The organism is Streptomyces sp. NBC_00258 (genome assembly GCF_036182465.1).
Taxonomy (GTDB): domain Bacteria; phylum Actinomycetota; class Actinomycetes; order Streptomycetales; family Streptomycetaceae; genus Streptomyces.
In genome coordinates this window covers 1263939-1379281 of the sequence record NZ_CP108081.1, presented here as the reverse complement: position 1 = coordinate 1379281, position 115343 = coordinate 1263939, and the positions used below count along the sequence as shown (strand labels likewise).

97 protein-coding genes and 5 pseudogenes (2 of these 102 cut by a window edge) are annotated in these 115343 nt (G+C 69.3%); 64 read left to right on the top strand and 38 right to left on the bottom strand.

Annotation, left to right across the window (positions count from 1 at the left end; genetic code table 11):
• The 5 genes from OG718_RS06535 to OG718_RS06515 all read right to left on the bottom strand — a co-directional run.
• Positions 1-2347 carry the 5' portion of a nitrate reductase subunit alpha gene (locus tag OG718_RS06535; protein ID WP_443054926.1) on the bottom strand. Its footprint begins 1394 nt before the window's first position, so 2347 of the gene's 3741 nt are visible here — the first part of the coding sequence; the start codon lies at positions 2345-2347; its stop codon lies off the left edge, out of view.
• Positions 2344-2907, bottom strand: coding sequence for a hemerythrin domain-containing protein (locus OG718_RS06530; protein ID WP_328843567.1), 564 nt, complete (start codon positions 2905-2907; stop codon positions 2344-2346). Before OG718_RS06530 ends, OG718_RS06535 begins: the two co-directional genes overlap by 4 nt.
• 11 nt (positions 2908-2918) lie before the next feature.
• A complete protein-coding gene (locus tag OG718_RS06525) occupies positions 2919-4106 on the bottom strand; it encodes an MFS transporter (protein ID WP_143643956.1) in 1188 nt (395 codons plus the stop codon).
• A gap of 764 nt (positions 4107-4870) precedes the next feature.
• Positions 4871-5233, bottom strand: a complete 363-nt coding sequence (locus OG718_RS06520; RefSeq protein ID WP_443054925.1) for an STAS domain-containing protein — start codon at positions 5231-5233, stop codon at positions 4871-4873.
• Between the two features lie 3 nt (positions 5234-5236).
• Positions 5237-5938 (bottom strand): CBS domain-containing protein, encoded by a 702-nt coding sequence (locus OG718_RS06515; protein ID WP_143643900.1) that lies wholly within the window; start codon positions 5936-5938, stop codon positions 5237-5239.
• Positions 5939-6211: 273 nt separating this feature from the next.
• Here OG718_RS06515 and OG718_RS06510 point away from each other — a divergent pair, with 273 nt between their 5' ends.
• The 8 genes and pseudogenes from OG718_RS06510 (at position 6212) to OG718_RS06475 (ending at position 15795) form a co-directional block, all read left to right on the top strand.
• Positions 6212-7279, top strand: a complete 1068-nt coding sequence (locus OG718_RS06510) for a zinc-dependent alcohol dehydrogenase family protein (protein ID WP_328843565.1) — start codon at positions 6212-6214, stop codon at positions 7277-7279.
• Positions 7280-7298: 19 nt separating this feature from the next.
• Complete coding sequence (locus OG718_RS06505) at positions 7299-7985, top strand: helix-turn-helix domain-containing protein (RefSeq protein ID WP_328843564.1); 687 nt, start codon at positions 7299-7301, stop codon at positions 7983-7985.
• A 225-nt stretch (positions 7986-8210) separates the two neighbouring features.
• Positions 8211-8651: a pyridoxamine 5'-phosphate oxidase family protein gene (locus OG718_RS06500; RefSeq protein ID WP_143643903.1), complete on the top strand. Its 441-nt coding sequence runs from the start codon at positions 8211-8213 to the stop codon at positions 8649-8651.
• 559 nt (positions 8652-9210) lie between these two features.
• Complete coding sequence (gene pflB / locus OG718_RS06495) at positions 9211-11472, top strand: formate C-acetyltransferase (protein ID WP_328843563.1); 2262 nt, start codon at positions 9211-9213, stop codon at positions 11470-11472.
• A 14-nt stretch (positions 11473-11486) separates the two neighbouring features.
• Positions 11487-12215: a pyruvate formate-lyase-activating protein gene (gene pflA / locus OG718_RS06490; RefSeq protein ID WP_443055326.1), complete on the top strand. Its 729-nt coding sequence runs from the start codon at positions 11487-11489 to the stop codon at positions 12213-12215.
• A 761-nt stretch (positions 12216-12976) separates the two neighbouring features.
• Positions 12977-13882 carry a universal stress protein gene (locus tag OG718_RS06485; RefSeq protein WP_328843561.1) on the top strand — a complete coding sequence of 302 codons (906 nt, stop codon included), beginning with the start codon at positions 12977-12979 and terminating at the stop codon, positions 13880-13882.
• A gap of 22 nt (positions 13883-13904) precedes the next feature.
• Positions 13905-14927 (top strand): alcohol dehydrogenase AdhP, encoded by a 1023-nt coding sequence (adhP, locus tag OG718_RS06480; RefSeq protein WP_328843560.1) that lies wholly within the window; start codon positions 13905-13907, stop codon positions 14925-14927.
• Between the two features lie 5 nt (positions 14928-14932).
• Positions 14933-15795, top strand: a pseudogene (locus OG718_RS06475) (universal stress protein).
• A 14-nt stretch (positions 15796-15809) separates the two neighbouring features.
• Here the strand turns inward: OG718_RS06475 and OG718_RS06470 are convergent.
• Positions 15810-16004, bottom strand: a pseudogene (locus tag OG718_RS06470) (polyphosphate kinase 2); the annotation flags it as partial.
• A 15-nt stretch (positions 16005-16019) separates the two neighbouring features.
• Between OG718_RS06470 and OG718_RS06465 the strand changes: the two are divergent.
• Complete coding sequence (locus OG718_RS06465) at positions 16020-16145, top strand: hypothetical protein (protein WP_260695839.1); 126 nt, start codon at positions 16020-16022, stop codon at positions 16143-16145.
• A 12-nt stretch (positions 16146-16157) separates the two neighbouring features.
• Here OG718_RS06465 and OG718_RS06460 read toward each other — a convergent pair whose 3' ends face one another.
• Positions 16158-17009 carry a universal stress protein gene (locus OG718_RS06460; RefSeq protein WP_260695833.1) on the bottom strand — a complete coding sequence of 284 codons (852 nt, stop codon included), beginning with the start codon at positions 17007-17009 and terminating at the stop codon, positions 16158-16160.
• 208 nt (positions 17010-17217) lie between these two features.
• On the opposite strand from OG718_RS06460, the gene OG718_RS06455 reads away from it, so the two are divergent.
• The 8 genes and pseudogenes from OG718_RS06455 (at position 17218) to OG718_RS06420 (ending at position 26024) form a co-directional block, all read left to right on the top strand.
• Entirely contained in the window at positions 17218-19911 is a 2694-nt protein-coding gene (locus OG718_RS06455) for a bifunctional acetate--CoA ligase family protein/GNAT family N-acetyltransferase (protein ID WP_328843559.1), read from the top strand.
• Between the two features lie 12 nt (positions 19912-19923).
• Positions 19924-20646 (top strand): CBS domain-containing protein, encoded by a 723-nt coding sequence (locus OG718_RS06450; protein ID WP_328843558.1) that lies wholly within the window; start codon positions 19924-19926, stop codon positions 20644-20646.
• Positions 20647-20662: 16 nt separating this feature from the next.
• The gene (locus OG718_RS06445) at positions 20663-21181 is read left to right on the top strand and encodes a flavodoxin domain-containing protein (protein WP_143643910.1); all 519 of its coding nucleotides are present in this window, start codon (positions 20663-20665) and stop codon (positions 21179-21181) included.
• Positions 21182-21323: 142 nt separating this feature from the next.
• Entirely contained in the window at positions 21324-21545 is a 222-nt protein-coding gene (locus tag OG718_RS06440) for a hypothetical protein (RefSeq protein ID WP_186001525.1), read from the top strand.
• Positions 21546-21603: 58 nt separating this feature from the next.
• On the top strand, positions 21604-22479 hold the full coding sequence (locus tag OG718_RS06435; protein WP_328847696.1) for a universal stress protein: 876 nt from the start codon (positions 21604-21606) through the stop codon (positions 22477-22479).
• 142 nt (positions 22480-22621) lie between these two features.
• Positions 22622-22873 (top strand): annotated as a pseudogene (locus OG718_RS06430) (hypothetical protein); the annotation flags it as partial.
• Positions 22870-23646, top strand: a complete 777-nt coding sequence (locus OG718_RS06425) for an HAD family hydrolase (RefSeq protein WP_328843557.1) — start codon at positions 22870-22872, stop codon at positions 23644-23646. The pseudogene OG718_RS06430 and the gene OG718_RS06425, both read left to right, overlap by 4 nt.
• On the top strand, positions 23643-26024 hold the full coding sequence (locus tag OG718_RS06420; RefSeq protein ID WP_328843556.1) for a glycoside hydrolase family 65 protein: 2382 nt from the start codon (positions 23643-23645) through the stop codon (positions 26022-26024). Before OG718_RS06425 ends, OG718_RS06420 begins: the two co-directional genes overlap by 4 nt.
• Before the next feature lie 471 nt (positions 26025-26495).
• Here the strand turns inward: OG718_RS06420 and OG718_RS06415 are convergent, their stop codons facing one another.
• Both OG718_RS06415 and OG718_RS06410 read right to left on the bottom strand, forming a co-directional pair.
• Positions 26496-27812, bottom strand: coding sequence for a cytochrome P450 (locus OG718_RS06415; protein ID WP_443054923.1), 1317 nt, complete (start codon positions 27810-27812; stop codon positions 26496-26498).
• A gap of 53 nt (positions 27813-27865) precedes the next feature.
• Positions 27866-29221 carry a glutamine synthetase family protein gene (locus OG718_RS06410; protein WP_328843555.1) on the bottom strand — a complete coding sequence of 452 codons (1356 nt, stop codon included), beginning with the start codon at positions 29219-29221 and terminating at the stop codon, positions 27866-27868.
• A gap of 357 nt (positions 29222-29578) precedes the next feature.
• Here OG718_RS06410 and OG718_RS06405 point away from each other — a divergent pair, with 357 nt between their 5' ends.
• The 8 genes from OG718_RS06405 (at position 29579) to OG718_RS06370 (ending at position 37608) form a co-directional block, all read left to right on the top strand.
• Complete coding sequence (locus tag OG718_RS06405; protein WP_143643916.1) at positions 29579-29767, top strand: ferredoxin; 189 nt, start codon at positions 29579-29581, stop codon at positions 29765-29767.
• An 18-nt stretch (positions 29768-29785) separates the two neighbouring features.
• A complete protein-coding gene (locus OG718_RS06400) occupies positions 29786-30994 on the top strand; it encodes an NAD(P)/FAD-dependent oxidoreductase (protein WP_328843554.1) in 1209 nt (402 codons plus the stop codon).
• 11 nt (positions 30995-31005) lie between these two features.
• Positions 31006-31818, top strand: coding sequence for an acetoacetate decarboxylase family protein (locus OG718_RS06395; protein WP_328843553.1), 813 nt, complete (start codon positions 31006-31008; stop codon positions 31816-31818).
• Positions 31819-31914: 96 nt separating this feature from the next.
• Positions 31915-33375: an aldehyde dehydrogenase gene (locus tag OG718_RS06390; protein WP_328843552.1), complete on the top strand. Its 1461-nt coding sequence runs from the start codon at positions 31915-31917 to the stop codon at positions 33373-33375.
• Positions 33368-34312 carry a 3,4-dihydroxyphenylacetate 2,3-dioxygenase gene (locus OG718_RS06385; protein ID WP_143643920.1) on the top strand — a complete coding sequence of 315 codons (945 nt, stop codon included), beginning with the start codon at positions 33368-33370 and terminating at the stop codon, positions 34310-34312. The genes OG718_RS06390 and OG718_RS06385 overlap by 8 nt, the downstream gene beginning before the upstream one ends.
• A gap of 20 nt (positions 34313-34332) precedes the next feature.
• A complete protein-coding gene (locus tag OG718_RS06380) occupies positions 34333-35178 on the top strand; it encodes a fumarylacetoacetate hydrolase family protein (protein ID WP_306935531.1) in 846 nt (281 codons plus the stop codon).
• Between the two features lie 142 nt (positions 35179-35320).
• Positions 35321-35947, top strand: a complete 627-nt coding sequence (locus tag OG718_RS06375) for a TetR/AcrR family transcriptional regulator (protein ID WP_306935530.1) — start codon at positions 35321-35323, stop codon at positions 35945-35947.
• A gap of 203 nt (positions 35948-36150) precedes the next feature.
• Positions 36151-37608 (top strand): APC family permease, encoded by a 1458-nt coding sequence (locus OG718_RS06370; protein WP_328843551.1) that lies wholly within the window; start codon positions 36151-36153, stop codon positions 37606-37608.
• Positions 37609-37706: 98 nt separating this feature from the next.
• Here OG718_RS06370 and OG718_RS06365 read toward each other — a convergent pair whose 3' ends face one another.
• The gene (locus OG718_RS06365; protein WP_328843550.1) at positions 37707-38417 is read right to left on the bottom strand and encodes a type 1 glutamine amidotransferase; all 711 of its coding nucleotides are present in this window, start codon (positions 38415-38417) and stop codon (positions 37707-37709) included.
• Positions 38418-38533: 116 nt separating this feature from the next.
• On the opposite strand from OG718_RS06365, the gene OG718_RS06360 reads away from it, so the two are divergent.
• Together OG718_RS06360 and OG718_RS06355 are read left to right on the top strand one after the other, a co-directional pair.
• Entirely contained in the window at positions 38534-40024 is a 1491-nt protein-coding gene (locus OG718_RS06360; RefSeq protein ID WP_328843549.1) for an aldehyde dehydrogenase, read from the top strand.
• Complete coding sequence (locus tag OG718_RS06355; protein WP_260695834.1) at positions 40021-40743, top strand: gamma-glutamyl-gamma-aminobutyrate hydrolase family protein; 723 nt, start codon at positions 40021-40023, stop codon at positions 40741-40743. The genes OG718_RS06360 and OG718_RS06355 overlap by 4 nt, the downstream gene beginning before the upstream one ends.
• Positions 40744-40790: 47 nt before the next feature.
• On the opposite strand, the gene OG718_RS06350 is transcribed toward OG718_RS06355, so the two are convergent.
• Together OG718_RS06350 and OG718_RS06345 are read right to left on the bottom strand one after the other, a co-directional pair.
• Positions 40791-41363 (bottom strand): MarR family winged helix-turn-helix transcriptional regulator, encoded by a 573-nt coding sequence (locus tag OG718_RS06350; protein ID WP_143643961.1) that lies wholly within the window; start codon positions 41361-41363, stop codon positions 40791-40793.
• A 117-nt stretch (positions 41364-41480) separates the two neighbouring features.
• Positions 41481-42518: a helix-turn-helix transcriptional regulator gene (locus tag OG718_RS06345; RefSeq protein ID WP_143643926.1), complete on the bottom strand. Its 1038-nt coding sequence runs from the start codon at positions 42516-42518 to the stop codon at positions 41481-41483.
• Positions 42519-42758: 240 nt separating this feature from the next.
• Between OG718_RS06345 and OG718_RS06340 the strand changes: the two genes are divergently transcribed.
• The 5 genes from OG718_RS06340 (at position 42759) to OG718_RS06320 (ending at position 49149) form a co-directional block, all read left to right on the top strand.
• Entirely contained in the window at positions 42759-43793 is a 1035-nt protein-coding gene (locus OG718_RS06340) for a sugar ABC transporter substrate-binding protein (protein ID WP_143643927.1), read from the top strand.
• A 9-nt stretch (positions 43794-43802) separates the two neighbouring features.
• On the top strand, positions 43803-45395 hold the full coding sequence (locus OG718_RS06335; RefSeq protein WP_143643928.1) for a sugar ABC transporter ATP-binding protein: 1593 nt from the start codon (positions 43803-43805) through the stop codon (positions 45393-45395).
• Entirely contained in the window at positions 45392-46390 is a 999-nt protein-coding gene (locus OG718_RS06330) for an ABC transporter permease (RefSeq protein WP_143643929.1), read from the top strand. Before OG718_RS06335 ends, OG718_RS06330 begins: the two co-directional genes overlap by 4 nt.
• Before the next feature lie 22 nt (positions 46391-46412).
• On the top strand, positions 46413-48119 hold the full coding sequence (locus OG718_RS06325; protein ID WP_328843548.1) for an amidohydrolase: 1707 nt from the start codon (positions 46413-46415) through the stop codon (positions 48117-48119).
• Between the two features lie 88 nt (positions 48120-48207).
• Complete coding sequence (locus OG718_RS06320) at positions 48208-49149, top strand: TIGR03619 family F420-dependent LLM class oxidoreductase (RefSeq protein ID WP_328843547.1); 942 nt, start codon at positions 48208-48210, stop codon at positions 49147-49149.
• 118 nt (positions 49150-49267) lie between these two features.
• On the opposite strand, the gene OG718_RS06315 is transcribed toward OG718_RS06320, so the two are convergent.
• Positions 49268-50179: a LysR substrate-binding domain-containing protein gene (locus OG718_RS06315; protein ID WP_328843546.1), complete on the bottom strand. Its 912-nt coding sequence runs from the start codon at positions 50177-50179 to the stop codon at positions 49268-49270.
• A 74-nt stretch (positions 50180-50253) separates the two neighbouring features.
• Here OG718_RS06315 and OG718_RS06310 point away from each other — a divergent pair, with 74 nt between their 5' ends.
• The 5 genes from OG718_RS06310 to OG718_RS06290 are packed head-to-tail and all read left to right on the top strand — an operon-like array spanning position 50254 to position 54230.
• Positions 50254-50949 (top strand): RraA family protein, encoded by a 696-nt coding sequence (locus OG718_RS06310; RefSeq protein ID WP_328843545.1) that lies wholly within the window; start codon positions 50254-50256, stop codon positions 50947-50949.
• The gene (locus OG718_RS06305; protein WP_328843544.1) at positions 50946-51611 is read left to right on the top strand and encodes an RraA family protein; all 666 of its coding nucleotides are present in this window, start codon (positions 50946-50948) and stop codon (positions 51609-51611) included. The genes OG718_RS06310 and OG718_RS06305 overlap by 4 nt, the downstream gene beginning before the upstream one ends.
• A 2-nt stretch (positions 51612-51613) precedes the next feature.
• Complete coding sequence (locus OG718_RS06300; protein WP_328847694.1) at positions 51614-52222, top strand: RraA family protein; 609 nt, start codon at positions 51614-51616, stop codon at positions 52220-52222.
• A gap of 8 nt (positions 52223-52230) precedes the next feature.
• Positions 52231-53412 (top strand): aminotransferase class I/II-fold pyridoxal phosphate-dependent enzyme, encoded by a 1182-nt coding sequence (locus OG718_RS06295; RefSeq protein ID WP_328843543.1) that lies wholly within the window; start codon positions 52231-52233, stop codon positions 53410-53412.
• A complete protein-coding gene (locus OG718_RS06290) occupies positions 53409-54230 on the top strand; it encodes an alpha/beta fold hydrolase (RefSeq protein ID WP_328843542.1) in 822 nt (273 codons plus the stop codon). The genes OG718_RS06295 and OG718_RS06290 overlap by 4 nt, the downstream gene beginning before the upstream one ends.
• Here the strand turns inward: OG718_RS06290 and OG718_RS06285 are convergent.
• Positions 54207-54533 (bottom strand): hypothetical protein, encoded by a 327-nt coding sequence (locus OG718_RS06285; protein ID WP_328843541.1) that lies wholly within the window; start codon positions 54531-54533, stop codon positions 54207-54209. The two genes, OG718_RS06290 and OG718_RS06285, sit on opposite strands and share 24 nt — an antisense overlap.
• Here OG718_RS06285 and OG718_RS06280 point away from each other — a divergent pair.
• A complete protein-coding gene (locus OG718_RS06280; RefSeq protein WP_328843540.1) occupies positions 54511-55233 on the top strand; it encodes a FadR/GntR family transcriptional regulator in 723 nt (240 codons plus the stop codon). The genes OG718_RS06285 and OG718_RS06280 overlap by 23 nt on opposite strands.
• A 158-nt stretch (positions 55234-55391) precedes the next feature.
• Here the strand turns inward: OG718_RS06280 and OG718_RS06275 are convergent, their stop codons facing one another.
• Positions 55392-57335: an alpha-L-fucosidase gene (locus OG718_RS06275; protein ID WP_328843539.1), complete on the bottom strand. Its 1944-nt coding sequence runs from the start codon at positions 57333-57335 to the stop codon at positions 55392-55394.
• Between the two features lie 397 nt (positions 57336-57732).
• Between OG718_RS06275 and OG718_RS06270 the strand changes: the two are divergent.
• Together OG718_RS06270 and OG718_RS06265 are read left to right on the top strand one after the other, a co-directional pair.
• Positions 57733-58540 (top strand): annotated as a pseudogene (locus OG718_RS06270) (IS5 family transposase).
• A 387-nt stretch (positions 58541-58927) separates the two neighbouring features.
• Positions 58928-59878, top strand: coding sequence for an expansin EXLX1 family cellulose-binding protein (locus OG718_RS06265; protein ID WP_328843538.1), 951 nt, complete (start codon positions 58928-58930; stop codon positions 59876-59878).
• Between the two features lie 207 nt (positions 59879-60085).
• On the opposite strand, the gene OG718_RS06260 is transcribed toward OG718_RS06265, so the two are convergent.
• The 4 genes from OG718_RS06260 to OG718_RS06245 all read right to left on the bottom strand — a co-directional run bounded on the left by OG718_RS06260 (position 60086) and on the right by OG718_RS06245 (position 64625).
• Positions 60086-60772, bottom strand: a complete 687-nt coding sequence (locus OG718_RS06260) for a polysaccharide deacetylase family protein (protein ID WP_143643938.1) — start codon at positions 60770-60772, stop codon at positions 60086-60088.
• A complete protein-coding gene (locus tag OG718_RS06255; protein ID WP_143643939.1) occupies positions 60769-61440 on the bottom strand; it encodes a glycoside hydrolase family 11 protein in 672 nt (223 codons plus the stop codon). Before OG718_RS06255 ends, OG718_RS06260 begins: the two co-directional genes overlap by 4 nt.
• An 802-nt stretch (positions 61441-62242) precedes the next feature.
• Complete coding sequence (locus OG718_RS06250) at positions 62243-63373, bottom strand: GH12 family glycosyl hydrolase domain-containing protein (protein WP_328843537.1); 1131 nt, start codon at positions 63371-63373, stop codon at positions 62243-62245.
• A gap of 229 nt (positions 63374-63602) precedes the next feature.
• The gene (locus OG718_RS06245; protein ID WP_328843536.1) at positions 63603-64625 is read right to left on the bottom strand and encodes a LacI family DNA-binding transcriptional regulator; all 1023 of its coding nucleotides are present in this window, start codon (positions 64623-64625) and stop codon (positions 63603-63605) included.
• Positions 64626-65426: 801 nt separating this feature from the next.
• Here OG718_RS06245 and OG718_RS06240 point away from each other — a divergent pair.
• The 4 genes from OG718_RS06240 to OG718_RS06225 are packed head-to-tail and all read left to right on the top strand — an operon-like array spanning position 65427 to position 71267.
• Positions 65427-66716, top strand: coding sequence for a bifunctional glycosyltransferase family 2/GtrA family protein (locus OG718_RS06240; protein ID WP_328843535.1), 1290 nt, complete (start codon positions 65427-65429; stop codon positions 66714-66716).
• A gap of 17 nt (positions 66717-66733) precedes the next feature.
• Entirely contained in the window at positions 66734-68938 is a 2205-nt protein-coding gene (locus OG718_RS06235; protein WP_328843534.1) for an ArnT family glycosyltransferase, read from the top strand.
• Positions 68939-68988: 50 nt separating this feature from the next.
• The gene (locus OG718_RS06230) at positions 68989-69732 is read left to right on the top strand and encodes a response regulator transcription factor (protein WP_306935507.1); all 744 of its coding nucleotides are present in this window, start codon (positions 68989-68991) and stop codon (positions 69730-69732) included.
• Positions 69729-71267 carry a sensor histidine kinase gene (locus OG718_RS06225; RefSeq protein WP_328843533.1) on the top strand — a complete coding sequence of 513 codons (1539 nt, stop codon included), beginning with the start codon at positions 69729-69731 and terminating at the stop codon, positions 71265-71267. Before OG718_RS06230 ends, OG718_RS06225 begins: the two co-directional genes overlap by 4 nt.
• Positions 71268-71409: 142 nt before the next feature.
• Here OG718_RS06225 and OG718_RS06220 read toward each other — a convergent pair whose 3' ends face one another.
• Positions 71410-72426 carry a LacI family DNA-binding transcriptional regulator gene (locus OG718_RS06220; RefSeq protein WP_328843532.1) on the bottom strand — a complete coding sequence of 339 codons (1017 nt, stop codon included), beginning with the start codon at positions 72424-72426 and terminating at the stop codon, positions 71410-71412.
• Positions 72427-72711: 285 nt separating this feature from the next.
• On the opposite strand from OG718_RS06220, the gene OG718_RS06215 reads away from it, so the two are divergent.
• The 7 genes and pseudogenes from OG718_RS06215 (at position 72712) to OG718_RS06185 (ending at position 80652) form a co-directional block, all read left to right on the top strand.
• Positions 72712-74019, top strand: a complete 1308-nt coding sequence (locus tag OG718_RS06215) for an extracellular solute-binding protein (RefSeq protein ID WP_328843531.1) — start codon at positions 72712-72714, stop codon at positions 74017-74019.
• A 116-nt stretch (positions 74020-74135) separates the two neighbouring features.
• Positions 74136-75119 (top strand): carbohydrate ABC transporter permease, encoded by a 984-nt coding sequence (locus tag OG718_RS06210; RefSeq protein WP_260695838.1) that lies wholly within the window; start codon positions 74136-74138, stop codon positions 75117-75119.
• A gap of 13 nt (positions 75120-75132) precedes the next feature.
• Positions 75133-76077: a carbohydrate ABC transporter permease gene (locus tag OG718_RS06205; protein WP_328843530.1), complete on the top strand. Its 945-nt coding sequence runs from the start codon at positions 75133-75135 to the stop codon at positions 76075-76077.
• A 91-nt stretch (positions 76078-76168) separates the two neighbouring features.
• A complete protein-coding gene (locus OG718_RS06200) occupies positions 76169-77629 on the top strand; it encodes a GH1 family beta-glucosidase (protein WP_328843529.1) in 1461 nt (486 codons plus the stop codon).
• Between the two features lie 413 nt (positions 77630-78042).
• On the top strand, positions 78043-78828 hold the full coding sequence (locus OG718_RS06195; protein WP_328843528.1) for a sulfite exporter TauE/SafE family protein: 786 nt from the start codon (positions 78043-78045) through the stop codon (positions 78826-78828).
• A gap of 543 nt (positions 78829-79371) precedes the next feature.
• Positions 79372-80179, top strand: a pseudogene (locus tag OG718_RS06190) (IS5 family transposase).
• A gap of 77 nt (positions 80180-80256) precedes the next feature.
• A complete protein-coding gene (locus tag OG718_RS06185) occupies positions 80257-80652 on the top strand; it encodes an Imm7 family immunity protein (RefSeq protein ID WP_143643796.1) in 396 nt (131 codons plus the stop codon).
• A gap of 123 nt (positions 80653-80775) precedes the next feature.
• On the opposite strand, the gene OG718_RS06180 is transcribed toward OG718_RS06185, so the two are convergent.
• Positions 80776-81948 (bottom strand): epoxide hydrolase family protein, encoded by a 1173-nt coding sequence (locus OG718_RS06180; protein WP_328843527.1) that lies wholly within the window; start codon positions 81946-81948, stop codon positions 80776-80778.
• Between the two features lie 103 nt (positions 81949-82051).
• On the opposite strand from OG718_RS06180, the gene OG718_RS06175 reads away from it, so the two are divergent.
• The 4 genes from OG718_RS06175 (at position 82052) to OG718_RS06160 (ending at position 86128) form a co-directional block, all read left to right on the top strand.
• Positions 82052-82627, top strand: coding sequence for a CGNR zinc finger domain-containing protein (locus OG718_RS06175; protein ID WP_328843526.1), 576 nt, complete (start codon positions 82052-82054; stop codon positions 82625-82627).
• 161 nt (positions 82628-82788) lie between these two features.
• Positions 82789-83607 (top strand): DUF2785 domain-containing protein, encoded by an 819-nt coding sequence (locus tag OG718_RS06170; RefSeq protein WP_328843525.1) that lies wholly within the window; start codon positions 82789-82791, stop codon positions 83605-83607.
• 417 nt (positions 83608-84024) lie between these two features.
• Positions 84025-84765, top strand: a complete 741-nt coding sequence (locus OG718_RS06165; protein ID WP_328843524.1) for an alpha/beta hydrolase — start codon at positions 84025-84027, stop codon at positions 84763-84765.
• Between the two features lie 775 nt (positions 84766-85540).
• Positions 85541-86128, top strand: a complete 588-nt coding sequence (locus tag OG718_RS06160; protein WP_328843523.1) for a hypothetical protein — start codon at positions 85541-85543, stop codon at positions 86126-86128.
• A gap of 720 nt (positions 86129-86848) precedes the next feature.
• Here the strand turns inward: OG718_RS06160 and OG718_RS06155 are convergent.
• The 7 genes from OG718_RS06155 to OG718_RS06125 form a co-directional block, all read right to left on the bottom strand.
• Positions 86849-88954, bottom strand: coding sequence for an MMPL family transporter (locus OG718_RS06155; RefSeq protein ID WP_328843522.1), 2106 nt, complete (start codon positions 88952-88954; stop codon positions 86849-86851).
• 290 nt (positions 88955-89244) lie between these two features.
• A complete protein-coding gene (locus tag OG718_RS06150) occupies positions 89245-89916 on the bottom strand; it encodes a response regulator transcription factor (RefSeq protein ID WP_328843521.1) in 672 nt (223 codons plus the stop codon).
• Positions 89913-91139 (bottom strand): sensor histidine kinase, encoded by a 1227-nt coding sequence (locus OG718_RS06145; RefSeq protein ID WP_328843520.1) that lies wholly within the window; start codon positions 91137-91139, stop codon positions 89913-89915. The genes OG718_RS06150 and OG718_RS06145 overlap by 4 nt, the downstream gene beginning before the upstream one ends.
• Positions 91140-91873: 734 nt before the next feature.
• Positions 91874-92371, bottom strand: a complete 498-nt coding sequence (locus OG718_RS06140) for a peptidylprolyl isomerase (RefSeq protein WP_143643804.1) — start codon at positions 92369-92371, stop codon at positions 91874-91876.
• A 289-nt stretch (positions 92372-92660) separates the two neighbouring features.
• The gene (locus OG718_RS06135; RefSeq protein WP_328843519.1) at positions 92661-93221 is read right to left on the bottom strand and encodes a hypothetical protein; all 561 of its coding nucleotides are present in this window, start codon (positions 93219-93221) and stop codon (positions 92661-92663) included.
• A gap of 357 nt (positions 93222-93578) precedes the next feature.
• The gene (locus OG718_RS06130) at positions 93579-95585 is read right to left on the bottom strand and encodes an ATP-binding protein (protein ID WP_328843518.1); all 2007 of its coding nucleotides are present in this window, start codon (positions 95583-95585) and stop codon (positions 93579-93581) included.
• Between the two features lie 288 nt (positions 95586-95873).
• Positions 95874-96377: a MarR family winged helix-turn-helix transcriptional regulator gene (locus OG718_RS06125; RefSeq protein ID WP_143643806.1), complete on the bottom strand. Its 504-nt coding sequence runs from the start codon at positions 96375-96377 to the stop codon at positions 95874-95876.
• Positions 96378-96660: 283 nt separating this feature from the next.
• Here OG718_RS06125 and OG718_RS06120 point away from each other — a divergent pair, with 283 nt between their 5' ends.
• The 4 genes from OG718_RS06120 (at position 96661) to OG718_RS06105 (ending at position 99772) form a co-directional block, all read left to right on the top strand.
• Positions 96661-97128 (top strand): cupin domain-containing protein, encoded by a 468-nt coding sequence (locus OG718_RS06120; RefSeq protein ID WP_328843517.1) that lies wholly within the window; start codon positions 96661-96663, stop codon positions 97126-97128.
• A gap of 49 nt (positions 97129-97177) precedes the next feature.
• Positions 97178-97750: an NAD(P)H-dependent oxidoreductase gene (locus OG718_RS06115; RefSeq protein ID WP_186001519.1), complete on the top strand. Its 573-nt coding sequence runs from the start codon at positions 97178-97180 to the stop codon at positions 97748-97750.
• A 97-nt stretch (positions 97751-97847) separates the two neighbouring features.
• Positions 97848-98792 (top strand): NADP-dependent oxidoreductase, encoded by a 945-nt coding sequence (locus OG718_RS06110; RefSeq protein ID WP_328843516.1) that lies wholly within the window; start codon positions 97848-97850, stop codon positions 98790-98792.
• 29 nt (positions 98793-98821) lie between these two features.
• The gene (locus OG718_RS06105) at positions 98822-99772 is read left to right on the top strand and encodes an alpha/beta hydrolase (protein ID WP_328843515.1); all 951 of its coding nucleotides are present in this window, start codon (positions 98822-98824) and stop codon (positions 99770-99772) included.
• Between the two features lie 303 nt (positions 99773-100075).
• Here the strand turns inward: OG718_RS06105 and OG718_RS06100 are convergent, their stop codons facing one another.
• The 5 genes from OG718_RS06100 to OG718_RS06080 form a co-directional block, all read right to left on the bottom strand.
• Positions 100076-100396: a hypothetical protein gene (locus OG718_RS06100; RefSeq protein ID WP_143643811.1), complete on the bottom strand. Its 321-nt coding sequence runs from the start codon at positions 100394-100396 to the stop codon at positions 100076-100078.
• A gap of 260 nt (positions 100397-100656) precedes the next feature.
• A complete protein-coding gene (locus tag OG718_RS06095; RefSeq protein WP_328843514.1) occupies positions 100657-101688 on the bottom strand; it encodes a LacI family DNA-binding transcriptional regulator in 1032 nt (343 codons plus the stop codon).
• A gap of 75 nt (positions 101689-101763) precedes the next feature.
• Positions 101764-102600 carry an ATP-binding cassette domain-containing protein gene (locus OG718_RS06090; RefSeq protein WP_143643813.1) on the bottom strand — a complete coding sequence of 279 codons (837 nt, stop codon included), beginning with the start codon at positions 102598-102600 and terminating at the stop codon, positions 101764-101766.
• Positions 102597-103592 (bottom strand): ABC transporter permease, encoded by a 996-nt coding sequence (locus OG718_RS06085; protein WP_143643814.1) that lies wholly within the window; start codon positions 103590-103592, stop codon positions 102597-102599. Before OG718_RS06085 ends, OG718_RS06090 begins: the two co-directional genes overlap by 4 nt.
• A gap of 134 nt (positions 103593-103726) precedes the next feature.
• Positions 103727-104749, bottom strand: a complete 1023-nt coding sequence (locus OG718_RS06080; RefSeq protein ID WP_143643815.1) for a sugar ABC transporter substrate-binding protein — start codon at positions 104747-104749, stop codon at positions 103727-103729.
• A gap of 247 nt (positions 104750-104996) precedes the next feature.
• On the opposite strand from OG718_RS06080, the gene OG718_RS06075 reads away from it, so the two are divergent.
• From OG718_RS06075 to OG718_RS06065, 3 genes are all read left to right on the top strand, one after another.
• Positions 104997-105959 (top strand): carbohydrate kinase family protein, encoded by a 963-nt coding sequence (locus OG718_RS06075; protein ID WP_328843513.1) that lies wholly within the window; start codon positions 104997-104999, stop codon positions 105957-105959.
• A 221-nt stretch (positions 105960-106180) separates the two neighbouring features.
• The gene (locus OG718_RS06070; protein ID WP_328843512.1) at positions 106181-108742 is read left to right on the top strand and encodes a GH32 C-terminal domain-containing protein; all 2562 of its coding nucleotides are present in this window, start codon (positions 106181-106183) and stop codon (positions 108740-108742) included.
• 31 nt (positions 108743-108773) lie between these two features.
• Positions 108774-109067, top strand: a complete 294-nt coding sequence (locus OG718_RS06065) for a putative quinol monooxygenase (protein ID WP_143643818.1) — start codon at positions 108774-108776, stop codon at positions 109065-109067.
• A 239-nt stretch (positions 109068-109306) separates the two neighbouring features.
• Here OG718_RS06065 and OG718_RS06060 read toward each other — a convergent pair whose 3' ends face one another.
• Positions 109307-110146, bottom strand: coding sequence for a helix-turn-helix domain-containing protein (locus OG718_RS06060; protein WP_328843511.1), 840 nt, complete (start codon positions 110144-110146; stop codon positions 109307-109309).
• A 112-nt stretch (positions 110147-110258) separates the two neighbouring features.
• Here OG718_RS06060 and OG718_RS06055 point away from each other — a divergent pair, with 112 nt between their 5' ends.
• A complete protein-coding gene (locus OG718_RS06055) occupies positions 110259-110855 on the top strand; it encodes an NADPH-dependent FMN reductase (protein ID WP_306935480.1) in 597 nt (198 codons plus the stop codon).
• 82 nt (positions 110856-110937) lie between these two features.
• On the opposite strand, the gene OG718_RS06050 is transcribed toward OG718_RS06055, so the two are convergent.
• From OG718_RS06050 to OG718_RS06040, 3 genes are read right to left on the bottom strand one after another with little or no spacing between them, the layout of a single operon-like run.
• A complete protein-coding gene (locus OG718_RS06050; RefSeq protein WP_260695816.1) occupies positions 110938-111060 on the bottom strand; it encodes a hypothetical protein in 123 nt (40 codons plus the stop codon).
• Positions 111057-112568 carry a sensor histidine kinase gene (locus tag OG718_RS06045; RefSeq protein WP_328843510.1) on the bottom strand — a complete coding sequence of 504 codons (1512 nt, stop codon included), beginning with the start codon at positions 112566-112568 and terminating at the stop codon, positions 111057-111059. Before OG718_RS06045 ends, OG718_RS06050 begins: the two co-directional genes overlap by 4 nt.
• Positions 112555-113235 (bottom strand): response regulator transcription factor, encoded by a 681-nt coding sequence (locus tag OG718_RS06040; RefSeq protein WP_328843509.1) that lies wholly within the window; start codon positions 113233-113235, stop codon positions 112555-112557. Before OG718_RS06040 ends, OG718_RS06045 begins: the two co-directional genes overlap by 14 nt.
• A gap of 128 nt (positions 113236-113363) precedes the next feature.
• On the opposite strand from OG718_RS06040, the gene OG718_RS06035 reads away from it, so the two are divergent.
• Entirely contained in the window at positions 113364-114881 is a 1518-nt protein-coding gene (locus tag OG718_RS06035; RefSeq protein WP_443054916.1) for a glycosyltransferase family 39 protein, read from the top strand.
• Positions 114882-115130: 249 nt separating this feature from the next.
• Here the strand turns inward: OG718_RS06035 and OG718_RS06030 are convergent, their stop codons facing one another.
• Positions 115131-115343: the 3' portion of a prolyl oligopeptidase family serine peptidase gene (locus OG718_RS06030; RefSeq protein WP_328843507.1), read on the bottom strand. It continues 1062 nt past the right edge of the window; 213 of the gene's 1275 nt are visible here — the last part of the coding sequence; the start codon falls outside the window, past its right edge — the gene reads right to left on this strand; its stop codon occupies positions 115131-115133.

The following is a 115343-nucleotide window of genomic DNA, read 5'->3' as shown; positions in this document are numbered from 1 at the left end:
CCAGGGTGAGCAGCAGGTCGAGCTTGCCCACCGGCGCCTCGTCCCGCCACACCACATCCCGCGGGCGGGCGTCGGGCGGCGCCTCGGTGGCGCGTACGGCGGAGTCGGTACCGAGCAGGTGCTTGAGGAAGTACTCGTTGCCCTTGGCGGAGGAGCCGAGCAGGTTCGCCCGCCAGATGGTCAGCACCCGGGGGAAGTTCTCCGGCGCGTCCGGGTCCTCGCCCGCGAACCGCAGCCGGCCCGCCTTCAGTTCGTCCACGACGTACTCCGGCACCTCCTGCCCGGCGGCTTCCGCGTCGGTCGCGAGGGTGAGCGGGTTGCGGTCGAACGTCGGGTAGGACGGCATCCAGCCCATCCGGGCCGAGGCGGCGATGACGTCGGCGGTGGTCTTCCCGGCGAACGTGCCGCCCGCGCCCGCCGCGGCGAGGGTGTCGGCGCTGAAGGGGTCGTAACGGAACTGGTCGGTGTGCAGGTACCAGTACGCGGTCTGGATCATCTGCCGGGCGGGCCGGTGCCAGTCGGCAGCCGTCGCGATCGCCGAGTAGCCGGTGATGGGCCGGACCTTCTCCTGCCCCACATAGTGGGCCCAGCCACCGCCGTTGACGCCCTGGCAGCCGGTCAGTGTCGTCAGGGTGAGGAAGGAACGGTAGATGGTGTCGGAGTGGAACCAGTGGTTGGTCCCCGCCCCCATGATGATCATGGAGCGGCCCCTGGACTCCTCCGCGTTGGTGGCGAACTCGCGCGCGATGCGGGCCGCCGTCTCACCGGCCACCCCGGTGATGGCCGCCTGCCAGGCCGGGGTGTAGGGCTGGTCGGGGTCGTCGTAGCCGGTCGGCCAGATCCCCGGCAGCCCGTCGCGGGCCACGCCGTACTGGGCGAGAAGCAGGTCGAACACCGTGGTCACCAACTGGCCCGCGACCCGGCGTACGGGGACGCCGCGCCGCAGTTGTCCGGCGGTCCCGTCCGGGGTGTCGAACCGGGTCAGCTCCACTGTCACGGCATCCGGGCTCTCACCGTCCGCCGCCGTCAACAACGGGTCGGTGTCGCCGAGGTCGAGGTTCCACTTCCCTGCGCCGGACTCACCGTAGCGGTGGCCGAGCGAACCGTTCGGGACGACCGGCTCGCCGGTGGCGGCGTCGAGCAGGACGGTCCTGAACTCCGCGTTCTCCGCCTCCGCCGTCGTGCCGCCCAGGTCGGCGGCGGTCAGGAACTTCCCCGGTGCGTACGTCAAGTCGGCCCCGGCGCCGCGTTGTTCGAGGGTGACGAGGAACGGGAGGTCGGTGTACCGCTTGACGTAGTCGGTGAAGTAGCCGGCCTGGCGGTCGACGAAGAACTCCTTGAGGATCACATGCCCCATCGACATCGCCAGCGCCCCGTCGGTGCCGGGTGCGGCGGGCAGCCACTCGTCGGCGAACTTGACGTTGTCGGCGTAGTCCGGGGCGACCGCGATCACCTTCTGGCCCCGGTAGCGGGCCTCCGCCATCCAGTGCGCGTCCGGGGTGCGGGTCACCGGCAGGTTAGAGCCCCACATGATCAGATAGCCGGCGTCCCACCAGTCGCCGGACTCCGGTACGTCCGTCTGGTCCCCGAAGACCTGCGGGGAGGCGACCGGCAGGTCGGCGTACCAGTCGTAGAACGACAGCATCACCCCGCCGAGCAGCGAGTAGAAGCGGGCCCCTGCGGCGTGGGAGACCATCGACATCGCCGGTATCGGCGAGAACCCGGCCAGCCGGTCGGGACCGTACTCCTTGATCGTGTGCACATGGGCGGCGGCGATCATCTCGCTCGCCTCGTCCCAACTCGCCCGTACCAGGCCGCCCTTGCCGCGCGCCGACTTGTAGCGCCTGGAGCGCTCCGGGTCGGAGACGACGTCCGCCCATGCCAGCACCGGGTCACCGAGCCGGGTCCTTGCCTCCCGGTACATCTCCAAGAGCACCCCGCGCACATAGGGGTAGCGGACGCGGGTGGGGGAGTAGGTGTACCAGGAGAACGCGGCCCCGCGCGGGCAGCCGCGCGGCTCGTACTCCGGGCTGTCCGGGCCGACCGTGGGGTAGTCGGTCTGCTGGGACTCCCAGGTGATGATCCCGTCCTTGACGTACACCTTCCACGAACACGAGCCGGTGCAGTTCACCCCGTGGGTGGAGCGCACCACCTTGTCGTGGCTCCAGCGGTCCCGGTAGAAGTCGTCGGCCTTGCGGCCACCGATCTTGTACAGGGTGCGGTGGTCGGCGGAGACCTCGGCTCGGGTAAAGAACCTGCGGGTGCCCACGAGCGCATCCGCCAACTCCCCGTCCAGGCCAGCCGGTTGGCGTGCCTGCGGGTCGGTTCCTGAGGTTCGTGGGCTCACGATGCCGCCTTCCCGGGCGTCAGTGGCCCGTCCTGTTGTGATCCGGCGTACTGATCGATGTCGACACCGGCTTCTGCGGCGAACTCCGTCGTGGCGAAATCCGCGCTCCGCGTTCCGACGCGGGAGCGGACCGCGTCCATGGCCTCCCAGTCCTCGGTGTTCAGCCCGGCCAGGGCGGCGGGGAACACGCCGTCCTGTTCCTTGAGGATGTGGTCGCGCAGCAGATCCAGGACGTCCAAGAGCCGCCGGGGCCAGACGGGGTCGGCCGGGACGCCCGCCGCGGCCTCGTCGAGGACGGCCTCGACGTGCCGGTGTTCGGCCCGGAGTGCCGCTATGCCTTCGGGAAACTCTTCCGCCAGCGGCGGGAAGAGACCCTGCTCCTCCACCGCCGTGTGCGGCACGAGAACGGCGGAGACGTGGCGCGCGATCCGCGCCATCCGGGACACGTCCGCGTTGCGATGCGCGGTGCGGACGTCCCCGATGAGATTGACGACCAGGTCGTGTTCACGGGTCAGTTCGGCGATCTGGGGTAATGCCTGGCAGCCGCAGTATTCGCACATGGTGACTCGTCTCAGGCCGGGTTGGGTGCCGTCGGGGTGCCATGGGCGCCGCGGGTGACGGCCTTGCGGACGGTGGTCGCGGTGAATGCCAGGGCGGCGGCGGCGATCAGGGCGAGCAGGGCCAGTCCGAGTGCGTAGGTGCCGTAGGCGCCGTAGAGGGAGCCCATCAGCAGAGGTGGGACGAAGCCGCCCAGTCCGCCGGCCGCGCCGACGACGCCGGTGACGGCGCCCACCTTGCCGGCCGGGGCGAGCAGGGCGACGAGGGCGAAGGTGGCACCGCTGCCCGCGCCGAGCGCGGCGGCGATCGCCAGGAAGGCGATGGTGCCCAGCGGGGCCAGCGGCGGGGCGAAGGACTGAACGGCCGCGCTCACCGTGACCACGGCGAGCGCCACGGCCAGCACGCGGGTGGGACGCAAGCGGTCGGACAACCAGCCGCCGACCGGCCGCATCACCACCGCCAGCAGTACGAACCCGGCCATCCGGTTGGCGGCGTCGGCCTGCGCCAGGCCGTACCCGGACTTGAGGTAGGTGGGCAGATAGACGGAGAAGGCGACGTATCCGCCGAACGCGACCGCGTACAGCGCGGATGCCTGCCAGGTGATACCGAGCCTGACGGTGGCGGCGAGCCGGCCAGTCATGGTTCCGGTCGGTACAGTCCTGCCCGGAGCGTCGCGCAGCAGGAACGCGGCCAGCACCGCATAGCCGGCCAGCACGATCGCGGTCACCACGAACGGGGTGGCCAGACTGTGCGTCTTGACCAGGTTCACCGTGGTCAGGGCGCTGATGGCGGTGCCGCCCATCCCGGCGCCGAAGACACCGATCGCGAGCCCCCGGCGCTCCGGCGGAAACCAGGCGCTGACAAAGGGCACCCCCACCGCGAACGCGGTGCCGCCGATACCGAGAAAGAACCCGCCCACCAGCAGCTGGATCAGGGAGGAGTGTCCGGCCAGCCCCAGGTACAGGACGGGGACGATGGTGGCGGCCGACACCAGCGGGAACATCACCCGGCCGCCGAACCGGTCCGTCAGCGCACCTACCGGTATGCGGCCCACCGAGCCCACCACCACCGGCACGGCGACCAGCAACGCCTGCTGGAACGCGCTCAGTTGCAGACTGTCCTTGAACCGCGGGCCGAGCGGGCTCAGCAGCGCCCAGGCCCAGAAGTTCACCGCGAACCCGACCGTGGCAAGCGCCAGCATCAGCCACCGCCGGCCGGCCGACGGTGGTGCGTTCGTGGCGGGGCCGGGGGACCGGGGCGAGCCGATGGCCTCCTGCGATTCATCGGCCTGGTTACCCGTTGTGGACTTGCCTGTTGGGATCTCCGGCTTTGCAGGGCGGGGCATCGTAGGCATGCTCTTCTCGGCTCCTCAGAAGTGCCGGCAGGCGGTCTCACGTCGCGTGTCTCGTGGCCGTGCCCGACCACGACATCCCCGTCAGGATCGCCAGGCGTCGGCTCCCAGGGCAGGGGCCGTTGGTCCTCATCTCCCGAGCCGGGTGGGGTACATGTGCCGGAAGGGCGCGGGCGGAATTCACACCGTGGGAGTCCTGTCGCTGGAGTCCGGACGAGGCGGGAGATACGGAGGAAACACCTGTTCGTGCTGCCCCCACGGCCCAGGCATGCCCTCAGGGCGCTGCTGGGCGGGAGCGGAACTGAATCGGTGGCCGCAGGGGAGGCGCCGGGCGGCCGAAGAGAACGCCACCGGTGCATCCGTGTCAACTGGCAGTATGCCGCCGAGGTCCAGGGCGTCCGACGTCAGCCTAGCCCCATCTGAGCTGTGGACAAGGGGCTGCGGTGCGCTCCGGGGAATGAGGACCTGCAGTGCGTCGGCCAGGTTGACCGGGATCTCGCGGACGACCGGCATCGTGCCCGCCGCCGGTCGTCCCCAGAACGAGTACGACCGGCGGCAGGGCCTGAAGCGACTGCCGAATCACCTTCGGCCGGCAGGGCCGTTCGGACCGGCCTTCAACCCGGCCCGTTCGGCAACGTCCGCCACATGGTCGTCCGGCCGTGGAGGAAGGGTGCCGCCCTTGCCCGGAGTACGGGCGAGAGCGTCGGAAGGCGCGGGTACATCTCGAAGGCGTGGGCCAGACCGGTCAGGCGCAGCAACCGCAGAACGCTCGGGCTGCTGGTCACGAGGCGAAGCCGCCCGCCCCGGATCTTCACGCGGTTCCGGGCGCGGCACAGCGCGGCCAGACCACTGCAGTCGATGAATGTCACGGATCGAAGGTCCAGTCCCGGCTCGGGAGTCTGGGGGACTTTCCCCGAGGGTGAGGAGTACGGACGAGGAGGCCGTCGCAGCGCACTGCCGTGTTCCGGTACCGCCATTCGTCAGGGCGACAGCTGGTCACGTCGCGAGGAGTCGATGCCCGATGCCGAGCCGTCCGTGTCGTCGACCCGGTGATCCAGGTGTTCCGACACCTCGACCACGCCGTCCACGCTGCGGCACAGCCGTACAACCACGGGAATGGTGGTCCTGCGTTCGACGGTTCCGCGCAGGGTGACCCGGCCGTCCACGACGTGAGCGGTCACCGCTGTGGGCGGGATACCCAGCGTGTGCACCAGTATGTCCCCGGTGATCTCCTCGCGGATGGCGCGGTCCCCGCGCAGGAACACCCGCAGCAGGTCGCCACGGCTTACCAAGCCGATCAGCCGGCCGCTCGCGTCCACCACCGGAAGTCGCTTGACACGATTCCGTTCCATCGCCCGGGCTGCCTCGGCCACTGTCCATTCCGGACGGCCGGTGACGGCCGGGCTGGTCATCAGCCCACCGGCCGTGGTCGCTTCGGCCATGGCCGGTTCGGCGGGCCAAGGGTCGAGGCCGGGCCCCGCCGCCGTGTCGAGTCGGCGTGCCTCCCTGCGCAGCAGGTCCGCCTCGGACACCACTCCGACGGGGCGGTCGCCGTCGTCCACGACCGGAACCGCGGTGATGTCGTGCTCAGCGAGCAGTTTGGCGATTTCCGTGAAAGACGCGTCCTGCCGCACGCTCACGACCTCGTTTGTCATCAGTTCGCTCACGATGCGGTGCCTCATGGCTCCTGCCTCCTTCGACATGGTTCTCAGCGTTCTTGCTGCCCACTGTCCGGTACCCGGGCACGGCTCTGCAGGGGCTGATCGGCCCCGCCTGCCGCCGAACGGCCCGAACCGGCCCCGCCGGTCTTCCTGAGGTGTGGACCGACCAGCCCATGCGGGCGGTATCCATCCCGGTCACGCTGGACATGTGGGGCGGTACCGGTTGGCCGCAACCGGGGCCTCGCATCGAAACGGTCACCACGACCGGCCGGTACACCGAGGAAAGGGATCGTCATGAAGGCACTCGTCTTCCACGGCCCCGGACAGTCCGCCTGGGAGGATGTCGCGGACCCCGGTATCCAGGACGCCACTGACGCGGTCGTCCGCGTCGACACCGTCACCATCTGCGGAACGGACCTGCACATCCTCAAGGGCGACGTACCCGAGGTACCTCCGGGAACGGTCCTTGGCCACGAGGCCGTCGGCGAGATCGTCGAGGTAGGAAGCGACGTACGCACCGTTCGTCCCGGCGACCGGGTGCTCGTCTCGTGCATCACGGCGTGCGGCCGCTGCCGCTTCTGCCGGGAGGGATCGTACGGGCAGTGCCGCGGTGGCGGAGGCTGGATCCTCGGCCACCTGATCAACGGCACGCAGGCCGAGTACGTCCGCGTGCCCCACGCCGACCTGTCCACGCACCTGCTTCCAGGCGCCTTGGACAGCAAGGACGCCGTGCTGCTGGCCGACATCTTCCCCACGGCCTACGAGGTGGGTGTGCTGAACGGCCGCGTACGGCCCGGAGACACCGTCGCCGTCGTGGGCGCCGGTCCCATCGGCCTCGCCGCGATCGCCACCGCCCGGCTGTACACCCCCGAGAAGATCATCGCCGTGGACCTCGCCCCGGCCCGGCTGGAGGCGGCCAAGCACCTCGGCGCCGACGCCGTGGCGGCCGCAGGCGAGGCCGAATCGCTGGTCGCCGACCTCACCGAAGGCCTCGGGGCCGACGTCGTCGTCGAAGCGGTCGGAGTCCCGGAAGCCTTCGAGACGTGCACGCGCATGGTGCGGCCGGGCGGACATGTGGCCAACGTCGGTGTGCATGGCAAGCCCGCCCTGCTGCACCTCGAAGACCTGTGGATCAAGAACGTGACGATCACCACCGCGCTGGTCGACACGTCCTCCACGCCGACGCTGCTGCGCATGATGGCGGGGGGCCGCCTGCCCGCCTCGTCGATGGTCACCCACACCTTCCAGCTGGAGCAGATGGAAGAGGCGTACGACGTCTTCTCCCGGGCCGCCGACACCGGCGCGCTCAAAGTCGTCCTCGGCGGGCAGCCGCACGACGTTCTGACGGTCAGGGCGTCCTGACAGGAGGAAGTGACCGGTAATGCCGGAACACACACCACCGAACACGGCGTCCGCGGAGGCGGACGCCGCACGGGGCGACATCGGACGGCGTATCGCCCAGCGCCGAGGGGAACTCGGCCTGACCCGGCAGGAGACCGCCGAGCGGGCGGGTACGGTCCCCAGCTACCTTCAGTACCTGGAGGAACAGTCCACCGCCACGCCCGGCACCGGCGTCCTCATCCGGCTCGCCGACGCCCTGGAGACCACGGTTTCGGCCCTGCGCAGTGGTGACGCCGACCTGCCGCCGGGGGGCGGCCGGGCCGCCGGCCACCCGGAGCTCGTGGAAATGAGCACCGAGGAGTGCCGCGCACGGCTGTCGACGCACGGTGTCGGACGACTCGCCATGTCCACGCCCACTGGTCCAGTCGTCGTTCCCGTGAACTACAGCGTCGTCGACGGTGCGGTCACCTTCCGGACCGCTCCAGGCTCGGCGCCTGCGGCCGCCGCCGGGCAGCAGGTCGCCTTCGAGGTCGACCACATCGACGAGGCGCTCAGCCGAGGCTGGAGCGTGCTCGTGCGCGGCCGCGCACGCGAGGTGACCGAGCCCGACGCCGTACGCCGGCTGGAGGAGCGGGCGTACAGCGGTCCCTGGGCGGGCGGCGAGCGGAACACATGGGTGTCCATCGATCCCGCCGACATCACCGGGCGCTCGATCACGGTGCGCTGACGCCGCGAGCGGTGTGAACGGAGATGCGGCCGGTACAGCCGTTACGTCGTGGGAGGGCCCGGTGCCTCCCACGACGTAACGGCGAAATGCTCAGGCGCGTGCCCGCGGGCGACACCGCCGGGGCCACTCTCCGGCAGTCGTGGACCGGTGGGCTCTCGTCCCCGCCGCCACCGGCGCACAGCATGGGACACATACCGCTGCACCACGTGAGAGCTGGAGCGCCTGATGCATCCCAACGACGGATTCCGCGAACTCGACCGGCAGGAGTGCCTGTGCCTGCTGGCCGGGGCGCCCGTCGGCCGCATTGTCCACACCCGTCACGCCCTGCCCGCGGTCCTGCCGGTCAGCTTCGGCCTGGACGGCGATTCCGCCGTGCTATTGCGCACCGCGGCGGATTCGGAACTGTCCCGCGCTGTCGACGGTGCGGTGGTCGCCTTCGAGGCGGACGAGGTCGACGCCGTCGCGCACTCCGGCTGGAGCGTCGTCGTCACCGGACACGCCACCGTGGTCACCGATGCCGCCGAGCACAGGCGGCTGTCCCTGACCGGCCCGCGCTCCTGGGGCGCCGCACCCGAGGAAGTCTTCGTACGCATCGAGGCCGAGCTGGTCACCGGTCGTGAACTCGTCGGCGGGCGCACGATCTACGGGGTGGACCTCTCCTCCTGAACACCCCCGCCACGCGTCCCGCACCCGGCTGATGCGGGGCGCGCCCCTGTCATCGATGGGTCGATCGGGACGAGGTCGTAGGGACCAATGGTCCCGCTGGGGGACAGCGGTCACTGACCGCGGATGCTCCCCGCGCAGCAGGATCAGTCTCAGATCAACTCCCCTGCTGGAACGGCCAGATGAAGGAGCGCAGCCATGTCCGCGACCGCGCGAGGACACGAACATTCCGGCGGCACGGGAGCGGTGGCCCCACCCTCCGACAAAAGACAGGCAGTCGGACTTCCGGCGGCGACCGCGCTGGTGATCGACAGCATCATCGGCACCGGAGTCTCAACGACGTCATGCCGCCGCGCCGGGTGCCGGGTATCTGGTGCGAGAGGGCCGATCGGCCCCATCGAGGCGGGAACACCGGCCCGGAAGACCTGCTTCGTCCTGGGCCTATCGGCGTCGCCGAGGGCTCCTGACGGCCCTGTTCCGCGCCTGCCGCGCGGACGAGTATCGACAGCAAAGACGTCCACGGGACTCCGCGGACGCGTCATGAAGGTATGCGGAGGCAGTGATGGCGACGGTGGCACCAACCAGCGTGCAGGCACCCGGGTCCGCGTGGCATGGTTTCACGGGAGGGCACTGGCGCGACCACGTCGACGTGCGCGACTTCATCCAGGCCAACTACACCCCGTACGAAGGCGACGCAGCCTTCCTCACCGGTCCCACGGAGCGCACCCGCACCGTGTGGCAGAAGATCGTCGCGCTGTTCCCGGAGGAGCGGCGCAAGGGCATCCTGGACGTCGACACCGCGACCCCGGCCACGATCACCTCGCACGCGCCCGGATACATCGACCGCGAGCGGGAGCTGATCGTCGGCCTGCAGACCGACGCCCCTCTGAAGCGCGCGATCATGCCGAACGGCGGCCTGCGCATGGTCGAGAACGGCCTCAAGGCGTACGGCTACGAGGCCGACCCCTTCGTCACCAGGGTTTTCGGCACCTACCGCAAGACCCACAACGACGGAGTCTTCGACGCGTACACCCCCGAGATGCGCGCCGCCCGCAAGGCCGGGATCATCACCGGGCTGCCCGACTCCTACGGCCGCGGTCGGATCATCGGCGACTACCGCAGGGTGGCGCTCTACGGCACCAACCGGCTTGTGGAGGCCAAGCGTGCCGAACGCGCCTTGCTGGACGCCCAGCCCTCCACCCCGGATGTCATCCGGGACCGAGAGGAACTGGCCGAGCAGACAAGGGCGTTGGACGAGCTGGCAGAGATGGCCGCCTCGTACGGCTGCGACGTCACCCGACCCGCCGCCACCGCACACGAGGCCGTCCAGTGGCTCTACCTCGGCTATCTGGCCGCGGTGAAGGAGCAGAACGGCGCGGCGATGTCGCTGGGCCGCACCTCGACCTTCCTGGACGTCTACCTCCAGCGCGACCTGACCGAGGGCCGTATCGACGAGACCCGGGCCCAGGAGCTGATCGACGACTTCGTGATCAAGCTGCGGATCGTACGGTTCCTGCGCACCCCCGAGTACGACGCGCTGTTCTCCGGCGACCCGACCTGGGTCACCGAGTCCATCGGCGGCATCGGCACCGACGGACGTCCCCTGGTCACACGTACCTCCTTCCGCTTCCTGCGGACGCTCTACAACCTCGGCCCCGCCCCGGAGCCCAACCTGACGGTGCTGTGGTCGCCCCGGTTGCCCGACGCCTTCAAGCGGTTCTGCGCCCAGGTGTCCATCGACACCAGCGCGGTCCAGTACGAGTCCGACGAGCTGATGCGCCCGCACACCGGGGACGACACGGCGATCGCCTGCTGCGTCTCGGCGATGGCGGTCGGCCGGCAGATGCAGTTCTTCGGAGCCCGGGTGAACCTGGCCAAGGCCCTGCTGTACGCGATCAACGGCGGCCGGGACGAGATGACCGGCGAGCAGATCGGCCCCGAGACGCCCGCACTGACCGGCGAGTACCTGGAGTACGAGGAACTGTCGAAGTCGTACGACGGGATGCTGGACTGGCTGGCCGCCACCTACGTCAACACGCTCAACGTCATCCACTTCATGCACGACAAGTACGCCTACGAGCGCATCGAGATGGCGCTGCACGACCACCCCGTGCATCGCTTCATGGCGTGCGGAATCGCCGGCCTCTCGGTTGCGGCCGACAGCCTCTCGGCCGTCAAGTACGCACGGGTGAAGGTGATCCGCGACGGCACCGGGCTGGCCGTGGACTACGAGACCGAGGGCGACTACCCGGCATACGGCAACAACGACGACCGCGTCGACGCCCTCGCCGTCGAGCTGGTGAAGTCCTTCATGGCGAAGGTGCGGGCACACCCCACCTACCGGGACGCCGAGCACACCCAGTCGGTGCTGACGATCACCTCGAACGTCGTCTACGGCAAACACACCGGCAACACCCCAGACGGCCGGCAGGCCGGACAGCCCTTCGCACCCGGCGCCAACCCCATGAACGGCCGCGACCGGCACGGGGTGGCCGCCAGCGCACTCTCGGTCGCCAAGCTCCCCTACGAACAGGCACGTGACGGCATCTCGCTGACCACGACGATCACCCCGGAAGGGCTGGGGCACGCGCCTGCCGAGCGCGCGGGCCATCTGGTGGGCATCCTCGACGCGTACACCGCCTCCGGCGGCTTCCACATGAACGTCAACGTCCTCGATCGGGCAACGCTGGAGGACGCCATGGAACACCCCGAGAAGTACCCGGAGCTGACCATCCGGGTCTCCGGCTACGCCGTCAACTTCGTGCGTCTCACCCGCGAGCAGCAGCTCGACGTGATCAGCCGCACCTTCCACGGAACGCTGTGAGCACGGTGACGACGATGCCCACCGGCCGGATCCACTCCTGGGACCTGTCCACCGGCGTGGACGGCCCCGGAACCCGGTTCGTCCTCTTCGTCAACGGCTGCCCGCTGCGCTGCCTGTACTGCGCCAACCCCGACACCTGGCACATGCGGGACGGCAGGGAGGCCACCGTCGACGAGGTGATGGCGGAGATCGACAAGTACCGGGGATTCATCACCACGGCCGGGGGAGGGGTGACCCTTACCGGCGGTGAGCCGCTGCTCCAGCCCGCCTTCACCGGCGCGGTCCTGCGCCGCTGCAAGGAGGCGGGACTGCACACCGCCGTGGACACCTCCGGCTTCCTCGGCGCCCGGGTCACCGACGAACTCCTCGCTGACACGGACCTGGTGCTGCTTGACATCAAGGCCTTCGAGATCGCCACGTACCGGAAGCTGACCGGAGGTGAACTCGCCCCCACTCTCAGCTTCGCCACCCGCCTGGACCGCCTGGGCATTCCGGTGTGGATCCGCTACGTCCTGGTGCCCGGCTGGACCGACGACCCAGAAGCGGTCGACGGACTGGCTCGCTTCGTCGCCGGCCTCGGGAACGTCGACCGCGTGGACGTCCTGCCGTTCCACAAGCTGGGCGCCTCGAAGTACGAAGCCCTGGACATCCCCTTCCCGCTGCACGACAACCCCGTCCCCGCACCGGCACTGACCGAACGGGTCCGCGAGCAGTTCAGGGAGCACGGACTCGTGACCTACTGAGCACCGTCCCGAGTACGGCACCAGGACCGGTACACGGCCACGGCGGTCGGCGGCGCCGGGAAGACCAGACCGGTGCCCACGGACTCGTCGGAGCGTGGGAGTCCAAGGAGTACGGCGACTCCGGGCGTCGGACTGCACCACCCTGCGGCATGCCTGCCCGCGCACAGGGTCATGGATCTCCTCCCGCCATCCGCTCAAGGAGCCACGAGTGACCGCGAGTCCGCGACGGGCAGACCTGCCCGGATACACCGCAACTTTGCTCGTGGTCCGCGGCACCGCTCCCAACCGGCCCTGTGGAAGGGGCCGTTCAGTCCAACGGCAGTGGACCTTCGGCATCCGGCGGCGCCCCTCCCGCGCCACAAGAGTGAAGTGAGCGGTGTCAGGGCACAGGCCCGGCATCGTTGCTTCCCGAAGGGATCACCATACGACTGGCTGTTCATGGCCGGTCCGCTCGGCGTCGGACTCGCCCTCGTCGGAGGCTTCGCGCTGCGGCTCGCGGCCGTCGTGGGCACCGCGATGATGGCGCTCGGCGACACCGGGGCGCCGGGAAGCTCTGGGCCAAGCTGCCGTTCGTCCGCACCGACGGCTGGCTGCGCTGACCACGGCAGCGGTGCGGGGTCCTGATCGGGACCCCGCACCCACGCGTCGAGCCCGCCCGCGCATAGGGCCGGTCGGCCCCCTTCGGGGACCTGCGGCCCCTGCACCACGATCGCCCCGACCACGAGTCTGGAATCAGATCCCCTGTTCAGGAGGTACGCATCATGTCCCGCATCGTCACCGTAGGCTTCGACGGTTCCCCCGAGAGCCGGGCCGCCGCCGAATGGGCGGCCCGGGAGGCGAACCTCCGCGGCCTGCCGCTGAAGATCGTCAACGTCTGGGAGCCGGTGCCGGAGCCCATGGCTCAGGCCCCACTGCTCGGCGCAGAGACACAGCAGCACTGGACCGAGCGGATTCCCCGCGAGGCGGCCGACGGCATCCGGCTGCGCCACCCCGGGGTGGACGTCACCGTGGAGCAGCCTCCCGGCCGGCCCGGAGAGGTGCTGTCCCAGGTGGCGAAGGAATCTGAATTGCTGGTCCTCGGCACCCGAGGTCTGAGCGGGCTCGGCGGGTTCATGGTCGGCTCGGTCGGTCTGGCCGTCGTCGCCCACGCCGAGCGTCCCGTAGTCCTCGTACGGGCCGGGGAACAGGCTGCCGACGAGCGCATGCAGGATCCGGCGGGGACGCCCTCCGCCTCGGCCCCGTACCGGCCCGTCGTCCTGGGGCTCGACATCGAGAGTCCCGACGACTCCGTGATCGAGTTCGCCTTCGAGGCCGCGCTACTCCGTGCCACCTCCCTGCGCGTCGTCCACGGCTGGAATGTGCCGCCCTACTTCGCCTACGGGATGTCGGTGGACCCCGAGTTCAATGCCCACCTGGCCAAGCAGGACGCCGCCTCCCTGGCCGAGGTGCTGCGGCCCTGGCGGCAGAAGTTCCCGTCTGTCGAGGTCGTCGAGGTGTCCCGGTCCGGCAAGCCCGCAAGTCACCTGGTGGACGCCTCCCACGAGGCCTCCCTGGTCGTCGTCGGACGTCGGATCCGCCGTTCCCCGATCGGCGCCCGCATCGGGCCGATCGCCCATGCGGTGCTCCACCACGCCACCGCCCCCGTCGCCGTCGTCCCGCACGACTGACCACTCCGAGGAGAGACAGACCATGAAGGCGGCAGTCGTACGAGCGTTCGGTGAGCCTCTCGTCATCGAGGAGCGCCCCGATCCCGAACCCGGTCCCGGGCAGGTCCGCATCCGGGTCGAGGCCTCCGGGCTGTGCCACACCGACATCCACGCGGCCCACGGCGACTGGCCGGTCAGGCCGAGTCCGCCGTTCGTCCCCGGCCACGAGGGCGTCGGCCTCGTCGAGGCCCTCGGTGACGGCGTCACCCACCTCTCCGTGGGGCAGAGAGTCGCCGTTCCGTGGCTGGGCAAGGCGTGCGGGCGGTGCGAGCACTGCCTGTCCGGCTGGGAGACGCTGTGCGAGCAGCAGATCAACACCGGTTACGGATGTGACGGCGGATACGCGGAGAAGATGCTCGCCTGGACCGACTTCGCCCAGCCGGTGCCCGAGGGAATCTCTCCGCGGGACGCCGCGCCGCTGACCTGCGCGGGCGTCACCACGTACAAGGCGCTGAAGGTCGCCCAGGTGCGTCCCACCCAACTGGTGGCGATCTCCGGCGTCGGTGGCCTCGGACACCTCGCCGTGCAGTACGCCAAGATCGCCGGTGCGACGGTGGCGGCCATCGACGTCACGGACGCCAAGCTGGAACTCGCCCGCGAACTCGGCGCGGACATCCTGATCGATGCTCGCAAGGAGGACCCGGCCGAGGTGCTTCAGCGGCACGGCGGCGCGCACACCGCGCTGGTCTGCGCCGTCAACGAGGCCGCGTTCGCCGCCGCGTACGGCGGGCTGCGGCGCGGCGGCAAGCTCGTCATGGTCGCGCTGCCGGCGCATGGCACGATCCAGCTGCCGATCTTCGACACCGTCCTCAAGGGCGTCAGCGTCATCGGCTCCATCGTGGGCACCCGGCAGGACCTCGACGAGGTGTTCCGGCTGCACGCGGCCGGCCGCACCCGGGTGATCTCTGTTTCCCGCCCGCTGGCCTCGGTCAACGAGTCCTTCGAAGACGTCCTGCACGGCCAGGTCGACGCACGGATCGTCTTCGAGTTCCGCGAAGGAGAGTGACCGCGATGGAACTTCCCCTGGTCGTGGGCGTCGACGGCTCCGAACCCAGTCTGCGCGCCGTGGACTGGGCGGCGGACGAGGCCGCCCTGCGCGGCGTACCGCTGCGCCTGGTGTACGCCTCACTGTGGGAGCGCTACGAGGGCGCCGCACTCGCCGAGGGGCTTGACCGGCCCTCGGAGCAGGTGCTGGCCGACAACATCGTCGAGGCCGCCGCGAGGTGGACCTGAAGATCTCCACCGAGGTGTTGCCCGAGGAGCCGGTGCCCGCACTGTTGCGGGAGGGGCGAAACGCCTCCGCGCTGGTCCTGGGCGCCCGCGGCCGCAGCGGCATCGCCGAGCTGCTGCTCGGCTCGGTCAGCCTCGCCGTCGCCGCCCGCGCGGACTGCCCTGTGATCGTGCTGCGCGGCAGCCACGACAGTCAGGCCGATGCCGGGATGCGGCGGCCCATCATGCTGGGCGTCGGCGGGGAACCGCACACCACGGAGGCCGTGCGGTTCGCCTTCCAGGAGGCGGAGGAGCGGCGGGTCGCCGTTCAGGCTGTCCGTGCCTGGCGCTGCCCAGCGCACGAGAGGGCCGACCATCCCCTGTTGACCGGAGATCCCGCCCACCACCACGAGCAGCGGGCCACCGAGACTCTGGAAGCGGCACTGCGCGACGCCGTGGCGGATCACCTCTCCGTCGAACTGCGACGGCGCGTCGTCGAAGGCACAGCCCGCGAGGCGCTCCTCGACGCCTCGGCCGACGCCGGCCTGCTCGTCGTCGGCGCACGCAGGAGGCAGGGACACTTCGGCCTCCAACTCGGGCGGGTCGCCCACGCGGTCCTGCACCACGCAGCGTGCCCCGTCGCCGTGGTACCGCAGCTGGCGTGAACACCGGGGCCGGCTCAGAGGCTCGCCGCGTGATCGGGGACGTATGTCCGCAGATCGCGGGGTGGGCGCTGGTAGCCGGTCGAGGGCGGCCGGGCCGGCAGCTCCAGCACCGGCGGCGGCACCTCGTGGTACGGCAGGGACCCGAGCAGATGGGCGATCATGTTCATGCGGGCCCGGCGCTGGTCGTCGTTCTCCAAGACGAACCACGGGCCTGCGAGGTGTCCGTGCGCACCGCCCACTCCTGGAGCTTCACCCGCTCCGTCTGCAGACTCGGCAGCTCCTGCTCGTACGCCGCGCGCGGCACCCTCGCCGTCTTCCTGCCGGCCATGCCGACCATGGGCATTCGATGACGGCAGTCTCCTTCAGGACGGAACAACCGCCACTGGGCACTCGGTGTGATCCACCACCGCATGCAGGGTGGGGCCGAGCGCCATGCCGGTCCGTCCCACGACCAGCAGCTCGGCGCAGGCCGATGCCTGGACCAGGGCGGAAGACGGACTCTTCAGGCGCACGTCCTCGTGGACGCGGACGTGTGGATGCTTCTCCCGCCACGGTCGCAGTACGTCCGACAGCTTCTGGACCTCCTGGTCCTCCCAGGCGCCTCGGTCCTCCTCGGGAAGGGCGAACGGCATCCACTGGTCGGCGAGGGACGGCAGCCGCCAGGCATGGACGACGCGCAGCAGCGCCCCGCGCCGCTCCGCGGCGTCGAACGCGAAGGCCAGGGCGGCGGCCACCGGACGGCGCGCGTCGATGCCGATTGCCACTGTTCGGGGTAGCCGCCCGCCGACGGCGGGACGGTCGGGGACGAGTACCACGGGCCGGTTCCCGAGCGCTGCGACGCCGTGTGCCACGGAGCCGACGGCCAGGCCCGCGAAGCCTCCCGCACCGCGCATACCGAGAACCATGAGGTCGGCCCACATCCCCACGGACAGCAGCGCCGGTACGGCCTCTCCGGTGAGGCCGACGCCTTCGATCCGGAGCGCCGGGTGATCTTCCGCAAGCACCTTCACCAACGCGTCCGGGGCGGGTTCACGGCAGTACGGCCATATCGCGAGCGCCTCCTCGGCGGACAGCGACGAGACATGCGCGACCCGCAGCGGCAGGCCACGCAACCGCGCCTCGCCCACCGCCCAGTCGACCGCGACGCGACTGCACGCAGAGCCGTCGACGCCGACAACGATCGTTCGCTCCATGGCGGTTCGCCCTTCTGGCATACGGAAGTCCTTGCGTCCACGGTCCGTCAGGACACTGCCCGGCCACAGGGGCCATACGGATCCGAACGGAGCTCAATGGCCCCTCCGCCTTCCCCGTCCGGACAGGACTCAGGGCCGACCGGCCCAGAAGCCGACCCCGGACAGCCCCTGGGGTGAGCACCCGGTCCGCCGGATGCTCGAACTGTCGAGAGGCTTGAGGAGAACCAAGATGACGGACGACAAGCACGGCCCCTACACGGTTCACGCCCTGCTCGCGGACGGGACCACGGTGTGCATACGCCCCGTGGAGCCCGGCGACCACGAACCCCTCCAGGGGCTGTACGAGGAGATGTCCCCGGAGAACCTCCGGCTGCGGTTCTTCGCTGCCAGCCGCCGGTCCGCCGAGATGGCGGCCGACCGAGCCTGCGCACCGCCGCGCCCCGGATACCGTGCGCTCCTCGCCGAGGCGCAGCACCAGGTGATCGGACTGGCCGAGTACGAGACCGGCGAGGACCCGGGCCGGCCGGAGATCTCGATCGCGGTGGCCGACGGACTCCACCACCGGGGCGTCGGCACGCTTCTCCTCGAACACCTGGTCTCAGCCGCCCGCGCCGAAGGCATCACCGCTTTCACGGCCGACGCACTCGCCGAGAATCACGAAGTGCTCCAGCTTTTCGCCGACCTCGGGCTGCGCACGGCCCGCCACTTCGAGGGCCCGGAAGTGCGCTGCACCATCGAACTCGAAGAGGACGAGACATATCTGTCGGCGGTGGAGGCACGCGGCCGGGCCGCCGACGTGGCCAGCCTGGAGCCCCTGCTGAGGCCGGACTCGATCGCCGTGATCGGTGCCGGACGCAGGCCCGGGTCGGTGGGCCGTGCCCTTCTCCACCATCTGCGCACAGGTGGCTTCACACGGCGTCTGTTCGCGGTGAACCCGAGCGTCACCTCGCTGCTCGGCGTGCCGTCGTATCCGTCGGTCGGCGCGCTGCCCAAGGTCCCGGACCTCGCGGTTCTCGCGGTGCCCGCGGCGGCGGTACCCGCCACCGCCGAGGAGTGCGGCAAGACCGGCGTACGGGCGCTGCTCGTCGTGTCGGCGGGGCTCGACAGCGATGAGGCGCAGGCGCTGCTCGCCGCGTGCCGGACCTACGGCATGCGGCTCGTCGGGCCCAACTGCCTGGGAGTTTCCAACACGGATCCGGCGCTGTCCCTCGATGCGACCTTCGCCGCCGATCATCCGAGTCCCGGCACGGCGGGTGTCGCCGTCCAGTCCGGCGGCGTCGGTATCGCCCTGCTCGACGGTCTTTCCCGGCTCGGCGTCGGTGTCTCGACCTTCGCCTCGCTCGGTGACAAGTACGACGTCAGTGGCAACGACATGCTCCAGTGGTGGGAGAGCGATGGCCGCACCGAACTCGCCCTGCTGCACCTGGAGTCCTTCGGCAACCCGCGGGCGTTCTCCCGTACGTCCCGGCGAGTGACCCGGCGAATGCCGGTGCTCACCGTCGACGCGGGCCGCACCGACGCGGGCCGACGTGCCGCCGCTTCGCACACCGCGGCCGCCGCGACCCGGACCATGACGCGTCAGGCGCTGTTCACCCAGGCAGGCATCACCGCCACCGGATCGGTCGGTGAACTCCTCGAAACCGCTGCCCTGTTGCACTCCCAGTCGCTCCCGACCGGAAGCCGGGTGGCGATTGTCACCAACGCGGGTGGCGCGGGCGTCCTGGCTGCCGATGCCTGTGCGGAGGCCGGATTGTCCCTGCCCCGGCTCACCCCCGAGGTGATCGACGACCTCCTCGCCGTACTGCCCGAAGGCGCGGCCGTCGGCAACCCCGTCGACGCCACGGCGGCAGTGACGGAGGAGCAGCTCAAGGACTGCGTGGAGCGGATGATGCGGTACCCGGGCATCGACGCCGTCCTGCTGGCCCTCGTTCCCACGGCCGTCGCCGCCGCGACGGGTGACAACCTCGTCCGGGCCCTCACGAACGGTCCCGGACGGCGCCCCCGCACGGTGGCCGTCGTACGGCTGGAGCAGGACCTGCCCGTCAAGCTGCTGCCCGCCACAGAAGGCGGCGCCATCCCCTCGTACGCCGAACCAGGGGCGGCCGCCAGGGCGTTGGCCCACGCGGCCCGGCGCTCGGCATGGCTGAGCCGGCCGACGGGCACGGTCCCCGACCTCGTAGGCGTCGACACAGCCCGCGCGCACGCGGTCGCCGAGACTTTCCTCGCCGCCCACCCGGACGGCGGCTGGCTCGACCCGCGCACCTGCGCCGAACTCCTCGCCTGCTACGACATTCCGCAACTGGCCTGGGCCTGGGCGGAGACCGAGGACGACGCGGTCGTCGCCGCCGAGCGGCTGCGCGGCCCCGACGGACGCGTGGTCATGAAGGCCCACTGGCCCGGCCTGCTGCACAAGAGCGAACAGCACGCCCTCCATCTCGACCTCCAGGGAGACTCCCAGGTGCGGGCCGCCTTCCGGGACTTGGAGACGCGATTCGCGGGGCTCATGACCGGCGTGGTCGTCCAGCCGCTCGCCTCACGTGGCACCGAGCTGTTCGCCGGCGTGGTGCAGGACGAGGTCTTCGGCCCGCTGGTGCTGTTCGGGCTGGGCGGTACCGCGACCGAAGTGCTGGCCGACCACGCCGCTCGTCTCGCCCCACTGACGGATCACGACGTGCACGACCTGATCACCGCGCCGCGCTGTGCACCGCTGCTGTTCGGTGCGCATGGCAACGGCCCTGTCGACCTCGAAGGCCTCGAACAAGTGCTGCTGCGCCTGTCCCGCATGGCGAGCGACCTGCCGCAGCTCGCCGAGGCCGACTTCAACCCCGTCCTTGCCACGCCCGGCCACGTCACCGTGCTCGACGCGCGGGTACGCCTGCTGCCGCGCAGGGCCCAGGACCCCTATCTGCGCCGACTGCGCTGAGGAGGAACAGACATGAAGCACAGCAGGATCGGCACCGTCATGACGGCCGACGTCGTCCGTGCCGTGCACGGCACCCCGTTCAAGGAGGTGGCTCGGCTGCTCGCCGACCACCGCATCAGCGGACTGCCCGTGGTCGACGAGGACGAGAAGGTCATCGGGGTGATCTCCGAGACCGACCTGATGGCCCGGCAGTCGCAGGACCCCGGTCCAAGGCGCCGCTTCCGGTTCGCGACTCTGAGCCGAGGTGCCCGGAGGCAGGCGGCGAAGGCCCATGCCCGAACGGCCGGCCGATTGATGTCCCAGCCGCCCGTCACCGTGCACGCCGAGGACACCATTGCCGAGGCCGCCCGGTCCATGGCGCGGCACCGTGTGGAGCGGCTGCCCGTCGTGGACGAGGAAGACCGGCTCGTCGGCATCGTCACCCGGCGCGACCTGCTCCAGGTCTTCCTGCGCCCGGACGCCGACATCCGCCACGAGGTGATCGAGGAGGTCCTGGTCCGCACGCTGTGGCTGGCGCCCCGGAGCGTCACGATCACCGTGACGGAGGGCGTCGTCACGCTCGCGGGTCACATGGAGCGCAAGAGCGAGACGGAGATCGCCGTCTCCATGACAAAACACATCGACGGAGTGGTGGCGGTGGTCGACATGCTCACCTACCGGCTCGACGACGCGCGCATCAGGCCGGACGAGCTGGCACTGCACGGAGTTACCGACGACTTGCTGCGACGACTGTGAGAGGAGGCGGACCGCCATGCTCAGCAAGGTGCTGGTCGCCTACGGAACGACGAACGGATCAACCGCCCGGATCGCCGAGGCGGTCGCCGACGTCCTGCGGAAGGAAGGGCTGACGGTCGAGGCACTGCCCGCCCGGTCCGTCGAGAGCGTGGAGGCCTACGACGCGGTGGTGGTCGGCGGCGGGCTCTACGCGGGACGGTGGCACCGAGATGCGCGACGGTTCGTCCGTCGCCACCGCCGTGCGCTGACCGGGCGCCCGCTGTGGTTCTTCAGCAGCGGACCGCTCGACGCCACGGCCTCGGAACGGGACATCCCACCTGTGCCCGGCGTCCGCCGGGCCATGGCGCGACTCGACGCCAAGGAGCACGTCACCTTCGGGGGCTGCCTCGAAGACGGCGCGAAGGGGCGTATCGCCCGGATGATCGTCTCCTCCGGAAAGGGCGGAGACTTCCGCGACTTCGAGCAGATCGAGTCCTGGGCCGCAGGCATCGGCGCACAGCTGCTCACGCCTTCGCCAGGAAGGGAACCTCAGTAGACGCGGCCCCGGCCCGCCTCCGGACACTAGGGCCGTCCGGCACGGGATCGCGCACCATTCGACTCAAGTGCCCTGCTTCAAAGGGGAGTTGGATGAGAGTGAAGGAACTTCCCGATGCGTTTCCCGACAGGAGGTGAGAGCAGTGCGTACGACCCTCACGCCGGAGTTCTATCAGCTGTTCGCCGTGCTGCTGGTCGCGGCCATGGCCGTGACGTTCGTCGTGGCCGCGGTGGCCGACGGGGCTTTCGTGTGGCTGTTGCGTCGGCTGTCCGCTCGTCGGCAGCCGCGCCGCGCAACAGTGCCGAACGTCCCCGACAGGGGCCGAACCGCCCCTACTGCCGACCGCACGCCGGTGCGACGGTGAACGTGGTCCCCCCGACCGGGGCGGGACGTCCGAGGCCGTACCGAAGGCGGTGGCGATGATGGAACTGCCCCTGGTTGTGGGTGTCGACGGATCGGAGTCCAGTCTCCGCGCGATGGACTGGGCGGTGGACGAGGCGGCCCGCCACGGGCTGCCGCTCCGCCTGGTGCACGCTTCCCTCTGGGAGCGCTATGAAGGCATGGAGTTCGGGAGCGACCTCGGCCGGCCCTCCGGGCGGGTGCTCGCCGAGAACATCGTCGGATCCGCGGCGGAACGCGCCTGGCGGCGCAACCCCGCCGTGAAGGTCTCCATCGAACTGGTGCTCGAAGGGGCGGTCTCCGCGTTGTTGCTGGAGGGCCGCAACGCCGCGGCGCTCGTGACGGGCTCGCGTGGCCGCGGCGAGCTGACGGGACTGCTCCTGGGTTCGGTCGGCCTGGGTGTGGCGGCCCGGGCCCACTGCCCGGTGATCGTGGTGCGCGGCGACAAGGTCGCCGTGGAGGGCACGCACGAGCGGATCCTGCTCGGAGCCGGGGACCCCGACGTGAGCGGTGAGGCGGTGCGTTTCGCGTTCCGTGAGGCCGCCGCCCGCGCCAGCACGCTCGATGTCGTACGTGCCTGGCGCTGCCCCGCGCACGAGACCGCCGATCATCCGGCGTCGGCGAACGAACCGGAGCGGTACCACGAGGAGCGGGCTTCGGCCCTGTTGGACGCGGTACTCCACGACGCTGTCGCGGACCACCCGCACGTGCGGATACGCCGCACGACGGTCGAGGGACCGGCCCACAAGGTCCTGCTGTACCGCTCCGCCGCCGCCGACCTGGTGGTTGTCGGAGCCCGGCGCAGGCACGGCCACTTCGGCCTCCAGCTCGGCCGGGTGGGCCACACCTTGCTGCACCACGCCGACTGCCCGGTGGCGATCGTGCCGCAACCGGTGTGACCGTGGGAAACGCCCCGTACGCACCTCATCCCTCCTCGCTCAGGAGTTGTCCATGACCGTCCGAGTGGGTATCAACGGATTCGGCCGCATCGGCCGCACCCACCTGCGCGGGGCACCGGAGCGTGCCGAGTCCGGCAGGTCGGCGTCCGCCGAGGCGGCTGACGGGCGGCCGCGCGGCATCCTGCGGGTGACCACCACGCCGATCGTCTCCCCTGACGTGATCGGCGATCCCGCCCCCTGCGTCTTCGACGCGGCCCTGACGCAGGCGCACGGCCACCTGGTGAAGGTCTTCGGCCGGTACGACAACGAGTGGGGCTGCAGCAACCGGCTGCTCGACCTCACCGGCACCGTGCCGACGGGCCGGTTCCAGGAACACGCGGCGGAGCAGCTGTGAACCGGCCGCCCGCCCGGCCCGGGAACTCCCTCGACGGAATCGCACCCGTGCTGCGGGGCGTTCGCGCCGTCGTCCTCGACACCGACGGAGTGATCACCGACTCGGCCAGGGTGCACGCCGCCGCCTGGAAGACCTCCTTCGACGCGTTCCTGCGCGACCATCCGCCCGAGGACCCTCACCAGCGGCGTCCGTTCGACACACGCGACGACTATCTGAAGTACGTCGACGGCAAGTCCCGCCTCGACGGTGCCGCCGCCTTCCTCGCCTCACGCGGCCTCGACCTGCCGGCCGAGACGGTCCGCGACGTCGCCGCCGACAAGGAGCGGCTGTTCACCGAGCGGCTGCGTGAGAAGGGCATAGACGCCTACCCGGGCACGGTGCGGCTGCTGCGCGCCCTGCGGCGCGAGGCGATGCCCCTTGCCGCCGCCTCCGCGTCCCACCACGCCCGTGAACTCCTCACCGGAGCCGGCGTCCTCGACCTCTTCGATGCGCTGGTCGACGGCGGCGAGGCGGCCCGGCTCGGCCTCCCGGGCAAACCGCGGCCCGACCTCTTCCTGGAAGCGGCCCGCCGACTCGGTGTCCCCGCCGACCGCACCGCCGTCGTCGAGGATGCCCTGGCAGGCGTGGAGGCGGGCCGTCTGGGCGGGTTCGCCCTGGTCATCGGTGTGGATCGCACGGCTGGTCCAGACACCCGGGACGGACTCCTGCGGCACGGCGCCCACCTGGTCGTACGCGACCTGGGTGAACTGATCGAGGCAGGAGCACCGACGTGACGGGCTGGACCTGGGACTACGAGGGCTACGAGCCCGCGGACGAGCGGCTCAGGGAGTCCCTGTGCACGCTGGGCAACGGCTACTTCGCCACCCGAGGAGCGATCCCCGAGTGCGCGGCGGACGACGTGCACTACCCCGGGACCTACGCGGCAGGTTGCTACAACCGGCTCACCTCCGACGTGGCCGGACGCCGGGTCGAGAACGAGGACATGGTCAACCTGCCCAACTGGCTGCCGCTCCACTTCCGCCTGCACGGCGATGACGGCCCGGGACCGTGGCTCACCCCGGACACCGCGACCGTCCTCGAACACCACCAGACCCTCCATCTGTCCACCGGCCTGCTGGAGCGCCGGACGCGGTACGCCGACGACGAGGGCCGCACACTGGCCGTACGCCAACTGCGCATCGTGCACATGGCCGACCCCCACCTGGCCGCCCTGCGCACCGAGTTCACGGCGGAGAACTTCTCCGGTGAACTCGACGTCGAGGCGGTCCTCGACGGCGCCGTCACCAACGCGGGCGTGGCGCGCTACCGGGACCTGGACGGCCGCCATCTGACCCACGTGCACACCGACACCGCCACCCCGGACACTGTGTGGCTGCGTTGCCGCACCCGTACGTCGGACATCCGCGTCGGCATGGCGGCCCGCCTCACCGCGCACGAACCCGTATCCACCCACCACGGGGCGCTGCGCGCCGTCCAGCACACGCGCCTGCCCCTCGCTCCCGATCGCACCGTCACCGTCGACAAGACCGTCACCCTGCACACTTCGCGGGACTCGGCGATCAGTGACCCGCTGCGCGCGGCGATCGACCGGGTGAGCGCGGCACCCGGCTTCGACGACCTGCTGGAGTCGCACATCACGGCATGGGACCAGCTGTGGCGCCGGGCCGAACTGGACGTGCCGGGCGAGGCGGGCAGCATCCTGCGGCTGCACCTCTTCCACGTCCTGCAGACCCTCTCCCCGCACACCGCCGATCTCGACGTGGGCGTACCGGCCCGAGGTCTGCACGGTGAGGCGTACCGGGGTCACGTCTTCTGGGACGAACTGTTCGTCCTCCCCTATCTCAACCTGCACTTCCCCGAGGTGTCCCGCGCCATGCTCGGCTACCGCCACCGTCGGCTCGAACAGGCCCGTTCCGCGGCCCGTTCCGTCGGCCGGACAGGTGCGCTCTACCCGTGGCAGAGCGGCAGTGACGGCCGCGAGGAGACACAGGAGCTGCATCTCAACCCACGCTCCGGGCGCTGGCTGCCCGACCACTCACGCCTTCAGCACCACGTCGGCTCGGCCGTCGCCTACAACGTGTGGCAGTACTGCGAGGCGAGCGGGGACGCAGAGTTCCTGCACACCAAGGGTGCCGAGATGCTTCTGCAGATCGCCCGCTTCTGGGCGGACTCGGCCACCTACGACGAGAGCCTCGGACGGCACCGCATCCGCGGCGTGGTAGGCCCGGACGAATACCACGACGCCTACCCCGGTGCCGAGAAGCCCGGCCTCGACGACAACGCCTACACGAACGTCACGGCCGCCTGGGTGCTGACCCGCACGCTCGAAGTACTCCAGGCACTTCCCGAACCGCGCCGGCGGGAACTCGTCGAACGGACGGCTCTGGACGGCGGCGAACTCGAACTCTGGGAGGACGTGTCCCGCACGCTCCACGTTCCCTTCCACGACGACGTCATCAGCCAGTTCGAGGGCTACGGCGACCTGGAGGAACTCGACTGGGACGCCTACCGCGACCGGTACGGCGACATCCGCCGGCTGGACCGGATCCTGGAGGCGGAAGGTGACACCGTCAACCGCTACCAGGCGTCCAAGCAGGCCGACGTCCTCATGCTCGGCTACCTCTTCTCACCTGCCGAGCTCCAGGGTCTGTTCAGCAGACTCGGCCACCGCCTCGACGAAGCCACCTGGCGGCGCACCGTCGACTACTACATGCGCCGTACCAGCCACGGCTCCACCCTCAGCGGGCTGGTCCACGGCTGGGTGCTGGCCCGGGCCCGGCGCGCCGAGGCATGGACGTTCTGCCAGGAGGCGCTCAAGGGCGACATCGCCGACCTTCAGGGCGGGACCACCGGAGAGGGAATCCACCTCGGCGCCATGGCCGGCACTCTCGATCTCGTACAGCGCGGACTGACCGGACTGGAAACACGTCAGGGTGCCCTGTGGCTGGATCCGGTGCCGCTGCCGGAGCTGTCCTCCTACGGGTTCGCCCTCCGCTACCAGGGGCACTGGGGAGTGCGGCTGCGAATGGAGCAAGGGAGCCTGGAGATCGAGGTGCCCTCGTCCGACCTGTCGCCCATCGACGTCCGGCTGCGCGATCGTGTGGTTTCCGTGCAGCCGGGGGAGACGGGTCAACTCGTACTGCCCGACTGACGGGTCGATTCAACGGTCGCCGACACATGAGTGCGGCACTGTGGTCGCCGTAGGCGGCATGCGCCTCAAGTACCTGGTGCGGGCGACACGGCAGGTGCATCGTCATCTCAGGCTCCCTGGACGGAGTCCGGCGGATCCAAGTCTGAGCAATCCGAACAGGTGGGTTCGGTTGTCGTTCCTTGGTCGAGGTAGACCCGTGGTGTCCGTAGGTGTGATGTCCGGCCGCTCCAAACGGGGAGGCGTTTGGGGTGTGACGCGGTGAAGTGGAGCTTGAGCGCTTCTTGATCGCCTGTTCCTGGCGTGTTCGCGGGCGATCTCACGCTATGACGTCGCGGCCGCAGCGTGCCCGTGTGGCCTTGGGCGGGGACCTGGCACGTCCGTGCACGACGGTCACCGGGCATCTGCCCCTGATGAAGACAGCGCTGCAGTGCCCGGGGCCATGGGGCACGGCAGCGTTTCCTGGGTGGGTCGTCAGGCGAGGGTCACCTCGACCGGCAGCTTCTTGATGCCGTTGACGAAGTTGGAGCGCACCCGGGGGACGTCGCCGGCCAGCTTGATGTCGGCGATCCTCGGGATCAGCTCCTCGAACATGATGCGGATCTCGGTGCGGGCGAGGAGGTTGCCCAGGCAGAGGTGGGGGCTGCCCTTGCCGAAGGTGACGTGGTCGTTGTCGGTGCGGGCGACGTCCAAGTCGTAGGGGTTGTCGAAGACGTCCTCGTCGCGGTTGCCGGAGGCGAACCACATGACGACCTTGTCGCCCTCCTTGACCTGCTTGCCGCCGAGTTCGACGTCGCGGGTGGCGGTGCGGCGGAAGTGGTAGACGGGGGAGGCCCAGCGCAGGAACTCCTCGACCGCGGTGGGAATCAGAGAGGGGTCGTCCTTGAGCCTGGCCAGCTGCTCGGGGTGCTGGAGCAGCGCCAGCATCGAGTGGGAGATGGTGTGGCGCGTGGTCTCGTTGCCGGCCACCACCAGGAGCAGGAAGTAGTTGTCGAAGTCCTGCGCGGACAGCGGGACTCCGTCGCGCGGGGTGGTGTTGACCAGCTTCGACACCAGGTCCGTGCCGTCGCCGCCACGCCGCTGCCGGGCCAGCTCCCGGCCGTACTCGAAGACTTCGAGGGAGGCGGGGGAGCGGAAGGGCAGGTCACGGTACTGCTCGCTCTCCGCGCTGTTCAGCAGGACGTCCGCGTAGTCGGGGTCGGTGTTGCCGATGATGCGGTTGCCCCAGTCGATGAGCCGCTGGTTGTCCTCCGGCGGTACGTCGAGCAGGCGTGCCAGCACGTTGATGGGGAAGTCGGCGGAGACGTCGGCCACGAAGTCGAAGGTGCCCTTGGCGAGGGCCGCGTCCAGGGTCTTCGCGGTCAAGCCGCGCAGGAAGTCGCCGTAGCTGTTGATGACGCCCGCACCGAACTGCCGCTGGATCACGCTGCGCATCGCGCGGTGGCGGACGCCGTCCAGCTCCAGGATGGAGGCGCGTTTCTTGATCTGGTCCTCGTCGACCTCTTCGAGGTTGACGAATTTCGTGGAGGTGAAAGTCTCCGCGTCGCGGTCGACTCGCGCGATGTCCGCGTGCCGGGTCACCCCCCAGAAACCGGAGTTGGGGGCCTCCTCCGGCTGCCAGTGGACCGGGTCCTGGTGGCGCAGGGTGTGGAACATCCGCCATGGGGTGACGCCGTCGGCGAAGTTGTCGAGGTCGGCGAGGTCCACCTGGTCGAGCGGCATGGGCTCGTCGAGGGCGGCGCGCAGCTCGGCGCGGGTGGTGGGGACGGCGCGGGCAGTGGGGCTGGTCATGGTGGTGGATCTCCTGGGCGAGGGCGACGAGGGCCGGCGGCCTTTCGGTGGGCTTACAGGTGGTAGGCGTACTCGGTGAACTCCCAGTCCGTGACGTGCCGTTGGAAGCGTTCGACCTCGTTCCGTTTGTAGGTGAGGAAGGAGGTGGTGAAGTCCTTGCCGAGGACGTCGGTCAGGGCGGTGTCCGCCTCCAGCGCGTCGAGCGCGGCCGGCAGGCTCGCGGGCAGCAGGGCGGACTTGGCGGTGTCGTAGCCGTAGCCCTCCAGCGGGGCGGGCGGCTCCTCGCCTTCCTGGATGCCGAGCAGGGCGGCGGCGATCGTGCCCGCGATCAGCAGGTAGGGGTTGGCGCTGGCGTCGCCGAGACGGAGTTCGAGGCGGGCGCCGCTGCCGCGCTCGGGCGGAATGCGGACCATGGCACTGCGGTTGTCGAGCCCCCAGTCGATCAGCCAGGGCGCGAGGGTGTCCGGTCCGAAGCGCTTGTACGAGTTCACGGTCGGGTTGGCCAGTGCGGCGAGCGCGGGTGCGTGGGCGAGGATGCCCGCGATGGCGTGGCGGGCGGTGGCCGAGAGGCCGTACGCGCCGGAGGGGTCGTCGAAGGTGTTGTGCCCCTCGGTGTCGCCGCACGACAGGTGGAGGTGGAACCCGGAGCCGCCCGCGTCACCGAAGGGCTTGGCCATGAAGGTGGCCATGTTGCCTTCCTTGCGGGCCAGTTCCTTGACGGCCGCCTTGAAGCGGAAGGCGCGGTCGGCGGCGTCCAGTGCCTCCGAGTGGGTGAGGTTGATCTCGTACTGGCCGCCGTCGAACTCGTGGTTGCCCGTGATGACGCCGAGGCCCAGGTCGCGCAGCTGCCGCAGGGTGCGCAGCAGGTGGTTGTCGGGGTCGGCGCGCAGGCCGGCGGTGTAGACGGCGCCGATGGCCTCCGGTGAGCGGCGCCAGCCGGTGGGCGTGCCGGGGGAGGGCTCCAGGAGGAAGTACTCCAGCTCGGGGCCGACGACAGGACGGAGTCCCTGCTCGGAACATCGGGCCAGAACGCTGCGCAGCAGGTCGCGTGGTGACTCGGGGGCGGGACCCCCGGTCGCCGGGTCGGTGACCTCGCCGAGACAGGTGGCGACGCCGGGCTCCCACGGCAGGGGGGCCGCCGTGGACAGGTCGGGGCGTACGCACACGTCCGGCAGACCGGCGTCCAGACCGCCCGAGACCGGGACCACGTCCCCTTGGGGGGAGGTGTGGTAGACGGCGCGGCAGAAGGCCAGGCCGTGCTCGGACGCCGACGGCAGGTGGTCCAGCAGGACGTCCCGGGCACGGTCGGTGCCCATGAGGTCGGGGTAGATCACCCGGACCACGTCGACGCCCTCGGCGGCGAGCCGCTCCATGTGCCGGCGGATGTCTGGGGTGTCGGATGCGCTCACCGGTGTCTCCTCGGGCGGCTGGGTGGGGACATCCCCCGGGCTTCGGGGCTCTGGGGGTGGGGGTGTGCAGAAAACGGAAGCCGGGGTGCGGGTTCAGGACAGCCAACCCCGGTGTACTCGTTTGGTCCCGAACGGTATGGAGCGGAGCCGCCGTCCCGCAAGAGGTTGGTCGAGAAAATTTATCCACCTGGACAGGTATTGACCAGAGGGGAGCGGCTTCCTATGTTGTTTGAAGCCAAACGAGTCAGGGGTGCGGCTCTGTCGCACCCCTTTGGCCGAGGGGCCCGGCCACACCCGGGCGGGCCCCTCTTCAGCCCCTCTCCCTGCTCCGACGCCCTCACCCTCAGGAGGACCGCCATGAAGGTCGTCGTCGACCTGAACAAGTGCCAGGACCACGGCCAGTGCGTCTTCGCGGCACCCGACGTCTTCTCCATGGATGGCGACGGACACCTGGTGTACGTCTCCGGCCCCGAAGAGGCGCTGCGCGACGAGGTCGAGGAGGCCGCGGACGTGTGTCCGCTGCAGGCCATCCGGATCGAGGCCTGAGTCCCCATGGCCGCAACCATGACCGGACGCGTAGTCGTCGTGGGCGCTTCGATGGGTGGCCTGCGCGCCGCCGAGCAGCTCCGCGCGGCGGGCTGGACCGGGGCGATCACGGTCGTCGGCGACGAGCCCCACATGCCCTACAACCGGCCTCCGCTGTCGAAAGAAGTGCTGGCAGGGAAGGCGCCGTTCGAGTCCCTGGCCTTTACACCGAAGGCGGTCGCCGCCGACGTGGAGTGGCGGCTCGGCACGAAGGCCGTCGCGGCCCGCCTGGACGAACGGACCGTCGAATGCGACGACGGCGAGACCGTTCGGTACGACGGACTGGTCGTCGCCACCGGAATGCGCCCCCGGCGGCTGCGCTGCCCGGGCCCGCTCCATGGCCGTCATACCGTCCGTACCCTCGCCGACGCCCAGGGTCTGCGGGACGAACTGACCCGGCCGGGCGCCCGAGTGGTCGTCGTCGGCGCGGGATTCATCGGCTGCGAGGTCGCCGCCACCGCCGTAGGACTCGGTGTCCGCGAGGTGACCGTCGTCGATCCGCTGCCGCTGCCCATGGTGGGCCCGCTCGGCGAACTGCTCGGACGGGCGCTGCTCAAGCGACACGAAGAGCGTGGGGTGCGCTTCGCGCTCGGCGCGGGGGTCGCCGGGTTCGAGGGCGAGGACCGGGTGACCGGGGTCGTCCTCGGCGACGGGACGGTCCTGTCTGCCGATGTGGTCGTGGAGTCGGTCGGCTCGATCGCCAACGTCGAGTGGCTGCAGGGCAACGGGCTCGACCTGTCCGACGGTGTGCTCACGGACGAGCGGCTGCGGATCGGCGGACGCCCGGACGCCGTCGCGGTCGGCGACGTCGCCCGTTTTCCCAACGCCCGTTACGACGGCGTACCCCGCCGCGTCGAGCACTGGTCCATCCCGACGGACACCGCCAAGCACGCCGCGATGGTGCTTGTGGCCCATCTCGCCGGCGCAGATGGCGAGGTGGCTCCTTTCGCGCCACTGCCCACCTTCTGGAGCGACCAGCACGAGTTCCGGCTGCAGTCCTTCGGGGCGCCGGTCCTCGGCAAGGACGACGTCCGTGTCCTGGACGGCGACCCGGAGGACGACGTCCTGGTCGGTTACCACACCGGTGGTCGGTTGGTCGGTGTCGTCGCGCTCGGCGGCCAGGCCACCGCGATGGGCGCCGCCCGTTATCGCGCCCAATTGCTCAAGTCGCCCGCCCTCACCGTGTAAGGAAGCCCCTCATGACACCTGTCCGTGGTTACCTCCACCCCAAGACAGCGAGCGGCGCCTCGTCGCTGATTCCCTCCCCGCCGTGGCGCTACTCGGGTGACCTGCTCACCGTCGAATACCGCACCGACCCCGCCCGTGTACGCGAACTGCTGCCCGAGCCGCTGGAGTTGGCCGACGAGGACCCTGGCGCGGTCGCGTTGATCTGGGCCGACTGGCAGTCCTGCTCCACGTCCGGAGGCGAACTGCTGGACCCGGTGCTCTCCCAGTACAAGGAGGCCTTCGCGGTCGTCCGCTGCAAGTACAGGGGGCAGACCTACACCCGGTGCGTGTACATCTGGGTCGACAAGGACTTCGCCATCGCCCGTGGCCTGCACCAGGGCTATCCGAAGAAGCTCGGATCGATTCACCAGACGCGGCCGCATCCGTACGGTCCCGCTCCGCGGATCGAGGCGGGGGCGCGCTTCGGGGCAACCCTCGCCGCGGCGGACCGGCGGTTGGCCCAGGCCGTGGTGACCCTGCGAGAGCCGTCCGGGACGAACGGCTTCGTCAACAGCCACCCCATGGCCCACCACCGGTGGCTGCCGTCGATCGAGAAGGGCAAGGGTCTGGCACTCGACGAGCTGATCGAGTCCGGCGCGTCCTCCTTCGAGGGCGGGCAGGCGTGGGTCGGTGAAGCCGAGTTGGACATCTTCGAGGCGCCCACCGAGGAACTGGCCCGACTGGAGATCCGTGAGCCGATCGCTGCCTACTACCGCCAGGTCGGCGTCGTCTGGGACGGCGGCCGACTGCTGGAGTCCGGCACGTCGGGAGCGTCTGCCGGGTGAGGTTCGTGGTCGGCTGCGGGTCGTTCGTGGCTGGTCGCGCAGTTCCCCGCGCCCCTGGGTTGGCCATCTTCCCCTCGTTCAATTGGAGCCCTTCTTATGCCTGACAACATCGTCGTCGGCGGCGTTTCCGTCGACACCCGGCACTGGATCGGTGGCGAGCGTGTCGCCTCCGATGACACCTTCGCCGATGTCTCGCCCATCGACGGGAGCGTCCTCGGAGAGATGGCCCGGGGCGGTCCCGCCGAAGCCGTCGCAGCCGTGGCCGCCGCGAAGGCCGCCTTCCCCGCCTGGGCCGCAACGTCACGGGCCGAACGCGCTCGCATCCTGCACGCCATCGCCGACGGCGTGGAGAAGCGGATCGAAGAACTCTCGATCGTCGAGACCACCGACAACGGCGCGCTGCTGCGCTCGCACCGTCGGGGCGTGATACCCCGTGTCGCCCACAACTTCCGCTTCTTCGCCGACTGGCTGCTCAAGCTGGAGCACGAGGACTTCGAGACACGCGGTCACAGGAATCACGTGAGCTGGGACCCGGCGGGCCCGTCCGTGCTGATCACCCCGTGGAACGCGCCCCTGATGCTTGCCACCTGGAAGGTCGCCCCCGCCCTGGCGGCCGGCAACACGGTCGTCCTCAAGCCCGCCGAGTGGTCCCCGCTGACCGCCTCCCTGCTCGCCGACATCGCGGCCGAGGCAGGGCTGCCCGCCGGGGTCCTCAACGTCGTCCAGGGCTACGGCTCGGAGATCGGCGACGCCCTCACCTCGCACCCGGACGTACGGCGGATCAGTTTCACCGGATCGGTGCCGACGGCCAAGCGCATCGCCGAGTCCGCCGCCGGCAACCTCACCCCGCTCAGCCTCGAACTCGGCGGCAAGTCACCGCTGTTGGTCTTCGCCGACGCCGACCTCGACCTCGCCGTGGACCTCGCTGTCGAGCAGTACGACAACGCCGGGCAGGTCTGTCTCGCCGCCACCCGCTTCCTCGTCGAGGAGTCGGTCGCCGAGGAGTTCACGCGCCGGTTCGTCGAGAAGGCCGCGACGCTCACGCAGGGCGACCCGCGCGACGAGACCACCGACATCGGACCCAATATCCACCCCCGCCAGCTGGAGAAGATCGACGCCTTCGTACAGCGGGCGCTCGCGGCCGGAGCCCGTGCCGTCATCGGCGGACACCGCAAGGACACCCAGTACTACGCACCGACCCTGCTCACCGATGTCGCCCAGGACTCGGAGATCGTGCAGGAGGAGGTCTTCGGCCCGGTCCTGACCCTGCAGACCTTCAGCACCGAGGAGGAAGCCGTCCGCCTAGCCAACGACACCCGCTTCGGCCTGGCCGCCACCCTCGCCACCGGCGACGCGGAGCGCGCCGAACGCGTCACCGAGCAGCTCGTCGCGGGCACCGTCTGGGTCAACTGCTTCTTCGTACGCGACCTCCAGGCACCCTTCGGCGGCTCCCGACACTCCGGCGTCGGCCGCGAGGGCGGCACCTGGAGCTTCGACTTCTACTGCGACGTCAAGAACACGGTCACCGCACCGAACGGATGGAAGAACCATGGGTGAGATCGTCGGGGCGGGCCTCCTCGCCCATGTCCCCACCATCGTGCTCCCGGAGGAGGACCGGCTGGAACTCAACGAGGGCAAGGAGATCACCCTCGTCACCGGGCTCCGGCAACTCCGCAAGGACGTCTTCGAACGCGATGCCGCCAACGAATACGACACCGTGGTCGTCCTCGACTCGCACTGGGCGACGACGGTCGAGTTCGTCGTGACCGCACAGCAGCGCCGCGCCGGCCTGTTCACCTCCGAGGAGCTGCCGCGCGGCATGTGCCGGATGCCGTACGACTTTCCCGGCGACCCCGAACTCGCCCGCAACGTAGAGAAGTTCGCCGACAAGCACGGCACCTGGATCACCGCGATCGAGGACGACTACCTGCCGATCTACTACGCCACCACCAACCTCTGGAAGTTCCTGGGGGAGGGGTTGCCCGACAAGCGCTGGGTGACCATCGGGGTCTGCCAGACCGGCGACATGGAGGACCACCTGCGCCTCGGCCGAGCCCTCGCGGACGGCATCGCCGCGACCCCCGGACGCCGCGTGCTGGTCATCGCCTCCGGCGCCCTCTCCCACACCTTCTGGCCGCTGCGCGAACTGCGCGACCACGAGGCCGGCGACCCGGCGCACATCTTCACGCCTCAGGCGCGCGAGGCGGATTACGAACGCATCGCCTGGTTCAAGGACGGCCGCCACGACAAGGTCCTCGATACCATGCCGGAGTTCTGGAAGTACAAGCCCGAGGCGAAGTTCTTCCACTACCTGATGATGGCCGGCGCCCTGGGTGAGCAGGCGTGCATCGCCAAGGCCCGTCAGTACGGGGAGTACGAGAACTCGATCGGCACCGGTCAGGTGCATCTGTGGTTCGACCGTCCGGCCGACGGCTGGACCGGCACCGGCCTGCCCGCAGCCCCGTCCCCACGCACCCCTCACAGCCGCGTCTAGCCGTATCCAGGAGCCCTGTCATGCCCGAGTACCGCCGTATCCTCCTCGACGGCGCCGCCGTCCAGGTCACCGTCGAGGGTGACGAACTCGTCGCCGGAGACGGCCGCCGGGTGAAGACCGAGGAGGCGCACCACCTGCCCCCGGTCGTGCCCTCCAAGGTGATCGCCGTGCACCTCAACCACCGCAGCCGCGTGGACGAGTTCCGGATCCGGCTCACCCCGACGCCCACCTACTTCCACAAGCCGACCTCCTCTCTCAACTCCCACAAGGGCGCGATCGTCCGCCCCGAGGGCTGCAAGTGGCTCAACTACGAGGGCGAGGTCGCCATCGTCATCGGCAGGACCGCGCGCAACATCTCGCAGGCCGAGGCGGGGGAGTACATCGCCGGTTACACCGTCGCCAACGACTACGGCCTGCACGATTTCCGTGACACCGACGCCGGCTCCATGCTCCGCGTCAAGGGTTCCGACACGCTGTGCCCGCTCGGCCCCGGCCTGGTCACCGACTGGGACTTCCACGGCAAGTACCTGCGGACGTATGTCAACGGCGAGGTGGTGCAGGACGGTTCGACCGACGAGATGGAGTGGGACATGCACTACCTCGTCGCCGACATCGCCCGCACGATCACTCTCCACCCGGGCGACGTGCTGCTCTCCGGCACGCCCGCCAACTCCCGGCCCGTCCGGCCCGGCGACGTCGTCGAGGTCGAGGTCGAGGGCCTCGGACGGCTGACGAACCACATCGTCACCGGGCCGACCCCCGTCCGTGCCGATGTCGGCGCCCAGCCCACGGAGTCCGAGGAGGTTCTGTCCACCGCGCTCGGCGGCGACTGGGAGTTCCGCGGCATCAGGGCGCCCAAGCGCTGATGCCGGCCACGAGACGGCCCCGCACCGGGACCGACGGACGAGGTCCCCCGGTGCGGCGCTGTCCGCAACCCGCCCCCGACCGGTCCGACGGGCCGCTCCGGCGTATGCCCGGCCACGAAAGCGGCCGGGTAGGGTCGCAGCCATGACCGAATCCGCCGAGACTCCTGATGGCCGCAAGCCGCGTCGGCGCATGAACTACGGGGAGGGCCGGGAGGCTCTGCTCAACGCCGCCGTACGGGTCGTGGCGCAGGGCGGACTGCGCAGGCTCACCTACCGGGCGGTCGCGCAGGAGGCGGGGACCACCCACGGCCTTGTGGTCCACCATTTCGGTTCCCGTGACGCGCTGATCGAGGAGGCGCTCGCACACGCGATCCGCACCTCGCTGAACACCAGCGCCCTGGAACCGGGCACCGGCAAGGTCGCGGACTTCTCGGTGGGGGTGTCCGACATGGTCACCGCTGATCCGGACATACAGGCCTTCCAGTACGAGCTGCTGCTGGAGTCCCGGCGTCGCCCCGAACTGCTGCCGCACCTGCGCGCGCTGTACGACGAGTACTTCGACGCCAGCGGGCGCGAGCTGGCCCGCATGCTGCCCGACGGTGCCGGCCGTCCGCTGACCCGGCTCGTCTTCGCGGCCCTGGACGGTCTCGTGCTGCACCAGCTCGTCTTCGGCGAGCCCGAGACCACCGATGCCGCGATCGAGGAGCTGCGCGCCCTGCTTCGGCTGCTCGTCGACGCCGGGCACGGCACTCCGGAAGGCGACGTCTGACCCGCTGACCCGAGCGTTCCGTGGCCCTGGACGTCCGTCGTCCAGGGCCACGGGCATTGCGCGGCGGTTACGGCCCCGTAAGGAGCCGGGAGGTGCCCGGGAATCTCGGCGCGACCCCTTGTCAAACGGATAGTTCCACCCCACTATGAGGCAACTCGTTTGGCCTGAAACGATTCCCTCTTCCTCCCTGGCAGGTGATCCGAGTGGACAGTCAGACGGCGGTTGCGAACCAGACCGCGCCCGACGCCTCCACCGCAGGCAAGCTCAAGCCCAACTCGCTCGGCGTCATGGGCATCCTCTTCTTCGTCCTCTCCGCGCAGGCGCCGCTCACCGGGGTCGCGGGCGCGGTGCCCATCGCCGTGGCCGTCGGCAACGGCGCCGGTGCTCCCGCCGCCTATCTGGCGGCCGGCGTGATCGTCCTGCTGTTCTCGGTCGGCTTCGTGGCCATGGGCCGGCACGTCGTGGACGCCGGCGCCTTCTACACGTACATCGGCAAGGGCCTCGGCCGGTACCTCGGGACGGGCAGCGCGGGGATCGCGCTGTTCGCCTACTGTGCGATCCAGGCCGCCATGTACGGCCTGTACGGCGCCACCGTGAGCAGTCTGCTGGAGCACTACACGGGTGCGGACGTGCCCTGGTGGGTGTGTGCCGTGGTCACCATGGCGATCGTCCAGGTGCTGGGCGCCGTGGGCATCGAGATGGGCGCGAAGGTGCTGGCGGTCTTCGTGCTGGCGGAGTTCAGCATTCTGGCGGTCTTCGCGCTGGTCACCCTCTTCAAGGGTGGTGGGCCCGAAGGGCTCGGTGTCACTCAGTCGTTCTCGCCGGGTGCGGCCCTGGACGGGGCGCCGGGTGTGGCGCTGATGTTCGCCGTGGCGTCGATGATCGGCTTCGAGGCCACCGCGATCTACGGCGAGGAGGCGCGCGAACCGCGCAAGACAGTGCCGCGGGCCACGTATCTGGCTGTCGCCCTCGTCACCGGCTTCTTCGCGTTCGCCTCCTGGATGCTGATCTCCTCGTACGGTGCCTCGAAGGCCACCGACGCCGCGGGCAAGGCTCTGGAGGGCGGCGACTCGACGGCCTTTGTCTTCGCGCCGATCGCCGACCTGTTCGGCACCTGGGTGAACGACGTCCTGCCCATCCTGCTGGCCACCTCCCTGTTCGCCGGCATTCTCGCCTTCCACAACTCCGCCAACCGCTACCTGTTCTCGCTCAGCCGTGACGGGCTGCTGCCCCGCAGGCTGTCGACGCTCAACCGCCGGCACTCGCCCGCCGTGGCCGGCTGGGTTCAGACGGCCATCGCGGTCGTTCTGGTCGTCCCCTTCGCGCTGGCCGGCAAGGACCCGGTCCTCGCCCTGTTCTCCTGGGGCAGCGGAGTGGCCGTCCTGGGAATCATGCTGCTGTACCTGCTCACCTCGCTCTCCGTGGTCGTCTTCTTCCGCCGGGAGCGGCTGGACACCAGGCCTTGGAACACGCTGATCGCGCCGGCCCTGGGTGCGCTCGGCATGGCCGGGGCGATCTGGCTGATCATGGAGAACTTCACCACGCTCATCGGCGGCGAGCAGAGCACCGCCATCTGGCTGGAGCTGACTGTCCCGGCGGTCCTCGTCGCGGGAGTGGTGACGGCACGGCTGACCCGTGGCAGGGCGGCGGCCGACGGCTGACGCGGCACGGCGGGCGGGGCCGACGGTCGGCCCCGCCCGCTACTCGGTCCGGGAGGCCGGCCGGGTGTCGCTCTCCTCCCCGGCAGGCGGTCGGCCGGTCAGTCGGCCGAGGCGGCCACCCGGTCCAGGAACGCGTCGACCAGACGGCGGGCGTTTGCCCGCGCCGTCATCTCCAACTCCCGGCACTGAGCGAGCAGTTCGCCGGGGTCCACGCCGTGCTCTACGCACTGCTCCGCGCCGCCGAGGTCGAGCCAGCCACGCACTATCCCCGTGGTGACCTCCGGGTGGAACTGCACCCCCAGGCTGCGGCCGACCCGGAACGCCTGCACGCACACGGCGTTGCGGGCCACCTCCACGGCTCCGGGCGGCGCGACGCAGCGGTCGTAGTGCCACTGGAACCAGGGGCCGGTCCCCACCAGGGAAGGATCGTCCGTGTCGACCTCGACCCAGCCGATCTCGGGGCGCGGCGACGCCTCGACCGAACCTCCGAGCGCCGTGGTCAGCGCCTGGGCGCCGAAGCAGACGCCGAGGACCGGGATGCCGAGGTGGTGGGCCTTGCGCAGCAGTGCCAGCTCACCACCGATCCAGCTGCCGACTGCGGTCTCGTCGTACACAGACCACGGGGCGCCGAGTGACACGACCAGGTCCCAGCCGTCGGCCTCGGGGAAGTCGAACGTCACGTCCGGAGCCTGGTGGCGGTGCTCGGGTACGACGGTCAGGACGGTGAGGTCGTATCCGCGTTCCATGAGCCTGGCCCCGACCAGCCCGGGTTCCGTCACATGGTCGTGCTGAAGGACGAGTGCGCGCACGGCGTCGCTCCTTTCCCCGGGGTCCGCGGACCTGCCGGATCGATCGGTGAGCGCTTGCGGGCGCTCCATGCACAGCCTATCGTTTGGATTCAAATAATCACCCTGGAGGTCCCCGCATGCTGGACGTCACCCACGAGGAGTGGCAGCGCCGCGCCAAGTCCCTGGACCTGTCCGGCGCCCATCACATCGACGGCGCCGACGAGGGCGGTGGCGGCGCGGTCTTCGCCGCCGTCTCGCCCCGTGACGGCCAGGTGCTGACCCGGGTCGCCGACGGGGGCACCGCCGAGGTGGACGCGGCCGTGGCCGCCGCCCGTCGCGCCTTCGACACCGGTCCGTGGCCGCGCCTGGCGCCTGCCGAGCGGGGTCGGGCGCTGCTGCGGATGGCCGAGGTGCTCCAGGAGCGACGCGAGGAACTGGCGCTCACCGTCAGTCTGGAGATGGGCAAGCCCATCACGGACGCGTACGAGATCGAGCTGCGTGCCCTCATCAACACCTTCCGCTGGTACGGGCAGTTGGCGGACAAGCTGACCGACGAGTCACCGCACACCGCCCCGGACTGTCTCGCCCTGATCACCCGGGAGCCGGCCGGGGTGGTCGGCGCGGTCGTTCCCTGGAACTTCCCGCTGACGTTGGCGGGTTGGAAGGTCGCCCCGGCGCTGGCCGCGGGCTGCACGGTCGTACTGAAGCCGTCGGAGAACTCACCCCTGTCCGCGCTGCTCCTCGGCCGGATCGCGACCGAGGCCGGGCTTCCCCCGGGCGTACTCAATGTGGTCAACGGCAACGGGCCGGTCGCGGGGCGGGCGCTGGGCCTCCATCCCGGCGTCGACGTCCTGGCCTTCACCGGGTCCACGGCCGTCGGACGCCACTTCCTGCGTTACGCCGCCGACTCCAACCTCAAGCGCGTCTGGCTGGAGTTGGGCGGCAAGTCGCCCAACATCATCCTCCCGGACGCCCCCGACCTCGAGAAGGCCGCCGCCACCGCCGCCTGGGGCATCTTCTTCAACCAGGGCGAGATGTGCACCGCCCCCTCCCGGCTGCTGGTCCACTCATCGATCGCCGAACGTGTCACGGAGACGATCGTCCGGCGCGCCCGCGAGCTGCGCATCGGCGACCCGCTCGACCCCGCCACCGAGATGGGTGCCCTGGTCGGCGAGGACCACCTGGGGCGCGTACAGGACCACATCGGTACGGGTCTGGCCGAAGGTGCCCGCCTGCTCACGGGCGGCTCCCGCACCCTTGCCGACACCGGCGGCAGCTACTTGGAGCCGACCGTCTTCGACCACGTCGACCCCGGTATGAGGCTGGCCCGCGAGGAGATCTTCGGCCCGGTGCTGTCCGTGCTCGCCTTCGACGACCTGGACGAGGCGGTACGGCTGGCCAACGCCACCGAGTACGGCCTCGCCGCCGGCCTGTGGACCTCGGACCTGTCCACCGCGCACAAGGTCTCCCGGGCGTTGCGGGCGGGCACGGTGTGGGTCAACTGCTACGAGGAGGGCGACCTGACCGTCCCCTTCGGCGGCATGAAGCAGTCCGGCAACGGACGGGACAAGTCCGCCCACGCCCTGGAGAAGTACACCGAGCTCAAGACCACCTGGATCCAGCTGTGACCCGCACTCCTGTCACCCCTGTACGTCCCCTGATCGCCGTCCCCGCCCGCTTCTCCGCGACGACCTCCGCGCTGCGGTACGCCGCCGAGGTCAACGCCCGCGCTCTGATCGAGGCCGTCTGGCGGGCCGGAGGCGAACCGGCGAGCATCCACCCGGCGTCCGGAGACGTAGCATCCCGCCTGGCCCGCTTCGACGGCATCCTGCTCCCCGGCGGCGGAGACCTCGCCCCGTACCACTACGGCGCGCAAGGTGTTCATGCCAGCGTCTACGACGTCGACGACCTCCAGGACGCCTTCGACCTCGAAGTCGCCCGTCAGGCACTCGACGTGGGCCTCCCCGTGCTGGCGGTCTGCCGCGGCCTCCAGGTCGTCAACGTCGCCCTGGGCGGCACCCTCGAACAGGACATGGGCGGCCCCGAGCGCGAACACCGGCACGTCGTGCACCCGGTGGCGATCCAACGCGGCACCCTGCTGGAGCAGGCCACCGGCGTGGCGAAGACGGAGGCGTCCTGCTACCACCATCAGCGGGTGGACCGCCTCGGCGCGGGACTCACGGTCAGCGCGCGTGCCGCCGACGGAACCGTCGAGGGACTCGAACACCCGGGCCTCCACGGATGGTTCACCGCCGTCCAGTGGCACCCGGAGGACACCGCCCACGAAGACCCCGCACAGCAGGGCCTCTTCGACGCCTTGGTGCGAGCTGCCCGCGACAGACACTGACCCCGCCCGAGTTGCCGGAACTCCTCGCGGCCTTTCCGTGCTGGGCTTCAGCCCTTCGCGCGCCGCCCGCTGCGGCGCTGTGTCGGCTTGGCGCCGTCGAGGAGGGTCAGGCGACGCTCCTCACCATGCTCCTCGACCTGCCGCACGACCTGGCGCAGCCCTTCCGCGACGTCCCGGCACTCCTCGTCACTGAGGCGTGAGGCGACGAACGCCTCCTCCTGGTTGAACTCCGGGAACAGCCGCTGCATCAGCGCCTCGCCCTCCTCGGTGAGACTCAGCAGCACCAGCCTGCCGTCGGAGGGGTGACCGGTCCTCTTGAGCAGCCCCCGCCCCTCCAGCGTCCGCGACACCCCGGTGAGCGTCCCCTTGGAGATCCCCGCCTCCTCCGCGATGTGCCGGGTCTCCGACTCGCCCCAGATCCACACCACCCACAGCACGACGAACGCCGTCCAGGTCAGATCGGCGCCGCGCAGCACCGAGTTCTCCAGGTGCTGACGGACGGCCGACGCGGCGCGGTAGATGTTGGCGACCACCGCCATCTGCTCGCGGTGGATCGGTGCCCCCCCGAGCTTCGCCGCTGCCAGCTTCTCCGCTTCGGTGATGGACCGGTGGCCGGGCACAGGCATGCTCCTTTGATCGTTCGGAGCCAAATTGTACGAGAGCGAGAAGCAGGTGGGGGGATTCGGGGACCGCGGTTCCCTCTCCTGCAGCGGGCGCAGGTCGCGCGTTCGGTCTTCTCAGTCGGCGGGCAACCGCTCGACGAAGTGCTCCACGTCCTGAGGGGTGGGCCTCAGCACACCATCGCGTACGGCGAGGGCTGTGGCTTCGGCCCGTGAGGCACAGCCCGTCTTGCGGAGCAGGTGCTCGATGTGGCTGTGAACCGTCCGCGGGGACAGGAACAGCGCCTGTGCGACGGCCTGGTTGGTCTGGCCCCTGGCGGCCCGTGTGAGCACTTCCAGTTCGCGCGGACTCAGGCCGTACGGCAGTTGCGTGGGCGTCTCGGACACGAGGACCGCCCTTCGTGCGATCGGCGATCCCGTCGTGCACCGGCGCAGCATCACACGGTTCCAGCCTTGGCCGACCGGCCACAGGACCCGCAGTCGATGGCCCCCCGATTCGGCGAACGCGCTTACCAGACGGCGGAATTCGGTGTCGGCCAGCACTTCGGCAGGGTGCCGGCCCGGAAGGTCGATGACGCCCTCGGCCGTGACGAGGTTCGCTCCCGCGGCTGCCGGAAGGTCGGGCAGGTCACCGGTGTGGGCCGTGGGGTCGGCGAGGGCGCCCAGCGCGGGCAGGATCGAGGCGAGCAGGTGCCGCGCCTCCGTGTCGTACGTACCCGATCCCTCGATGGACACGTTGACCAGGCCGACCAGACGGCCGTGGTGGCGCAGGGCGCCGGTGAGCGCGTCACGGAACCCGGCCGGCCGAACCCGCTCGGCGTAGAACCAGCCGTTGCGGAACCGCTGCCCGACGGACGCCGCGTCCTCGGCGTCCTCGGTGATGGACGGCGGGAGTGTCTGCCGTACGACATTGGCGTACCACGGGGTGGAGACGAACTCGGCGGCCAGTGACTCGGACGTCGTGGGGGTGTAGCCGATGCCCGCGATCTGCAGGTGTGCTCCGGTGATCGGATCGATCGCGAGCATAGTGGCGGCGTCGAGGGGCAGGGCGCGGCGGAGTTCGTGCAGCGCCTGGGTGCAGGCCGAGGCGGTGTCGCGTTCGCGGGTGAGCATTCCGATGCGGGTCGCTGCCGCGAGCTGATGGTGGCTGACCATGAGGGCCTCCGGGAAGCCACGACCACGGATGTCGTTTGGCCCCTAACGATATGCGCTTCGGGTGGGCCGGACAAGCCGTTCGCCGTTTCGTGACCGGGTTCCCGCTGGTCACTGCCGGGCCTCTCCGACAGTCGGTATTTCTACGGATGGCGGGGTCGGGACGCCTGGGTCTTTCCTGTTCGCCACAGCCGGATGCCCGACGCAGCCGTTTCGGGCCGCATCCTCACGGAGAGTCCCGCCATGACCAGATCCCCGTACCCCTCCCCGGCCTCGCGTCGGCAGTTCCTGGCTCTCTCCGGTGGTGTTCTCGCCGCCGGCGCGTTGGCCGCCGCGGGCTGCTCCGCCCCGGACGACGGCGCGAGCACGGCCGACCCGGCCGGCGCGTCGGCGGGGTCGAGGACCCTCACCAGGATCGGCCTGGACTATCCCTTCACTCAGCTCCCGCTCTACTCGACGCTCGTGAAACTCTCCACGGCCGCCGCGAAGAAGCACGACGTCTCCCTGCTGACCACGAGCGACGCGAGCAACCCCGACACTCAGGCCACCAACCTCACCACGTGGGTCACTCAGAAGATCCCGGCCATCGTGTCGTTCCCGATGGTTTTCGAGGCCACCGAGGCGATTGCCAAGAGGGCGTTGGACGCGGGGCTGATCTGGGTGACGTACGGCGGATCGCTGGAACACCAGAGCGCGGACATCCAGTTCAGCTTCCTCGAGGGCGGCACACTGCTCGGGGAGGCCGCCGCGAAGTGGGCCAACGAGCAGCTCGGCGGAAAGGGCAAGGTCGCCTTCCTCACCGACAGCACGATCCAGCTCGGCCGCGAGCGGACCAAGGGCATGATCGACGCCTTCACCAAGAACGCGCCCGGCGTCGACGTGGTTGCCCGGGAGCAGGCCATCGACCCCGACACCGGACTGTCGAAGTCCCGCGCCGTCCTTGCCAAGCATCCCGACCTCAATCTCATTCTCGGAGTCACGGACGCCGCCGCGTACGGCGGCTTCAAGGCGCTGCAGCAGACGGGCCGGAAGGCGACCGACGCGAAGACGTTCGTCGGCGGGCAGGACGGCGCCGCCCCCTCCCTCCTCGCCATCAAGCAGGGCACGTTCTACCGTGCCTCGGCCGCACTGGCCCCGAAGGACATCGCGAACGCCGTCGTCGACGTGCCCCTCGCGGTGGCAGCGGAAAAGGCGAATCCCAGTGTCCAGGTGCCGATCACGCTCGTCGGGCGCGGCGACACCGCGAGGATCGACGACCTGCTCGCGCAGAACTCCTAGGCGCCCGCCATGACGGAACCAAATCTCCGGATACGCGGGCTGAGCAAGTCCTTCGGCGGCGTCAGGGCCTTGGACGGCGTGGATCTCACCGTCCCGGCCGGTCAGGTGCACGCTCTCCTCGGCCACAACGGCGCCGGCAAGTCCACCTTGATCAAGTGCCTGGGCGGCGCCTTTCCGCCGGACGCGGGCACGATCGAAGTGGGCGGGATCTCCCATACGCGTCTGAGTCCGCGCGAGTCGATCGCCGCGGGCGTGGCGATCATCTTCCAGTCGCTCAGCGTCGTCGACTCCCTGACGGTGGCCGAGAACATCTTCCTCGGCCAGGAGTGGACCCGGTACGGCACCGTTCACCGCCGCGCCCAGGAGGAAGTGGCGGCCGGTCTGCTGGAGCGGGTCGCGGCGAGCTGTTCGCCGCGTGACCGGGTGGCTGAACTGCCCATGGGGCAACGGCAGTTGGTGGAGATCGCCAAGGCCCTCAGCCGCAGTGCCTCGGTGCTGGTCCTGGACGAACCCACCGCCGCCCTGTCCGGGGCCGAGACCGGCGCCCTGGCCGAACGGGTCGAGGACCTGCGCACCCAGGGTCTGGCCATCGTCTACGTCACCCATCTCCTCGCCGAGGTGGAACGGCTGGCGGACGCTGTGACGGTGTTGCGTGACGGCAGGGTCGCCCACCACTCGACAGTGTCGGGGTACACACGCAGTGAGTTGGTCGACGTCATCGCCGGTCGACCGGAACCCGTTGCGCGCGGCACGGCAGAAGACAAGACGGCCGACAACCTCAAGGCGACCGGCGGCGACGTGGCTGGGACCGCCACCGGCACCCCCGCAGTCCCGCGAGCCCGCGGGCTCACCGCGGACGGGCTCCGTGGCCCCGGGTTCGGTCCCGTCGAGATCGGCGTCGGCGAGGGCGAGATCGTCGGACTGTACGGGCTGATCGGCTCAGGTCGCACGCGCATCCTGGAGACCCTCTTCGGCGGGCGCCGGGCCTCGGGCGGAACGGTGCGGGTGGGGGAGCGGGTCGTCAGGCCGGCACGTCCCGCGGACGCGCTGGCCGCGGGGATCGCCCTCGTACCGGCGGACCGGCGCAGACAGGGTCTGTTCCCTGTCCTGAGCGCTCAGGACAACGCGCTCCTGCCGACGATCCGTCCGCTCGCCCGGTACGGGCTACGCGCGCTGGGCGCCGAACGGCGGGTCTTCGACGCGATGTCCCAGGCGGTCGGGCTGCGCCCCGCCCGGCCGCGACTGCCGGCGGCCGCCTTCTCCGGCGGCAACCAGCAGAAGCTCGTCCTGGGCCGGTGGATCAACGAGGCTCGCAGCGTCGACGTCCTGCTCCTCGACGAGCCCACCCAGGGTGTCGACGTCGGCGCCCGGCAGGAGATCTATCAGATCGTCTCGGCGCTCGCCGAACAGCGGGGTACGGCCGTGCTGTTCGCCTCCAGCGACCCGGAGGAGGTCGTCGCGCTCGCCCACCGCTGCCTGATCGTCTCCGCAGGCCGCATCGTGGGCGAACTGAACGGCGCCGAACTCACCGAAACCGCCCTGCTGTCGGCCGTCCACGACGCCGACGACACCGCCTCCACGACCTCGGAAGGAGCGGCATGACCACCGCGACCACGGCCCCGACCAACCGCCTGACACCGGGCCCGCGCGCCCTGGCCGGAGGCGGCCTGAACTCGGTGCGGCGCAATCCCCTGCTCGTCGTCCTCGCCCTCATGGTGCTGGTCTTCCAGCTGACGACCGGCAGTTTCCTCGACCCCGGCAACCTGCGCGGGATCGCCATCGACGCGGCCACCCTCGCCATTGTGGCCGTGCCATTGGCCTTGTTGGTCATCAGCGGCTACCTCGACCTCTCGGTCGGCTCCACGCTCGCCGTCGGCGGACTCGTGGCCGGCTGGCTCGCCGGACAGCAGCACCAGTCGCCCGTCGTCGCCGTGCTCGGCGCGCTGGCCGTGGGTGCGGCGGTGGGCGCTGTGAACGGCATCCTGTGCTGCTATCTGGGGTTGTCCGCCTTCATCGTGACGCTGGGCATGCTGACAGCGGTGCGCGGACTGGCACAGCAGCTCTTCCCACTGCCGCTGAGCAGCTTCGGGTCCGGGTTCGCCTGGCTCGGCGGATCGCGGATCGCCGGGATCGACGCGCCGGTCGTCATCGCCGCGCTCGTCCTCGTGGCGGGCGCGCTGTTCCTGGCGCTCACCCCGGCCGGGCGGCACGTCTTCGCCATCGGCGTCAACCGGGAGGCCGCGTACCTCTCCGGCATCAACATCCGCCGGACGCCCTTCGCGCTGTTCGTCGTCACGGGCGTGGCGGCGGCCCTTGCCGGGGCGATCAAGGCGTCGGTGCTGGACAGCGTGGTCGCCGGGACCTCGGGCGCGGGTTTCGAACTGACCGTACTCACCGCCGTACTACTGGGTGGCGTCGCGCTCACCGGTGGCACTGGTTCCGTCTTCGGTGTCCTGCTCGGCGTGCTCTTCCTGGGTTGTCTGCAGAACGGACTGACACTGCTGAGCGTGCCGACGTTCTGGCAGCAGATGGCCCAGGGCACCGCCCTGGTGGCAGGCGCGGCACTCGCCTACTTCGGCCCGCGGCTGACGCGGTGACTCCCACTCCGAGAGGACTCACGTGAACGACAACGCCCCCTCCCTCATCCTGACCGGCGGTCAGGTCCTCACCGTGGACGACGACTTCCGCGTGGCCGAGGGCGTGGCCGTACGCGGCCGGGACATCGTCGCCGTCGGCAGCGACGCCGAGATGCGCGCCATGGCAGGACCCGGCACCCGGGTCGTCGAACTCGACGGCCGTACTGTACTGCCGGGCATCAACGACTCCCACCTGCACGGAGCCGCGTACGGCATGACGAAGCCGCCGTTCGCCCTCGACGTCGGCCACCCGTCGGTCGGGTCGATCTCCGACATCGCCACCGCCGTGGAGCGGGCGGCCGGCGCGGCCCGGCCCGGCGAGTGGATCATCGGACTGGGCTGGGACGCCGGATATCTGGCGGAGTGCCTGGCCGATCCGCAGCGCTTCCCGCACCGCCGGGACCTGGACGCGGTCGCACCGCGGAACCCGGTCTGCCTGACCCACTTCTCCTCGCATCTCGTGTGGGTCAACAGCGCCGCGCTGCGCCTGTGCGGCATCGACGCGGCAAGCGTGCCGCCCCCCGGCGGTGTCATCGACACCGGCTCCGCAGGGGAACCCACCGGCATCCTTCGCGAGGCCGCCCAGGAACTCGTACAGGCCGAACTGCCTTCGCCCGACGCCGGTCAACGCCGCCGGGCCATCCAGGGTGTGGTGCGCGAACTCCACTCACGCGGCATCACCAGCTACACCGAACCGGGCCTCGGCCCGGGCGGGGCCACGTCCCTCTTCGGCGGGCTCAGCACCGACAACTGGACCGCCTACGCCGACCTCGCCGCGAGCGGCGAACTCCACTCCCGGGTCAGCGTCCTGCTGCTGCCCGCGCCGATCGGCGGCTCGGCCGACGACGTGCGCAAGGGTCTGGTCGAGCTACGGCGCCCCAAGTCCCCGGACCCACGCGTCCTGAACGCCATCGGTGTCAAGATCTTCGCCGACGGGGTGCCGCCCAACCGCACGGCCTGGATGAGCGAGCCGTACGCCGACGGCGGCAACGGCGCGCTGTGCGTGCATGGAGACACCCCTGGGCTCCGGAGCGACGAGTTGTCCGAGATGATCCGCGTCGCCCACGAGGCGGGCTTCCAACTCGGCGTGCACGTCACCGGCGACCTGGCCATCGACACGGTGGTCGACGCCTTCCTCGCGGCGAACTCGGTTGCGCCACGGCCGGATGCCCGCCATTACGTCATCCACGGCGACTTCGTAGGCGCGGCAAGCCTTGCGAGGCTCGCCGCCCACGGCTACGGCGTCAACATGAACCCCGCCATCAAGTGGACCATCTCCGACCTGATGGACGAGGTCGTCGGCCCCGACCGCTCCGCCTACCAGTGGCCCGTACGGTCCGCCGTCGAGGCGGGGGTCACGGTCTGCGCCAGCTCCGACGCACCGATCACCGAGCCCGACTGGCGGCAGGGAGTGGCCGCGATGATGCTGCGGGAGTCGAAGGCCAGCGGTCGGCCGAGCGGACCCGAGCAATGCGTGTCGCTCGCCGAGGCCGTGCGCGCCTACACGATCAATCCGGCCCGTCAGGACTTCGCCGAGGACTGGAAGGGGTCCATCGAGGTCGGCAAGGTCGCGGACCTGTGCGTACTGGACCGCCCGCTGCTGGACCTGGACCCGCACTCGATCACGGACGCAGAGGTGGACCTGACGGTGTTCGACGGGCGCGTCGTTCACGAGCGCTGCTCTCCCTGACCTCGGCTGCCCGCCCCCTCTCCAGTATGTTTGGGGTCAAACGATACGCTGGCCTTCTACTGTCCGGCGCAAGCGAAGGATGCTCACCATGGCCGACACACCCCGCATGCTGCTGGTCCTGAGCGAGAACTGGACCCTGACCGGCGGCCGGGCCGACCTGCCCGCCGTCGTACGGTGGGCCCGCGAGGCCGAGGACGCCGGCTTCGACTCCGTCATGGTCAGCGAGCACGTCGTGCTGGGCCCCGACGCGGCCGCCGACGGCATCATGGGCAACCCTCGCGACTACGCCCTCCCGGGGAACCAGGACCCGTACACCCCCTGGCCGAACTCGCTGCTCCTGCTGTCCGCCATCGCCTCCGTCACCGAACGCCTGCGCCTGGCCGCCGCCGCGGTGCTGGCACCCCTGCGCCATCCTCTGCTCATGGCCCGTGAACTGGGCACTCTCGATCTGATCAGCGAGGGGCGGCTGCTGGTGCAGCCGACGGTCAGCTGGAGCAAGGACGAGTACGAGGCCCTCGGCGTCCCCTTCGGCAGGCGCGGGCGGCTGCTCGACGAGCACCTCGACGTCTGGGCGAAGGCCTGGGGGCCATCCCCGATCTCCCACGAGAGCGAGCACTACCCGTTCCGGGACGTCTACTTCGAGCCCAAGGCCTTCCGCCCCGAGGGTCCGAGGCTGTGGTTCGGCGGTCAGCGCCTCAACGGCCCCGTCCTGCGCCGGCTCGTGCAGTACGGACACGGCTTCCATCCGCTGGGCCGACCGACGCCGCAGGACATGCAGGTGCTCAAGGACGCCATGGCCGCGGCAGGCCGGGACGTCGCCGAGATGGAGATGATCGGCGGTACCCAGGCCGTGTTTCCCGACGACCACTCCACGGCGGACCTCGGCGCGGCGCTCGCGAGCATCCCGGAACAGTTGGAACAGGGCTTCACGACGTTCTGCGTCAAGCCGAACCAGTTCATCGACGACCCGCAAGCGATCGGTGCGTTCTGCCGTGACGTGATGAGCCGCGTGAACGCACTGACTGCTTGATGCCGGGGCAGCGCGTAGACGGCGCGAGCCAGGACCTGGTGGGAGTGTTCCGCCCGGTGTGCGCCGCTGAGCGGGCCGCGGATCCCTGATCCACCATGCCGTTTCATAGAACCGCGGTTCAAGGGCGTTTGCCCGTCACCTGACTGGGTGCTGTGGTCAGTTGTGTCGTCAGGGCGGTGAGGCGTTCGGCCAGCGCGCCGGGGTGGGATCTCGTCATGGCGGTGAGTTCGATGGTCGCCGTCGCGTGGCGCAGTGGTCTGAACCGGACGGCGGGATGTGACGTGGACGCGGTGGCGGGCACGACGGTGACACCGAGGCCGCATTCGACCATGGCGATCTGTGAGGTCACCGACCGTGCCCAGTGGTTGGGGACGGGGCTGAAGCCGGCTGCTCGGCACAGGGCCGCCATGGCGTCGTGGTAGTCGGGCGAGATGTGGCGGTGCAGCCAGACCCACGGAGCGCCCGCGAGGTCCGCCAGGTCCAACGGTCCGGAAGCCTCGGCCGCTGGATGGTGGACCGGCAGGGCGGCGACGAACCGGTCGGCGTAGAGCGAGGTCGCCGTGGTGCCGCGTACGGGGGCGGTCTGGCGCACGATCGCCCAGTCGAGCGAGCGGTCCAGGAGCCCTGCCGCGGCCTCGTGGGTGTCGATCTCCTGAGTACGGATCTCGACGTCGGGCAGGGCCTCGTGGAACTGCTCCAGTACGAGCGGCAAAGGCCAGGAGAAGGCCGAGGCGACGGCGCCCAGGCTCAGTCGTCCGCCGCGCCCGGTGGCGGCCTGGCGGGCGGCGGCTTCGGCTTCCTCGGCGTGCCGGATCAGGGCGCGGCAGTGGTCCAGGAACACGGCTCCGGCGGGGCTGAGGGCGGCCGACCGTTGGGTGCGGTGCAGCAGTTCGCAGCCGAGCTGCTGTTCAAGCTGCTTGATCGCCTGGGACAGCGGTGGCTGGGACATCTGCAGCCGTTGCGCCGCGCGGCCGAAGTGGAGTTCTTCGGCGACCGCGACGAAATAGCGGGCCTGGCGGATCTCGACCATTATTCGCTCAGCCTCTTACTGACAGAGGAAATCAGACCTTCCGAATATATCTGGTGGCTGTTGAAGTGGAAGCCATGAGCAACTCATCTCTCCTGGACCGCTTCGCGGCGCTCGACTCCGCCGCGGTCAGCGACGCGCTCGACCAGCTGGGGCTTCCTCCCGGAGTCGCCGGCATCCGTCCGGTGTGGGGCCCCGCGGCAGTGGTGGGCTTCGCCGTCACCGTGGAGCTCGAACCGCGCGCCGAAGGCCCGGCCGGCGTCCACATCGCCACCACGGCCGTCGAGAAAGCGGACGATCGGAGCGTGATCGTCGTCGACAACCAGGGCCGCACAGACGTGTCCTGCTGGGGCGGCATCCTCAGCCTGGGGGCTTCCCTTCGCGGTGTTCGCGGCGTCGTCGCCGACGGCGTGTGCCGCGACGTGGCGGAGGCCCGTGAGCTGGACTTCCCGGTCTTCTCGCGGGGTTCGGTCCCGGCCACGGCGCGGGGCAGGCTGCAGCAGCGCTCCACCGGCGAGCCGATAGGCGTCGGCGGGCTCACGGTCGAGCAGGGCGACGTCGTCCTGGCCGACGAGACCGGTCTCGTCGTCGTCCCGCGGGACCGGGCCGAGGAAGTGGCCGGGATCGCCACCGCGATCGTCGCCCGGGAGCGCGCCATCGCGGACGAGGTGCGCGCGGGCGTGCCCCTCTCCCGGGCCATGCACGACGCCCGCCTTGCCGGAGAGGCCGTGCACGACGCCCGCCTCGCCGGAGAGAAGGAGTCGGTCCGATGAGCGACCCCACCGCCACCTCGCACCTCGCCACCGACCTCTCCACCGCGTCGGTTTCCGACGCCCTCGACTCACTCGGGCTCCCTGGATCCCTCCACGGCATCGGCGCGCTGCGCCAGGGCCGGCGGACGGTCGGACCGGTCTTCACCGTCACCTACGAACCCGTCGACGAGGCCGGCGGCATGGTGGGCGACTTCCTGGACGACGTCCCCGCCGGCGCGGTGATCCTCATCGACAACGCCGGACGCACCGATTGCACGGTCTGGGGCGGCATCATGAGCCGGACCGCCCACGCGCGCGGCATCGCGGGCACCGTCATCCACGGCACCTGCCGAGACGTCGCCATCGCGACCGATGCCGGTTACCCGATCTGGTCGGTCTCCCGGTTCATGCGCACCGGCAAGGACCGCGTCCGGGTGGCCGCGGTGCAGACGCCCATCACCATCGACGGCGTTCTCATCCATCCCGGCGACATCCTCGTGGCCGACGACGACGGAGCCGTGGCCGTCCCGGCCGCCCGCTGGGACGAGGTCGCCGACATCGCCCGCCGTATCGACCGCGTAGAAGAGGCCATCGTCGACGCCGTCCGCGACGGCGTCACACTCGCCGAGGCGCGTGCGCGGCACGGCTACCACTCGCTCCAGACCCGGAAGGACCCCTCGTGAGCATGCACGACCTCGCCCGCGGCCACTCCAGTGCGACCCTGTCCGAGGCGTCCGGACCGCCCGTGGCCCTGTCCCCGGAGATCCGGTCGCTGTGGGCCGGTGCCCGGCTGTGCGGCCCGGCGTTCACCGTGCAGGGCGCCGGTGGTGACAACCTCGCCCTGCACCACGCCGTACTGCGGGCCCCGTCCGGGTCGGTCCTGGTCGCCGACCTCGGCGGCGCCCGCTTCGGCCACTGGGGCGAGATCCTGACGGTGGCCGCCCAGCAGCGCGGGATCGCGGGCCTGCTCATCGACGGCGGCGTCCGCGACGCGGCGGAGACAGAGACGCTCGGCTTCCCGGTCTTCTCGCGCAACAACTCCGTCCTCGGCACCCGCAAGGACTTCCGCGGCGTTCTCGGGCGTCCCGTCGAGGTCGGTGGCGTCACGGTCCACACCGGAGACCTGGTCGTCGGCGACATCGACGGAGTCGTGGCGCTTCCGGCGTCCGGCAGCGAGCGGATCCTCGACCGTGCCGACGCGCGCGTGGCCCACGAGAACGAGCTGATGAAGCAGCTTCGGGAAGGCCGCAACACCCTCGACCTGTACAACAACTTCGAAGCTGCCGGGCGGTGACGACACCCATGACCAACAACCCGATCTTCGCCGTGGCCGCGCGGGCCGAAGCGCTACGGGCCCAAGGTGCGGACGTCATCACGCTCGCCGCCGGTGAACCCCAGGCGGCCAGCAGTGCCGCGGTGGTGGAGGCCGCCGTGGCCGCGGTTCGCGACCCCGCCACCCACCACTACGGGACGGCCCAGGGCGACCCCGCCCTGCGTGCGCTCGTAGCCACCACCGTCGCCGGTGACACCGGGCTCTCCTGGAGCGCGGACGGCATGCAGATCGCCCTCGGCGCGAAGCACGCCCTCTTCCTCGCCACCCAGGCCCTGATCGACGCCGGTGACGAGGTCCTGGTCGCCGCACCCGGCTGGCCCGGGCACGCCGAAGTCGTCACCGCCGCCGGCGGTGTCGCCGTCCCGGTCGCCACCGACGAGGAGTTCCGGCTCTCGGCCGAGGCGCTCGACCGCCGCCGTGGCCCGCGCACACGGGCGGTGATTCTTTCCAGCCCGGGCAACCCCACCGGCGCCGTCCACCCCGAGGCCCGGCTGAGGGAGATCGCCGACTGGGCGCGGCAGCACGGCATCTGGGTCATCAGCGACGACATCTACCGGGCCTTCGACTGCACGGGGACCTACCGGTCGATCCTGCGGGTGGCTCCGCAGTCGCGTGACCGTACCGTCGTCGTCGGCGGAGTGTCCAAGGAGCACGCCATGACCGGCTGGCGCGTCGGCTGGCTCGCGGCCCCACCGGAGGTCATCGCCTCGGCGCGACGGCACGTGTCCCGCACCATCACCCATGTCCCGACGGTCAACCAGCTGGCCGCCCTCGCCGCCCTGGGCGACACCGGCACCCCTGTCGAGGCCGCCCGCGACTACCGGCGCCGGCGCACGCTGCTGGTGGAGGCGCTGAACGGGATCGACGGCATCGACTGCCCGCTGCCCGACGGCGGCATGTTCGCCTTCCCCGACGTCAGCGAACTGCTCCGCGACCGCGGCTGGACCAGCGGCACCGACCTCGCCGCATGGCTCCTCGACACGGTCCATCTCGCGGTCGTACCCGGCGAGGCGTTCAACGCGCCCGGACGCATTCGCGTGTGCTTCGCTGTCGACGACGACACGCTGATCACCGCGATCGAGCGACTGCGGACCGCCTTCGGATCCACGGCGTATGAGACGGCTGCGCAACAGTTGGAGGAGGTCCGATGAGCCCGGTGAGGAAGCTCGAACGCTTCACGCTCTCCCTCACCGTCGGCGCGACGCGCGTCGAGGTGTCCGGCCTTCACCGTGGTGGGACCGGCACGCCCCTGGTGTTCCTGCACGGCTTCGGCTCGACGAAGGAGGACTACGCGGATGTCGTCCATCAGACCGCACTGGCCGACCGGCCTGTACTGGCCTACGACGCGCCCGGCTGCGGAGACAGCACCTGCGCGGACCTCACCGCCGTCTCCATCCCCTTCCTCGTCTCCGTCGCCGAACGGGTCCTGAGGGCCCGGCAGATCGACCGGTTCCACGTCGTCGGGCACTCGATGGGCGGCCTGACGGCGCTCCTGCTCGCCGACGGTGACCCCGGCAGGGTCGCGAGCTTCACCAACATCGAGGGCAACATCGCACCAGAGGACTGCTTCCTCAGCCGGCAGATCGTCACTCACTCCCAGGACGACCCCGACGAGTTCCTGGCCCGGTTCGCCGAACGCGTCGGCGGCTCCCGCTTCTACGGCGGCGCCCTGTACGCGTCGAGCCTTCCGCACAAGGTCCGGGCCGCAGCGGTCAGGGCCATCTTCGAGTCCATGGTCGACCTCTCCGACCACGGCAAGCTGCTCGACCGGTTCCTCGGGCTCCCCGCGCCGAAGACGTTCATGTACGGGGAGCAGAACAGCACGCTGTCCTACCTCCCCGCCCTGGCCGAAGGTGGCGTCGAGCTCGTCGAGATCAGCCACTGCGCGCACTTCCCGATGTACTCCAACCCGCCGCAGATGTGGGCCCGTATCGCGGACCTCGTCTCACGCGCTGACGTCGGCGCCTGACGGCTCGGACAGCACCGGGCGGCCGTCGCCCCCGTAAACGAGCGGAGTTGGTTTTCCCGGGCGTCGTTCCATTGCGCTTCCGGCCGCAGCCATGGCCTTTCCGTACATCCGACTATCATCAACGTCACCCAGGGCATGCGGAATCGCGAGCAGGTGGCAAGGAACGTCGAACTTGGTCGTGGGCACGTCCCAGAAGGTCTCCAGGGTGATCTTCGCGCTCAGAGCCAGGACCTGATCAGGTGGGACGTGCCCGCTGAATCGTTCACGGAAGGAGTTCGCGTTGTCTTTGACGGACAAGGCCATCGAACAGATCCGTGAGCTGATCCGGACCGGTGCCCTTCCTCCGGGCTCGAGGCTCCCTCCTGAGCCGGACCTGGCCGCACAGCTCGGCCTGTCCCGCAACCTCGCCCGTGAAGCGGTCAAGGCGTTGGCCGTGGCGCGAGTCCTGGAGGTCCGGCGGGGCGACGGCACGTATGTGACCAGCCTGCAGCCGAGCCTGCTCCTGGAGGGGCTCGGCGGTGCGGTGGAGCTGATGCAGGGCGACTCAGGCGCGCTGCAGGACCTCATGGAGGTACGCCGGCTTCTCGAACCGGTCGCCACCGCGCTCGCCGCCACGCGGATCTCCGACGATCAGCTCGCCGAAGTGAAGAAGCATCTGGACGCCATGCGCGAGGCCCGCGACGACGTCGAACGGCTCAACGTGCACGACGCGGCCTTCCACCACGCCGTCGTCTCCGCCACGGGCAACGAGACGCTGCTCACGCTCCTGGAGGCCATCTCCGGCCGCACGCTGCGCGCCCGCATCTGGCACGGCCTGGTCGACATCCAGGCCGCAGACCGCACCCTCGCAGAGCACGAGGCGATTTTTGACGCACTGTCCAACCGTGATGCCGCCCTCGGCCAGGCCGCAGCACTGCTGCATGTGAGCAACACCGAGCGCTGGCTGAGGGAGTACCTGGGCTCAGGCGAAGCCCTGCTCTCCGGGACGGCACGGCGGAAGTGAGGACGGGCGCCGCCCTGTGCAGACCGAGTTGGTGCGCAGCAACCCTCCCGCCGGCGCCCCATTCGGCGCTACTGAACTGGCTCGGCGCCGTTGGACGGAGGCCTCGTGGACCTCAAGGATTGCAGGTCGCCTGCGATGGAGTGATGTGAAGCGAGGCATCAAAGGGCGGTGATCTGCCACTCCTGCTGGGAGGCCCGGTTGTACGTCTCCTGCTCGATGGCGGCGCCATTGGCGGTGGAGGCGCCGTCGACGTTGAGTGACAGTCCGCTGAGCCGGTTGGTGAGGTAGTGGTAGCCGTCACCCGTGGGCGTCACCGCCCAGTGCTGTTGGAAGACACTGTCGTCCGACCAGATGCCCACCTTGCCGCCGTCTGCACGCGAGAGGTCGGCCACTTCCATGAGTTTGCCGCTGCTGACGCTCTTGATCTTGTAGTACCCGTCACCCGTGGAGGTGAAGGTCCACTTCTGATTGGCCTGGTTGAGCCAGGGCCACTGGAGGATTCCGGTGCCATTGGTGGTTCCGTTCCCGCTCACGTCGGCCACTTGCCCACTGTTGCGGTTGACCAGGCGATAGACAGTTCCGTTGCCCGGCAGGACACGCGACAACAGGGTTGGCTTGGCGGTTCTGCCGCCGATCCGGATGCCGCCCACGTTGACGTATCCGCCGGTTCCGGCGGTGGCCTGAATCCGCACGAAACCAACATTCCTGGTGCTCCACTCGGCCACCTTGGTGGCTCGGTCGCCGGTCCAGGAGCCGGTGGCGACCTGGGTGAAGGTCGTGCCGTCGGTGCTCGTGGAGATGGTGTACGAAGTGATGTCGCCGTCGGTGGAGTTGCTGCGGTTCCACTGCTTGGGCAGGTACTCCAGGGTCGAGACGTCACTCCATACCCCGCCCAGGTCGATCGTGATCGAGTGAGGCAGGGACAGGGGCAGTCCCCATGTCGACCAACAGGTTTCGAAGCCTTTGTCGCTCAGCCCGTCGATCGCGTTCATCGGGCCCTCGCCGGTATGGAATCCGGTCGCGTAGGCGCTGACGGGTGTCACGGGGTGCTCGGCGCGTGGCATCTGCGTCGGCAAGGGTGCCCTGGAAGTGTCGGGGCTCCATGCTGCACCGATTTCAGCGAGCCGAGTGACCACGTTGGCATCCAGCTTGCCGTTGCGGTTGGGCGGGCAATTGAGGATGAACGAGGTGTAGTTCGGTTCCAGGTCCGCCAGGTGGGACAGGACCGACGCCTTGCTCATCAGGTCTTCGTTCGGCGTGGACGGATGCCAGAACCATCCGTTGCTGATCGTCTGTCCCTGCATGGAGGCATAGGTGTTTCCGGGCGGCGAGGTGATGCCCAGCGGCTCCTCGAAATAGATCGCGTCGCCGAGGAACGGTACCGGCAACCCGCCGTGGTCGATCATGACGATGTCCGGCTGGAGCGATTTCACGTGCTCGCGTATTCGCTGGTACGAGACGGCCTGCTGGCCCATCTGCCACGCGTAGCCATCGGTGATGAACATGTCGATGGTGCCGTAGTCGGTGAGCAGTTCGGTGATCTGGTTCAGCATGTAGGTGAGATCACCGGGCTGGATCGTCTGGTCGGCGGCGACGCCGTGGCGGGTGTCGTACGCCTGCACGCTGTAGGTGCGGTCCCAGATCGAGAAGTACAGGCCCACCTTCAGGCCCTTGGCCCGGAACGCGTCGACGTACTGGGCGACGATGTCCTGCTTGTAGGTGCTGTTGGCGACGTTGTAGTCGTTGTACGCGGTCGGCCAGAGGCAGAAGCCGTCGTGGTGCTTGGTCGTCAGCACGCCGTAGCTCATCTTCGCCGCCGCGGCGGCGGCCGCCCACTGGGCACAGTCCACGGCCGTGGGGGCGAACAGGGCGGGGTTCTGGTTCGGGGCGGCCCACTCCTCGTTGGTGAACGTGCCCATGTTGAAGTGGTTGAACATGCCGAACCGCATGTCCACCATGTTGTTCAGGTTGGTCTGGGGGTCGGCGGCCACCGCCTCGGACACCAGGCCCGAGAAGGCGGGGACGACGGGCAACACGGTCGCGGCGGCAGCGGCGCCGGCGGCCCCGAGCAGCGTACGGCGGGACAGGTTTCCTGGCGACATTCTCTCACTCCCATTTGTGTGGCTTCAGCGCCGCCGGACCGTTCGGAAGAGGCCGAATCCTCTCCGGCTGAGGGGAAAAAGACAGCGCATGCCCGCCGAAGTGCATGAGGACATGCTTGGTACGGAGAAGGCACACAGGTGCCGCGACATTCATGGGTCTCGGGCGTCAGGTGTTACGCATGAAGTTCGGGCATGCAACACCGGACTGTCAACCGTTTGGAGGGATGAAAGGACTCCCCAAGGAGGAACTTTAGCCGGTATAAGGCAAATTAAGCACTCCTTCCGCCGCTAGACATGGCATGTTTGACTCCACCTCCGTGCCCAGTAACTGACCGTTTCAGAATGACATTCGTTGTGGGGCTTGGCAGTTGGGTGTTGTGTCGGCAGGATCGGTTGAGTGGCTGCTGAACTTGTGCCTGATGACCTGTGGGAACGTGTAGCCCCGCTTTTACCTGCTCGGCCGCCTCGGCGGCATCGGTATCCGGGGCGGTTGCCGGCAGATGACCGGGCTGCGCTCAGAGGCATCGTCTACGTGCTGTGCAAAAGCGTGAGCTGGCGGGACGTTCCCGCAGAACAGGTCGGCTGCAGTGGCGTGACGGCCTGGCGGCGACTGCGGGACTGGACCGAGGCCGGTGTCTGGCCGCAACTGCACGAGGTGCTGCTGGCCGAGCTGCGTGCGGCGGGTCTGCTGGACATGGACGACGCCGCGATCGACGGATCGCACGTGAGGGCTCTGAAAGGGGGGCTCACACCGGACCTTCGCCGGTCGACCGGGCCCGGCCCGGCAGCAAGCACCACTTGATCGTCGACCGGCAAGGCACCCCCTTTGCGTCTCACTGACCAGCGGGAACCGCCACGACATCACCCAGCTGATGCCCCTGCTCGATGCGATACCCCGCATCCGCGGTGTCCGCGGTCGACCCAGGCACCGGCCAACTCGGCTGTTCGCCGACCGCGGTTACGACTACGACAAGTACCGCCGCCTTCTCCGGGCTCGCGGCATCACACCCAAGTTCGCCCGAAAAGGCATCACGCACGGCTCCGGCCTGGGAAAGACGCGTTGGGTCGTGGAGCGCACATTTGCCTGGCTGCACCAGTTCAAACGGCTGCGGATCCGCTACGAGAAGCGCGCAGATCTCCACCTGGGCTTCCTCCAACTTGCCTGCAGCATCATCTGCTTGAGACGACTCCGAACCTCATTCTGAAACCATCAGTAAGTGCCAACAACGCTTGTCATTGCAAGAGTTGGGCGCTGTCTCCCGGATCTCCCTATGTGTGTGGGGTGTTGGGGGCAGGCGGACTGTATGGGCGGCGGAGATCTGACGAAGGCGGAGTGGAATCGGCTGGAGCCGTTGTGGACTCCCAACGGCGGCGCCCCGCAGCAGTGGAACATGGCCAAGGTTGGCTGATCGGCCCCGAGGTGGTGAGGTCCCTTGGGTGGGTGGGAGCACGGGAGCACCTGGCCGGGGTCTCATCGGCCCGACTGCTCATGTCGCAGGAACCGGCCCGACTCAAAAGTCGACGGCAACCTTTTGCGCCACCTGTGGCCACTGAGCAGTGCAACACTCACACGCTCTTCCGAACGGAAAAACATGCAAGAAACACGCCAGGCCGCGCGGCAGCGCAGGCGCAGACGCCGACTGATGGTGGGCGCCACCACGGGGTTGGTCGTCACAGGTCTTCTCGTCTGCCTGGTCATGACGATGCAGCCGGACCGCAAGGAGCAGGCCGGGCGGGCCCCGGCCACGGCCGTCGCCAACTCCCAGGAGACTCACCCGCCGACATCGCCCGGGACGAAGCCCTCCACACCCTCCCCGTCGGCAGTCTCCGGGTCCCCGTCGGCCGGCACTGCGACCCCGAAGGCTTCCGCGACCTCGGCGGCGCCGTCGTCAGCCTCCCCGCGGAAGGCTCCTGCCACGTCGTCCCAAGCCGGACGGATTCGGCCCAAGGACACCTACCAGGGAGTCGCCACCGTCTACGAGGCCGGGGTCGGGGACGGTGCCTGCTCGTACGGTCCGAGCGGGGACATGATGATCGCGGCGATGAACACCACCGACTACGAGACGTCCAAGGCCTGCGGTGCCTACGTGCTCGTCCGCGCGGCGAACGGCGCCTCCGTCACCGTCCGGATCACCAACGAATGCCCGTTGCCCTGTGCACCAGGGCAACTCGACCTCAGCGAACAGGCCTTCGCCAAACTGGCCCCCACCTCGACCGGCCGACTCGCCATCACCTGGAGTCTGTTGAGCCCCGACACGGCGGGCACGATCTCGATCCGCTACAAGAACGGATCCAGTCCCTACTGGTGCGGCATTCAGGCCATCGGCCACCGCAACCCCCTCGCTCGGCTTGAGGTTCGCACCAGTGGCGGCTGGCGCCAACTGGCCCGCACCGACTACAACTACTTCCTCTCCCCGAACGGCAGCGGGTGCGGCGGCGCGATCAGGCTCACCGACATCTACGGAGAACGGCTGACCATCAACGGGATCGCTCTGCGGCCGGAAGCTGTGCAGTCGACGCGGGTCCAGTTCGCACGGCACTGACTCCGCCACCGACAGTGGCCCCCTTCGAACCAGCCGGCCCCGGCGTCGGCTGGTTCGAAGGGGGATCCGAGCACAGCGTCGGCTTTGAGATCCGAAGCGGACACAGGACGACGGCCGGCGCGGGGCCGGCCGTCGCTGTGGGCTGTCGCCGGGGCGACAGCCCATGTGTGGTGCGCAGAGGTCGTACGGGGGACGCCGGGCGATCTGTCAGGGGGCCACGGCGCGGCCGGTCTGCGGGGAGATTCTGCCGGCGCACAGGCCGCGGGCGGTCAACCCCTGCGCGATACGAGGGATCGCGGCCCGCGTGTTGGCGGACCAGTCGTGCATGAGGATGATCTGGCCGTTGCCGAGGCGTCCGGCGGCCTGCACGATGGCATCCGTGCCGGCGCCGTTCCAGTCCTGAGAGTCCACGTCCCAGATGATCTCGGTGAGACCGTACTTGGCCTCGACTGCTTTGACCGTCGAGTTGGTCTCGCCGTACGGCGGCCGGAACAGCTTCGGCGTACCGCCGCCCGTGGCCGCGATCGCCTGCTGGGTCCGGGAGATCTCCGAGTCGATCTGAGACTGACCGAGCTGGGTCAGATGTGGGTGGGTGTAGCTGTGGTTGCCGACCCACATCCCGGCGTTGACCTGCGCCTGTACCTGGGACGGGTTGGCGGCGGCGTACTGGCCCTGGTTGAACATCGTGCCCCGCAGCCCGTTCTGCGTGAGCGCGCTGAGCAGGGCCGGTGTGTTGCCGGACGGGCCGTCGTCGAAGGTGAGCCCGACGTACCCGTTGCAGGCGGCGGCCTGCGCCGGTGCGGCGTTGACGGTGAGGGTTCCCGCGGCGACCAGCGCGACGGCGGCGAGCACCGTCGGCAGAGGGCGTAACGCGAGAGGAGCTGGGGCGCTCATGCCGCCACCGTGATGTTGGAACTGCCGCTGCTCTGGTACCCCTCGGTCGCGAGGATCATGTAGTACCTGAAGCTGCCGAGGGGCATTCCGGCTCGTGCCCAGGCGTCGAAGTGGTTTCCGGTGGTGATGCTGCCACCGGTCCTCCTCGACTGCCGGACACTCCAGTACTGGTTGAAGGTCTTGGTGCCTTCGACGGACGGGGCGTTGTACCGCGTCGTCTGGTAGATGTCGTAGGTGCCGCCGTCACTGGTGACGGCGCCCTTGTACGTTCCCGTGGGCCGAAAGGTGCCCCAGTTGTCGACGATGTAGTACTCGACCAGCGGGTTGGACGTCCACCCGTAGAGGCACAGGTAGGCGTTGCCGGACGGGCTGAAAGAGCCCGAGTAGGACACGGTCCTGCGGCTGCCGTTGCTCCAGCCCTTGCCGGCGACGAAGTTCCCGGTGTTCCTCCAAGTGGTGCTGTAGCTGCCGCCGGAGCTGAGGTTCATGGAGACCGTGCCCTGTGCGTCGGTCCAGAACGAGTAGTAGTAGCCGTTGTTGGTGCCGGTCTGGTTCGTGGTGACGACCGTGTCGGCGCGGGCCGTGCTGGGCAGAGCCAGCGTGGACGCGGCGCCCAGCAGCATGGCGCAGGTCTGCCTGCGGCTCGGCTGTGCAGGTATGAGGTTCATGTGCGGGTTTCCTCCGTCTTCCATGAGCGGGGGTTTGGTCGAACAGTGTTGACCTGCACCCGACAAGCGTCAATAGTTTCGCCCTTGATTTCGAAACATTCGGTTCGGCGGTGGTGCGCCTGAGTGTAGAAATCCCTGCTGGGAGCCGCCTTCGGCTCCATGGATTTCCCTGCGCAAGGAGTGATCGCTCATTGAAGATCAAATGCGTGAGCGTTCAAGTTCGAATGTTTCGAAGAAATTCCAGAATGTGGCGGGATTCCGATAACCGTTCACGGGCAGTACGGTCCACGCCCTGGCCCAGCGTCCATCGATAGCCGCGTGGTGCCTTGGTCCTGGCGAATCGCAGCAACCTGGACTTGTGGCCTTCCCCTTGCATCACCGCAAGAACAGCGGCGTGCTGTACATGCATGCGCTGGCAGGCGCGGCAAACGCCGTAGTTGATCGATCCCCAGCTCCGCTTGCCCAGCATGAGCAAAACCTGCCGGCATCCGGTGCCCGGTGCGCAGAGTACGTACGCGAGCCGGGTCGAGTCAGCCGCAGGCCTCGTTCCGTGTCCGGTGCCGTGGGTATGCACCATGTCTCGGAGTCGTTCGGCCGCGAGTTCCTCGGCGGACCGACCCCCGTTCGGTTCCAGTCCCCACTGGTGTTGGTCGGCGTCGCCGGAGGGGAGTCCGGTGGCCCTGGCTGTGAACGTCAGACCCCTGTCGGTGCCGGCTCTGCACTGAAGGTGCGTTCCGTGCGGGCTCTGGGGCACGCCGGGCGGCGTGGCGGATTCAGGCGTGCCCCGGAGGGTGAACGTGTGTCACACGCTGGTGCAGGCGGTGCCGTTCAGGCTGAAGCCGGAAGGCTTGGCGAAGGTGCCGCTGGAGGTGCCCTGGAACCCGAAGGTCGCCTGGCCGCCGGCCGCCACGTCCCCGTTGTGGGTCACGTTGCTCGCGGTGACAGCTCCTGACGACCCGGACAGGTTCGCGTTCCAGGCATTGGTGATGTGCTGCCCGGAGGGGAGGGTGAACGCGAGCTTCCAGCCGCTGACGGGGGAGGAGCCGGTGTTGGTGATGGTGACGTCGGAGGTGAAGCCGCCCTGCCAGGAGTTCGCCCCGTACGCCACCTTGCAGGCCGTGGAGCCTCCGGGGCTGCCCGGATCACCGGAGGAACCCTTGTTGACGGTGGAGGAGAACGAGTTCACGGCGAGGCCCGTGCCGTTCTGCCAGGGTTCGAACCCCGCCTGAATACTCGTCAGGTACCAGTTGTTCTGCGCGAGTCCCCGGGAAACGGCCTGCCGGGCGAAGTCCATGACGTCGAAGGTCCAGTTGGTGATCGCCGACGATGCGACGAACGACAGCACGTCGTTCGAGCCGTTGCTGCCGGACCACACCTGCCAGGCGCGCCCGGCCACGGTGGCGGTACCGACCTGGGAGCCAATGGGCTGGATGGATCCGACCTTGTTGAACCAGATCATGATCTCGGTCCGGTTCACACCGTCGGTTCGGGGCGTGGGGTCGAGCCAGATGTCGTACGAGGCGTTGTACGCCGCGTCGTTCACATAGTTGTAGGAGATGCTCGTGGGCGCGGTGGAGATGGTGCTGAGCTGAGCGGGAAGGTTGGTGCCGGGTGAGCAGTTGGTGTAGTGGCAGCCGTTGTAGACGGACGGGTAGGACTTCGGAGCGCCGTTCGTGGGGACGGAGCCGTCAGCCTGGGTGATCCTGAACCCCGAGTCGGTGACGGCGATGCACTGGGTGGCGCTGGTGCCCCAGCGGTTGTTCTGAACCACATAGCGGCCCTGGATGGTAGTTGTGCCGAAGGGCTGGCAGATCGTGGTGTCGGCCTGTGCCACTGGCGCTGTGGTCAGAAGCGCGGCGAGTGAGACGAGCGAGGTGAGCAGCGCGCCGAGCAGGCCACGCGCGCTGCGGGCATGGTGCGGTGAAGGACGCATGCGGATCCTCTTCAGAGGGATGGGGGGGACGATTGTGCTCCTGCAATCCTGGGAATGGGAGCGCTCCCAATTCTGCGCTCGGCAGGGACAGTAGGGATGGTTCAGGTACCTGACAAGCCTGTCGGCATGAACATGTCGAAGCGATTTCGAAGACGCAGGTCGGACAAGGGTGCCGAGACACGGCGCATCGACTCTGGGAGCCCTCCCCGGACGAGTTCGCCGACGAAGGTCAGGTCGACTCGCGAACCACCAGCTCTGTACGGAGGATGACGTGACGCCAGGCCACGGCGCCCTCCTCCATCTCCTCCAGGAGGAGTCGGATCATGGCACGCCCGATCTCCTCGATCGGCTGCCGCACCGTGGTCAGCGGTGGTTCGGTCCGCTGGGCCAGCGAAAAGTCGTCGAAGCCGATCACGGCGACATCCTCGGGCACCCGACGGCCGGCCGCGCGCAGGGCCTCCAGAGCCCCAGCTGCCGTGGTGTCCGACGCGGCGAGGACGCCGTCGATATCCGGATGCCGTTCGATGAGTTCGGCCATGGCGCGGCGTCCGCTCTCTGCCGTGAAGTCGCTTTCGGCGACAAGGGTTTGCTCGCTCTCCAGACCCGCTGACGCCAGAGCCTCTTCATAGCCACGCAGCCGGCACTGCGCGGCGTACAGGTCGAGCGGCCCGGTGATGGTCGCTATCACTCTGCGGCCCTGTCGCAGCAGGTGGGACACGGCGCTGCGGGCTCCGCCGATGTTGTCCGCGTCGACGTAGCTGACGTACTCCTCCCCGGAGCGGCGTCCCAGCAGCACGGTCGGCAACCGGGCTTCGGCGAGCATGTCCGGCAGCCGATCACCGGCATGCACGGACATCAGCAGCACTCCGTCGACCCGGCCGCCGCGCGCGTACTCGAGGAAGCGCTGCCGCTCGGCGTCCGAGCGCACCAGTGTCAGCAGCAGTTGGATCCCGGTGTCTGTCAGCGCGTCTCCGAGGGAGCGGACGATCTCGGAGAAAAAGGGTTCGGCGAACTGCCGCCAGTCCGGCTCCGTCATGACCAGGGCGACGGCGTCGGCCCGGCGCCCGGCCAGGGAACGGGCCGCGAGATTGGGCACGTAGCCCAGTTCGTCGATGGCCCGCTGTACGGCCCGACGCGTCGAATCCTTCACGCCCGCCGCGTTGTTGATGACGCGGGAGACCGTGCCCCGTCCCACCCGCGCACGGGCAGCCACCTCCTCCAGCGTCGGTGTCTCCGGGCGTCGTCTGCCCATGACCACCTCCCCCAAGAGATCACCGATCTTACCGGCCGGAGGGGAGTGAGCACACGACTTCACCAGTGGCACGGGTGCGGGACGGTCGCCTTGCACCCGAGGATTGGGAGCGCTCCCGTTTTGAATAGAAAGGATTGGCGTTGTCGCTGGTGGTCGAAAGCGGAACGCGCTTCGGCATCCTGCCGCTTCGGGCCTCCGGAACAGCGACACCGAGGTTGCCCCGGCGGTGGTCCCACATTCCGTCCAACAGCGCCTTCGCCGTCGACTTCGACCTGCGGCGCGCAGGTGGGCAGGTACTCCAGAGGCGGCACCCTATCGAGCGTGCGAAACGTACTGATGAGGGCGCTGATCTCGCTCGCGGTCGGTGCGGCCCCGTCATCCGGGATTGCGTAGTTGGCGAAGGGGCTCGGCCAGTTCCGGTCATAGCGCACCACGAACGGGCCGCTCCGCACATGGCAGTCGGAATGCAGGGCGCGCGTGCGCGCATGGTTTTGGACGTCGAAACCCATAGGAAGATCCGGAACGCCGGCCGGAACCGGTACCAGTCGCAAACACGAGGTACCTCCTCGGCCGGGAGCACAGGTGATCAGTGTGATCAAAGGCGTCGGTGAACACCGCAACATCGTGATGCGGCCGAGTTCACAGTGAATCGTGGGAGCGCTTTCGGCCATTGATCTGACTCTCCGTCAGTTCTCGGTATCCTCTCCCCGCCCCCACAGGCGGGGCGGCAACAGTGAGGCCGCGGCCCTGGACCAGGGCCCGTGAGCCGCAGTCTGCCGTCCCCTCATGCCTGAGGAATCCATGACTCCCACCCCCCACCTCACCGAAATCGCCGCCCGCGTGGAGCGGCCGGCCCCATTCCAGCCGGTCGACCGCTCGCTTCTCCCGGAAGCCGGTACTGCGACAGTGGACATCGTCGTGCCGGTCTACAACGAGGAGCGCGCCCTGCCCGGGTGCCTGCACACCCTCCACGCGCGGCTGTCCGAGGGATTCCCCTTCCCCTGGCGGATCACGGTCGCCGACAACGCCAGCACCGACGACACCCTTGCCACCGCCCGCCGCCTCGCCGACGAACTGCCCGGGGTCGGCGTCGTCCACCTGGATCGCAAGGGGCGAGGGCTGGCCCTGCGCACCGTCTGGGGCGCCAGCGACGCGGACATCGTGGCGTACATGGACGTGGACCTGTCCACCGGCCTGGACGGGCTGCTCCCGCTGGTCGCCCCGTTGGCCAGCGGGCACTCGGACCTTGCGATCGGCTCCCGGCTGGCACCCGGCGCGCGCACGGTGCGCGGGCCGCGCCGCGAGTTCGTCTCCCGCTGCTACAACGGCATCATCAGGCTCACCCACGGTGTCCGCTTCACCGACGCCCAGTGCGGGTTCAAGGCGGCCCGTACGGAGGTGCTCCGGCCGCTGCTGGAGGTGACCCGCGACGACGCGTGGTTCTTCGACACCGAGCTGCTCCTGCTCGCCGAGCACAACGGACTGCGCGTCCACGAGGTGCCGGTCGACTGGGTCGAGGACGTCGACACCCGGGTGGACGTGGTGAGCACCGCCGCGGACGACCTGCGGGGTTTGTGGCGCATGGCGCGCCTGAAGGCCTCCGGCGGCGCCCGCGTCGGCATTCGACCGCGCCCTGCTCCGTCCGCCGAGCACCCCGACGCCGTCCTCGCACCCGCCACGGGACGTGGAGTGCTGTCGTGGGAGGTCGGCTGCTTCATCGCGATCGGCGTCGTCTCCACGGTCGGACAGGCCCTGCTGTACTGGCTGGCGCGCGGCTGGTGGACTCCCGCCGTCGCCAACCTGGTCTCGCTGTTCGTCCTCACCGTCCTCAACACCGAGGCGAACCGGCGCCTCACCTTCCGGCACTCCTCCACCGCGCCCGCCCGCGCCCACCTCGGTGCCGGCGGACTGTTCGTCCTCGGCTACCTGGTCACCTCCGGGGCGGTGTTGTGGTTCAAGTGGCTCGATCCCGGCGCCTCACCGGCCGCCGAGACCGCGGTCCTCGCCGCGGCGTCCGTCGCCGTCACCGGCGTGCGCTTCGCCACCCTGCGGCTGGCCGTCTTCGCCGGCCCCCGCAGCCGTACCAGTTGACGAGAGCGAAACGAGACATGAGCAACTACGCGCACTTCACGTCCGTACCGGCGGCTTCGGAGCACGCCGCGAGGCGTACGTCCGTCCGCTCGCTGCCCACCTGGGCGGCACCCGCGGCACTCGGAGCCGTCATGGTGCTCGCGGCGATCCTGTACGGATGGGCACTGAGTTCCCTGGGCTGGGGCAACAGCTACTACTCGGCGGCCGTGAAGTCGATGGGGAAGAGCTGGACGAACTTCCTTTTCGGCTCCTTCGACCCGGTCGGCGTCGTCACGGTCGACAAGCCGCCGGCCGCGCTCTGGCCGCAGGTGATCAGCAGCAAGATCTTCGGGCTGCACGGGTGGGCACTGATGCTGCCGCAGGTGCTCGAAGGAGTGGCCGCGGTGCTGGTGCTGCACCGCACCGTGCGCCGCTGGGCGGGTGAGGGCGCGGCGCTGGTCGCCGCCCTGGTGCTCACGCTCACTCCCATCACCGTGGCCATCAACCGCGACAACAACCCGGACACGCTGCTGGTCCTGCTGCTGGTGTCGGCAGCGTACGCGCTCACCCGCGCGCTGCAGGCGGAGGGCAGGGCCGCGACCTGGTGGCTGTGCGCGAGCGGCTTCCTGATCGGGTGCGGATTCCTCACCAAAATGCTCGCCGCCTGGATGGTCATCCCCGCGTTCGCCGTCGCCTGGCTCGTGGGAGGAAGCGGCGCCTGGATACCGCGAGTGCGGCGTCTGCTGGGCGCGGGAGCCATCCTGGCGGCGTCCTCCCTGTGGTGGGTCGCCATGGTCGCCCTGTGGCCGGGCGACCATCCGTACATCGGCGGCAGCGACGACGGCTCGGCCTGGGACCTCGTGATCGGCTACAACGGGCTGGGGCGGGTCTTCGGCTCCAGCGACGGCATGCCCCAGGGCATGGGAGGCGGGGGTGGTGGCGGCGGAGGCGGGTTCGCCGGCGGGTTCGGCGGCCAGTCCGGTCTGACCCGGATGTTCGACTCGCAGGTGGGCGGTCAGATCAGCTGGCTGCTGCCCCTCTGCGGGCTGGCGCTGGCCGGCGCGGTCGTCGTGGCGGTGCTGCACCGACGCGGGAAGCTGCCCGCCTCCGCCCTGCTGCCGGCCTCCGGCTGGCTGCTGTGGGGAACCTGGCTGGTGGTCTGCGCCGTCGTGTTCTCGACCCAGAAGGGCATCTTCCACCCGTACTACACCACCCAACTCGCCCCGGCCATCGCCGCTCTGTGCGGTGGGCTGACAGCCGGCCTGGTCCGTGTGCACCGTGCGGGCTTCCGCTGGGCGCCGCTGGCCGGCGCGGCCGGGGTCGTGGTGAGCGTGGTCTGGGCGGTGGTGCTGGTCCGCCGTGTACCCGACTGGAACGGCTGGCTGGTGTGGCCGGTGCTGCTCGTGGGCTGCGCCGCCGTCGTCCTGCTGGTGCTGGCACGACGGAACGCCCGGTTGCTGACGGTTGCCGTGGGCGCGGCGGTGGCTTCGGTCCTCGTGGCCCCCGGAGCCTGGGCAGTGAGCGTGCCCGGTTCCACCGGCATGGGTGGCTCCAACCCGACGGCCGGGCCGACGACGATGGGCTTCGGCGGAGGCGGCGGCATGCCCCGGCAGGGTGGGAACGGCGGAGGCCTTCCGTCGGGCATGCCGTCCGGGATGCCGTCGAACATGCCGGGCCAACCCGGCACCGACGGGTCTTCGGGCGGGTCCGGTGCACCCTCGTCCGGCGGAATGCCTTCCGGCATGCCCACAGCGGGAGCGGGGGACATGCCCGGTGCCGGCTCGGGAGGTGCCCCGGGCGGGCGAGGCGGTCCCGGCGGCGGTGGGGAACTCACCGCTGACCAGCGGAAGATCCTCCAGTACGCCGTCAAGCACGCACCCGACGCACGCATCAAGCTCGCCGTCGAGGGCGGCGCCCTGTCCGCCAGCGCCTTCATCCTGGGCACCGACGAGACCGTCATCGGCATGGGCGGTTTCACGAACAGCGACAACGCGCCGTCGGTGGCCCAGCTGAAGAAGTGGACCAAGAACGGCGAACTGCGTTACATCCTGGGTTCCGGCACCAACGGCGGCGGGCCGGGCGGCATGTCCGGCGGATACACGAAGCAGCGCTCCGACTGGATCGCCGACAACTGCACGAAGGTTCCGGCGTCGTCCTACGGCGGCACGTCCTCCGAGGAGGACAGCGGCGGTGTGATGGGATTCGGGGGAGCCGGCGTGCTCTACGACTGCGCGGCCAAGTAACCCGGGCCGGAGCGGTCACCACCAGACGGCAGAACGGATCAGCAGACGCCATGACCGACAGTCCCCCAGCGGCGAGGCCGGGACATCGGCTCCTCGTCGTCGAGGACGAGCCCAGCATCCGTACGCTGCTGGAGGCGACGCTCCGTCTGACCGGATACGAGGTGAGCAGCACCGACACCGGACAGTCGGCCCTCCTTGAGGTCGAACGTCTCGAACCGCACCTGGTGCTGCTCGACGTGATGCTGCCCGACCTGGACGGCTTCGAGGTGACCCGCAGGCTGCGGGCGGCGGGGAACGACTGTCCGATCCTGTTCCTCACCGCCCGCACCGGCACCCATGACCGCGTCAGCGGCCTGCGCGCGGGCGGAGACGACTACGTCTCCAAACCGTTCAACATCGAGGAGGTCCTGCTGCGCATCGAGGCCATCCTGCGCCGAACGGCTCCGGCCATCACGGCGCGGGTGATGCCGAGCGTCCTGAGCTACGCCGACCTGGAACTCGACGAGGGCGCCCACGAGGTGCACCGCGCGGGGGAGTACATCGCGCTGTCACCCACCGAGTTCAAGCTCCTGGCCTACCTCCTGGCGAACGCGGGCCAGGTGGTGACCAAGGTCCAGATCCTCGACCACGTCTGGAGCTACGACTTCGCCGGCGACGTGCGGATCATCGAGACATATGTCCGCTACCTCCGCAAGAAGATCGACTGCTTCGATCCACCCCTCATCCAGACCGTGCGCGGTGTCGGCTACAGCCTGCGTCTTCCCCGCGACCACGCAGGGACGTCGGAGCAGTGACCCACCTCCTGCCCCGGCCGCCCAGATCACTGAGACGACGCCTCGTCGTGGGTGTCACCGTCCTGGCCACCGCGGCGGTCCTGGCCTCCCAGGCCATCGGTTACGTGGTGCTTCGGTCCTGGCTGCTGGACCGGGTCGACGAGCAACTCGTCGAGTTCCACCCACCGGCACCGGCCTTCTACGACGCCCTGGACGGCACACTCCCGGCGCCGGGGAAACAACTGGACGTGCTGCCCTCGGATTTCCACGTCTACTTCTACGACGCCTCGGGCCACCGTCTGAACGGCTCCCTCGGCTCCGAATCAAAGCCGGGACCTCAGCTGGCCGATGAGGCGCAGGACCTCGGGCTGCGGGACGGGCATCCGGAAACCGTGCCTGCCACGAGCGGTGACGGCCGCTGGCGAGTGATGCTCAACCCCGGCCCGGACGGTATGAGCGCGGTGGTCACCCTGCCGCTCGACACAGTCGACGGTGCCGCCTCGAAGATCTTGTGGCTGAACGCAGTCCTGCTGGCCGTCACGATTATTGCCCTGCTCGCCCTGGGCAGGTGGGTGGTCCGGCTGGGCCTGTTGCCGTTGACCAGAATGGAGAGTACCGCCCAGGACATCACCGCGGGCCGGCTCGGGCTGCGGTTGCCCGACACCGATCCGCGCACCGAGATCGGACGGCTCGGCCGGGTCCTGAACTCCATGCTCGACCGCCTCCAGAAGGCGCTGCTGGCTCGCGAGGCCTCCGAGGCCCGGCTGCGTCGGTTCGTCGCCGACGCGGGGCACGAACTGCGCACCCCGCTCACGGCCATTCAGGGATACGCCCAACTCGCACTGCGCCCGGAGCGACGCCCGGCGAAGGAACTGCAGGAGGCCAACCGGTTCATCGCGCAGAACGCGGAACGTATGAGCCTGCTCGTCGACGACCTCCAGCTGCTCGCCACCCTGGACAAGGAACCCTCCTACCGGAGGGAACGGGTCGACCTGCTGTCCCTGGCGGCGGACGCCGTCAGTGCGACCGCCGTTCACCGAGCGTCCCATCCCGTCGACCTCGGCCCGCTGCACACGGCGGCCGATCCCACCGGAGCCGAGGAACTCGACGTTGCGGAGACTGTCGGCGACCCGCACCGATTGCGGCAGATCCTCGAGAACCTGCTTTCCAACGCTCGCGTCCACACCCCGCCGGGCACACACGTCCACGTCCGCGTCGGCACGACGGAGGCGGGTCCCGGAACGGGCGGTACGGACCGACCCGGACGCTTCACCGCTTCACCGCCCCTGCCGGAGCGTCTGCCCATCAGCGTGATCGAGGTGGCGGACGAAGGGCCGGGCCTCGAACCCGTCGGCGCCGAGCTCGTCTTCGAGCGCTTCTACCGTGCCGACCCCGCCCGCTCCCGCCTCCACGGCGGCAGCGGCCTCGGTCTCGCCATCGCCGCGGCCATCGCCGAGGGCCATGGCGGCCGCCTCGAACTCGACACGGCCCCCGGCCGTGGCTGCATCTTCCGCCTGGTCCTTCGCGCCTCCGACTCCGCCGGGAGGCAAGCGTGAGTCGGATCGGGTCCAGCAGCCGGATGCCCAGGCGCCAAGTGTTCGCCCGCGTGGATTTCGAACTTCGCCCTGCGCACGTCCGGTTGGCGTGGTCGCCCGTCGGTGTTCTGTGGGATCTCGATCCTGCCCGTGCGTGGCTGATTCACGACGATTCGCGTACCACGAGTTCGGTAGGAAGAACGACGTGCTGACGCGGTTCTTCGGGATTGCTGATCTCTTCCAGGAGGATGCGGGCGATCGTGTTGCCGATCTCCTCGATGGGCTGACGCACGCTGGTGAGGGGCGGGTTGCTGTGCCGGGCGATGATGGAGTCGTCGAATCCGACCACCGCCACATCGCCGGGGACGCTGCGCCCCTGCCTGCGCAACTCCGCCAGCGCCCCTGCCGCCATGACGTCCGAGGCGACGAACACGGCGTCGAGCGTGGGAAGTTGTTCAAGGAGTGAACGCATCGCTGCCTCGCCGCCCTCCTCGGTGAAGTCTGCCGAGACCACGAGGTGCTCCGTGGCTTCGTGGCCCGCCTTCTCAAGGGCCTCGCGCCACCCCTGGAGCCGGCTGCGCGCCACGTCCATGTCGAGGGGGCCGCTGATCGTGGCGATGGTCCGCCGCCCGCGAAGGAGGAGGTGCCTGACGGCCGCAGAGGCTCCGCCCGCGTTGTCGGAGTGCACGTGGCTGAGCGACTCGGCGGGGGAACGGCGCCCGGCGAGCACCGTGGGCAGACCCATGTCCTCCAGCAGACCGGGCAGCGGATCGTGCTCGTGCACCGAGACCAGGAGTACTCCGTCGACCCGCCGCTCCGCCACCGACTCGGTGAGCTGGTCCCGCTCGGCCTGGTCGCGTACGAGGACCAGTTGGAGCTGCGTCCGGGTCTTGGCCAGAGCGGTGCTGACCCCGCGGATGACCGCCGAGAAGTAGGGCTCGGAGCCCAGTCTGCTTTCGGACTCGGGAATCACCAGGGCCACGGAGTTCGTCCGGTTCGTCACGAGCCCCCGGGCAACCGAGTTCGGGACGTAGTTCAGCTCGGCGATGGCGGCGAGCACGGCGGCCTTGGCCTTGTCGCTGACGAGCTCCGAGCCGTTGATGACTCGTGAAACCGTGGTACGTCCGACACCGGCGCGCGCGGCCACGGTCTTGATGGTCGGGCGTTGCCTGCCCTCCATGTCGCCTCCTCGCTTGCGCGGTGCCCGAACGGCTTCCACCAGCGCATTGTGCCAGACCGGCCACGAGTGTCCGGCGGGTCCGGGTACGGGAGTGCGACATCTTCCGGCAACGAAGTTGCTTCAACTTCTTGACAGGAGCCTTTTGCGGCGGCCACGCTTCGGGCTTCCGGGTGGGCACGTTCCCATCGCAGTTTGGGAACGTGCCCACCCGGACAAATCGGGGCCTACGGAGCGGACCGTGGGGCTCGAACTCCGGTGCGTCAGCGCCGCCGCTAGGAGGACTGAATGGGCAAGGCCCGAAGGAAGTTGCGTACACGAGCCGTGGCCGCCGTATCGGCTGTGTCGGCTCTTGGTCTGGTCGTGGGCTGTGGAGGCAGTGACAGCGGGGGGACCGGTGGTGGGAAGAAGGACGGCAAGGTCACCATCACCATGGGGCTGTTCGGCGTCATGGGCTTCAAGGAGACCGGTCTGCTCGACAAGTACATGAAGGAGCACCCGAACGTCGTCATCAAGGCGGACGTCGCGGGTGACGAGCAGACCTACTACACCGCCCTGCAGACGCACTTGGCCGCCGGCAGCGGACTGAAGGACATCCAGGGCATAGAAATTGGTCGGGCCAAGGAACTGTCCGACACGCAGAAGGACAAGTTCGTCGATCTTGCCGGCGGGACGGACCACTTCCTGCCGTGGAAGCAGAACCAGGTCACCACCGAGGACAAGAAGGTCATCGGCATGGGCACCGACATCGGCCCGATGGCGGTCTGTTACCGCAAGGACCTGTTCAAGCAGGCCGGACTGCCCACCGACCGCGACGAGGTCGCCAAACTGTGGGAGGGCGACTGGTCGAAGTACGTCGACGCGGGCAAGCGGTTCAAGCAGAACTCGAAGGCGGAGAAGGTCGCCTTCATGGACAGTTCCAGCGGGCTGTTCAACGCCATGATCTACGGAAACTCCCAGCAGTTCTACGACAAGGAGGGCGAGCTGATCTATGCCACCAACCCTGTCGTGAAGGACGCGTGGAAGCTGGCCTCCGAGGCGGCCACCTCCGATCTGACCGCCAAGCTCCGCCAGTTCCAGCCCGGCTGGGACCCCGGCCTGGCCAACAGCACCTTCGCCAGCACCGTCTGCCCGGCGTGGATGCTCGCGCACATCAGCGAGAAGGCGGGCCCGAAGAACAAGGGCAAGTGGGACGTCGCCAAGGCGCCGAAGGGCGCCAACTGGGGCGGAGCGTTCCTCGGCGTGATGGAGAAGAGCCCCGTCAAGAAGGAGGCGCAGGAGCTCGTTGCCTGGCTCACCGCCCCTGAGCAGCAGGCCTACCTCTTCAAGGAGATCGGCAACTTCCCCTCGTCGCAGACCGCGTTGGGGATGCCTGAAGTGGTCGACGCCAAGTCGGAGTACTTCAGTGGCGCGCCCATCGGGAAGATCTTCAGCGCCGCGGCCCAGGAGATCCCCGACGAGCAGGTCCTCGGCCGCAAGGACGGCACCATCAAGGACATCTTCTCGCAGGGCCTGACCTTGATCGAGGCGCAGAACAAGAGCCCGAACGTGGCATGGAAGACCACGGAAAAGCGCATCGAGAAGGCCGCCGGCTGACCTCGGGCCCCGTCGCCCACCTCCGCAGCAGCCCGGCGTCCCACGCACGGCCCCGAGTGGGCCGCCGGGCCCCTGCCCACCCCGTCACCCTCCAGGAAGGACGCCTTCCGGTGGCCATCTCCACCTCGACACCCCCAGACGGTGCGCCCGACGCCGCTCCACCGGCCGGGTCCGGCAGCGGCGCGCAGCGCCGCAGTACGCTGCTGCACCGCCTCGACGTGCGCGGCGCCCCGTACGCCTTCATCGCCCCGTTCTTCGTCGTCTTCGCCGCCTTCAGCTTCTACCCGCTCGTCTACACCTCGTGGATCTCCCTGCACCGCGTCGAACTGTCGACCCTGAACCTCATGGAGTGGGTCGGTTTCGACAACTACACGGCCCTGTGGGAAGACGACCGCTTCTGGAACGCGCTGCTCAACACGTTCACCATCGGCGTCCTGTCGACCGTGCCACAGCTGTTGATGGCGCTCGGTCTCGCGCACCTGCTCAACTACCAACTGCGCGGCTCGACGTTCTTCCGTGTCGCCGCCCTGACGCCCTACGCCACGTCGGTGGGCGCGGCGGCCCTCGTCTTCACGATGCTCTTCGAACGCGACTTCGGCATGATCAACTGGATGCTGAGCCTGGTCGGCATCGACAACATCGACTTCGAGAACAACAAGTGGGCCGCGCAGACGGCCATCTCCACGATCGTCATCTGGCGCTGGACCGGCTACAACGCCCTGCTCTACCTCGCCGCGATGCAGGCGATCCCACGCGACCGCTACGAAGCCGCGGCCATCGACGGCGCTTCGCGGTGGCAGCAGTTCCTGAAGGTCACCATCCCCGGCATCCGCTCCACCATCGTGTTCACCATCGTCCTGTCCACGATCGGCGCCACCCAGCTCTTCGGTGAGCCCTTGATCTTCGGCCAGGGCCCGAACGGCATCACCGGGGGAGCGGACAACCAGTACCAGACGCTGGGACTGCTGCTGTACGAGGAGGGCTGGAAGAACTACCAGATGGGCCGGGCCGCCACCGTCGCCTGGGCGATGTTCCTGCTGCTCATTGTCCTGTTCGTCGTCCAACGAGTCGTCAAGCGCGTCCTGGCGCGCAGGGCCTGACCGGGAGATCTCCATGACCACAGACAGCATCCCGGTCCAGACGGCGGACGCACCCCCCGGGACCGCACAGAAGAAGGCACGGAAGAGCACCGCGCCCGGTGGCCGCAGCCGACAGCTGTTCCGCCACCCGGGGGCCGGACGTCAGCACCACGCGGGCCCTGTCGCCTACATCCTGCTGGGGATCGCGGCGCTCTTCTCACTCTTCCCGCTGTACTGGACGATGGTGGCGGCATCCAGCGACAACACCCGCGTCACCCAGACGCCGCCGCCGTTCCTGCCGGGACCTCATCTTCTGGAGAACCTCGGCAAGGCCTGGCAGGACGCCGCGCTGGGCAAGGCCATGCTCAACAGCCTGATCGTGGCCGGCGTGATCGCCCTGTCGACGGTGCTGTTCGCCACCCTGGCCGGCTTCGCCTTCGCGAAACTCCGCTTCAAGGGCCGCAACATCCTGCTCATGCTCGTGATCGGCACGATGATGGTGCCGCCTCAACTCGGCGTCGTACCGCTGTTCATGATGATGACGGAACTGGGCTGGGGCCAGCAGCTGCCCGCCGTCATCTTCCCCACGCTCGTCAGCGCCGTCGGGGTGTTCTTCATGCGGCAGTACCTGAGCGAGGCGCTGCCCGACGAACTCGTCGAGGCCGGACGGGTGGATGGTGCGCACTCATTGCGCATCTTCTGGAGCATCGTGCTGCCGATCGCCCGGCCTCCCATGGCCGTCCTGTTCATGATCACGTTCGTGCACGCCTGGAACGACTTCTTCTGGCCGTTCATCGTGCTCGACATGTCCAACCCGACGGTGCCCGTCGCACTCACCCAGCTGAGCGCGGGATACATACGCGACCAGTCGCTGATCATGGCGGGCGCCCTCCTCGGCACGCTGCCCCTGCTCGTCATGTTCATCGTCTTCGGCCGTCAGATCGTCGGCGGAATCATGCAGGGAGCGGTCAAGGGATGAGCGCCCCGCCGTCCCTCTGCTGCCGCGCCCCTCCGGTACTCGCCACCCCGTTCCGCCCCTCCCACCCCGAAGTACCTCTGGAAGGACTCACGTGACCACCGTTACCCGACGTGTCGCGCCCGCCCCGGGAACCACCAACGCCATCCGATTCCCTCAGGGATTCACCTGGGGCACGGCGACCGCCGCGTACCAGATCGAGGGTGCCGCCTCCGTCGACGGACGCACCCCTTCCATCTGGGACACCTACTCGCACACGCCCGGCAGGGTGCGCAACGGCGACACCGGTGACGTGGCCACCGACCACTACCACCGCTGGCGCGAGGACGTCGCGATCATGGCCGACCTCGGCGTGAGCGCCTACCGGTTCTCCCTGTCGTGGCCGCGGGTGCAGCCGACCGGCCGCGGCCCGGCAGTACAGAAAGGGCTCGACTTCTACCGGGCACTGACCGACGCACTGCTGGAGAAGGGCATCGAGCCGGTCGTCACCCTCTACCACTGGGACCTGCCGCAGGAGCTGGAGGACGCCGGCGGCTGGCCGGAGCGCGTCACCAGCGACCGGTTCGCCGACTACGCGACTCTCGCGGCCCGTGCGCTGGGCGACCGGGTGAAGACCTGGACCACCCTCAACGAGCCCTGGTGCAGTGCCTTCCTCGGATACGGCTCCGGTGTCCACGCCCCCGGGCGCACCGACCCGGTTGCGGCCCTGCGTGCGGCGCACCACCTCAACCTCGCCCACGGCAAGGCCGTTCTGGCGCTGCGGGCCGAACTGCCCTCCCGCGCGCGGACGTCCATCACGCTCAACATCCACCACGTCCGAGCGCTGACCGAGGCCGCCGAGGACCTGGACGCGGTCCGCCGGATCGACGCGCTGGCCAACCGTGTCTTCACCGGCCCGCTGCTGGAGGGCGCGTACCCGCAGGATCTCCTCCAGGACACGGCCGGCCTGACCGACTGGTCCTTCGTGAAGGACGGCGACCTCGCCACGATCCACCAGCCGCTGGACTTCCTGGGCGTCAACTACTACACACCCACCCTCGTCTCGGCCGCCACGGACGAGGCGAGCCACGGCTCTGACGGTCACGGGGCGAGCGAGCACAGCCCCTGGCCGGGCGCGGACCGGGTCGCCTTCCACCGCCCCGAAGGCAGCACCACCGCGATGGGCTGGGCGGTCGACCCCAGCGGTCTGTACGACCTGCTGATGCGGCTCAAGACAGAGTTCCCCACCATGCCCTTGATGATCACCGAGAACGGGGCCGCGTTCGACGACTACGTCAACCCGGAGGGCGAGGTGAGCGACCCTGAGCGCGTCGCCTACCTGCACGGCCACCTGTCGGCCGTCCAGCGGGCGATCTTGGCCGGCGTCGACGTACGGGGCTACTTCCTGTGGTCTCTGCTGGACAACTTCGAATGGGGCTACGGCTACAGCAAGCGCTTCGGTGCCGTCTACGTCGACTACCCGACCGGTAAGCGCATCCCCAAGGCCAGCGCACGGTGGTACGCCGACGTGGCCCGCACTGGCACGTTGCCGGATCGGGACGGTGAGAATCGGTGAACTCGCGTGTGACGTCGGAGCACAGCCGGGGACCGGCGGATCACGATCCAGTGGTGTTGCAGGGCGGTTCCTGCTTCCTTTTCCTTGTGGGTCCTTCGCGTGACGCGGCGGGGGTCTTCGTCTGACAACACCGGGCGGACGCTCATGGAGCATCCGCCCGGTGTCATCGGTGGGTTCTCAGATCCGTGGGCGCAACGTCAGTGCTGTGTGCGGAACATGAGGATCGGACCTGGGTTCTCCAGGTTGCTCGACGGTGCGGTTGCCGGGTAGCAGGTGAAGACAGTGAAGGTCGAGCGTGCCATCGATCTTTGATCACCCAGGTCGGGAGCGCGCCAGGGAGGCGAGATGCGGGCGATCTACGCTGTCGCGGGAAGGTCGACACGGGACAGGCTCAGACAGCGCGGGGGCATCGGATGCAATGGGAGTTGGGAGCGGCCGGCCTTGCAGTCGGGATGCTGATAGCCGTGGTGACCGCGCCGGTCGGAGTGTCCGGGGCCGTGTTCCTGCTCCCCGTGCAGCTCAGCGTCTTCGCCGTGCCCAGCCCGGCCGTCACGCCCACGAACCTGCTCTACAACGTGGTTGCAGGCCCCGGCGCCCTGCTCCGATACCGACGCGACGGCACCCTGAAGGGCCCGCTCGTGCGTCGTATGGTGCTGGGCACCCTGCCCGGTGTGGTCCTCGGAGCGGTCATCCGCGTGTTCGCCCTTCCGGGCCCGAACGTCTTTCGGCTTCTGGTTGCAGGTCTGCTGTTGCCGCTCGGTACGTGGCTCATCACCCAGACCCTCCGCCCCGCACTTCCGGAGACACGACGCCCTGAGCCTGCGCCCCGGACGGTCACCGGTCTGGCGCTCGCGGTCGGGGTCGTGGGCGGCATCTACGGCATCGGCGGCGGCTCGATCCTCGGCCCCATTCTCGTCGGCCGAGGTGTTCCCGTTTCCAGGGTCGCCCCTGCCGCGCTCGCTTCCACCTTCGCCACTTCGGTGGTCGGTGCGTCTACCTACGCCCTGCTGTCCCTGGTCCGCAGCGGCAGCATCGCCCCCGACTGGTCTCTCGGCCTGGCCTGCGGACTGGGCGGTCTCATCGGCGGTTACCTCGGAGCACGCCTCCAGCCACGCATGCCCGAGACCTTCCTCCGCCTCCTACTCGGCACCCTGGCCACCGCACTCGGCGCCCTCTACGCGTTCGACGCACTGGACTGACCTGCCGGATCAGTCCTCGCTGTCACGGGACATCTGTGCGGCGCAGTCGGGTTCCGCTCCCGAACCGCGTTGAGGAAGTCGGCACGGCCCCATCGACGCATCCATTGCTGGCGGGGGCGTTGGACAGACCCAGCACACCGGCTCCCCGTGCAGGTGCGCTCGTGGGGCCCGAAGCTGGCCTCGACGGTCGCTCTGGGAGGTCTGTCTCGCGGATGTGGGGATACTGCGGCCCGAACTCCGCGAGCAGGTCGGGAAGTTGAGGCGTCGGCCGAGCTTGCCCTCTTGGTGACGCTGCTGGCGACCCCTGGTCTCGCGACCTGGTGTCAGGCGGCTGGTCGGCATGAACGGAAGACGGCTGCTGGCGTACGGCCATGAACCCAGCCCGCCGGCGTGGTCGTGGTCAGGAACGTCACAACGGCGGTTGCAGCACTCACCCAGCCCGCTTGATCCCGGCTATCTCATCGTCCCAACTAACTGACCGTTTCAGAATGACATTCGTTGTGGGGCTTGGCAGTTGGGTCTTGTGTCGGCAGGATCGGTTGAGTGGCTGCTGAACTTGTGCCTGATGACCTGTGGGAACGTGTAGCCCCGCTTTTACCTGCTCGGCCGCCTCGGCGGCATCGGTATCCGGGGCGGTTGCCGGCAGATGACCGGGCTGCGCTCAGAGGCATCGTCTACGTGCCGTGCAAAAGCGTGAGCTGGCGGGACGTTCCCGCAGAACAGGTCGGCTGCAGTGGCGTGACGGCCTGGCGGCGACTGCGGGACTGGACCGAGGCCGGTGTCTGGCCGCAACTGCACGAGGTGCTGCTGGCCGAGCTGCGTGCGGCGGGTCTGCTGGACATGGACGACGCCGCGATCGACGGATCGCACGTGAGGGCTCTGAAAGGGGGGCTCACACCGGACCTTCGCCGGTCGACCGGGCCCGGCCCGGCAGCAAGCACCACTTGATCGTCGACCGGCACGGCACCCCCTTTGCGTCTCACTGACCAGCGGGAACCGCCACGACATCACCCAGCTGATGCCCCTGCTCGATGCGATACCCCGCATCCGCGGTGTCCGCGGTCGACCCAGGCACCGGCCAACTCGGCTGTTCGCCGACCGCGGTTACGACTACGACAAGTACCGCCGCCTTCTCCGGGCTCGCGGCATCACACCCAAGTTCGCCCGAAAAGGCATCACGCACGGCTCCGGCCTGGGAAAGACGCGTTGGGTCGTGGAGCGCACATTTGCCTGGCTGCACCAGTTCAAACGGCTGCGGATCCGCTACGAGAAGCGCGCAGATCTCCACCTGGGCTTCCTCCAACTTGCCTGCAGCATCATCTGCTTGAGACGACTCCGAACCTCATTCTGAAACCATCAGTAAGGCGTGTCCGGCGGATCATGCTGTGATCGGCACGGGGGAGCAGGTCGTCTCACTACGATCGCGGGATGTTTGAGTACCACGGCTGGATCACGGTCAGGGAGACTGCGGCTGATGACGACGATGAGGCCCGTCTGCGGCAGATCGTCGATGAACTTCGGCTTCGCATCGCCCGGATGGACAGCCCCTACTTGCTCGACCTCAGGTGGATGAACGGCGAACCGTTCATCCACCTCGGTGGCTACTCCAATCACCGCTCGTCGCCGGATGTTGTCGAACTGTTTGAGCATGTGGCTGTGATTGCCCCTGGTTCCTACGGGCTGCTCCACGTTCGCGATGACGAAGAACCGGACCACGAAAACGAGATGCGCGTGCTCAGGCTCGTTCGGGGCGTGGTCACGCAGCACACGGAAGCGCTTCTGTCTCCGTGCGTCCCGACAGTGGAAGATCCCTTCACCGGCTGAGGTTTCTCCGGCGAATCATGCGTCTGCCCACGTTCTACCGTCTCGATGAGCTCGGTCCGGAAGCCGTCTGGCGACGCCTTGAGCCGGATCGGACAGCGATCGAGTGCCGGCGCCCAGGCGCGTTCACCGATGAGTGGCCAGCACTGCCGCGAGGCCCTCTTGCAGATCTTTGACGAAATACTCAGGAACTTCCAGCGACGGGAAATGTCCCCCGTTCTGGGGTGACGTCCATCGGACGATCTTTCGGTACCGCTCCTGCGCCCAGGGGCGCGGACACTTCTCGATGTCGCGGGGATACATGCTGATCGCTGACGGGACGTCGACCCGGAGTTCGGGGTCGAGCGAGTTGTGGCTTTCGTAGTAAATGCGGGCCGCCGATGCGCCGGTCCGCGTCAGCCAGTACAGGGTGACGTCGTCGAGAACGCGGTCCATGGAAATCGTCTCGAACGGGCTGTCTTCGGTGTCCGACCACTCGGCGAACTTGTCGAGGATCCAGGCAAGAAGCCCGACCGGTGAGTCGACGAGCGAGTAGCCGATGGTCTGCGGTCGGGTCGCCTGCTGCTTCGCGTACGCCGCGCGGTGGCGCCAGAAGTCGCGGGTTTCCTCGGTCCATTTGCGCTCGGTCGCCGTCAGCCCGTCCGTTGTCAGCCCGGGCGGTGCCTCCGCGAACAATGTGTGGATGCCGAGTACGTGCGCCGGGAACCTGCCGGCGAGAACCGTGGTGATATTGCCTCCCCAGTCGCCGCCGTGGGCCAGGAACGTGCTGTAGCCGAGCCTCCCCATCAGTTCCACCCACGCGGCCGCGATCTTTTCGGTTCCCCACCCGGTGGTGGTCGGCTTGTCGCTGTAACCAAAGCCTGGCAGCGACGGGACGACGACGTGGAACGCCGGCGCGTCCGCATCCTTCGGATCTGCCAGCTCGTCCACCACATCGATGAACTCGGCAATGCTGCCCGGCCAGCCGTGCGTCAAGATCAGAGGAGTGGCATCCGCGCGGGCGGACCGGCGGTGCAGGAAGTGGATTCCCAGATCATCGATGGTCGTGCGGAACTGGCCGATCCGGTTGAGGCGCTCTTCGAACGACCGCCAGTTGTACCCGGTGCGCCAGTAATTCACGACATCGGCGAGGTCGGCGAGCGGAACGCCCTGTTCCCATCGGCGAGGGCCGGGCGCGGCGCGATGGACCGTCTCGGCCTCCGGCAGTCGCGCGGCGGCCAGTCGCGCGCGCAGATCGTCGAGTTCGGCGTCGGTTGCGTGGGCTTCAAACGCTTGCACGTCGCTGGTCGGACGGGACATGAGACCTCCTGGCCGTCGTGGAACCGGCTGCGAGCCATCGTGAACCGGCTAAGACGGTTCTAGCAGTTCTCCGAGCCGCGCTGCAACCGGCTAAGGTGGTTCCATGCCTGCTGCGTTTCCTGAATTCCGCCTCGGTAGCGTGCTGGCGACCAGCTTCACGGGGACTCTGTCGGAGCGTCATGGCAGCGCCGTGGAGCGCATTCCCACGCCGCACCGACTCGTCGACTGGCTGGCAGTGAGCGGCCTCGCCGTGGACTCCTGCACAACTGCCCAACTCGACCTCGCCCGGGAACTGAGGGAGTCGATTCACGCCGCCGCGACAGCGGCCGCGGTCCAAGACGCTCTCCCTGTGCCTGCTGTCCAGGTCATCAACGACCGCAGCGCTCAGGGCCGGGCCGCGGCCATCCTGACGCCCGAGGGCAAGCGGCGATGGCAGCTCGGCTCGGCTTCCTGCGTGGAAGATGCCCTCAGCGTGATCGCCGCCGACGCGATCAGCATCATCGCAGGCGAACGAGACGGAAAACTGGCCCTGTGCGCATCGCCGACCTGCCGAGCCGCCTTCTTCGACACCAGCCAAAGCCGCACCCGCAAATGGTGTGACATGAACACCTGCGGGAATCGCCAGAAGAAGGCACGCTTCCATGCCAACCAGCGCAAAAACCCCAGAACGGTGGAGTGATCGTTCCCCCCGGTACATCCAAGCGGGCCCCACGCCTGCGACACATCTGTCGCGTTGGGTGCACTCCAACGGCACCACTAGGACGTTGTTTCAGACGGTGAGTCTGCGGTAGCGGACGAGGTCGCTGTTGGTTTCCGTCAGCACTGTGAAAGCCTGACGGGATGAGTGCTGACGTCGTCGACTGGCCGTCGATCGCAGCCGACGGCTTCCCCTTCCCCGAGGCTGTACCGGCATCTCTGCTCGCCGACGAGCTGTCGGTCATGCTGATCTCGCCCGACCCTGAGATCCGTGACGACTACGCCTACACCGCCGCAGCCCGCTGGATCAGGGAAGGACATCTCGATGAAGTCCTCGAGGCGCTCGGCGACACCGCCACCAGCCGATTCAGCCACCCTGCGGTACAGGCCCGGACCTTCGCACCGCTGATCCTCTGCTCCGTCCTGACACGCGGACACACCGTTCCCGGCCTCGTGCCCAAGGAGGCTGCGGAACGCTGGTATGCCGAATTCTCGGCCTGGTATCCGGCAGAGCAGGACACTCGCGGCTGGGACGACTCCCTGGGCTGGCTGCACGCCGTCGCACACGGCGCCGACGCTACCGCCGCGTTCGCAAGGGCCCTGCCCAACCGCCGCACGGAACTACTTGAACTCTGTGCCCGCAGGATGACGGCCACGCAGACCGACTACCGATACGCACAGTTGGAGGACGCGAGGCTTGCCCGTGCGCTCATGCGTATCCTCCAGGCTCCTGGCCTGAAGCGCGAGCAGGCCACCGGCTGGCTGACCTCGGTGGCGCAGGCCCTGGACGGAGGAGGCCCCGGACCCGTGCCGATCTGGGCGTTCAACACCTTTGCCACCCTCCAGTCCCTCCACCTGCACCTGGCTCGAGGCCTCACCGACGAAGACGTCCCGCCGCATGCCGAGGCGGTTGCCGCCCATGCCGCCGATCTCCTTCGCCTGCCCTACTCCTGGCTCGCCTGACACGAGGCAGCTCCGGCATCAGCGTTTGGGTGGGGCGCCTCCGGGCCCCTGACGTGAGTGCCCCGGTCGCGCCCCTGTGTCCGGCGGCGCCGGCCGCCGGACAGTCTCGGACCGATCATCCGGCCCGCGTCGTACACACTGAGCATGCGCCGCGCCGGACGAGTCCCAGCCGGGCATCCTCGGCTGGGTGAAGTGCTTGGACCGTGTCCTGTGTGGTGCGGCGGCGTCCGGCCGCGGAGCCTTCGCGAAAACCCGTTGGCGGACCACGGCGACCACTGCTACTTTCCCGGAGGCCGTGCGAGAGAACGAGGAGGTGGTACCCGTGAACGTACTGACATGGGTGCTCCCCTCCGGGGTCACGGTCGGACGATAGGTCGTCCGGGAGCGCCGCTCTGAGCGCTCCCGAAAGGCACGACCATGCATTTCACTTCTGAACAGCGCCTCGACGACGGTGTCCTCGAGCGAGAGTTCACCCTCGGCGAGATCCCCGGCATTCTGTGGACACCCGCACTGGCATCAGCATCCGCACAGGCGCCGCTGATCCTGCTCGGCCACCCTCCCCTCGGGCTGCGCAAGATGTACCCCCGACTGGTGGCGCGGGCTCAGCACGCCGCGGCGGAGGGCTTCGCCACGGCCACCATCGAGCTCCCCGGAAGCGGAGACCGGCCCCGGTGGCCCGCTGCCGAGCAGGCCCGCGCCGACCTGCGCTGGGCGATGGAGGCCGGCGAGCCGGTCAGCGACGAGATCGTCGACGCGCTCATCATCCCGCTGGTCGACAAGGCGGTCCCGGAATGGCAGGCAGCCCTGGACGCCCTCCTGTTGCTGCCCGAGATCGGCGGCCCGGTCGGGTACTCGGGGGGAGTGATCTCCATCGGTATCCGGCTTGCGGTGGTCGAGCCGCGCATCGTGGCCGCCGGTCTCTTCGCCGGAAGTTTCGTGCCTCGAGCCATGTTCGAGGAGGCCCGCCAGGTCACCATTCCGCTGCATGTCCTGCTGCAGTGGGACGACGCAGGGAACGACCGGCAGGCGTCCCTGGACCTGTTCGACGCCTTCGGCTCCAAGGAGAAGTCCCTGAACGCCAACATGGGCGGGCACACCGGCGTTCCGCAGTTCGCGGGGGACGCCGCGGCTCAGTTCTTCACCCGGCACCTGAAGTGAGGCCGGGCCGACTGGCCGACGGCAGACGGTAGGCGACGCTAGGCGGTGTCGGCCAGGCCGCCGCTCATCAAGGACAGGTCCCGGCCTTCCTCGATGAGCGGCAGCAGGCAGAGGCACAACCGCCCCGATCGAGGCGGTACCAGCCATCGGTGGTAACGGCCGGTCGGGGCGGCGCTCGGCCACCAGCGCCTCCGCCAGTTGAGTCCACGCCGTGAGGTACTGGGTCCGTACCTCCTCGAGGTTCGCCGGGCAGGCGACCGACTCGGTCACCAGCGCTGGCTGCACCCGTCGCAATGCCTCGTGCAACGACGTCTGCGCACGGGGCACAGCCCCATCATCTGCCGCCAGTTCTAGCTCTGAGCCCGACTGGCGGGGTGCCCGCAGCGATCCGCTCGGTCGACGGCAGGGTGCCGTCCAGGATCATGAACGCTTTCTCGCGGATCGGCTGCAGGCCCTGGCTGCCCTCGCGCCCATGCCTACCGGCGTCTCTGGTGCAGGGTGCTGTGCCGCTGGCGCGCTCGTGGGGCGAGTGACGTTTCCGGATAGCGTTCACTCCCAATCCATTGCAACGAAAGATGAGACTCTGTTGCATTAGCTTGCCTTCATTGCAACGATATTTGGTGTCTACCTGCAGTTATCTAGAACGCTTGCAATAACTCGGTTGTCAATTGCATGAACGCAACGTAGCGTTTCTGTCATGGGAAACAATGGGGTGATGGCCTCGCAGGGCGAGAGGTGTGAGCTTCGCGAAGTGGGCGGTCAGAGGGGTCGGATCATGGGGACGGAGCAGAACCAGCAGCAGGCGGCACCTGGCGCCTTCGCCTCCTTTGCCCGCTTCGTATTCTGCGGCGGCGGAGTCGGGCTCGCCTCCAGCTTCGCCGTGGCCGCCCTCGCCTCCTGGATTCCCTGGGGCCTGGCCAACGCCCTGATCACCGCGGTTTCCACGCTCCTCGCCACCGAGTTGCACGCCCGCTTCACCTTCGGCGCAGGCGGACGTGCGACCTGGCGCCAGCATGTGCAGTCGGCCGGGTCCGCGGTGGCCGCGTTTGCGGTGACCTGCGTGGCGATGTTCGTCCTGCAGCAGTTGGTGGCGGCACCCGGTGCGGTGCTCGAGCAGGTCGTCTACCTGTCCGCCTCCGCACTCGCCGGTGTCGCGCGGTTCGCGGTGCTGCGCCTCGTGGTCTTCGCACGGAACCGCTCGCAGGCCACGGCCACCGTCCGCATCGCCCGGCCTGTACGCGTGACCGTCACCCACACCGCGGCACCGGCCGACCCGAGGGTGCTCCACCGCGCTTTCCGAGCACGAGCTGATCGGGTCCCTGCGGCGCTGCACCCGGGCCCCGAGCTCGCAGTTGCCAGTTGATCCCGACGTCGCCCCCGTCGGCATCGGCTGCAAGTCACTGGTGGCCGGCGAGGCAGGCAGGTTGTGTTGCGGTTCATGGTGGAGGGCAAGGCCGGGTAGGAGGCGTTGGTGGCGCTCGGCGCGACGGTGATTCCCGAGACGATCGCCGTGGATGGCGTCGCGGTGCTCACCGACGTCATCGAGTGCAGCTCCAGGCCGCAGTAGGAGCCGGGTACCGACGAGGTGTACGTCAACCAGTGGCGGACCACCGATCCCTTGGCCGCACTGCCGCTCACTCTGCAGACCTGGATGATCGGTCCGGACGCCGAGGGCTCGGCCGTGGCGGCACCCGCAACTCATCGGGTCCTGCGGGTGACAACGCCCCGGTCACGGTGGCCTGGCAGGGTCTCGACCCCGCCGGGCCTACCTCACCGTGGTCGACTACAGCGAGGACTGCGGGATCGGCGCCACCGGTGCCGGACAGACCCTGCAGACGGGCGGGCCGTAGTCGCAGTCCGGTGCCGCCAGGGCATCCACACGGGGGTTGGCTCCCGTGCGGATGCTGTGTACGCCATCGACGGGGTCGCCGACAAACCCCAGAAAAGGTCTGCCCGTTCCAGGCGAAACTCCGGCCACGGCCACGGATCCGGCCGCGGTTCCCGCTCCGACGAAGGCCCCGGTCCGAGGGAACCGGGGCCAACGCGCGGTGCTGTACGGCGAGTTCGGTGCTCACCGGTGGATTCAGTGCTGCTTGGTGAGTTCGGGTGTGGCAGGCGGTGTCTCCTCGTGCAGCCCGAACCGGTCGTGGGCCCGCCGCAGCCACGCGGGCGCCCACCAGGCGCGTCGCCCGAGCAGCGTCATCGTCGCCGGGACGAGGAGCATGCGTACGAGGGTCGCGTCGATCAGCACCGCGAGGGTCAGCCCGAGGCCGATCTGCAGGATGGGCGCGAAGCCGCCCGTCATGAAGGCGGCGAAGACGACGGCGAGCAGTAGCGCGGCGCAGGTGACCACGCGGCCGGATCGGCGCAGCCCGGTCACGACGGCCTCGTGGTCGTCGCCGCTCTGTATCCGGGCCTCGCGCATCCGGGCGAGGATGAACAGCTCGTAGTCCATGGCGAGTCCGAAGGCGATCGCGATGATCAGCGGCGGTGCGGTCAGGCTCAGCGCCCCGAGTTCCTGGGAGCCCAGCACACCGGCCAGGTGCCCGTCCTGGAACACCCAGACCACCACGCCGAGCGCGGCGCCCAGGCTGAGCAGCGTGGTGACGATGGTCCGCAGTGGGATGAGTACCGAACCGGTGAAGGCGAAGAGCAGAAGGAAGATGCCGGCGAGGACGGTGACGGCGGCCCAGGGTGCGCGGTCGGCGAGCATCTCGCGGAAGTCGACGAGGCGGGCCGCGACACCGGTGACCTCGATGGGCTCGTCGCCGCGTATGTCCCGTACGCGCTGGACGAGTTCGGTGGCCGCCCTGCCGTCGGCGCTGCCGTCCGGCTGCAGGCTCAGGACCGTTGTGCCGCCCGGCAGGTCACGGGACTCGGCGCTCGGTGAGAGTGCCCGGATCCGGTCGGCCGTCGCGGGGTCGGTGCCCGGCTTCAGGACCACTGTCACCGGCGAGACTCCGGTGCCCGGCGGGAAGTGGGTCTCCACGGTGTCGTCCAGCTGGCGTGCCTCCGTGTTCGTCGGCAGCTGCTGGGCATCCCCGATGTTGATCTTCATCTCGGTGACGGGCAACGCCAGGACGAGCAGGGCGAGGGCCGATGTGACCGTCACGGCGACCGGTCGGTTCGCGGCGAACTGGGCGAGGCGGGCGAAGACACGGCCCTCCTCTCCGGCGGGCTTGGTTCGTGCCGGGGGGATCTTCCCGCCGAAGCGGGCCAGCAGAGCGGGCAGCAGGGTGAGCGCGGCCAGCATGTCGATGACTACCACAGCGGCCACGGCGAGACCCATGCTGCGCAGGAAGACGCTGGGGAACACCAGGAGACCGGTGAGGCTCACGGTCACGGTCAGACCGGAGAACAGGACCGTACGTCCGGCGCCGGCCACTGTGCGGTGCACGGCCTCCACGACATCGTCGGTGTTCCTGCGTTCCTCGCGGAAGCGGACCACCATCAACAGTGCGTAGTCCACGGCGAGTCCGAGGCCGAGCATTGTCGTCACCTGGATCGCGTACACGGAGATGTCGGTGAACTGGCTGAAGCCGAACAGGGCGAGGAACGCGCCCGCGATCCCACTGACCGCGACCAGCAGGGGCAGCCCGGCGGCGCGCAGTCCGCCGAAGATGACGAGCAGCAGGACGAGAACGACGGGCAGCGAGATGATTTCCGCGCGTACCACGTCCTGCTGTGCCCGCTCGCCGAGTTGCTGCCCGAGCAACGGGCCGCCGCTGACGTGGACTTCGGGCGCCTTGATCTCATGGATGCGGTCACTGGCCGTATCCAGGACCTCTTCTTCCTGCTCGTCGTCGAGGCCGCCTTTCAGCGTCACCGGGACGACCAGGGCCTGCCCGTCCTGCGCGAGGAGGCCAGGTGTGCGGTATGGGTCGGGCACGGCAGCGATGCCGGCGGTGTCGCGCAGGTCGGCGACGGCGGCCTCGACCTGCGCGCGCAGCCCGCGGTCGGTCACCGCTGTGCCGCTGACCACTCCGGTGATCGACTCACCAACAGGGTCGATGCCGTCGAGGTGCACGGCGGCCCGGTCCGATTCGGTGCCCGGTACGTCCGGCACGGAGTCGCTGAGCCGGCCGAAGACGCCCGTCCCGAGCCCGAAGCCGAGCAGCAGGAAGAGCAGCCAGAGGCCGATCACTGTCAGGGGGCGGCGAGTTGACGCCCTGGCGATGGTGGCGAGCACGGGGTGCCTCCCGGCGGAGTCGGCGGTTCTAGGAGTTGCCCCAGACTCGCGTGGCCCGCCCCGCCCGCGGATCGCCGAGGGGAGCGGTTTCCTTGGATCCCTCGCGCGGGTGAGTGGGCGGATCGGCTCCGCCGTACGGGGGATGCGCGGCTGCGGGGTGGTGAGGGCTTGTCGCGCAGTTTTCCGCGCCCCTGAGGTAACTGGGGTGGAGACCCTGCTCCTGAGGGGCGCGGGGAACTGCGCGACCAACCCCCGCCGGCCCGTAGCCGACAACGAACCACCCCGAAAGGTCAGTTCGAACCCGGGGTCACCAACCCCGTCTCGTACGCGCAGATGACCGCCTGCACGCGGTCACGAAGGCCCAGCTTGCTGAGGACGTTGCTGACGTGGGTCTTCACCGTGTGCTCGCTGACGAACAGCGTCGTCGCGATCTCCGCGTTGGAGAGCCCGCGGGCCAGCAGCCGAAGGGTCTCCTCCTCGCGAGCCGTCAGGATTTCGAGCCGCACCGTCGAGGCCGACGGCGCAGAGGCCTCGGCCCGTCGGCGCTGGATGATGTCTGCCACCAGCCGCCGCGTCACCGATGGCGCGAGCAGCGAGTCGCCGGCCGCGACCACACGTACCGCGTGCACCAGGTCGTCCCGGCGCACGTCCTTCAGCAGGAAGCCGCTGGCGCCTGAGTACAGCGCCTCGTACACGTACTCGTCAAGGTCGAACGTCGTCAGCATGACCACCCGGCAGGAGGACTGGGCGCAGACCAGCCGGGCCGCTTCCAGGCCGTCCATCCGGGGCATGCGGATGTCGAGCAGCAGCACGTCGGGCGTGTGGCGCTGCACCGCGGCCACAGCCTCGATGCCGTCGCCGGCCTCCGCCACCACCTCGATGTCGGGCTGTGCCTCAAGGATCATGGTGAACCCGCTGCGGACCAGCTCCTGGTCGTCGGCGACCACCACACGGATGCTCACCCCAGGGCCGCCTGCCGGTCGACGGCCACGGGAAGGCGGACGACGACACGGAAACCGCCGTCGGATCCGGGTCCCGTACGGGCGGTTCCTCCGCAGGCGGCGGCCCGCTCTCGGACTCCGATCAGGCCATGGCCGTGTGAACCCCCGCCCCCGTTTCCGTTCCCGGCTCCGCCGCGGTCCGCGGGCCCTCGCCCGTCGTCCGTCACCGTTAGCGTCAACTCGTCCTCCGTCCAGTCGAGTTCGACCCGCGCGCAGGAAGCGTACGCGTGCTTCACGGTGTTGGTCAGGGCCTCCTGGACCACGCGGTACGCGGCGACCTCGGTGTCCTGGTGCAACGGACGCGGCTCGCCGGTGGCGTGGAGCTCGACGCGCAGGCCGGCGGTCTCGGCGACCTGTCGGACGAGGTCGGTCAGGGCCGCCACACCGGGCTGTGGCTGCGGGACCGAAGTACCGTTCACCGGCTCGTCCTTGAGCACGCCGAGGATCCGCCGCAGTTGTGTCATGGCATCGCGCCCGGCGCCGGCGATGGCGTCGAACGCCGCCTCCGCGCGCGCCGGATCACTGCGCACCACCACTGGCCCGGCCTCCGCCTGCACCACCATGAGGCTCACCGCGTGGGCCAGGATGTCGTGCATGTCCCGGGCGATCCTGGCCCGTTCCTGCGCGGCGGCACGTTCGGTGTCGGCGGCCCGCTCCCGCTCCAGCCGACGGGCCCGGTCCTCCAGCGCTGCCGTGTACGCCCGCTGGAGACGGGCCAGCACCCCGAAACCGTACGCGCTGACGCAGCTCAGCAACTGGAAGGCGTACTCGAAGGGTTCGGTGCCCTCCTTGTGCATCATGGTCAGCGACACCCCGGCCAGCCACCCCACCAGCATGAGGCGCCGCTGCCAGGGCAGGGCGATCGCTGCCGTGGTGTAGAGCACGACCAGGCCGCCGTACATCACGTCGGGCGGCGGCGCGTGGTAGACCGCCATGGCGGGGGTGAACACCGAGACACCGCAGGCCGCCAGGTACGGCGCGCGCCGCCGCCACACCAGGGGCAACGCCGTGCCGGCGCCCAGCAGGAAACCCTGCCAGGTGAGGCGGTCGTCGCTGTCGTCGGGGAACATCCACTGCAGCGACGCGGCGAACAGCACCAGCGCGGCGAGCGCGGCGTCGACGACGTACGGATTGGCCGCGCGCAGGCGTGCGACGGCGGGTGTGATCCAGGATCGGGCAGACATACGCGGCTCCTCGGGGCAAGGGCCGTCCCAGTATCCGGTGGCAGGTGGGCCGCGTCCTCACCGGTGAGAGGGATATCCGACGGCCGTGGCTCGTCGGGGACACCGCCCCGCGCGCGGCGTAATGACGGCTCCGACTGCACCCCGGCGCCCGCGAGATGCCGCGCGCCGCGAGCCGTACCGCCGGGATCAACGCCGGTGTCTGCGCGCCGCGTTCGGGCACCACGACCGAGACGGTCGCAATCACCGAGCCGTTCGCTCCGCGGAAGGGCCGCGGAGTCTTCAGCTGCGGCGGCATCGATTGCCAGTGGCTGCGCCATTTCGAAGTCACTGGCCAGGAGAGGCGCTCGGGGGGCGTGGAGCAATCAGCCCGGGCTGACCAGCCAGGAGGAATGAGCGGAGCTTTGGCGGCCGCGTCCAGCAGCTCTGGATCTTGTCGGCGGTGACGGGTCGGGTTCGTTGGCCGCGGGACCTTGCCGCCGGGCTCCAGGACGCTCACGGCGCCGCGGATGTTGCCGGCGATGGGGAACACTCACGTGGTCGGTGCCCGCGTCCTCGAGCATCGATCCACGTTCTGGGCGTGCCACCCGCTGCTCAGCCGCGGCGCGAAAGAGCAGCGAGTGGCACAACGATGTTGCGTCCGACTCGGGAGCCGCTGTGGAGGCCCCGGGCCTAGCGGGCGGATGCGCGGCCAGACAGCCTGCGCCGAGCCGGTCCCGCCGCCCGGGGCGAAAGCGCTACTTCTCGAGGACGCCCGAGGAAGCGATCTCGATCTTCCCGCGGGTGGCACCGGAACGCGAGCCCAGGGACTCGATCTTCCTCACCAGGTCCTGTCCCTCGACGACCTCGCCGAAGACCACGTGCTTGCCGTCCAGCCAGGGTGTGAGCACCGTGGTGATGAAGAACTGCGAGCCGTTGCTGTCGGGGCCGGAGTTTGCCATGGACAGCAGGAACGGCCTGTCGTGCTTGAGCTTGAAGTTCTCGTCGGCGAACTTCTGGCCGTAGATGCTCTTGCCGCCGGTGCCGTCGCCGCGAGTGAAGTCGCCGCCCTGGAGCATGAACTCCGGGATGACACGGTGGAAGCCCGAGCCCTCGTAGCCGAAGCCGTGCTGGCCGGTGGCCAGCTCACGGAAGTTCTGCGCCGTCTTGGGGACGACGTCGTCGTACAGCTTGAAGACGATCCGGCCCGCGGTGCTGCCGTCAATGTTGATGTCGAAGAAGACGTTGGTAGACATAGGGGGATCCTGTCATGGCACCGCGCAGTGCCCTGGAGCCGCCCCGGTCGCCCGCCGTGAAGACCGAAAAAGCTACGCGCAGCGCACCCGCCTCATTGCCCCCAACCACTGAGCTTCACGGAACTCGGAACTGCGCACAGAGCCGTTCTCAAAGATCATCATCACCGTGTCTTCGCGGACCTTGTCCGCGGCTTCCGTGCGGCCAAGCCGACCAGCCTCGCCCTGGACGGTACCGATGGCGTGTGCGCGGAGCCGTCCGTCGGGCGGCTCCGCGCACGGCGCGTCGGGTTCAGTCGGTGATGTACCAATCGTTCTTGAGGTATTCCAGGGTGTAGCTGCCGAGGTCGCTCTCGGAGAAGGTGGCGGAGGATCTGACCGCTTCGACCGGCATCTCGATCTTGTCGGGCGTGCGCACGGCGACGCGCTGTGGGTCGACCGTCGCGGTCTTGAGGGCCTTCTTCTGCGTGGGCGAGATCATCTGGAACACGGCGGCGTACGTCGACGTGCACGGGCCGAACCCTTGGTCCTGTGCCTTCTTCGCGGCAGGCCCGGCCACTTCGCAGACCGTGTCGATGTCCTCACGGCCCAGGGCGTGGAGGTACTGCTCGTACCGCTGGATCGCTACCGCCTTCGTCCTGGGTGCGGGCTGGTCGCCGGTCGGTGAGGCCGACGGCTTCTCGGGCCGAGCGGACGCGGACGGTGTGGCCGATGGCTCCTCGGCCGGCGTGGACGCGGACGGCTGCGAAGGCTTTGCGTCCGTGTTCTTCTTCGCTTTGTCCGGACCGCACGCGCACGCCGCCAGCGCCACACAGGCCGATACCGCCACGCTCACCATCGTCCGCGCTCTCATTCGGTCCCCTCGCCACCAGCCGACAACACGTCAAGAGATCACGCGGGATCCGGAGGAACGGTTCCCGAGCCGGTCCAGGCGGGACGTCGGGCGGTTCCTGGAGGCCCCGAGTCCGCCTGTGCCGCTGCGCGAAGACCCGTGCGCTGAAGGCGCGGCCATGGGCCGCGCGCAGGGCGGTTTCAGCAGAGAGTCCAACTGGGCGCGGACGTCTACCGGTAGCGTCGGGCAAGCCTCAACCCTCTACCGGTCTCCCCGCCAAGTCCCCTACCGGCACACGGCTTTCGCAGGTCACCGCCCGTGGTGGGTGCCGACCACGGCTCCCGACAACCCTCCTCTCTCCCTCTCCTACCTGCTTGCTCAGTTGTTGTCTGTGGTGGGTGGCAGGGTGAGACGGATGGCGACCTTGGTGGCTGGTTGTCGCAGCAGTTGTTCGATGAGGCGTTCCTTGGCCAGGGCGAGGTGACGCCGGTAGGTGCCGTAGGGCACCCCCAGTCGTCGGGCGGCGGCCTTGTGGGTGCGGGAGGCCGCAATGTAGGTGGCGGTGAGAGCCTCGTGAGCCTTGACGCCCGCTGGGTCGGTCTGCAGTGCGTCGAGGGCGGTGATGAGGGCGCCGCGCAGGTCCGCGACCGGGTCGGGCGAGCCCGGCGGCACGAGATGGGAGTGCAGTAGGACACTGGTCGCGAATTCGCGGGGGGTGTGCCAGGTGCGCAGCGCCTCGAGCACGCCTTCCTGAAACGCGGCGCGCGGCAAGTGGTCGCCCGGGCCACTCGCGGAGGCGGTTGCGGGCCATGTCGCTACGGGGGCGACCGCTGCGCGAGCCCGGTGCTGCACCCACTGTTCCACTGTTTGCCGTCGCCAGTCCCGGCCGAAGACATGCTGTTGCCTCCCGTCGACGTCCACGGCCGCGACCTCCGGCATCCCGGCTTCGGCGAGGTAGCGCCCCCACCGGTCGGCGTCTTCGAAGACGGTGAAGGTCACCGCGCGTCCGTGTGTCCTCATCTCCTCACCGATGGTGCGCCGGCTGGTGAGTTCCATCAGAGGTGAGGGCCGCTGGTGCCCGCCGGGTTGCACCGCGAAGCGGCGGATGCCGAGGTGCTCGCCCGGCCTCAGGGGAGCGGCCGCCTCCACAAGGTCCCAGACCGCTGCGACCACCGGGTCCTCGGCGCAGTCCTCGGGCAGTGGTGCGTCCAGCCGCAGAATGGCCATGAATGACACGGGTGCGGAGGAGCCCGCATAGCGATGGACGCGGAAGGCCTCCGGTTGGCGGCGCACCCAGTGCGCGACCGCTGCCGCTGATGCCGGGCCCTCCGCTTCCTCGGCCATGCGCAGCACTCCGGGGACGTCTCCGGCCCGGAGGGGAGTGTCTTCTATGTGGGGGTGTGTTCGGTAGTTGTATAAATCTTCTGGTCCGCCCTGGTTGCGGAAGAGGAACATCCACTCCGCGACCCGCAGCGCGTCCTCCTCGGCGGCGCCGCGCACGGCTTGGAGGCCCGCGAGCGATATACGGGCGCGGACGTCGTCGTAGCGCTCGGGGTCCCGCCAGCGCAGGTCGGCCTCAAGGGTCGCCCGCACCGCGTCGTGCGGGTGCAGCCCTTCAGGTGTGGCTTCGATGTAGGGCAGTTGGCGCAGCCAGGAAAACACCGTGTCGGTGCCCTCGTCACCCAACACTGCGCGCAGCAAGGGCTCACGGGTGACGTAGGCCTGCGCGACCACCTCGAGGGCGCGCCGGTGGACGGCGCTGGGCAGGTCGCCCACCAGTCGCTCGACCAGGGTCGTCAGGACGTCACCGGTCGGCACCCATGGTGCGCCGGGTGCGGCCTGGGCGACGGAGGCGGCCAGCGAGAGGGCGAGCGGGCTGCCTCCGGCGAAGGCGACGAAGGCGCCGCGCTGCTCGGCGGGGACGCCCCGGGCAGCGAGCAGGGCATCGGACTGGGCGGTGTCGAACGGCCGCACGGCCAGTGCGGTGAACAGCTGCGCCCAGCCAGGGTCCAGCGACCATTCGGCGTCGGGGGCGACCCTGCTGGCTACAACCACGATCGCATGGTCGGCGAGCCGCAGCAGGAAGGTCTCGCGCAGCCACGCCTCGAGTGGCTGACACTGCTCGAAGGTGTCGATGAGCAGCACCGCACCGGGTTCGGCACACGCCGGAGCCGCGAGCTCCTCGAGCCGGCGCGGATCGGCGTCGAGGAACCGTCCGTCCACGTGCACCACGCGGCGGCCGGTGAGTTCGGCCTGCCGGGCGGCGTAGCGCACCAGCGAGGACTTGCCGATGCCGCCGGGACCGTGCATGTACGCCACGAGCGGAGCGTCAGCCGCGCCCGACAGCATCCGGTCGAGCACCGCCCGCTCCGGCTCCCTGCCCACCAGCGCACCGGCTCGAGCCTGCGCCAGCCGGCCCGCTAGGCCCGCCGCTCCCAATCCAAGCTCCCCCTTTGGTTTCCGTCATGCCTCCACGCTCGGACGACTGCCTTCCGGCGAGCGCCGCGTTCTTCGCCGGCGACCGCCCGCAGCCGGCCCGCCATCTCGCCGAGCACATCGTGACCCAGGTCGAGCAGCCCACGAACCTCGACCGGTGGACCGATTCTGCCGCCCGGCTGATCACACTCGTCCTGATCCGCTGCGGTCTCCGGGGCTCCGAGACCTGTCGAGTTCCTATGCTCCACCCTTGCGGCGGCGAGGCGCGGCCGAGCGAGGCGGCGTCGAGCGCATGTGGTCGCGCACCGGCGCCAGCAGGCCTGCGAGAGTCTTGGCGTCGTCGCGCGAAAGCGGCTCGAACAGGAGGCCGCTGACCACCTCGACGTGACCCGGCAGCACCTTCGCAAGCAGCTCGCGCCCGGCATCGGTGATGGTGACGGTGATGCTCCGCTCGTCGTCCGGCGAGGGAGCGCGGACGACCAGGCCGTCCTTCTCGAGCAGACCTACCTGGTAGGTCAGGCCACTGCGGCTGTAGACGACGCCGTCGGCCAGGTCTGTCATGCGGTGGCTGCCCGTCGGCGAGTCTCCGAGGCGGGCCAGCAGTTGGAACTGCACATAGCTGAGATCACCGGTCTCGCGCAGCTGCTGGTCGACCGCATGCCGCAGCAGGCTGGTCACCTCGACGAGGTCGAAGTAGGCGCCGAGCTGCACGGGGTCGAGCGACGGCGGTGAATCAGGCATGACCGGAGTCTACTGCTTCGAATTCGAAGAGTGTGGCGTGCCGCCGTTCCAGCCACCACGGGCGGAGCTGGAACTGAACTCCTCCTTGATTACCGGTGCCAACCCGGGCGGTGGATCGGCGGACGCGAGGTCTCATTGGCCCGATGTCGTGACCTCATGAGCGCACGGTGTGGGCAGTGTTGGGCCCGACTGAGCACCGCGGAACATGGAGATCGGGCAGTGGTGCGGCGCAGGGTTGCGGGAGGAGGACGGCGCCGCCGCCCACGGATCCCGAGGACCGGCCATGAGCATCCCCTACCTCGCACAACGTGAGGACCAGCAGCAACTCGAGTGGATCGGCGGGAGTGTCTTCAGCGTCCTGCTCGACGCCGAGGCGACCGGTGGGCAGCTGACCGTCGGCCGCTTCGACGTCAGCAAGGGCGAGGCGCCGCCGTTCCACGTGCACAACAACGAGGACGAGGTCTTCCTGCTCCTGTCCGGTTCGGCGCTGGTGTGGGCCGGCGACGAGGAGCACGAGTTGCGGGAGGGCGGCATCGTCTTCCTGCCCCGGCGCATCCCGCACGGTTACCGCATCACCTCCGAGAAGGCAGACCTACTGCTCATCTCGACTCCCGGAGGACTGGAGAAGATGTTCCGCCACGCGGGCCGTGACCTTCGTGAGCCACGCCCGGAGGGCTTCGAGATCCCCGCGCAGCTGCTCGCCGAAGCCGCGGAACTGTCCGGCAACGTCGTCCTCGGCCCTCCCCGGTGACGGCACCACAGCCCGGTCGCAGGGAAGAAGCCAAGAACACGATGCCGGGGTGAGTACCGCCGCGTGGAGTCCGGTGTCCTTGGCCGTCGTGAGCGCCGGTGTCGGCTGTCCGCGTCCGACTCGCCTGCTAGCGGACTGCGTCACGGAGGCTGTGTGCCGGTCACTGGCGGCAGGCGGTGCGCGCGCCGAGGTGGAGGTGCTGGAGTTGCACCGGCTGACGGCCGACCTCGCCCAGCACTCAGCCCAGGGCCGCGCCAGCCTCGATCTGCGGGAGGCGATCGCGGCGGTCGTGGCGGCCGACGGGCTCGTGGTGGCGACCCCGGTACGCACCGGATCCCCGAGCGAGGTGTTCGACGCGTTCATCGCGCTTCTCGGGGACAGACTCCTCTCCGGCATGCCGGTGTTGCTGGCGGTCGACAGTGGCTCCCGTCGGCAGCCGCCAGACCTCGCGCAGGTGATGCGCGGGCGCCTGACCGACGTGCATGCCGACCCCGTACCCACGGTCGTCGTCGCGGGCCTCGGCTGGCGGGACACGGCTTGCATCGACGCGGCGCGGTTGCGTGCCTGCATCGACCGAGCCGCCGCCGAACTCGCCGAGGCGATGCCCTCGAGGCGGCAGTAACCGACAGCACTTGCTTCGAATTCGAAGCAGATGTACTGTCGTCAACAGTTACTTCGAATTCGAAGCAACTTGGATCTCAGTGAAGGTGAGAACCGAAATGAAGGCAGTACGTTTCCACGAGTACGGCGACCCCGGCGTCCTGCGTTATGAGAACGTGGAGCAGCCGGTCCCTGGGGCCGGCGAGGTCCGGATCCGCGTCGCCGCGACGTCGTTCAACGCCGTCGACGGCAACATCCGCGGCGGCTTCATGCGTGGCCCCATCCCGGTGGCGCTGCCGCACACTCCCGGCATCGACGTCGCCGGCACGGTCGACGCGCTGGGCGAGGGCGTGGACGGCATCGCGGTCGGCGACGACGTCATCGGCTTCCTGCCGATGGACCGGAACGGCGCCGCTGCGGAGTACGTCCTCGCGCCGGCCGAGGTCCTGACGCCGGCTCCCAAGAGCGTCCCGCTGCCCGACGCCGCCGCACTGCCAATCGTGGGCCTCACCGCGTGGCAGGCGCTGTTCGACCACGGCGAGCTGACGGCCGGGCAACGCGTGCTGATCAACGGCGCCGGCGGAGCGGTCGGCGGCTACGCCGTGCAACTGGCCAAGGGAGCCGATGCCCACGTGATCGCCACGGCCGGCCCGCGCAGCAGCGAGGCGGTCAAGTCGGCCGGCGCCGATGAGGTCATCGACCACACCACCACCGGGGTGACCGCGGCGGTGACCGAGCCGGTCGACGTCGTGCTCAACCTCGCGCCGGTCGACCCGGCCGAGCTGGCCGCGCTGGTCACGCTGGTCCGTCCGGGCGGGGTCTTGGTGAACACGACGGTGTGGATGCCCGCTCCCGCCGACGAGGAGCGCGGCGTGCGCGGCATCGACCTGTTCGTCCGCAGCGACGCCGACCAGTTGTCGCGGCTGGTAGCGCTGATCGACCGCGGGGAGCTGCGCGTCGACGTCGCCGAGCGGGTGCCGCTGGCCGAGCTGTCGGCGCTCCACGCCCGTGCCGCCGAAGGCGCGGTGCACGGCAAGGTCATCGTCGTCCCGCCTGTCGCCTGACGCCGATCCTCCATCGAAAGGAAAGGGCCATGGCCCTCAGCCTGGATCCCGAAATCGCCGAGGCGCTGGCCCCGATGGCCGGCGCGATGGCGGACGCCACACCGCCGGCAGTGGGGGACATCGCGGCGCGGCGCGCCATGTGGGAGCCGATCATCGGCGCTGCGGGAACGGCCCAACCGATCCCATCCGACGTGAAGACCAGCGAGCACCACGCGACGGCCGACGACGGCACACACGTCAGAATGCGCTGGTACGTCAAGGACGGCGCCAAGCCCGGCCCGGCCGTGGTGTTCTTACACGGCGGCGGATACATCTTCGGCCACATCGATCTGTTCGACGGCCCCGTCTCCCGCTACGTCGCCGCCAGCGGCGTAACGATGCTGTCGGTCGAGTACCGCCGCGCCCCTGAGCACCCCTTCCCGACACCGCTCGAAGACGCCTACACCGCACTGCGCTGGCTGCACGAGCACGCTGCCGAACTCGGCGTCGACGCCAACCGCATCGGTGTGATGGGCGACAGCGCCGGAGGCGGTATGGCCGCGGCACTGACGATCCTCGCCCGCGAGCGCGGCGGCCCGCAGATCGCCCGGCAGATCCTGCTCATGCCGATGCTCGACGACCGCACCACCACCCCTGATCCGCACATCGCGTCCTACGCGCTGTGGTCCTACGACGACAGCCTCACCGCATGGCCGGCCCTGCTCGGCGAGGCCGCCGGCGGGCCCGACGTCCCGGCCACGGCGGCCCCGGCCCGTCTCGGGGACGCGACCGGCCTGCCGCCGGCCTACATAGAGGTCGACCAGCTCGACGTCTTCCGCGACGAGGACACCGCCTACGCGACCAAACTCAGTCGCGCCGGCGTGCCGGTGGAGTTCCACCTTCACCCCGGAGCTCCGCACGAGTTCGACTCCATCGCCTTCGACTCCGACGTCGCCCGCCGCGCCATCGCCGACCGCATCCGAGTCCTCAAGTCGATCTGAACCTACGCCGAGCGTGCTCACCTGTCCCGCAGGAGGCGCCGCGCGGGCCCGTACCTGGCGTCGGCGGGCAGTTCTCAGTCACGCCCGCACTCTGCTCCTCCGCACCATGCCGGGAAGGCTCAACCGGCCAGGACAACGGGGCGCACGCGTGCATCGTGCCGGTGGTCAGGTCGGCGACGCGGTCTTCTGCCGGGGGCGGACCGGCTACCAGTGGACCTACCGTCCGCATGGACCCGATCCACGAGTGCAGTGCGCGGGCGCGTCCGAAAGGGCCGCCGTCGTTGAAGGGTGTGGCCTCCGGGTTCACAGGGTGTGGTGCAGCCAGCGTTGGAGGACGGTGCTGACGTCTGCCGGCAGGGCGCTGAGCTGGTCGATGACCGCGCGGTCTTCCGGCATCGGGGGGATACCTGCGGCGGTGAGCGTCGCGTTCAGGGCAAGTCGCCGTTCATCGCGTGGGGCGAGGATGCGGTTGAGGCGTTCGGCGGGGTTGGGCGGCGGCAGGAAGTAGTCCAGGTCGTCACCGGCCTGGACGGGAGTCGGCCAGGTGTAGTCACGGGGGTTCGGAGCGGCGTAGGGGTCGGCGTAGGCGCCGGAACTGAGGTTGTCGTTGTTCCAGGGGGTCATCTGTGTCTCCCAACCGGGTGTTTTGCCAACTACCGGTCCAGAGCTCCGCGAGGGCCGCTTCGGTTGCGGCTGCGGCCGTACGTCACGCTGACGGCGCCATCGGCGGCTGATCACCTCGTGTGACCAGCAGACAGCAGCCGGCCCCAGATTCTCAGGTGGACGTGTTTCGTTCTTGGGCGGCGACGACCGGCTGCCGCTGCCGACGGTCGGAACCGTTGCCCGGCGGTCAGTTGGGCCACGTGCGGGCGCCAGTTCCAGGGTCATGCCTCTTGCGGCGCCGGAGCAGGCTGCTCTCCCGAGCCCCGGACCACCAGCCGGGTGGGGACGGTGATGGTGCGGGCGCGGGAGCGGTCGCCGTCCAGGCGGGACAGGGCGGCGGTCGCTGCCGTTCTGCCGATCTCTTCGGGGTTCTGGGCGACGACGGTCAGGGCCGGTTCGAGGGCCTCGGCGAGCTCTACGTCGTCGAAGGCGACGACGGCGACGTCCTTGCGCTTGCTGCGGGCGAGTTCGGTCACTATGCCCAGCGCCACGAGGTTGTTGCCGGCGAACAGGGCGGTGGGGGGATCCGCCAGGCCGAGGAGCTGGGCGGTCGCGGCGGAGGCCCCGTGCTGGTCATGGGCGTTGGTGACCAGGGAACCGTCGGAGGGGAGGCCGGCTTCCCGCAGGGCCGCGCGGTACCCGGCCAGGCGCTCGCGGCGTGTGTAGAGCTTGGTGGGAAGGTCGCCGATGAAGCCGATGCGCCGGTGGCCGTGGGCGATCAGGTGGGCGACGCCGTCGTGGGCGCCCGCACGGTTGGAGCTGACGACGTTGTCCGAGGCCAGCCCCGATCCCGGACGGTCGAGGAAGACGACGGGCAGGCCGGCGGCGCGGTCCGTTTTGAGGTGGGAGTGGTCGGCGCCGACGGACGGCACGACCATCAGGATGCTGACGCGGCGGGCGAGGAACTTGTCCGTCAGCGCGCGTTCGCGGTCGGCATCGTCCGCGGAGGAACCCATGAGGAGGGTCAGGCCGCGGTCGCGGACGGCGTCCTCGATGCTGCGGGCCACGGCTCCGAAGAAGGGGTTGCCGAGGTCCGGGATGACCAGTCCGATGGTGGTGTCGGGTCCGCCGACGCGGATGTTGCGGGCCATGAGGTTCGGCTGGAAGCCGAGCTTGGCTACGGCGGCGAGGACCTGTTCCCTGGTCCGGGCCGAGGCGGGTCCGTCCTCGTTGAGGACGCGGGAGACGGTTTTGGCGCTGACGCCCACTTCGCGGGCGACGTCGGCCAGGGTGGGGCGGCGGTTCGCTGCCATGAAGGAAACGGTCTCCTGTGCTTGTCGGTTCCGGCCGCGGCCCCGGCCGGAACCCGTGAGTGCTTCAGTCGTACGTCAGTTGGCCCGGACGCCTGCGGCCTTCGCCGCCTCGGAATCCGCTACGACAGTATCTCCGGCCTCGTCGACGGTGAGAGCACCGGTCATGATGGCGACGACCTCCGCCATGGAGTAGTCGGAGGGCTTGATCACGGCAGCGCGCCGGCCCAGCCGGTGGACGTGGATCCGGTCGGCGATCTCGAAGACGTGCGGCATGTTGTGGCTGATCAGGACGACCGGCATGCCCTTGTCCCGGACACGGCGGATCAGGTCCAGGACCTGACCGGATTCCTTGACGCCGAGGGCGGCGGTGGGTTCGTCCATGACGACGACGCTGCGGGCCCAGGCGACGGAACGGGCGACCGCGACGGCCTGCCGCTGTCCGCCGGAGAGCGTCTCGACCGACTGCGTCAGCGAGCGCAGGCCGATCTTCAGGTCGGCCATGTGCTCGGCGGCCTCCTCGCGCATGCGCTTCTTGTCCAGCATGCGGAAGACGCTGCCGAGGACGCCGGGGCGGCGCAGCTCGCGTCCGAGGAACACGTTCGAGGCGATGTCCATGGAAGCGGCCACGGCGAGGTCCTGATAGACCGTCTCAATGCCGTGGGCGCGCGCACTCTGCGGCCCGGAGAACTGGATGGGCTCGCCGCCCAGCCGTATCTCGCCCGCGTCGGGGACCAGCGCGCCGGTGAGGGCCTTGATCAGGCTGGTCTTGCCGGCTCCGTTGTCGCCGATGACCGCGAGGACCTCGCCCGGCAGCAGGTCGAAGTCGGCGCCGTCGATGGCGGTGACATGGCCGTAGCGCTTGACCAGACCGCGCGCCTGCAGCACGGGGGTGGGGGAGGAGGTGGCGGTCATCGGGCCTTCTTCCGGGAGAGCTGGTCGACGGTCACCGCGAGAATCACCAGGACTCCGGTGATCAGTGTCTGGTAGACGGAGGAGACGCCCATCAGCTGCAGGCCGTTGCGGAAGACGCCGACGATGAGGACGCCGATGAAGGTGCCCAGAACCGAACCGCGTCCGCCGAAGAGGCTGGTGCCGCCGAGGACCACGGCGGTGATGCTGTCGAGGTTGTCGGTCTGTCCGGCCTGGGGGTCGCCGACTCCGGTGCGGGAGATGAGCAGCAGGGCGGCGACGCCGTAGAGGAGACCGGCCACGGTGTAGACGCCGATGGCCAGCCGGGAGGTGCGGATGCCGTTCAGCCGCGCCGCTTCCTGGCTGTCGCCCAGTGCGTAGACGTGCCGGCCCCAACCGGTGCTGCTCAGGGCGTAGGCGAGGAGGAGGAACAGGGCGATGGTGACCAGGGAGCCGTAGGTGATGTCGGTGTGGCCGAGCGGGAAGGTCTGCCCGAGGGCCGTCAGCGGGCCGGGCAGGTTGGTGACCGTCTGCTCTTCGGAGTAGATGTGGGTCAGCGCGAACGCGACGTTGAGCATGCCGAGGGTGACGATGAACGGCGGCAGCGGGATCTTCTGCACCAACAGCCCGTTGAGCAGTCCGAAGCCGCCGCAGACGACCAGGCCCAGGGCGATGGCGACGAGCGGGGGCAGCGAGCCCTCGGCCGCCATTTTGGCGATCACGATGCTGCCGAACGCCATCACGGCGCCGCACGACAGGTCGATGCCCGCGGTGAGGATGATCAGGGTCTGTCCGATGGCGAGGGTGCCCACGACCATGACCTGCTGCACGATCAGCGAGAAGTTGCCGCCCGTGAGGAACTGGTCGGTCGAAAGAGAGAAGAAGGCGCAGGCCAGGAGGAGGGCGACCAGTGGGCCGGTGGTCGGTGCAGTGAGCAGTCTGCGGGCCGTGGTCGGTGCTTTGATCTCGGCGTACGGCGAGGTCGTGGCTGTCATGCGGAGTCCTTGTCGGAAGGCAGAAGTCGTTGTCCGCCCTGGTCGGAGGACAAGAGGACAATCGGACGGCCGTCCCGGGTCGGGGAGGAAGGGACGGCCGCCCCGCTGGGGGGAGAAGCGGAGTCGTACGCGGCTCAGCCCCAGCAGTTCTCCAGGCCGTAGGCGGTGTCCTTCGCGGTGACGCCGTCCTGCGCCTTGTCGCTGATCAGCGTGACTCCGGTATCGGTGTAACCGGACGCCTTCTTGCCGTCCTTGGCGTACGTCACGACGGCCTTGACACCCTCGGCGGCCATCTTCAGCGGGTACTGCTGCGAGGTGGCGGCGATCTTGCCGTCCTTGACTGCCTGGGTGCCGGTGCAGCCGCCGTCGACGGAGACGATCAGGACGTCCTTCTCCCGGCCCTTGGCCTTGAGCGCGGTGAACGCGCCCAGTGCGGCCGGCTCGTTGATCGTGTAGACGACGTTGATGTCCGGCTCCTTCTGGAGGCAGTTCTCCATCGCCGTCTGGCCCTTGGCCTGGTCGCCTCCGGTGTCCTGGGAGCAGACGACCGACGGGTCCTTCTCCTCGATGCCGAAGCCCTTGAGGAAGCCGCTGTGCCGCTGGACGCCGACGGACACACCGGGCGCGAGGTCGAGGGTGGCTATCTTGGCGGTCTTGCCCTTCATGACGGCCTTGGCGTACTCGCCGATCAGTTCACCGGCTTTGACGTTGTCGGTGGCGAAGAGGGCGTCGACCGCGCTCTCCGGCTCGGTCGGGGTGTCCAGGGCGATGACCAGGACACCCTTGGCGCGGGCCTTCTCGATCGCGGGCACGATGGCCTTGGAGTCGCTCGGGGTGATCAGGATGCCCTTCACGCCGGCGGCGACCATGTTCTCGATGGCCGTGACCTGCCCGGCGTTGTCCCCGTCGAACTTGCCCGCTGCGGTGGACAGTTGGGCGCCGTTCTCCTTGGCGGCCTTCTCCGCGCCCTCCTTCATCTTCACGAAGAACGGGTTGGTGTCGGTCTTGGTGATCAGACCGACCTTGACGCTGCCCGATCCGGAGCTCGCGGTGCCTGATTCGGATCCGGATCCGCAGGCGGTCAGGACGAGGGCCGCGACACCCGTGCAGGCGGCGACTCTGAGCAAGGAGGAGGGGAGACGAGAGTTGCGTGACATGAACGACTCCTGCGGGATTGCGGGCGATGGGCCGGCATCAGGGCATGCCGTCCCTCGGTGTCATCGTTGACTTATGTCATCGTTGACACTGCTTGGCGAGGATGATGGACTCCGGTCCCCGGCAACGTCAATGCCTTGTACCCGTCACAAATCGGCAACGCCCGCGATCATTGCCTGCCCGAAGCCTTTCGGCGGCTGCCCGGGACGTGCCCGTTTCTGCCCGCGCCTTCCGAGAGAAGAGCAGCCCATGAGCCCGCGCCAGATCACCGTCCTGGGGGAGTGCGTCGCGGACGCCTTCGCCGAACCGGCAAACGCCTCGAACGAGCTCGCCCTGCGGGTGCTGCCCGGCGGCGGACCTGCGAATACGGCGGTGGCCCTGGCCCGGCTGGACACGCCGGCCCGCTTCCTCGCACGCCTGTCCGGCGACGTGTTCGGCCGCCTGTTCCGGGCCCACCTGGAGGCGTCCGGCGTCGACCTGACGTACGCCGTCGCCGCCGCGGAGCCCAGCACGCTGGCCGTGGCGGAACTGGACGCCACCGGGCAGGCCGCGTTCTCGTTCCACGCGCAGAACACGGCCGACTGGCAGTGGACCTCAGGGGAACTGGCAAGGGTGGATCTGTCCGAAACAGCCTGTGTGCACACCGGGTCGCTGGCGCTGGTCCGTGAGCCCGGCGGGGCGGTGGTGGAGGAGTTCCTGGCGGCTGCCGCTCCGCGGGCCACCATCAGCATCGATCCCAACGTCCGGCCGCTGCTCGTACACCCCGAGGTCTATCGCGCCCGGCTGGCGCACTGGTGCGCCCTTGCCGACGTACTCCGGCTGAGCGAGGACGATCTGGAACTCCTGCTGCCGGGCACGCCGCCCGAGCAGGCCTGCGACATCTGGCACGCGGCCGGGGCACGGCTCGTCGTGATCACGCGCGGTGCCGACGGCGCCCTGGCCTCGCTCGACGGCGAACGGATCCAGGTGCCCGCCGTGCCGACGAGGGTCGCCGACACGGTCGGGGCGGGGGACTCCTTCGCCGCCGGGCTGCTGCACCATCTCGGCGCCCGCGGCCTCCTCGGCGGCCGGCTGACGGAACTCCGACTCGACGACGTCGCGGAAGCCTGCTTGTTCGCCACCCGGGTCGCTGCCCTGACCTGCGCGGTTGCCGGTCCCAATCCGCCGTGGCAGAGCCAGTTGGCGCAGCTCGCCGCAGCTGACGGCGTATGACGGGCAGGCGAACCGCCCAGGCGTCCATTGCAGCAGGCCTGTTGACGCATCGGCCGGACAGCCCCCATCATCGGGCCATTCGATGTCATCGATGACACAAGTCAACGATGACACCTCTTTCCCGGCGCCGTGGACGACGGCGTCGGCAAGGCGTCACTTTTCGGTCGGTCCGCGGGAGCAGCACGCTCCGCTGCGTGGACGGCCGCGGCACAGGAGATCCCATGAGCCCTGGACGTGTGTTCCGGCATGCCCGCATGCGGATGATCGTGGCGGTGGCGGCCGTCTGCGCCTTGTTCGCAGCCCCACTGGCCCCCCAGGCCGTAGCTGCCGACACCCCGCCGTACTCCGAGACATACCGGCCCCAGTTCCACTTCACGCCGAAGAAGAACTGGATGAACGACCCCAACGGCCTCGTGTACTACAAGGGCGAGTACCACCTCTTCTACCAGTACAACCCGAGCGGCAACTCCTGGGGCGACATGTCCTGGGGGCACGCGGTGAGCAAGGACCTCGTGCACTGGAAGGAGCTGCCGCTTGCCCTGTCGCACGACGACCAGGAGATGGTGTTCTCCGGCAGCGCGGTCGTCGACTGGAACAACACCACCGGCTTCGGTACGAAGAAGAACCCGCCCATGGTGGCGATCTACACCAGCGCCTACAAGAACGGCGGCAAGCAGGCCCAGTCGCTCGCCTACAGCACCGACCGCGGCCGTACCTGGACCAAGTACCAGGGCAATCCCGTCCTCGACATCGGCTCGAAGGAGTTCCGCGACCCCAAGGTCCAGTGGTACGCGCCGACCAAGAGCTGGCTGATGACGGTATCGCTGTCGACCGAGCACAAGGTGCAGTTCTACTCGTCGAAGAATCTCAAGGACTGGAGCCTGCTCAGTGAGTTCGGGCCGGCCGGTGCGACGGGCGGCGTGTGGGAGTGCCCCGACCTGTTCCCCCTCGCGGTCGACGGGAACAAGAAGAAGATCAAGTGGGTCCTGGTCGTCAACATCAACCCCGGTGGTATCGCCGGTGGTTCGGCCGCCCAGTACTTCATCGGCGACTTCGACGGCAAGAAGTTCACCGCCGAGGGCAAGGGCACCTACACCCCGCCGGCCGGCACGGTGGTTCAGGACTTCGAGGGCGCCGACTTCGGTACGTGGACGACCACCGGCACCGCGTTCGGCGACGGACCGGCGGCCGGGGCACTGGACGGGCAGGGAGCCGTCGACGGCTTCGACGGCAAGGGGCTTGCCAACAGCTTCCACGCAGGTGACGGGAGCACAGGCACCCTCACCTCACCCGAATTCACCGTCGACAGCCCCTACTTGAACTTCAAGGTCGGTGGCGGACGGCACCCGCACGAGTCCGGAACCGTCATGGAGCAGGGGCCGCCGCCCGCGGGTACGGTCCTGGCCGACTTCGAAGGCGGCAGCTACGGCGACTGGACGACGACCGGAGACGCCTTCGGCACGGCACCGGCCACCGGAACCCTCCCCAACCAGCAAGAAGTCTCCGGATTTCTGGGCAACGGACTGGTCAACACCTACCTGAACGGCGACTCCACCACCGGCACGCTCACCTCACCCGAATTCACCATCGACAAGGACCACATCAACTTCCTCATCGGCGGCGGCAGTCACCCCGCCGGCTCCGCCGACCCCACTGCCGTCGAGCTCCTCGTCGACGGCCAAGTGGTGCGCAGCGCAACCGGAAAGGACGCCGAGGCGCTCAACTGGGCGTCCTGGGACGTCGGCGACCTCGCCGGCAGCAAGGCGCGGATCAGGATCGTCGACGACAACCCCGGCGGCTGGGGCCACCTCAACGTCGACCACATCATGCTGTCCGACACCAAGGCCCGGCCCGTCTCCCAGGAGACGTCCGCCAACCTGATCGTCGACGGCCAGGTCGTCCGCAGCGCCACCGGCTCCAACAGCGACACCCTCGACTGGGCCTCCTTCGACCTGCGTCCCTACGCCGGCAAGAAGGCACGTATCCAGATCGTCGACATGAACACCTCGGGCTGGGGCCACATCCTCGCCGACCGGTTCACCGCAGCCGACAAGCCCGCCAAGTCCGTCGTGCAGCGCGCCGACTGGGCCGACTACGGCAAGGACTACTACGCGGCGGTGTCATGGGAGAACGCACCGGGCGGCAAGCGGTACATGGTCGGCTGGATGAACAACTGGGACTACAGCGGCGCCGTCCCCACCTCCCCCTGGCGCGGCGCGCAGAGCGCTCCCAGGGAGATGGCCCTGCGCACGGTCGACGGCCGGATCCGCCTCACCAGCAAGCCGGTCGACAGCCTGGAGTCCCTCCGGCGGAAGCGTCCGGCGACGGCGCCCGGCGTCACCGTCAAGAGCACCACAAAGCCCCTCATCGGCCCCGCGGCCAAGGGCAAGGCGCTCGACATCGAGGCCACATTCTCCCTCAAGGACGCCGAACGCTTCGGCCTCAAGGTGCGCACCGGCACAGGCGGCGAGGAGACCGTCATCGGCTACGACACCACGACTCAGGAGCTGTACGTCGACCGCACCCGCTCCGGCGCCGTGGACTTCAACAGCACCTTCCCCGGCGTCCAGCGGGCTCCGCTGCAGCCCAAGAACGGCAAGGTGAAGCTGCGGATCCTCGTCGACTGGTCGTCCGTCGAGGCCTTCGGCGGCAGCGGCGAAGCGGTGATCACCGACCAGATCTTCCCCGACCCGGCCAGCCAGGGAGTGGAGGTCTTCGCCGAGAACGGCTCGGTGAAACTCGACCAGGCCCGTGTCTGGCACCTCGACTCCTACCGTGACTGATCCCGCCCCCGACCACGAAGGACACCACACCGTGAACAAGACCTTGCTCGCCGAGTTCACCGCCCGCGAGGGAGCGGAGGACGAGGTGACCCGCCTGATCCTGGACTACGCCAAGAAGGTGCGCGAGGAAGAGGGCAACCTCGCCTTCGACGTCTACACCAAGACGTCGAGCCCGCGCGCCTACTGGATCTTCGAGGTGTACCGGGACGAGGACGCCTTCCAGGCGCACCTGAAGGCCCCCTACGGCGGTCCGCTCAACAACGCCCTCGTCCCGCTGATCGAGGAGGACGCCTCGGTGCTGACCTTCCTCGATCCGGTGACGTGAGGAGTTCCATCCGCCCCACTCCGACTCCGGTCCGTGGCTGAGGGATTGATGGGGAGTCAGTGAGAAGACGGACACTGATGCGGGTGCCCGCTCTCGGCGTCCCACTGGGAGCCGCCGGTCTCGCCGTCTCCATTCCCCAAAGCCGGCGGTCCCTGGCGCTTGCCTCTACTTCGCTGGCGGCGGGCAGGTGCGCGACACCGCGTGCGTCTGCCGGCCTCTCGAGCACCTCGCCCGGCCCGTCAGGAGATAGCCCGCAGCGTGTTGTGCCGACGCTTGCGGCGGAGTTGCTCGACGGCCTCGGCGGTCTCGTCGTCCGCGGGGAGAAGGACGGTCAACTGCTGCGCGTCAGCGGGGAGTTCGAGTGTCTCCCGCAGCAGCCGGAGCTCGCATCCGGCTGGATGACCGAGTCGGAGGACTCCGCGTTGCGGAACGACGTGCCGGTTCAGGCGCCGGGTCAGCTCGGGGCCGGCAAGGGGTGCGAGTTCCGTGGTGAACCACTCGGAGTTCTCGACGGACGGGGCGAGCCACAGGTCGAATGCCTGCTCGTCGGCGACGTCGTCCCAGTCGGTGAAGAAGGTGCGGGCGCGGGGGTCGGCGAAGACGTAGCGGGTGAGGTTGGGGGCTTCGGTGTCGAGCAGTCCGCTGCCGTTCGTCACCGACTGGTACGTGGAGGTGTGGGCGAGGATGTCACCGAGCCGGTTGGTCACCACGGCGATGCCTGGTTCGAGGAGGCGGAGTGTCTGCTGAACGGCGTCTCGCACATGCCGGGGCGGGGGTGCGGGGCGGGTGTGGGCGGTGCATTCTCCGCCTGTGATCTTCGTGAGGTAGCGCAGGTGGGCGCGCTCGGTGGGGGAGAGGCTTAGGGCGTCGGCGAGAGCGTTCACCACCGCCACCGAAGGATTTCGGTCACGGCCCTGCTCGATGCGGGTCAGGTATTCGACACTGATGCCGGCGCGCGCCGCGAGATCCGTGCGGCGTAGCCCCGGGGAGCGGCGGCGGCCTCGATCCGGGAGGCCGAGTGTCTCCGGCTGGACACTGTCGCGCTTGCTCCGGATGAAGTCTCCCAACGGCGTACCCATGTCTTGAGGATAGGCCGGGTCGGACCGGTCGCGGCGAGCTCAGCGTGGCCCTGCGGGGGCCAGCCTGAGCTCGGCCTGGCTGTGGCCGAGGGGCGCCCCGATGGTGGTGGGCATGGAGAACAACACACACAAGCTGGTGGTCATCGTCGCGAGCGTCCGTGAAGGGAGGTTCGGTCCGGTGGTGGCGTCCTGGTTGGCTGAACAGGCCGACTCGCACGGCGGTTTCGACGTCGATGTCGTCGATCTGGCCGACGTCGAGATCCCGCTGTCCCTGCCCGCGGCATCACCGAAGTACGCCGGCGACGACTACCCTCGCCCGGCCGGGATGCGGCACCTGACCACCGCACTGGAGAGCGCGGACGCGTTCGTCGTGGTCACACCCGAGTACAACCACAGCTACCCCGCCTCCTTGAAAGCGGCCATCGACTGGCACTTCACCCAGTGGACGGCCAAGCCTGTCGCCTTCGTCAGCTACGGGGGCGCGGCGGGCGGCCGTCACGCGGTCCTGCACCTGGAGAACGTGCTGACGGAACTGCATGCGGTGACGATCCGTGACGGTCTCGCCTTCCCCAACTACTTCACGGCATGGCAGGACGGCCATCCGCTCGACCCCGAGACCCGCGGGTACGCCAAGACGCTGCTCGACCAGCTGGCCTGGTGGGCGGGTGCGCTCAAGTCGGCACGCGAGGCCACCCCTTACCCGGCCTGACTGCGGCGACGATGCAGCACACCGATCAGGTCAGTACGCGCCGGTTCTTCAGGTGTGGGAAGGCATGTTCGCAGACGGCTCGTTATGCGGCGATCAGTTGGTGGACCTGCTTCTTCGCGGGCGGGAGCTTCCTGCCCCCGGGCTTCTTGCAGCCGGTGATCTCCGAGCCGCGCGCGGGAAGGGCTGCCGCGGTGAAGCGCGTCATCTCTCGGCCGGGGCGAGGGCTCGGGGAAGGCGTAGCTCGAAGCATGCTCCGAGGGTCCGGGGGGTGAGGGTGAGGGTGCCTTGGTGGCGGTGGGCCAGGTCGCGGGCGATGGCGAGGCCCAGGCCGGTGCCGCCGTGGTCGCGGGCGCGGGCGTCGTCGAGCCGGACGAAGCGTTCGAAGATGCGCTCGGCGTCCTCGGTGGGCACGCCCGGTCCGTCGTCGTGCACAGTGAGGACGATCCAGTCGTCCTGGTTTCGGACGGTGATCTGGATGCGGTGTGCGGCGTGGCGGGCGGCGTTGTCGATGAGGTTGCGCAGCAGTCGTTCGTATTCGTCGGGGATTCCGTCTGTGTATGCGGGGGCGGTGCTGTCGCAGGTGAGGGTCAACGGTCGTTCGGTGAGGGGGTATTGCGCGATCAGCCGGGAGGCGAGGGCTGTCAGGTCGACGGTTTCGGGGCCGGCTGTGGGGGTGCGGGTGTCGAGGCGGGCGAGGAGCAGCAGGTCTTCGGCGAGGGCCTGGAGGCGGCGGGTCTGTCGTGCGGCGGTGGTGGCCGCGGCAGGCCAGTCGGTGCGTTCCGGGTAGGCGAGCGCGACTTCCAGGCTGGCCAGCAGTGTGGTGAGGGGGCTGCGTAGTTCGTGGGCGGCGTCCGCGACGAAGCGGCGTTGCTGGGCGGCGGCGTTGTCGAGGCGTTGGAGGGTGGTGTTGATGGTTGTTGCCAGGGCGGTGATCTCGTGTCCCGTAGCGGGGACGGTGACGCGTTCGCGGGGGTCGCTCGCGGTGACCGAGGCGGTGAGGACACGGATGGCTTCGACCGGCCGCAGCGCGATGCGGACGGCGAAGTAGGTGACGGCGGCGATCAGTACGAGGCTGACCAGCCCGGCCCGCAGCAGCCGGCGGTCGGTGGCCTCGGTGATTGCCTCGGCGATGTCCTCGCCTGCGTGTGGAAGCACCACCACATAGACCCGCAGCTGGGCGTCGGCGGCGACACCCAGAGCTGCGACTCTGTCGCTGCTCAGTTCATCGGCCCTGACGTCGTCGTACATGACCAGGTAGGTCCCACCGTCCTTGCCGAACCGGTCCCCGGGCTTGGAGTCGTGGCGCGCCGGTATCCGCATGGGACGGGTCGTATAACCCCAGGCCGCCCCGTCGTCCGGTGGGGCGGGCAGCTCGGCCTTCGGTGGGGCGGGCAGCACATGGCGGGTGCCGGGATCGAACTCCTCCATGCCTCCGCCGTAGGCGACAGCGGCGCGGCGGCCGGTCGCGACGATCTCATACGGCACGGTGCTTCGGCGAGCGGGAACCGCACCCTCCTCCAGCTGATCGACGAGGGCCAAGAACTGTTTCTCCGTCTGCCCTTGGGCGATCCCTGTGCTCTCGCGGTAGACGTCGCGGTGTACCCACCAGCCGATGCTCACCAGGATGACGGCGGCGGCTGATGCGGCGGCCAGGGCGGTGCGGGCTCGTACCGAACGCGGCCACCAGCGGCGTCGCGGCTCAGTCGCGTTCACGGTCGTCCACCAGTCGGTAGCCGGTACCTCGTACGGTCTGCAGGGACTGCCGGTCAAACGCGGCGTCCACCTTCTTGCGCAGTGCGCTGACGCGCGCCTCCACCAGGTTGGGATCCAGGGCTTCGTCGGGCCACGCGTGGTAGAGCAGATCCGATTTGGAGACCGCCTGTCCCGCCCGGCGGGCCAGCAGTTCCAGCACGGCGAACTCCCTGGGCGTGAGTTCCACCCGGGCCCCGGCCCGGCGGCAGACCCGGCCGGCGACATCCAGTGAGAGGTCGCCCACGGCAAGGACGGGCGGTGCGACCGTGGCCGCTCGTCTGACCAGGGCCCGCAGCCGTGCGACGAGCACCACGTAGGAGAAGGGCTTGGCGAGGTAGTCGTCGGCCCCCGTGTCCAGGGCCTCTGCCTGATCCCACTCCCCGTCCTTGGCGGTGAGTACCAGGATGGGGGTCGCGTTGCCCTCCCGGCGCAACTGGGCACAGACCTTGTAGCCGTTGAGTCCGGGCAGCATCAAGTCCAGTACGACAAGGGCGTATTCGCCCGTCCGGGCCATCCACAGTCCCTGCCGGCCGTCATGGGCGAGGTCGACGCTGTAGCCCTCGGCGGTCAGACCGGTGTGCAGGGTGTGGGCAAGATCCACCTCGTCTTCGACCACCAGGATGCGCATGCGGAGCAGCTTCGCACAGCGCCGGCCTGCCTTCCTGATCGGCCGGTCAGGTTGAGTCAGCATCGCGTCAACGAGGTCCGGGCACGCTGGCGAATCTTCTTCGCCACTGCTGAAAGGCCCTGCCGCTGATGTCCCTTGATGAACGTGCCCCCACCGCGGCCAGGACGGTCTCCCCTCCCGTACCCGCCCGTCGACAGTCATCGAGCCCGGCCAAAGCCGTTGTCGTCATCGCGCCCCTGGCGCTGACCATCGCTCTGGGGCTCTGGGGTATCCGCAGGAAGAACACCATGTGGGGGGACGAGTCCGTCACCTATCAGCTCGCGCACCGCGATCTTTCGCAGATATGGCTCACCGCCCAGCACATCGATCTGGTCCATGCCCTCTACTACGCCGTGATGCACGAGATCTTCGGTCTCTTCGGCGCAGGGCTGCTGACGTTGCGGTTGCCGTCCGTGCTGGCAATGTCCGCGGCGGCGAGCGGAGTCGGGCTTCTGGCGCTGCGCCTGGCGGGACCCCGTGCCGGGCTGCTGGCCGGGCTGGTGTTTCCGCTCCTTCCTCAGGTTCAGAAGTTCGCGCAGGAAGGCCGCTCGTATGCCATGGTCTGTGCCCTGGTCACCTGGGCCACCTATGCGCTTGTGGTCAGCGTCCAGCATCGCGCTTGGTGGCGGTGGGCGGTCTATGGCTCCACCATGCTGCTGGCCTGCCTGCTCCATGAGTTCGCGGTCCTCGCCCTCGTTGCACACGGCGTCACACTGCTCGTCTCGCGTGTTCCACGACCGGTGCTGAGGGCGTGGAGTGTGGCTGCCGCGGGCGTTGTGGCCGGGCTCTTGCCGCTGGCGATCTACAGTGCGGGGCAGTCGGAGCAGGTGTCCTGGATCGGCGGACCGGTGCGGCCTGACTACTTCCTGGTGGTGGCCGTCGTGGGCGTGGTGTGTGCCCTGGCACCCCTGAGGGTGAGGGGGCCCGTGCGGCTTTCCGTGCTGGCTGTGCCGATTCTTGTGCTTCCGGGCCTTCTGTTGCTGATCGCCTCACTGGTCAAACCCCTTTTCGTCGACCGGTATGTGGTCTACAGCAACATCGGAATCGCCTTGCTGCTGGGCGCCTGGATGGATTACTTCCTCCGGCGGCAGCGGTATTCCCGCTTCGCGTGGATCGCGGCGGTTGCCGTACTGGCCGCGCTCGTCCAGCCGAGCCTTTCGCTGAGGACGCCCCAGAGCCGGAGCAATGACGCCACCGCCATCGGCGCCGCCGTACGCAAGGAAGGCCGTCCCGGCGACGGGCTGCTCTATCTCGCCGGCCAGCACCGGATCTTGACTGCGGCCAACCCCGAGGACACCCGTCTCCTGACGGATCTCGCCCTGGCACAGGATCCCGTTTCGTCGAACACGCTTGCAGGTGTCGAGCTTCCCGCCCAGGAAATAGCGGCACGCATGCTGGAGTTCGACCGGATCGTCGTGGTCCGCGCGGTGGGTGTGCAGGCGTCGAACAACCCGCAGGAGGAAGCGAAAACGAGCACCCTGCGGCGCCACTTCCGCGAGTACGGAACAACCCTTGTCAACGGGGCGCGAGTCACCGTCCATGTCCGAGACCACGACCCGTCTCCGAAGGCCGGTCCTGGATCCAACAGCCCGGGAACGGTGGGGTGATGAGGTGACCGCGACTGGTGCCGGCCTGGCCGGCACCAGTCGCGGTCACGCTGTCTCGACCCGGAAGCCACGACCTTGACTTGCCGGTCGCTGCTGCCGTGGGTGGCTGCGGCCGGCCCCAGGCTGACCGGCAACAGCCCGGGGAAGACCCGGGACGTCGAGGACGTCGGCGATGCAACGCGACTTCATCAGAACCGGGCATGCCAGTTGCCGCTGGAGATCGCGTTGCAGGCGAACGTGGGTTTCCTGTCAGTGCCGATGCTGGGCGGCCATCCACTGCCAGATGTGCGTCCCGTTGATGCTGGGGTCGTTGCGGGCGACATAGATCCACGACCAGTGGCCGGCGAACTGGTGGCCGTTCCAGACGACGTGGTCATAGAGCGTCATCAGTGAGTCGGGGATGAGGTCGTGCGCGTGGGAGGTGTTGGCCTGCGGATCCACAGTGGTGTCGTCAAGGGAGGT

Coding starts and splice junctions, on each gene's coding strand:
- OG718_RS06530 (WP_328843567.1), bottom strand. CDS start 2,907: ATGTGCGAATACTGCGGCTGCCAGGCATTACCCCAGATCGCCGAACTG.
- OG718_RS06525 (WP_143643956.1), bottom strand. CDS start 4,106: ATGCTGGCGCTTGCCACGGTCGGGTTCGCGGTGAACTTCTGGGCCTGG.
- OG718_RS06520 (WP_443054925.1), bottom strand. CDS start 5,233: ATGGCGGTACCGGAACACGGCAGTGCGCTGCGACGGCCTCCTCGTCCG.
- OG718_RS06515 (WP_143643900.1), bottom strand. CDS start 5,938: ATGAGGCACCGCATCGTGAGCGAACTGATGACAAACGAGGTCGTGAGC.
- OG718_RS06510 (WP_328843565.1), top strand. CDS start 6,212: ATGAAGGCACTCGTCTTCCACGGCCCCGGACAGTCCGCCTGGGAGGAT.
- OG718_RS06505 (WP_328843564.1), top strand. CDS start 7,299: ATGCCGGAACACACACCACCGAACACGGCGTCCGCGGAGGCGGACGCC.
- OG718_RS06500 (WP_143643903.1), top strand. CDS start 8,211: ATGCATCCCAACGACGGATTCCGCGAACTCGACCGGCAGGAGTGCCTG.
- pflB (WP_328843563.1), top strand. CDS start 9,211: ATGGCGACGGTGGCACCAACCAGCGTGCAGGCACCCGGGTCCGCGTGG.
- pflA (WP_443055326.1), top strand. CDS start 11,487: ATGCCCACCGGCCGGATCCACTCCTGGGACCTGTCCACCGGCGTGGAC.
- OG718_RS06485 (WP_328843561.1), top strand. CDS start 12,977: ATGTCCCGCATCGTCACCGTAGGCTTCGACGGTTCCCCCGAGAGCCGG.
- adhP (WP_328843560.1), top strand. CDS start 13,905: ATGAAGGCGGCAGTCGTACGAGCGTTCGGTGAGCCTCTCGTCATCGAG.
- OG718_RS06460 (WP_260695833.1), bottom strand. CDS start 17,009: ATGCCAGAAGGGCGAACCGCCATGGAGCGAACGATCGTTGTCGGCGTC.
- OG718_RS06455 (WP_328843559.1), top strand. CDS start 17,218: ATGACGGACGACAAGCACGGCCCCTACACGGTTCACGCCCTGCTCGCG.
- OG718_RS06450 (WP_328843558.1), top strand. CDS start 19,924: ATGAAGCACAGCAGGATCGGCACCGTCATGACGGCCGACGTCGTCCGT.
- OG718_RS06445 (WP_143643910.1), top strand. CDS start 20,663: ATGCTCAGCAAGGTGCTGGTCGCCTACGGAACGACGAACGGATCAACC.
- OG718_RS06435 (WP_328847696.1), top strand. CDS start 21,604: ATGGAACTGCCCCTGGTTGTGGGTGTCGACGGATCGGAGTCCAGTCTC.
- OG718_RS06415 (WP_443054923.1), bottom strand. CDS start 27,812: ATGACCAGCCCCACTGCCCGCGCCGTCCCCACCACCCGCGCCGAGCTG.
- OG718_RS06405 (WP_143643916.1), top strand. CDS start 29,579: ATGAAGGTCGTCGTCGACCTGAACAAGTGCCAGGACCACGGCCAGTGC.
- OG718_RS06400 (WP_328843554.1), top strand. CDS start 29,786: ATGACCGGACGCGTAGTCGTCGTGGGCGCTTCGATGGGTGGCCTGCGC.
- OG718_RS06395 (WP_328843553.1), top strand. CDS start 31,006: ATGACACCTGTCCGTGGTTACCTCCACCCCAAGACAGCGAGCGGCGCC.
- OG718_RS06390 (WP_328843552.1), top strand. CDS start 31,915: ATGCCTGACAACATCGTCGTCGGCGGCGTTTCCGTCGACACCCGGCAC.
- OG718_RS06385 (WP_143643920.1), top strand. CDS start 33,368: ATGGGTGAGATCGTCGGGGCGGGCCTCCTCGCCCATGTCCCCACCATC.
- OG718_RS06380 (WP_306935531.1), top strand. CDS start 34,333: ATGCCCGAGTACCGCCGTATCCTCCTCGACGGCGCCGCCGTCCAGGTC.
- OG718_RS06375 (WP_306935530.1), top strand. CDS start 35,321: ATGACCGAATCCGCCGAGACTCCTGATGGCCGCAAGCCGCGTCGGCGC.
- OG718_RS06360 (WP_328843549.1), top strand. CDS start 38,534: ATGCTGGACGTCACCCACGAGGAGTGGCAGCGCCGCGCCAAGTCCCTG.
- OG718_RS06345 (WP_143643926.1), bottom strand. CDS start 42,518: ATGGTCAGCCACCATCAGCTCGCGGCAGCGACCCGCATCGGAATGCTC.
- OG718_RS06340 (WP_143643927.1), top strand. CDS start 42,759: ATGACCAGATCCCCGTACCCCTCCCCGGCCTCGCGTCGGCAGTTCCTG.
- OG718_RS06335 (WP_143643928.1), top strand. CDS start 43,803: ATGACGGAACCAAATCTCCGGATACGCGGGCTGAGCAAGTCCTTCGGC.
- OG718_RS06330 (WP_143643929.1), top strand. CDS start 45,392: ATGACCACCGCGACCACGGCCCCGACCAACCGCCTGACACCGGGCCCG.
- OG718_RS06320 (WP_328843547.1), top strand. CDS start 48,208: ATGGCCGACACACCCCGCATGCTGCTGGTCCTGAGCGAGAACTGGACC.
- OG718_RS06315 (WP_328843546.1), bottom strand. CDS start 50,179: ATGGTCGAGATCCGCCAGGCCCGCTATTTCGTCGCGGTCGCCGAAGAA.
- OG718_RS06310 (WP_328843545.1), top strand. CDS start 50,254: ATGAGCAACTCATCTCTCCTGGACCGCTTCGCGGCGCTCGACTCCGCC.
- OG718_RS06305 (WP_328843544.1), top strand. CDS start 50,946: ATGAGCGACCCCACCGCCACCTCGCACCTCGCCACCGACCTCTCCACC.
- OG718_RS06300 (WP_328847694.1), top strand. CDS start 51,614: ATGCACGACCTCGCCCGCGGCCACTCCAGTGCGACCCTGTCCGAGGCG.
- OG718_RS06295 (WP_328843543.1), top strand. CDS start 52,231: ATGACCAACAACCCGATCTTCGCCGTGGCCGCGCGGGCCGAAGCGCTA.
- OG718_RS06290 (WP_328843542.1), top strand. CDS start 53,409: ATGAGCCCGGTGAGGAAGCTCGAACGCTTCACGCTCTCCCTCACCGTC.
- OG718_RS06285 (WP_328843541.1), bottom strand. CDS start 54,533: ATGGCCTTGTCCGTCAAAGACAACGCGAACTCCTTCCGTGAACGATTC.
- OG718_RS06275 (WP_328843539.1), bottom strand. CDS start 57,335: ATGTCGCCAGGAAACCTGTCCCGCCGTACGCTGCTCGGGGCCGCCGGC.
- OG718_RS06265 (WP_328843538.1), top strand. CDS start 58,928: ATGCAAGAAACACGCCAGGCCGCGCGGCAGCGCAGGCGCAGACGCCGA.
- OG718_RS06260 (WP_143643938.1), bottom strand. CDS start 60,772: ATGAGCGCCCCAGCTCCTCTCGCGTTACGCCCTCTGCCGACGGTGCTC.
- OG718_RS06255 (WP_143643939.1), bottom strand. CDS start 61,440: ATGAACCTCATACCTGCACAGCCGAGCCGCAGGCAGACCTGCGCCATG.
- OG718_RS06250 (WP_328843537.1), bottom strand. CDS start 63,373: ATGCGTCCTTCACCGCACCATGCCCGCAGCGCGCGTGGCCTGCTCGGC.
- OG718_RS06245 (WP_328843536.1), bottom strand. CDS start 64,625: ATGGGCAGACGACGCCCGGAGACACCGACGCTGGAGGAGGTGGCTGCC.
- OG718_RS06240 (WP_328843535.1), top strand. CDS start 65,427: ATGACTCCCACCCCCCACCTCACCGAAATCGCCGCCCGCGTGGAGCGG.
- OG718_RS06235 (WP_328843534.1), top strand. CDS start 66,734: ATGAGCAACTACGCGCACTTCACGTCCGTACCGGCGGCTTCGGAGCAC.
- OG718_RS06230 (WP_306935507.1), top strand. CDS start 68,989: ATGACCGACAGTCCCCCAGCGGCGAGGCCGGGACATCGGCTCCTCGTC.
- OG718_RS06220 (WP_328843532.1), bottom strand. CDS start 72,426: ATGGAGGGCAGGCAACGCCCGACCATCAAGACCGTGGCCGCGCGCGCC.
- OG718_RS06215 (WP_328843531.1), top strand. CDS start 72,712: ATGGGCAAGGCCCGAAGGAAGTTGCGTACACGAGCCGTGGCCGCCGTA.
- OG718_RS06205 (WP_328843530.1), top strand. CDS start 75,133: ATGACCACAGACAGCATCCCGGTCCAGACGGCGGACGCACCCCCCGGG.
- OG718_RS06195 (WP_328843528.1), top strand. CDS start 78,043: ATGCAATGGGAGTTGGGAGCGGCCGGCCTTGCAGTCGGGATGCTGATA.
- OG718_RS06185 (WP_143643796.1), top strand. CDS start 80,257: ATGTTTGAGTACCACGGCTGGATCACGGTCAGGGAGACTGCGGCTGAT.
- OG718_RS06180 (WP_328843527.1), bottom strand. CDS start 81,948: ATGTCCCGTCCGACCAGCGACGTGCAAGCGTTTGAAGCCCACGCAACC.
- OG718_RS06175 (WP_328843526.1), top strand. CDS start 82,052: ATGCCTGCTGCGTTTCCTGAATTCCGCCTCGGTAGCGTGCTGGCGACC.
- OG718_RS06170 (WP_328843525.1), top strand. CDS start 82,789: ATGAGTGCTGACGTCGTCGACTGGCCGTCGATCGCAGCCGACGGCTTC.
- OG718_RS06165 (WP_328843524.1), top strand. CDS start 84,025: ATGCATTTCACTTCTGAACAGCGCCTCGACGACGGTGTCCTCGAGCGA.
- OG718_RS06160 (WP_328843523.1), top strand. CDS start 85,541: ATGGGGACGGAGCAGAACCAGCAGCAGGCGGCACCTGGCGCCTTCGCC.
- OG718_RS06145 (WP_328843520.1), bottom strand. CDS start 91,139: ATGTCTGCCCGATCCTGGATCACACCCGCCGTCGCACGCCTGCGCGCG.
- OG718_RS06140 (WP_143643804.1), bottom strand. CDS start 92,371: ATGTCTACCAACGTCTTCTTCGACATCAACATTGACGGCAGCACCGCG.
- OG718_RS06135 (WP_328843519.1), bottom strand. CDS start 93,221: ATGAGAGCGCGGACGATGGTGAGCGTGGCGGTATCGGCCTGTGTGGCG.
- OG718_RS06125 (WP_143643806.1), bottom strand. CDS start 96,377: ATGCCTGATTCACCGCCGTCGCTCGACCCCGTGCAGCTCGGCGCCTAC.
- OG718_RS06120 (WP_328843517.1), top strand. CDS start 96,661: ATGAGCATCCCCTACCTCGCACAACGTGAGGACCAGCAGCAACTCGAG.
- OG718_RS06110 (WP_328843516.1), top strand. CDS start 97,848: ATGAAGGCAGTACGTTTCCACGAGTACGGCGACCCCGGCGTCCTGCGT.
- OG718_RS06105 (WP_328843515.1), top strand. CDS start 98,822: ATGGCCCTCAGCCTGGATCCCGAAATCGCCGAGGCGCTGGCCCCGATG.
- OG718_RS06100 (WP_143643811.1), bottom strand. CDS start 100,396: ATGACCCCCTGGAACAACGACAACCTCAGTTCCGGCGCCTACGCCGAC.
- OG718_RS06095 (WP_328843514.1), bottom strand. CDS start 101,688: ATGGCAGCGAACCGCCGCCCCACCCTGGCCGACGTCGCCCGCGAAGTG.
- OG718_RS06090 (WP_143643813.1), bottom strand. CDS start 102,600: ATGACCGCCACCTCCTCCCCCACCCCCGTGCTGCAGGCGCGCGGTCTG.
- OG718_RS06085 (WP_143643814.1), bottom strand. CDS start 103,592: ATGACAGCCACGACCTCGCCGTACGCCGAGATCAAAGCACCGACCACG.
- OG718_RS06080 (WP_143643815.1), bottom strand. CDS start 104,749: ATGTCACGCAACTCTCGTCTCCCCTCCTCCTTGCTCAGAGTCGCCGCC.
- OG718_RS06075 (WP_328843513.1), top strand. CDS start 104,997: ATGAGCCCGCGCCAGATCACCGTCCTGGGGGAGTGCGTCGCGGACGCC.
- OG718_RS06070 (WP_328843512.1), top strand. CDS start 106,181: ATGAGCCCTGGACGTGTGTTCCGGCATGCCCGCATGCGGATGATCGTG.
- OG718_RS06060 (WP_328843511.1), bottom strand. CDS start 110,146: ATGGGTACGCCGTTGGGAGACTTCATCCGGAGCAAGCGCGACAGTGTC.
- OG718_RS06055 (WP_306935480.1), top strand. CDS start 110,259: ATGGAGAACAACACACACAAGCTGGTGGTCATCGTCGCGAGCGTCCGT.
- OG718_RS06050 (WP_260695816.1), bottom strand. CDS start 111,060: ATGACGCGCTTCACCGCGGCAGCCCTTCCCGCGCGCGGCTCGGAGATC.
- OG718_RS06040 (WP_328843509.1), bottom strand. CDS start 113,235: ATGCGCATCCTGGTGGTCGAAGACGAGGTGGATCTTGCCCACACCCTG.
- OG718_RS06035 (WP_443054916.1), top strand. CDS start 113,364: ATGTCCCTTGATGAACGTGCCCCCACCGCGGCCAGGACGGTCTCCCCT.